The sequence below is a fragment of the Janthinobacterium sp. YR213 genome (assembly GCF_900099875.1).
Classification (GTDB): domain Bacteria; phylum Pseudomonadota; class Gammaproteobacteria; order Burkholderiales; family Burkholderiaceae_D; genus Janthinobacterium; species Janthinobacterium lividum.
Genome location: NZ_FNDA01000001.1, coordinates 681734 through 796514 on the forward strand (window position 1 = coordinate 681734; position 114781 = coordinate 796514).

99 protein-coding genes, 1 tRNA gene and 4 pseudogenes (2 of these 104 cut by a window edge) are annotated in these 114781 nt (G+C 62.3%); 48 read left to right on the top strand and 56 right to left on the bottom strand.

Annotated features, from left to right (window positions below):
• The 3 genes in view from BLT98_RS03075 to BLT98_RS03085 are tightly spaced (each overlapping or abutting the next) and all read right to left on the bottom strand, a layout consistent with a single transcriptional unit that may run on beyond the window.
• Positions 1 to 147: the 5' end (the start) of a Tox-REase-5 domain-containing protein gene (locus tag BLT98_RS03075; RefSeq protein ID WP_092605155.1), read on the bottom strand. It extends 438 nt beyond the left edge of the window; the window shows 147 of its 585 coding nt (coding positions 1-147); its start codon is at positions 145 to 147; the stop codon falls past the left edge of the window.
• Complete coding sequence (locus tag BLT98_RS03080; protein ID WP_092605157.1) at positions 147 to 494, bottom strand: hypothetical protein; 348 nt, start codon at positions 492 to 494, stop codon at positions 147 to 149. Before BLT98_RS03080 ends, BLT98_RS03075 begins: the two co-directional genes overlap by 1 nt.
• Positions 478 to 990, bottom strand: coding sequence for a DUF4123 domain-containing protein (locus tag BLT98_RS03085; RefSeq protein WP_225317467.1), 513 nt, complete (start codon positions 988 to 990; stop codon positions 478 to 480). Before BLT98_RS03085 ends, BLT98_RS03080 begins: the two co-directional genes overlap by 17 nt.
• Before the next feature lie 499 nt (positions 991 to 1489).
• On the opposite strand from BLT98_RS03085, the gene BLT98_RS03090 reads away from it, so the two are divergent.
• Together BLT98_RS03090 and BLT98_RS29410 are read left to right on the top strand one after the other, a co-directional pair.
• Positions 1490 to 3148 (top strand): glycoside hydrolase family 13 protein, encoded by a 1659-nt coding sequence (locus BLT98_RS03090; protein WP_170846269.1) that lies wholly within the window; start codon positions 1490 to 1492, stop codon positions 3146 to 3148.
• 37 nt (positions 3149 to 3185) lie between these two features.
• Positions 3186 to 3344, top strand: a pseudogene (locus tag BLT98_RS29410) (IS5/IS1182 family transposase); the annotation flags it as partial.
• A gap of 39 nt (positions 3345 to 3383) precedes the next feature.
• Here the strand turns inward: BLT98_RS29410 and BLT98_RS28585 are convergent.
• Both BLT98_RS28585 and BLT98_RS03095 read right to left on the bottom strand, forming a co-directional pair.
• A complete protein-coding gene (locus BLT98_RS28585; protein WP_170846270.1) occupies positions 3384 to 3935 on the bottom strand; it encodes a hypothetical protein in 552 nt (183 codons plus the stop codon).
• A gap of 380 nt (positions 3936 to 4315) precedes the next feature.
• Positions 4316 to 5317, bottom strand: a complete 1002-nt coding sequence (locus tag BLT98_RS03095; protein ID WP_244517365.1) for a LysR family transcriptional regulator — start codon at positions 5315 to 5317, stop codon at positions 4316 to 4318.
• Here BLT98_RS03095 and BLT98_RS03100 point away from each other — a divergent pair.
• Positions 5316 to 6146 carry an NAD(P)H-dependent oxidoreductase gene (locus BLT98_RS03100; RefSeq protein ID WP_092605166.1) on the top strand — a complete coding sequence of 277 codons (831 nt, stop codon included), beginning with the start codon at positions 5316 to 5318 and terminating at the stop codon, positions 6144 to 6146. The genes BLT98_RS03095 and BLT98_RS03100 overlap by 2 nt on opposite strands.
• Positions 6147 to 6553: 407 nt before the next feature.
• Here BLT98_RS03100 and BLT98_RS03105 read toward each other — a convergent pair whose 3' ends face one another.
• Entirely contained in the window at positions 6554 to 7045 is a 492-nt protein-coding gene (locus BLT98_RS03105) for a hypothetical protein (RefSeq protein WP_211614816.1), read from the bottom strand.
• 519 nt (positions 7046 to 7564) lie between these two features.
• Here BLT98_RS03105 and BLT98_RS03110 point away from each other — a divergent pair.
• Positions 7565 to 8731, top strand: a complete 1167-nt coding sequence (locus BLT98_RS03110; RefSeq protein ID WP_092605168.1) for a tyrosine-type recombinase/integrase — start codon at positions 7565 to 7567, stop codon at positions 8729 to 8731.
• A 3-nt stretch (positions 8732 to 8734) separates the two neighbouring features.
• Here the strand turns inward: BLT98_RS03110 and BLT98_RS29415 are convergent.
• The 10 genes and pseudogenes from BLT98_RS29415 to BLT98_RS03160 all read right to left on the bottom strand — a co-directional run.
• Positions 8735 to 8898, bottom strand: a pseudogene (locus tag BLT98_RS29415) (transposase); the annotation flags it as partial.
• A 363-nt stretch (positions 8899 to 9261) separates the two neighbouring features.
• Positions 9262 to 10377, bottom strand: a complete 1116-nt coding sequence (locus BLT98_RS03115; protein WP_092605170.1) for a PIN-like domain-containing protein — start codon at positions 10375 to 10377, stop codon at positions 9262 to 9264.
• 2 nt (positions 10378 to 10379) lie between these two features.
• A complete protein-coding gene (locus BLT98_RS03120) occupies positions 10380 to 10910 on the bottom strand; it encodes a hypothetical protein (protein WP_092605172.1) in 531 nt (176 codons plus the stop codon).
• Positions 10907 to 12583, bottom strand: a complete 1677-nt coding sequence (locus BLT98_RS03125; protein ID WP_211614826.1) for a DEAD/DEAH box helicase family protein — start codon at positions 12581 to 12583, stop codon at positions 10907 to 10909. The genes BLT98_RS03120 and BLT98_RS03125 overlap by 4 nt, the downstream gene beginning before the upstream one ends.
• On the bottom strand, positions 12580 to 14928 hold the full coding sequence (locus BLT98_RS03130) for an ATP-binding protein (RefSeq protein ID WP_244517366.1): 2349 nt from the start codon (positions 14926 to 14928) through the stop codon (positions 12580 to 12582). The genes BLT98_RS03125 and BLT98_RS03130 overlap by 4 nt, the downstream gene beginning before the upstream one ends.
• Positions 14925 to 15395: a very short patch repair endonuclease gene (locus BLT98_RS03135; RefSeq protein ID WP_092605177.1), complete on the bottom strand. Its 471-nt coding sequence runs from the start codon at positions 15393 to 15395 to the stop codon at positions 14925 to 14927. Before BLT98_RS03135 ends, BLT98_RS03130 begins: the two co-directional genes overlap by 4 nt.
• 152 nt (positions 15396 to 15547) lie before the next feature.
• Positions 15548 to 16198: an Eco29kI family restriction endonuclease gene (locus tag BLT98_RS03140; protein WP_092605179.1), complete on the bottom strand. Its 651-nt coding sequence runs from the start codon at positions 16196 to 16198 to the stop codon at positions 15548 to 15550.
• A complete protein-coding gene (locus BLT98_RS03145; protein ID WP_092605181.1) occupies positions 16195 to 17409 on the bottom strand; it encodes a DNA cytosine methyltransferase in 1215 nt (404 codons plus the stop codon). Before BLT98_RS03145 ends, BLT98_RS03140 begins: the two co-directional genes overlap by 4 nt.
• Positions 17410 to 17851: 442 nt before the next feature.
• Positions 17852 to 18133: pseudogene (locus BLT98_RS03155) on the bottom strand (DUF2274 domain-containing protein).
• A pseudogene (locus tag BLT98_RS03160) lies at positions 18124 to 18249 on the bottom strand (type IV secretion system protein); the annotation flags it as partial. The pseudogenes BLT98_RS03160 and BLT98_RS03155, both read right to left, overlap by 10 nt.
• Before the next feature lie 225 nt (positions 18250 to 18474).
• Between BLT98_RS03160 and BLT98_RS03165 the strand changes: the two are divergent.
• The 12 genes from BLT98_RS03165 to trbL all read left to right on the top strand — a co-directional run bounded on the left by BLT98_RS03165 (position 18475) and on the right by trbL (position 29112).
• Entirely contained in the window at positions 18475 to 18852 is a 378-nt protein-coding gene (locus tag BLT98_RS03165; RefSeq protein WP_092605184.1) for a transcriptional regulator, read from the top strand.
• Between the two features lie 198 nt (positions 18853 to 19050).
• Positions 19051 to 20010 (top strand): P-type conjugative transfer ATPase TrbB, encoded by a 960-nt coding sequence (trbB, locus tag BLT98_RS03170; RefSeq protein WP_092605186.1) that lies wholly within the window; start codon positions 19051 to 19053, stop codon positions 20008 to 20010.
• A gap of 43 nt (positions 20011 to 20053) precedes the next feature.
• The gene (gene trbC / locus BLT98_RS03175; RefSeq protein WP_092605189.1) at positions 20054 to 20449 is read left to right on the top strand and encodes a conjugal transfer system pilin TrbC; all 396 of its coding nucleotides are present in this window, start codon (positions 20054 to 20056) and stop codon (positions 20447 to 20449) included.
• Between the two features lie 2 nt (positions 20450 to 20451).
• A complete protein-coding gene (locus BLT98_RS03180) occupies positions 20452 to 20763 on the top strand; it encodes a conjugal transfer protein TrbD (protein WP_092605191.1) in 312 nt (103 codons plus the stop codon).
• Positions 20760 to 23297, top strand: a complete 2538-nt coding sequence (locus BLT98_RS03185) for a VirB4 family type IV secretion/conjugal transfer ATPase (RefSeq protein WP_092605193.1) — start codon at positions 20760 to 20762, stop codon at positions 23295 to 23297. The genes BLT98_RS03180 and BLT98_RS03185 overlap by 4 nt, the downstream gene beginning before the upstream one ends.
• Positions 23294 to 24058: a VirB8/TrbF family protein gene (locus tag BLT98_RS03190; RefSeq protein WP_092605195.1), complete on the top strand. Its 765-nt coding sequence runs from the start codon at positions 23294 to 23296 to the stop codon at positions 24056 to 24058. The genes BLT98_RS03185 and BLT98_RS03190 overlap by 4 nt, the downstream gene beginning before the upstream one ends.
• A gap of 35 nt (positions 24059 to 24093) precedes the next feature.
• On the top strand, positions 24094 to 24969 hold the full coding sequence (gene trbG / locus BLT98_RS03195; protein WP_092606842.1) for a P-type conjugative transfer protein TrbG: 876 nt from the start codon (positions 24094 to 24096) through the stop codon (positions 24967 to 24969).
• Position 24970: 1 nt separating this feature from the next.
• Positions 24971 to 25462, top strand: coding sequence for a hypothetical protein (locus BLT98_RS03200; protein WP_092605197.1), 492 nt, complete (start codon positions 24971 to 24973; stop codon positions 25460 to 25462).
• On the top strand, positions 25459 to 26811 hold the full coding sequence (locus tag BLT98_RS03205) for a TrbI/VirB10 family protein (protein ID WP_092605199.1): 1353 nt from the start codon (positions 25459 to 25461) through the stop codon (positions 26809 to 26811). The genes BLT98_RS03200 and BLT98_RS03205 overlap by 4 nt, the downstream gene beginning before the upstream one ends.
• Positions 26812 to 26829: 18 nt before the next feature.
• On the top strand, positions 26830 to 27591 hold the full coding sequence (trbJ, locus tag BLT98_RS03210; protein WP_092605201.1) for a P-type conjugative transfer protein TrbJ: 762 nt from the start codon (positions 26830 to 26832) through the stop codon (positions 27589 to 27591).
• Between the two features lie 10 nt (positions 27592 to 27601).
• Positions 27602 to 27811: an entry exclusion lipoprotein TrbK gene (gene trbK, locus BLT98_RS03215; protein WP_092605203.1), complete on the top strand. Its 210-nt coding sequence runs from the start codon at positions 27602 to 27604 to the stop codon at positions 27809 to 27811.
• 5 nt (positions 27812 to 27816) lie between these two features.
• Positions 27817 to 29112, top strand: a complete 1296-nt coding sequence (gene trbL / locus BLT98_RS03220) for a P-type conjugative transfer protein TrbL (RefSeq protein ID WP_244517367.1) — start codon at positions 27817 to 27819, stop codon at positions 29110 to 29112.
• 166 nt (positions 29113 to 29278) lie between these two features.
• On the opposite strand, the gene BLT98_RS03225 is transcribed toward trbL, so the two are convergent.
• From BLT98_RS03225 to traJ, 6 genes are all read right to left on the bottom strand, one after another.
• On the bottom strand, positions 29279 to 32521 hold the full coding sequence (locus BLT98_RS03225; RefSeq protein ID WP_244517368.1) for a zincin-like metallopeptidase domain-containing protein: 3243 nt from the start codon (positions 32519 to 32521) through the stop codon (positions 29279 to 29281).
• The gene (locus tag BLT98_RS03235; protein WP_244517369.1) at positions 32493 to 32771 is read right to left on the bottom strand and encodes a hypothetical protein; all 279 of its coding nucleotides are present in this window, start codon (positions 32769 to 32771) and stop codon (positions 32493 to 32495) included. Before BLT98_RS03235 ends, BLT98_RS03225 begins: the two co-directional genes overlap by 29 nt.
• A gap of 39 nt (positions 32772 to 32810) precedes the next feature.
• Complete coding sequence (gene traF, locus BLT98_RS03240) at positions 32811 to 33347, bottom strand: conjugative transfer signal peptidase TraF (RefSeq protein ID WP_092605207.1); 537 nt, start codon at positions 33345 to 33347, stop codon at positions 32811 to 32813.
• Positions 33344 to 35254 carry a type IV secretory system conjugative DNA transfer family protein gene (locus tag BLT98_RS03245; RefSeq protein WP_092605209.1) on the bottom strand — a complete coding sequence of 637 codons (1911 nt, stop codon included), beginning with the start codon at positions 35252 to 35254 and terminating at the stop codon, positions 33344 to 33346. The genes traF and BLT98_RS03245 overlap by 4 nt, the downstream gene beginning before the upstream one ends.
• Positions 35251 to 37479, bottom strand: a complete 2229-nt coding sequence (gene traI / locus BLT98_RS03250; protein WP_092605211.1) for a TraI/MobA(P) family conjugative relaxase — start codon at positions 37477 to 37479, stop codon at positions 35251 to 35253. The genes BLT98_RS03245 and traI overlap by 4 nt, the downstream gene beginning before the upstream one ends.
• Before the next feature lie 62 nt (positions 37480 to 37541).
• Complete coding sequence (traJ, locus tag BLT98_RS03255) at positions 37542 to 37919, bottom strand: conjugal transfer transcriptional regulator TraJ (protein ID WP_092606851.1); 378 nt, start codon at positions 37917 to 37919, stop codon at positions 37542 to 37544.
• 369 nt (positions 37920 to 38288) lie between these two features.
• Here traJ and BLT98_RS03260 point away from each other — a divergent pair, with 369 nt between their 5' ends.
• From BLT98_RS03260 to BLT98_RS03270, 3 genes are read left to right on the top strand one after another with little or no spacing between them, the layout of a single operon-like run.
• Positions 38289 to 38681, top strand: a complete 393-nt coding sequence (locus BLT98_RS03260; RefSeq protein WP_092605213.1) for a TraK family protein — start codon at positions 38289 to 38291, stop codon at positions 38679 to 38681.
• Positions 38681 to 39406, top strand: coding sequence for a nucleotide-binding protein (locus tag BLT98_RS03265; RefSeq protein ID WP_092605215.1), 726 nt, complete (start codon positions 38681 to 38683; stop codon positions 39404 to 39406). Before BLT98_RS03260 ends, BLT98_RS03265 begins: the two co-directional genes overlap by 1 nt.
• Positions 39406 to 39843, top strand: coding sequence for a conjugal transfer protein TraM (locus tag BLT98_RS03270; protein ID WP_092605217.1), 438 nt, complete (start codon positions 39406 to 39408; stop codon positions 39841 to 39843). The genes BLT98_RS03265 and BLT98_RS03270 overlap by 1 nt, the downstream gene beginning before the upstream one ends.
• On the opposite strand, the gene BLT98_RS03275 is transcribed toward BLT98_RS03270, so the two are convergent.
• From BLT98_RS03275 to kleE, 7 genes are all read right to left on the bottom strand, one after another.
• Positions 39823 to 40434 (bottom strand): IncP plasmid survival protein KfrC family protein, encoded by a 612-nt coding sequence (locus tag BLT98_RS03275; RefSeq protein ID WP_139179001.1) that lies wholly within the window; start codon positions 40432 to 40434, stop codon positions 39823 to 39825. The two genes, BLT98_RS03270 and BLT98_RS03275, sit on opposite strands and share 21 nt — an antisense overlap.
• Positions 40435 to 40464: 30 nt before the next feature.
• Entirely contained in the window at positions 40465 to 40809 is a 345-nt protein-coding gene (locus BLT98_RS03280) for a KfrB domain-containing protein (RefSeq protein WP_092605221.1), read from the bottom strand.
• Positions 40810 to 40924: 115 nt separating this feature from the next.
• Positions 40925 to 42286 carry a type II toxin-antitoxin system HipA family toxin gene (locus BLT98_RS03285; protein WP_092605223.1) on the bottom strand — a complete coding sequence of 454 codons (1362 nt, stop codon included), beginning with the start codon at positions 42284 to 42286 and terminating at the stop codon, positions 40925 to 40927.
• Between the two features lie 3 nt (positions 42287 to 42289).
• Positions 42290 to 42655, bottom strand: coding sequence for a helix-turn-helix transcriptional regulator (locus BLT98_RS03290; protein WP_092605225.1), 366 nt, complete (start codon positions 42653 to 42655; stop codon positions 42290 to 42292).
• A gap of 145 nt (positions 42656 to 42800) precedes the next feature.
• The gene (locus tag BLT98_RS03295) at positions 42801 to 43130 is read right to left on the bottom strand and encodes a hypothetical protein (RefSeq protein WP_139179004.1); all 330 of its coding nucleotides are present in this window, start codon (positions 43128 to 43130) and stop codon (positions 42801 to 42803) included.
• A 133-nt stretch (positions 43131 to 43263) separates the two neighbouring features.
• Positions 43264 to 44211 carry a ParB/RepB/Spo0J family partition protein gene (locus tag BLT98_RS03300; protein WP_092605229.1) on the bottom strand — a complete coding sequence of 316 codons (948 nt, stop codon included), beginning with the start codon at positions 44209 to 44211 and terminating at the stop codon, positions 43264 to 43266.
• Positions 44208 to 44525 (bottom strand): KleE stable inheritance protein, encoded by a 318-nt coding sequence (kleE, locus tag BLT98_RS29070; protein WP_170846273.1) that lies wholly within the window; start codon positions 44523 to 44525, stop codon positions 44208 to 44210. Before kleE ends, BLT98_RS03300 begins: the two co-directional genes overlap by 4 nt.
• 389 nt (positions 44526 to 44914) lie before the next feature.
• On the opposite strand from kleE, the gene BLT98_RS03305 reads away from it, so the two are divergent.
• From BLT98_RS03305 to BLT98_RS03315, 3 genes are all read left to right on the top strand, one after another.
• Positions 44915 to 45196, top strand: coding sequence for a helix-turn-helix transcriptional regulator (locus tag BLT98_RS03305; protein WP_092605231.1), 282 nt, complete (start codon positions 44915 to 44917; stop codon positions 45194 to 45196).
• A gap of 500 nt (positions 45197 to 45696) precedes the next feature.
• Positions 45697 to 48258, top strand: coding sequence for a hypothetical protein (locus BLT98_RS28595; RefSeq protein WP_139179010.1), 2562 nt, complete (start codon positions 45697 to 45699; stop codon positions 48256 to 48258).
• Positions 48255 to 49286 carry a ComEC/Rec2 family competence protein gene (locus tag BLT98_RS03315; protein ID WP_092605235.1) on the top strand — a complete coding sequence of 344 codons (1032 nt, stop codon included), beginning with the start codon at positions 48255 to 48257 and terminating at the stop codon, positions 49284 to 49286. Before BLT98_RS28595 ends, BLT98_RS03315 begins: the two co-directional genes overlap by 4 nt.
• Positions 49287 to 49695: 409 nt before the next feature.
• Here the strand turns inward: BLT98_RS03315 and BLT98_RS03320 are convergent.
• From BLT98_RS03320 to BLT98_RS03335, 4 genes are all read right to left on the bottom strand, one after another.
• Positions 49696 to 49770, bottom strand: a tRNA-Val gene (locus tag BLT98_RS03320).
• 81 nt (positions 49771 to 49851) lie between these two features.
• Positions 49852 to 50568: a DNA polymerase III subunit epsilon gene (dnaQ, locus tag BLT98_RS03325; RefSeq protein ID WP_034784448.1), complete on the bottom strand. Its 717-nt coding sequence runs from the start codon at positions 50566 to 50568 to the stop codon at positions 49852 to 49854.
• A gap of 101 nt (positions 50569 to 50669) precedes the next feature.
• Positions 50670 to 51107 (bottom strand): ribonuclease HI, encoded by a 438-nt coding sequence (gene rnhA / locus BLT98_RS03330; RefSeq protein ID WP_034784447.1) that lies wholly within the window; start codon positions 51105 to 51107, stop codon positions 50670 to 50672.
• Positions 51100 to 51876: a class I SAM-dependent methyltransferase gene (locus BLT98_RS03335; protein ID WP_034784446.1), complete on the bottom strand. Its 777-nt coding sequence runs from the start codon at positions 51874 to 51876 to the stop codon at positions 51100 to 51102. The genes rnhA and BLT98_RS03335 overlap by 8 nt, the downstream gene beginning before the upstream one ends.
• 19 nt (positions 51877 to 51895) lie before the next feature.
• On the opposite strand from BLT98_RS03335, the gene gloB reads away from it, so the two are divergent.
• Positions 51896 to 52705: a hydroxyacylglutathione hydrolase gene (gloB, locus tag BLT98_RS03340; RefSeq protein ID WP_092605237.1), complete on the top strand. Its 810-nt coding sequence runs from the start codon at positions 51896 to 51898 to the stop codon at positions 52703 to 52705.
• Positions 52706 to 52785: 80 nt separating this feature from the next.
• Here gloB and aceB read toward each other — a convergent pair whose 3' ends face one another.
• Positions 52786 to 54384: a malate synthase A gene (aceB, locus tag BLT98_RS03345; protein WP_092605239.1), complete on the bottom strand. Its 1599-nt coding sequence runs from the start codon at positions 54382 to 54384 to the stop codon at positions 52786 to 52788.
• 216 nt (positions 54385 to 54600) lie between these two features.
• On the opposite strand from aceB, the gene BLT98_RS03350 reads away from it, so the two are divergent.
• Positions 54601 to 55512: a LysR family transcriptional regulator gene (locus tag BLT98_RS03350; RefSeq protein ID WP_092605241.1), complete on the top strand. Its 912-nt coding sequence runs from the start codon at positions 54601 to 54603 to the stop codon at positions 55510 to 55512.
• Between the two features lie 378 nt (positions 55513 to 55890).
• On the opposite strand, the gene BLT98_RS03355 is transcribed toward BLT98_RS03350, so the two are convergent.
• The 4 genes from BLT98_RS03355 to BLT98_RS03370 all read right to left on the bottom strand — a co-directional run bounded on the left by BLT98_RS03355 (position 55891) and on the right by BLT98_RS03370 (position 59266).
• The gene (locus BLT98_RS03355) at positions 55891 to 56094 is read right to left on the bottom strand and encodes a cold-shock protein (protein ID WP_010398811.1); all 204 of its coding nucleotides are present in this window, start codon (positions 56092 to 56094) and stop codon (positions 55891 to 55893) included.
• Between the two features lie 298 nt (positions 56095 to 56392).
• Positions 56393 to 56755 carry an Hpt domain-containing protein gene (locus tag BLT98_RS03360; RefSeq protein WP_092605243.1) on the bottom strand — a complete coding sequence of 121 codons (363 nt, stop codon included), beginning with the start codon at positions 56753 to 56755 and terminating at the stop codon, positions 56393 to 56395.
• Between the two features lie 22 nt (positions 56756 to 56777).
• The gene (upp, locus tag BLT98_RS03365) at positions 56778 to 57428 is read right to left on the bottom strand and encodes a uracil phosphoribosyltransferase (RefSeq protein ID WP_010398816.1); all 651 of its coding nucleotides are present in this window, start codon (positions 57426 to 57428) and stop codon (positions 56778 to 56780) included.
• Between the two features lie 155 nt (positions 57429 to 57583).
• Positions 57584 to 59266, bottom strand: a complete 1683-nt coding sequence (locus BLT98_RS03370) for an isovaleryl-CoA dehydrogenase (protein ID WP_092605245.1) — start codon at positions 59264 to 59266, stop codon at positions 57584 to 57586.
• 395 nt (positions 59267 to 59661) lie between these two features.
• On the opposite strand from BLT98_RS03370, the gene BLT98_RS03375 reads away from it, so the two are divergent.
• Both BLT98_RS03375 and BLT98_RS03380 read left to right on the top strand, forming a co-directional pair.
• Positions 59662 to 61401, top strand: a complete 1740-nt coding sequence (locus tag BLT98_RS03375) for a putative bifunctional diguanylate cyclase/phosphodiesterase (protein WP_092605247.1) — start codon at positions 59662 to 59664, stop codon at positions 61399 to 61401.
• Positions 61398 to 62894: an HDOD domain-containing protein gene (locus tag BLT98_RS03380; protein ID WP_070280694.1), complete on the top strand. Its 1497-nt coding sequence runs from the start codon at positions 61398 to 61400 to the stop codon at positions 62892 to 62894. Before BLT98_RS03375 ends, BLT98_RS03380 begins: the two co-directional genes overlap by 4 nt.
• 111 nt (positions 62895 to 63005) lie before the next feature.
• Here the strand turns inward: BLT98_RS03380 and aroC are convergent, their stop codons facing one another.
• Positions 63006 to 64100 (bottom strand): chorismate synthase, encoded by a 1095-nt coding sequence (aroC, locus tag BLT98_RS03385; RefSeq protein ID WP_092605249.1) that lies wholly within the window; start codon positions 64098 to 64100, stop codon positions 63006 to 63008.
• 433 nt (positions 64101 to 64533) lie between these two features.
• On the opposite strand from aroC, the gene BLT98_RS03390 reads away from it, so the two are divergent.
• On the top strand, positions 64534 to 66795 hold the full coding sequence (locus BLT98_RS03390) for a putative bifunctional diguanylate cyclase/phosphodiesterase (protein ID WP_070255853.1): 2262 nt from the start codon (positions 64534 to 64536) through the stop codon (positions 66793 to 66795).
• Between the two features lie 69 nt (positions 66796 to 66864).
• Here BLT98_RS03390 and BLT98_RS03395 read toward each other — a convergent pair whose 3' ends face one another.
• Both BLT98_RS03395 and BLT98_RS03400 read right to left on the bottom strand, forming a co-directional pair.
• On the bottom strand, positions 66865 to 67311 hold the full coding sequence (locus BLT98_RS03395; RefSeq protein WP_010398828.1) for a CBS domain-containing protein: 447 nt from the start codon (positions 67309 to 67311) through the stop codon (positions 66865 to 66867).
• A 224-nt stretch (positions 67312 to 67535) separates the two neighbouring features.
• On the bottom strand, positions 67536 to 68159 hold the full coding sequence (locus tag BLT98_RS03400) for a 2OG-Fe(II) oxygenase (RefSeq protein WP_092605251.1): 624 nt from the start codon (positions 68157 to 68159) through the stop codon (positions 67536 to 67538).
• 284 nt (positions 68160 to 68443) lie between these two features.
• Between BLT98_RS03400 and BLT98_RS03405 the strand changes: the two genes are divergently transcribed.
• Genes BLT98_RS03405 through BLT98_RS03420 form a run of 4 tightly spaced genes read left to right on the top strand, consistent with a single transcriptional unit; the run spans position 68444 to position 74009 of the window.
• On the top strand, positions 68444 to 69754 hold the full coding sequence (locus BLT98_RS03405; protein ID WP_092605253.1) for an O-acetylhomoserine aminocarboxypropyltransferase: 1311 nt from the start codon (positions 68444 to 68446) through the stop codon (positions 69752 to 69754).
• A 1-nt stretch (position 69755) separates the two neighbouring features.
• Positions 69756 to 70562, top strand: coding sequence for an alpha/beta fold hydrolase (locus tag BLT98_RS03410; RefSeq protein ID WP_092605255.1), 807 nt, complete (start codon positions 69756 to 69758; stop codon positions 70560 to 70562).
• Between the two features lie 28 nt (positions 70563 to 70590).
• Positions 70591 to 71982, top strand: a complete 1392-nt coding sequence (locus tag BLT98_RS03415; protein WP_092605257.1) for a PoNe immunity protein domain-containing protein — start codon at positions 70591 to 70593, stop codon at positions 71980 to 71982.
• A gap of 26 nt (positions 71983 to 72008) precedes the next feature.
• The gene (locus BLT98_RS03420) at positions 72009 to 74009 is read left to right on the top strand and encodes a DUF6630 family protein (RefSeq protein ID WP_092605259.1); all 2001 of its coding nucleotides are present in this window, start codon (positions 72009 to 72011) and stop codon (positions 74007 to 74009) included.
• Positions 74010 to 74029: 20 nt separating this feature from the next.
• On the opposite strand, the gene BLT98_RS03425 is transcribed toward BLT98_RS03420, so the two are convergent.
• Complete coding sequence (locus tag BLT98_RS03425; protein ID WP_240317668.1) at positions 74030 to 75406, bottom strand: YihY family inner membrane protein; 1377 nt, start codon at positions 75404 to 75406, stop codon at positions 74030 to 74032.
• Between the two features lie 67 nt (positions 75407 to 75473).
• On the opposite strand from BLT98_RS03425, the gene wrbA reads away from it, so the two are divergent.
• Genes wrbA through BLT98_RS03470 form a run of 9 tightly spaced genes read left to right on the top strand, consistent with a single transcriptional unit; the run spans position 75474 to position 85679 of the window.
• The gene (gene wrbA, locus BLT98_RS03430) at positions 75474 to 76082 is read left to right on the top strand and encodes an NAD(P)H:quinone oxidoreductase (RefSeq protein WP_070255883.1); all 609 of its coding nucleotides are present in this window, start codon (positions 75474 to 75476) and stop codon (positions 76080 to 76082) included.
• A complete protein-coding gene (locus BLT98_RS03435) occupies positions 76079 to 76492 on the top strand; it encodes a DUF2069 domain-containing protein (RefSeq protein ID WP_092605261.1) in 414 nt (137 codons plus the stop codon). Before wrbA ends, BLT98_RS03435 begins: the two co-directional genes overlap by 4 nt.
• A complete protein-coding gene (locus BLT98_RS03440; protein ID WP_092605263.1) occupies positions 76489 to 77919 on the top strand; it encodes an FAD-binding oxidoreductase in 1431 nt (476 codons plus the stop codon). Before BLT98_RS03435 ends, BLT98_RS03440 begins: the two co-directional genes overlap by 4 nt.
• Positions 77916 to 78338 (top strand): DUF4124 domain-containing protein, encoded by a 423-nt coding sequence (locus BLT98_RS29075; protein ID WP_170846274.1) that lies wholly within the window; start codon positions 77916 to 77918, stop codon positions 78336 to 78338. The genes BLT98_RS03440 and BLT98_RS29075 overlap by 4 nt, the downstream gene beginning before the upstream one ends.
• Positions 78326 to 80917: an FtsX-like permease family protein gene (locus tag BLT98_RS03450; protein ID WP_092605265.1), complete on the top strand. Its 2592-nt coding sequence runs from the start codon at positions 78326 to 78328 to the stop codon at positions 80915 to 80917. Before BLT98_RS29075 ends, BLT98_RS03450 begins: the two co-directional genes overlap by 13 nt.
• Positions 80917 to 81993 carry a lipocalin-like domain-containing protein gene (locus tag BLT98_RS03455; protein ID WP_092605267.1) on the top strand — a complete coding sequence of 359 codons (1077 nt, stop codon included), beginning with the start codon at positions 80917 to 80919 and terminating at the stop codon, positions 81991 to 81993. Before BLT98_RS03450 ends, BLT98_RS03455 begins: the two co-directional genes overlap by 1 nt.
• A gap of 36 nt (positions 81994 to 82029) precedes the next feature.
• Positions 82030 to 83892, top strand: coding sequence for an ABC transporter transmembrane domain-containing protein (locus BLT98_RS03460; protein WP_092605269.1), 1863 nt, complete (start codon positions 82030 to 82032; stop codon positions 83890 to 83892).
• An 11-nt stretch (positions 83893 to 83903) separates the two neighbouring features.
• Positions 83904 to 84578 carry a leucine efflux protein LeuE gene (gene leuE / locus BLT98_RS03465; protein ID WP_092605271.1) on the top strand — a complete coding sequence of 225 codons (675 nt, stop codon included), beginning with the start codon at positions 83904 to 83906 and terminating at the stop codon, positions 84576 to 84578.
• Positions 84579 to 84587: 9 nt separating this feature from the next.
• Positions 84588 to 85679, top strand: coding sequence for a threonine aldolase family protein (locus BLT98_RS03470; protein WP_170846275.1), 1092 nt, complete (start codon positions 84588 to 84590; stop codon positions 85677 to 85679).
• Positions 85680 to 85781: 102 nt separating this feature from the next.
• On the opposite strand, the gene BLT98_RS03475 is transcribed toward BLT98_RS03470, so the two are convergent.
• Together BLT98_RS03475 and BLT98_RS03480 are read right to left on the bottom strand one after the other, a co-directional pair.
• On the bottom strand, positions 85782 to 87215 hold the full coding sequence (locus tag BLT98_RS03475; RefSeq protein ID WP_034784427.1) for an OmpP1/FadL family transporter: 1434 nt from the start codon (positions 87213 to 87215) through the stop codon (positions 85782 to 85784).
• Positions 87216 to 87413: 198 nt separating this feature from the next.
• The gene (locus tag BLT98_RS03480; RefSeq protein WP_244517370.1) at positions 87414 to 90119 is read right to left on the bottom strand and encodes a bifunctional diguanylate cyclase/phosphodiesterase; all 2706 of its coding nucleotides are present in this window, start codon (positions 90117 to 90119) and stop codon (positions 87414 to 87416) included.
• Positions 90120 to 90324: 205 nt separating this feature from the next.
• On the opposite strand from BLT98_RS03480, the gene BLT98_RS03485 reads away from it, so the two are divergent.
• Positions 90325 to 91299, top strand: a complete 975-nt coding sequence (locus BLT98_RS03485) for a thymidylate synthase (RefSeq protein WP_034784426.1) — start codon at positions 90325 to 90327, stop codon at positions 91297 to 91299.
• Entirely contained in the window at positions 91299 to 92339 is a 1041-nt protein-coding gene (locus BLT98_RS03490; protein ID WP_092605277.1) for an SMI1/KNR4 family protein, read from the top strand. Before BLT98_RS03485 ends, BLT98_RS03490 begins: the two co-directional genes overlap by 1 nt.
• On the opposite strand, the gene BLT98_RS03495 is transcribed toward BLT98_RS03490, so the two are convergent.
• The 4 genes from BLT98_RS03495 to BLT98_RS03510 form a co-directional block, all read right to left on the bottom strand.
• The gene (locus BLT98_RS03495; protein WP_092605279.1) at positions 92336 to 94603 is read right to left on the bottom strand and encodes an outer membrane beta-barrel family protein; all 2268 of its coding nucleotides are present in this window, start codon (positions 94601 to 94603) and stop codon (positions 92336 to 92338) included. The two genes, BLT98_RS03490 and BLT98_RS03495, sit on opposite strands and share 4 nt — an antisense overlap.
• Positions 94604 to 94767: 164 nt before the next feature.
• On the bottom strand, positions 94768 to 96111 hold the full coding sequence (locus BLT98_RS03500; RefSeq protein WP_092605281.1) for a VWA domain-containing protein: 1344 nt from the start codon (positions 96109 to 96111) through the stop codon (positions 94768 to 94770).
• Between the two features lie 9 nt (positions 96112 to 96120).
• A complete protein-coding gene (locus BLT98_RS03505; RefSeq protein ID WP_092605283.1) occupies positions 96121 to 97374 on the bottom strand; it encodes a TerD family protein in 1254 nt (417 codons plus the stop codon).
• Between the two features lie 243 nt (positions 97375 to 97617).
• The gene (locus tag BLT98_RS03510) at positions 97618 to 98193 is read right to left on the bottom strand and encodes a TerD family protein (RefSeq protein WP_034784423.1); all 576 of its coding nucleotides are present in this window, start codon (positions 98191 to 98193) and stop codon (positions 97618 to 97620) included.
• A 222-nt stretch (positions 98194 to 98415) separates the two neighbouring features.
• Between BLT98_RS03510 and BLT98_RS03515 the strand changes: the two genes are divergently transcribed.
• The 4 genes from BLT98_RS03515 (at position 98416) to BLT98_RS03530 (ending at position 103803) form a co-directional block, all read left to right on the top strand.
• Positions 98416 to 99186 (top strand): alpha/beta fold hydrolase, encoded by a 771-nt coding sequence (locus BLT98_RS03515; protein WP_092606857.1) that lies wholly within the window; start codon positions 98416 to 98418, stop codon positions 99184 to 99186.
• The gene (locus BLT98_RS03520; RefSeq protein WP_092605285.1) at positions 99183 to 99668 is read left to right on the top strand and encodes a dihydrofolate reductase; all 486 of its coding nucleotides are present in this window, start codon (positions 99183 to 99185) and stop codon (positions 99666 to 99668) included. Before BLT98_RS03515 ends, BLT98_RS03520 begins: the two co-directional genes overlap by 4 nt.
• A 238-nt stretch (positions 99669 to 99906) precedes the next feature.
• Positions 99907 to 102171, top strand: a complete 2265-nt coding sequence (locus BLT98_RS03525; RefSeq protein WP_070280737.1) for an arginine/lysine/ornithine decarboxylase — start codon at positions 99907 to 99909, stop codon at positions 102169 to 102171.
• Between the two features lie 237 nt (positions 102172 to 102408).
• Positions 102409 to 103803 carry a sigma-54-dependent transcriptional regulator gene (locus BLT98_RS03530; RefSeq protein WP_092605287.1) on the top strand — a complete coding sequence of 465 codons (1395 nt, stop codon included), beginning with the start codon at positions 102409 to 102411 and terminating at the stop codon, positions 103801 to 103803.
• 6 nt (positions 103804 to 103809) lie between these two features.
• On the opposite strand, the gene BLT98_RS03535 is transcribed toward BLT98_RS03530, so the two are convergent.
• From BLT98_RS03535 to BLT98_RS03570, 8 genes are all read right to left on the bottom strand, one after another.
• Entirely contained in the window at positions 103810 to 104538 is a 729-nt protein-coding gene (locus tag BLT98_RS03535) for an amidohydrolase family protein (protein WP_092605289.1), read from the bottom strand.
• A 9-nt stretch (positions 104539 to 104547) separates the two neighbouring features.
• Positions 104548 to 105198 carry a hypothetical protein gene (locus tag BLT98_RS03540; protein ID WP_052140303.1) on the bottom strand — a complete coding sequence of 217 codons (651 nt, stop codon included), beginning with the start codon at positions 105196 to 105198 and terminating at the stop codon, positions 104548 to 104550.
• Positions 105199 to 105232: 34 nt separating this feature from the next.
• Complete coding sequence (locus BLT98_RS03545) at positions 105233 to 106054, bottom strand: GIY-YIG nuclease family protein (protein ID WP_139179016.1); 822 nt, start codon at positions 106052 to 106054, stop codon at positions 105233 to 105235.
• Positions 106038 to 107084, bottom strand: a complete 1047-nt coding sequence (locus BLT98_RS03550; RefSeq protein ID WP_092605293.1) for an aminotransferase class I/II-fold pyridoxal phosphate-dependent enzyme — start codon at positions 107082 to 107084, stop codon at positions 106038 to 106040. Before BLT98_RS03550 ends, BLT98_RS03545 begins: the two co-directional genes overlap by 17 nt.
• 20 nt (positions 107085 to 107104) lie before the next feature.
• Complete coding sequence (locus BLT98_RS03555; RefSeq protein ID WP_092605295.1) at positions 107105 to 109279, bottom strand: hypothetical protein; 2175 nt, start codon at positions 109277 to 109279, stop codon at positions 107105 to 107107.
• 10 nt (positions 109280 to 109289) lie between these two features.
• Positions 109290 to 110645: a hypothetical protein gene (locus BLT98_RS03560; protein ID WP_092605297.1), complete on the bottom strand. Its 1356-nt coding sequence runs from the start codon at positions 110643 to 110645 to the stop codon at positions 109290 to 109292.
• 4 nt (positions 110646 to 110649) lie between these two features.
• Positions 110650 to 111378, bottom strand: coding sequence for a hypothetical protein (locus BLT98_RS03565; RefSeq protein WP_092605299.1), 729 nt, complete (start codon positions 111376 to 111378; stop codon positions 110650 to 110652).
• A 63-nt stretch (positions 111379 to 111441) separates the two neighbouring features.
• On the bottom strand, positions 111442 to 112008 hold the full coding sequence (locus BLT98_RS03570) for a hypothetical protein (RefSeq protein ID WP_092605301.1): 567 nt from the start codon (positions 112006 to 112008) through the stop codon (positions 111442 to 111444).
• Positions 112009 to 112432: 424 nt separating this feature from the next.
• Here BLT98_RS03570 and BLT98_RS03575 point away from each other — a divergent pair, with 424 nt between their 5' ends.
• Positions 112433 to 114238, top strand: a complete 1806-nt coding sequence (locus tag BLT98_RS03575; RefSeq protein ID WP_092605303.1) for a DUF1800 domain-containing protein — start codon at positions 112433 to 112435, stop codon at positions 114236 to 114238.
• 10 nt (positions 114239 to 114248) lie between these two features.
• Positions 114249 to 114781, top strand: partial view of a DUF1501 domain-containing protein gene (locus tag BLT98_RS03580; RefSeq protein WP_092605305.1) — the start only. 907 nt of this gene lie beyond the right edge of the window; the window shows 533 of its 1440 coding nt (coding positions 1-533); it begins with the start codon at positions 114249 to 114251; its stop codon lies beyond the right edge, outside the window.

Consider the following 114781-nt stretch of genomic DNA (forward strand, 5'->3'; position numbering starts at 1 on the left):
GGTGACGCGGGCGTCTTTTGCGTCTTCTGCCTCTTTTTTTCGTTTGCGCAAGGCTTCGTCCGTGAGCACTGCTCCCGCAGCGATACCCAAGGCTAACAAAATTTTTTCCACGACTGCTGGTATTACCAATATCGGTAGCGCACCCATTAGTGCTCTCCTTCCAGTTTTTTATCCATCACCGCGATCAGTTCGTCGAACCGCTGCTCTGGCGTGGCGCCGGGCTTGCGCAGGTAAGCATCAACCAGCGGGTCGTTATGAATCCCAGGCGCGTCGGCCGCCAGATACATCAGATGTACGATATGCGGCGTGGACCTGAAACCGATTCGAATGGCGTAGGTGTACGCCGCCAGCATGCGCTCGATCACGGCCGCCCGGCCTGGCTGGATTGTCATGTCGGCACGCTTGGCCAAAAATTGGTCCGCCACTGCGATGACGAAATCGCTCATGTCGCCGGTTTGCACTGCACGCCATTGCTCCTCACTGAACGTCAGCATCGTGCCTCCCTATGATTGCCCGCTTGCCGTCGAGCAGCAAGTGCCATTCATGAATGTGGCCAAACATCGCCTCCCGCTGTGCCGGCTCAAGTATTTGTGCCAGCTTCACCAGCACGCGTGGATCCCAAAAGCGCAGCAGCGCTGCGCGGCCATCCGGTAGCCGTGTTTCCAAGTGTAGTTGCAGCAACTGCGCCAGGCCACCAAGGTCGTGCACGGCGAACAGCCAGGTAACGGAAGGTGTTTCTTGCTCCAGTGCGGCCACGTCTTCAAGAAACGAAGGCGCTGCTCCCGCCACGTCGACCAACCAGGGGCCTGCATGCGCGAGCGCAGCGTCGGGTGTGCCGGTAAATAGCGGGTAGCGCGTCCCATCCTGCGTCATGCGCGTTTGGCGGTGTGTCTCATATTGAACACCGTCGACCAGTGCGTATAAGCACAGCGCCGAGTGATGTTGCTGAAGTTGCTTCAGGCGTTCCAGGACGTCAATCAATATTGTCACTCCCTGATAACGGCGGTCGCGCCAGCGGCGGCAGCAGAAAGCAAGCATTCGAGGCAAATGCCGGAGTCGGTATTTGCGGCGATGTTGCCGGCGGTTTCCATCACGTCATTGTCGTCAACATCAGCCGGGTCGCCCACGCTAGACTGGTTCTAAATGCGAATTGGGACTCTGCTGTCGATGTAAAAGGTAGACTTGAACCTTCCCCGGCATAACGGATGGTAAATGGTATTATTTTCGATCGAGCAACCACGGCAGAATGCCTGCTACTGAGCGGTATAACGACACAGTTGGCTTCGACAGCCAACCCCTCGACTTGAGGCGCGAAATGGGATCGACGATTTTGCATGCTGGCGTTGGAGTTGCCATCACGACTGACGCGACATGGCACCTGGCGGTATCGCGCCAAAACAGAAGCTTGCCATGGCCGCTTACCCCCTACTTTTAGAGCGCTCTAAAAATGGGGAATTACCCCGCCAATCAATAAGCGAGAAAGATAATCATGTTGGATAAGAAATGGTGGCATAACGCCGTCGTGTATCAGATCTACCCACGTAGTTTTCAAGACAGCAATCACGATGGGGTCGGTGATCTGGCCGGCATCATCAGCAGACTGGACTACCTGCAACATCTGGGAATCAACCTGATCTGGCTGTCGCCAGTGTACCGGTCGCCGATGGACGATAACGGTTATGACATCTCCGACTATCAGGATATCGCCGCTGAATTCGGCACATTGGCCGAGATGGAGCTGTTGATCGCAGAGGCGGCCAAGCGCGACATCCGTATTTTGATGGATCTTGTGGTCAACCACACCTCTGACGAGCATGCTTGGTTCGTCGAGGCGAAGAAATCCAAGGATAGCCCCTACCGTGACTACTACATCTGGCGCAATGCAGGCGCCGACGGCTCCCCGCCCGACCAGCAACGTTCGTATTTTGGCGGGAGTGCATGGGAATACAACGCCGCCAGCGGTGAATATTACTTCCATCTGTTCTCGAAACAACAGCCGGACCTGAACTGGGAAAATCCCCAGGTGCAGGCAGAGGTGCATCGCATGATGAACTGGTGGTTGGACAAGGGCATCGGCGGCTTCCGCATGGATGTGATCGATCTCATCGGCAAACAGGTCGACCAGCAGATTATCGCCAACGGCGCACAACTGCACCCGCTGCTGCAGCAAATGCACCAAGCGACCTTGGCCGCGCGCGATGTATTGTCGGTGGGCGAGACGTGGAGCGCCACCCCGGAGACCGCCAAGCTGTATTCCGACCCGACGCGTCAGGAGCTGTCGATGGTCTTCCAGTTTGAGCACATCACAATGACCCACGATACCAAGGAAGGGAAATGGAAGCCGCGGCCGTTCGATCTGATCGAATTCAAGCAGATCATCAGCAAGTGGCAGACTGAGCTGGCCGATGCCGGCTGGAACTCGCTGTTCTGGAATAACCACGACCTGCCGCGCGCCGTATCCAAATATGGCGACCCAGGCCGTTACCGGGTCGAGTCGGCCAAGATGCTGGCCACCGCACTACATTTTCTCAAGGGTACGCCCTATGTCTATCAAGGCGAGGAAATAGGCATGACCAATGTACGTTTCGATTCCATCCACGACTATCGCGACATCGAATCGATCAACCTCTACCACGAACGCACGGCCGCCGGCGTGTCGCCGGAGACGATGATGGCCGGCATCCACGCCAGCGGGCGGGACAATGCACGCACCCCAATGCAGTGGAACAGCACACACAACGCCGGCTTCAGTACTGGCACGCCATGGCTAAAGCTGAATCCAAACTACCCCGAGATCAACGTCGCGGCCGCACTGGAACAACCCGATTCGGTCTTCTTCCACTACCAGAAGCTGATCGAACTGCGCAAGCACTGGGACGTCATGGTTTACGGAAAATACCTGCCTTTGCTGGAGCAGCACCCGCAGGTATTCGCCTATCGGCGCAGCCTGGGTAGCCAGCAGTTGGTTGTCGTCAACAATTTCTCCGGCGAACACGTCGAACTGGATCTGCCAGCAATGCTGCACGGCATAGTCGGGCAAGGCTTGATCAGCAACTATGCCCAGCGTGACAGCTGGACCGACCACCTCAGCCTGCAGCCATACGAATCGTTTGCTATCGCGTACGAGTGTGAGGCGGGGCGCGGGTAAAGCGTTGTTGTGCAATCACGTCGAGTCGCGCGAACGCCTGGAAAAATGGTGATGGATGGTTAAGCGCACGCTGGGCTGGCTGCACCGCTTCCGCCGATTACGCATCCGCTACGAACGCCGTGCCAATATCCACCAGGCGCTTCTCTCGCTTGCCTGCATACTCATCTGCTGGAGATACATTCAGCGTTTTTGTTAAGCGTTCTTAGACATATGAATCGAAATTTTTATCGTTCATTCAGTCGCTATAATTGCAACTAGTTGGCCAAAATTTCTTGGCCGTTCGCTCATGACAGGCAGCAATTTTTTCCTGTTTTGTAAATCCAAATTCAACGTTATTGACAAATTTTTCGTCATCAGATAAGTTTGCATGAATATTTTTCTTGGGCCAAGAGGCATATGGCCGCATATCACTGTCTCCAAATCCAGTCTTCTCAGGTTTGCCATATTTACTTATGTAGCGCTGCAGTGGAATTGGGGAATCTGGTACCCAGCGTATCCAACTGATAGCGAGAGCATTGTCCGTGTCTTGCTCAGCAAGGATCTTCCAAGTTTTCGACCTGGGATTGTCGTTGGCGGGCGATACGTTGGTAGCCTCTTCGGCCTCTGCCTCTGTTTGGAGCTTTTTAAATGTGGGACGAGAGTCGCTGAACGCCATATAGTGAATTGCCACCAGTCGCTTAGACTCTTCTAATCCATAGTTCTTGAAGATGAAGAACCGATGGATTGTGTTAGGAGCCTGGGTGTCCTCTGAAGCACCTGGTGTGCGATCTAGTAGCTGGCTGCTCAAACGACGAGATCGGGGCTGGCCTGTCTATCGCCCCTACCCTGCACAGCCTCCTCCCGCGCGCTAGCAAAAGCCGGCCGTCCCTAGCCATAACTGCCGGCGAAGGATGGCATAGCTGACGGGTGCAACAGCAGAGCGCCTGCTTTCGCGCGCGATAGCGGCACAGTTGGGTAAGATAAACTAGCCCGTCATCTGCTTCGTGCGCTCGGTCACGCTCTGATGGTGGACTGGTCATCGTGAGCCTCCCAGCCCGCCCAATTGCGAAAAGCAGTATTTTGAGCGTCTGAAGAGCGTCTGGCAAACTCGTAGTGATTCAAATATCGTGTGAACTGCGATCCACGCGAGAGCGAAAAATCATCTGAAAAACTATAACCCTTTTTAGGTTACAGTTTGCCTACCAGATCAATGACAGCTTCGCGTACCCAGCGTTGTCCGCTGTGGTCATGGTTGCGCTCATGCCACAGCATGCTCACGGCGAAGCCCTGCACAGGGAAAGGACATCCGACCACCTTGAGCACTTCGCCGCAATTACGCACCAGCCGTTCCGGCACCAGGGCGACAAAGTCAGAGTGCGCGACAATTTCAGGTACGAGCAGGAACGACGCCGCTGAAAGCACAACATTACGCTTATAGCCTAGCGCTGCGAGTCCTTCGTCCACAGGCGTCGTGAAGTCGCCTCCACGCAGCGAGACGATAACGTGGTCCAGTCGTGCGAACTGTTCAACAGAAAGTCCTCGTCGCAGTCCGGGATGCCTATGTCTGCCGATAAGCACATAGTGCTCGTCAAACAGATGCCGGCTGCGTAAACTGACCGGAGCATGCTCGGGTGTCATCAGCGCCAGGTCCACTTCGCCGCTAGCCATCTGCGCTTCCAACTGTAGCGGATCAAGATGGCGCAAAGCAAATCGCACACCGGGACCACGCTTTCGTAGCGCAACTACCAATGGCTGGATCACCGTCTTCTGCAGGTAGTCAGTACAGGCGATGGTCACGGTAAGTCGAGCCTTTATCGGATCGAAGTGGCGGTGTCCAGTCAATGTGGCGCGCACCTGATCTAACGCGTGGCGAAGCGGATCAAGCAGTTCGAGAGCCTTGGCAGTTGGCAGCATGCCACGTTGCACTGGTATCAGTAAAGGGTCATCGAACAGTTCGCGCAGGCGGCTCAATTGTGCGCTAACTGCTGGCTGGCTAAGGTACAGGCGCTCAGCCGCGCGGGTCACGTTTTGTTCCACCAAAAGGGTTTCCAGTGTGACCAGGAGATTGAGGTCCAAACGCTTTTTGCTATCCATGAAATGAATAGTAGCAGAAAATTTTTTTGATTTCACAGATACCTTGAGGCAATGCAAACTGCCTCCACTCTCAATACTCTGTGAAAGCCACGCCATGCAGCCAACCAATAGAAAAATTCTTATCGTCCATGCTCATCCCGAACAGACATCGGTAACGTGTCAACTTGCCGAGATAGCTGCCGAGGTACTGAAGGCTCAAGGCCACGAGGTAATGCAATCGGACCTATACGCCATGGGATGGAAGGCAGTGTTTGACAGCCAGGACTTTCCCAAACGAGTTAACCAGAAGCGCCTGTCTTTCATTGACGAATCTGGATACGCCTTTTCCAACGGTTGCCAGACTCCCGACGTCGAAGAAGAGCAGCGAAAGATCCTGGCGGCGGATGCGGTGATCCTGCTGTTCCCACTATGGTGGTTCAGCATGCCCGCAATCATGAAGGGGTGGATAGATCGCGTGTGGGCCTTTGGTTTGGCCTACGGCTACAAAGGGGCTGGCAATGCCTATCGCTACGGTGAGGGTGGCTTTGCCGGAAAGCGCGCACTGCTGGCGGTATCAGTTGGTGGACCGGCGGACGACTATTCTTCCCGTGGCATCAATGGGCCGTTGGAGCAGCTGCTCTTTCCCATCACACACGGCACTTTGTTCTTTCCCGGTATGCAGGTGCTACCCACATTCGCGGTATATGAGACTGCTCGAATCGATGGCAACGGCATTGCTGAAGCAACTATGGCCTGGCGCATCCGAGTGAAGCGACTGTTCGAGGACGTACCGATTGCTTTCCGTCAACAGAGCAGTGGCGACTACCCAGACCAGCACGTGTTGGCCGACTACATCGCCCCAACTCAGACTGGTTTGGCGGCTCACATCGCCGCGCCTGAGGAACTCAGCGCCCCTGTCCCAACCTCCTTCGGAGGGCTAAAGTAAAGACGATTGTCGTCCTCACGCATAGTACGGACGCTTCTGGCGACGCACTGGACAACCTTCCCGCGCCGAATGCCAATGACTGCTGTCACAAATGGTGTTCAGCAATCAAGCAACGGCCTGACGACCGGTTAAACTAAGCCACCTGCCGTGTGGTTTGCCGGCACACAAGACCGCAGGGGTAATTGCCTGATTCAACGACGAGATTAGGTCTGGCCAGTCGCCCCCCTCCCCTGCAGAGAATTCTGCCCGGCACGAACAAAAGCTGGTTAAGCTTCGACGGTTTCAGGCTCTGTCGCGAGGTTTGATTGCTGCGGCTCAGCGCTGCGATGGCTTGAGTTGGAGCGCGCCATCCGTTCCTTGAGTTGGATATCGGATAGCTTGGCAAACCCAAGTTACTCGCTGTAACGTTATCCTTTAATGCCGAAGTCGGCGGTTTTGATCTTTGCCATTCGCCCGTCAGGATGGTGCCAAACAACGCCCTCAATGCGCCTTGTTGCCAGATAAACGCGGATTCCCTCGAAGGTACGCGGGCAATCTTCGAGTATGTCGCGCCCATGAGGCGCAAGAATGTGTTCGGTTAAGTTTTCAGGATTAGGGCCATGCCGTGTGCCAATCTTCGGGCCGCATACCTCATAGGTACCATCGGGAACCGGCAGGTTGTGAAATAGGTTTTTGCTACCCCATGCAATTCCCTCCATGATTCTGGCAGAATCAGGGCCGATAGCCGGTACCCACCCCGGCCAATGTCCGCTGACAGGGTCGGATTCGGGCTGAGCTGGAACAAATTCAGGAGGTGGTGTGCGCCCAGCTTTGGCATCGTAACGTTTAAATACCTTACCCGATTCTACCAGGACGGCCATCCCGTCCCATTTGCGCGTAGCTACGCCATGCCCTTCCATTACCCATTCCGATCCTGGCACTGCCTCGTTGCGAACGCAGCGGTCGCCGTCATAGTTGCGCTGAAAAACTGAAGATCAGAATAGCGTAATGTACGAGGCCGTTGCTGAGAAAGCAAATGAGAAAAATGTCAGGCGCGACCTACGCCAGCGTGATGTGAAAACGGCCGCAGAAAGCGGCCGTATCGTTGAGGCTAGGCGGTGGAATAAAAATCCCATTGCCCCAAGTTTGCCCCAAGTTCGTATTTTGGCAGGATGAAAAATCCTAACTCATTGAATACAAACGAAAAATTTGGTGGGAAGTGCAAGTTTCGAACTTGCGACCCCTGCAGTGTGAATGTCGAATTAGCGGACATTACTGGACATCAGCGGACCACCCTTTCATAGGGAAAAGCTTGATTTTCGTCCGGCGAGATCCGTCAAAATGCGCTATAGTTTTTCATACTTTTTTCATACTCCTGCCAGCGGCATGGAGCATCTTTCCCTATCCTTTTCCCGTGTAGGCATTCGCAGGATAGTAGCATGGGCGACAGAATCGATACCGTCACTGCACGCGGCAAGTTAAATGCCCGACGCGATCCATATTGGCAACGGATCTGCCAGGGATTGTTCGTCGGCTTTCGCAAGATGACGAGCGGCACAACTGGCACTTGGATGATCCGGTACCGTTCAGAAAACCGCAAACAACTGCAACAATCATTAGGTTCGCTTGAGCAATTTCCGGCATTCGAACGTTTTGACAGGGCTGTCGATGCAGCTAAAAAATGGATTACTCACCTTCATCAAGGGGGATCAACTGAGAGTAGCACAGTGATGGACGCCTGCAATGCGTACACAACAAAAATTAGAGAACTGAAGGGTAGTAAGGCCGCCGACGATCTTGACGCACGCTACCGTCGCTGGGTGGCCAATGACCCGGTTCACAGGATTGAACTAACAAAGCTCACGCGGGAACATATCCACTCCTTTCGAAAACGCATGGTAGCCGCCCCAGTTAAGGTCGGCAAGTCGGCAATCACCCGCGCACGATCCAGAGATACCGTCAATCGAGACATAGCGGCCATACGCGCAGCACTCAATCAAGCACTTTCTGATGGGAAGGTGACCAGCGACTTCGCCTGGCGCATCCCGCTGGCGGCCTTCAAGAACGTCACCAAACGGCGTGAACTTTATCTAGACCGCAATCAACGAAAAGAATTGATTCGCGTGGCACCGCTAGACCTGGCGCAGTTCATCAAAGGCTTGTCAATGCTGCCACTAAGACCAGGCGCACTTGCCGCCCTGCTCGTTGCTGATTTCGACACCAAATTCGAAATATTGAAAATCGGCATAGACAAGAGCGGGGCAGCCAGGAAATTCAAAATTCCGCCAGAAATTTCCCAATTTCTGACGGAATGTGTGCAGGATCGACCGAGCACCGCCCCGCTCCTTGCACGCGCGGACGGAAGCGCATGGAATAAAGACTCATGGAAACATCCACTCAAAGCCGCAGCCAAAGACGCGGGACTACCATCAAACACCGTCGCCTACACCCTCCGCCACGCGGCAATCACCGACTTGGTTCACGGCGGCCTAGATCTGCTGACCGTCGCACAGATTAGCGGCACCTCGGTAGCAATGATCGAAAAATACTATGGCCATCTGCGAGGAGACGTTGCCGCCAGCGCATTGGCAAAACTCGTGCTTTAGCGCCTAACAAAACCTCTGAATATATCGCCAGCAGATGGATATGCAACCCAGAGACAAGAATTGCCTGGTGAATATCGGTACGACGTTCCAAGCGAATACGCAGCCGACGGAAACGGTGGAACCAGCCGAGCGCGTGTTCGACCACCCAGCGTCACTTTCCAACTGCTTACGCGGCTCGATGCCGTAGCAGGCAAGCGTGGTGCAATGCCTCTAATGCGTAACCAGGCTGTATGGGCGCGCGCCCAATATACATTAACTGGTTCATGCTCAGTTTATTGTCGGCAATCAAGCGTCTCCACGCTGAATCCGAATGTAGCTCTTAGCAAGCTCCTGAAACTTTCCAGGCGCCGGCTTGAGCCGCAAAATGGCTTCCTTGATAGAGTCTTCGGTCGGCATACCGGACATCGTAAATCCATCTCCTTGTTAGATTGCGCTTGATTCTGACCCTAGATTGGACTGGCCCCCCCGAACCCCAAGCGGCCCACCTCACGCAAACGGTCTTGGTGACGATCATGCCCCTCCTCACCAGCCTATGCAACCAGGCTTCCATCCAAGGTCGAAGAACCTGTGTCTAGCGTGGGTTTGTGAGCTTCCAATTCTAAGGCGAGCTCGCCAAGGCGCGCTCTGAGCGCAGTTCGATCGACAGTCGCTACCGGCATTGCCGTCCCCGGTGCGCCCGACAAGGCGGCAACAATTTGATCACGCTCGTCTTCGAGTTTACGAACTTTCACCTGTGTCTCAATCGCTTCCACCGCCTCGTTTTGCTTTCTACGAGCTCGAACGTCGTCTTGCAGACTTTTCTCTACTTGGTCGACTCCCGCCTTGATCTCCGGAAAACGTTCCGCCGCGAACCGCAGGAACTGGCCGAACTCATAAATGTGAAAGTCTTGATCCGAGCCTGCTTGAAATTCCTCGATCAGCTCAGGGCGGGGACCAAGCTTCCGACCTCGGTGAATCCACCACCAGTCCTCCTTCGCGTCATCTGAAATAAAAATGATTGGCCGCTTTTCCGCCTTAGCCTTACCAATCATATCCTTCCAAATTATTAGATCACCGTACTTATCGAATTCGCCGACATCCTTTTTTACATCCTTGTATCCAGGCGGGATCTTCTTCGCATAGCGATCATCACCCTCCTTCTTAAGAGCAGCGAGTTGCTCAGATCGCCATTTTTCGCCGATTCGACCGTCCAAGAGCTGTGTGAGCCGAGTGACCGCAGCCGCGATGTCCTCGGTCGGATGTGCGGCCCGTAAAGTTGCCATCCTGGCGCGAAAATCTGCGGAGAACATATCCAAGGCGGCTAGTTCCTTGGGCACGCTTATCGTGGGATGAGCGCGAAGCTGTTTTAGCCGCTCGCGCGCCTTCTCGATCGTTGCTTCCTGATCTTTGACCAAGACATCGTATGCATCCTGCGCGCCTAGCTCCACATCTAAGCGATTCCGGTGAAACTCCAACCCAACCTGATATGGAATCCACAAAGATTCTTTTAGCGCATCGAACAGCCGCAAAAGTTCTTCGCGAATGGCCGCGGGATGACGGAGACAGTGCAACAAAACATTCGCATCTGGGACGAAAATGGCGTTCTCCCACAATGCTGAAGCCTCGACCATCGACTTTGGATACCAGCCCGGATATCTATCTCTCATCGTTACTCCAACCAGACCAGTTTCTCAATACCAAGTCTCTGCGCAGCCTCTCTAACAAGGTTGCGAGACCGTTCTGTTTCAGTCTTCCCGCTCTCAAGCAAGACGACACCGAATGAGGTAAATGAACTTTGCGCACGACCGCGCTCGAAGACTGCCATCAAGACAGACTTCCAATCGCGACTTCTACCCCAGCCGATGACCCGACCATCCTCGGCCCTACGCCCATGTGGCTTGATATAAACATGAGCGACACGATCGGCATCGGTCAGCCCAAGTAAGCGCCAGACTTCGCCCTCGTTTAATGAAAGCCGCTCCCTGAGATAGGGCTTTACCAGGGAATCCTTGATATAGACGCGCACCTTTCGGGCATCCATCACATGGGCAAGTTGACCGCCAATTGAGGCATCCCGAGTCCAAAGCTCATAATAGCGCGCTCGTTCGACGTCCTGGAGCGACATCCAACCAAGGTCATCGCACTGCTGCCAGAGCTTGTCCCTTAGGTTGTCACGTAGGGCCGTAGAAATCGAAGTCATTGAATTCCACCCCAAATATGAGGCGCGGGGAAATCGAAGGCAGGCAACTCTAGTGTTGGATCGCCCTCACGTGTGAACAGATCGGCCTGGTCTTTCATCCAATCCAGCATGAATGAACCAGCTCCCTCGTCACGAAACTGTATGACTCCTGGAAGACGCAGCCGCTCGACGTCCCCTCGAACAGCCTTCTCAAGCTCAACAACCTCCGCTAAGCGCCGCAGGTCGCTAACAAAATCGAGAACGACGACTTTCTTTTTTTTCGGACTAATACGCAGACCACGCCCTAATTGCTGTACAAAAATCCGCCGGCTGTGAGTAACGCGCATGAAGACGATCATGTCAACGTCAGGTACATCGACCCCTTCATTGAACAAATCACGAGTTGTGACAACGTCGAGCGAGCCCTTTCGAAAGGCCGCCATTGTCCGATCACGTTCCCGAGATGTCATGTCACCGGTGATTGGCTCAGCGCGAAGGCCGAACAGCCTCAGCATAGCCGCAAAGCTGGTGGCGTGGGTCACGGAGGAACAGAATATAATCGCCGAGTGCCGGAACTCCTTGTCAAAGGCATCACGAATCGCGCGCGCCGCCTCCTCATCACGAGTTGGAAGCAGCAAAAGCTTGTTGAGTTGCGTGATCGAATAGCTGTTGCGCGAGTGCGATCGCACGAAAGACCAATCGATGTTGTCGGCGAGCAGCCGGTAATCCGCCTCGCAGAGAAATCCTCGCCTCAGGCCTTCAGCAATACCAATCCGCACGACAGGCGGACCCAGCAAGTGATCGATATCATAGCCGTCGCCCCGCCACGGTGTCGCTGTGACGCCCCCGATCATTGCCTCCGCCATTTTATCCGTCACACGGCGGAAGGTGTCGGAGCCAACATGGTGCGCCTCGTCGATCATCACGACCCCGAAGTCTGGTAACTCATCGAGGTGAGATACAGCGCTTTGAACGGTCGCGAACGTGATCCCATCCCAATCGCTCGGAAACTCGCCACCAATCAAGCGGTGCGTCGGAACCCATTTTGGAAGCTGCCCCCAAAATGCCGTCTGCAATTGATCGACCAATTCCCTCGTACCTGCGAGCACCAATGCCCGCCCCCCGGGGATCGCCTCATCGCGGAAGAGCTGTGCGATGCTCTCCGCCAAGACGACTGTCTTCCCAAGTCCGGTTGCCAGAACGACCTGTCCGCGCCCCGTTTCGCGTAGAGATCCTACAAACCGATCGACAGCCTCGATCTGATAATCACGAAGATCGCGCCTGCTGGGGGGATATTCCGGACTGCGTCTTGCCATCTCCAGTAAAGTCGTCGGCTCAAGAATACCGATCTCGATACCTAACGCGGCCCAACGGCGAACCGACGCCTGCATCGCAGGTCCGGCGCGACGACTTGTGGCGACGTATAGTCGATCCGCCTGATAGTAACGCGCCGCTTCGCCGACCTGATCCACAGCCGTCGGCGACGGATATCCGCCGGTTGTGAATTTGCACTGAATTACCCACAACTCTGAGTTCTTGACTCCGAGGACATCGGCGCCAGCGTCGCCCGAACCGCCAATGAGCCTGACATCATCAAAGCCGTTGCATACCAACAGCCGGGCAACATCCCGCTCAAAGGCTTGCCATGGCCCCCGTAGCAAGCGCTGTGTGTTGAGGAAGGACTCTGCTATCACTCCGCCACATCCGGTCTGAGAAGCCGGAGCGAACAAGTCGCTCGGATCACTGTGTCGCGTGAGGCCCGCGCCAGATCCGCTGGTGTTTGATCAGCGAGCCAAATGGCATCAACCAGGTACGCATCATAACGCGCGATGGTTGCCGCCTTCGCATCGTTCGTTACCTCAGCGGGACCGAAGTCAAGGCCAACGTATGCATCCTCCCAGTACTTTCCATCAAAAAATATCTCGGGATGGCGCATGAATAATCGACGGACTGTGCCTCCGTCTGCGTAGTCCCAATACCGGCCATCCACAATCAAGGCTCGTGGATCAGCGACGCCGCGGCCGGCCATCCTGCGAGCGATGCCCTCTTTTTCGCGGTCGGACAGCTCGGCATACAAAGCCTCGGCAGATTGACCGTCTATAAGACCAGCCACAGAACGGCAGATATCGCTCAGAATACTGCCGGCGAGAGCGATGATTTCCTGTTCGTCAAGGCGAGTGTCGCCACAATACTCAGCACGAAAATCAGCGAGGACGCTTGCTGGCGTCGCATCTTGGCTATGCCCGCGAAGAAACTCGATCGTGCGATAGGTCAGATCGACCAGCAAAGCGTCGAGGGGAGTCATTGTCGAAGATCGAAAAACATCATGTGCTGTATCGACGAGATACGAATACGTACGTGTGGCGACGTTGTCCAGGCGAACCGCCCACGGCTGCCCCGCCGGCAATTGTGGATCAGTTCGATCGACAGAGAATGCCTCCACGTCAAACTCTGCGCGGTAGGTTGGATGAATGTATTTGCGGGTGAGTTCGAATATCGGCCGCCGCACGAAAACAGGCGTGGGCGCTGCCGGAGATCCTTCAAGAGGTTGTCCACCGCTCGGCAGGATGCCGCCATCGCCGCCGCTTGGACCTTCGGGACGGGAATCGTCCTCAAGAAAGCCTGGAGGAATCGCCGCACCGTCGCCGGAGCTAGACGTGTCGCCGAGAATTTTTGCATCCTGCTCCTCAACGAGCTGCCACCAACGTTCGTCCGTCAGATAGTCTGCGTCGGCGTTAGCAAATAAGCCAGCCATCTGTAGGGCGCGATCATTGTCCTGAACGACCATGATCCGAGACCACAGACCATTCTTGCCTTGAGGGCTAGTGCGGCGGAAGGCCTGGAAAAGCTTGTACAACGGACTCTGATTACCATCGAAACCCTTCTGGCGTGCGGTGTTGGGCCGCATTGGCCCCTCACCTCGGACAACCCGAACCATCTCATTCCACGCTGGATCATCGCGCTCAAAGCGATTTTTAGTATAGCTTACTTGGCAATGGTCAAGATGAATCTCGCCTATAAAGCGACCTCGGCTTCGCGGATCATCGATTGGATACTCGACATCTTGAGTTTCCCCATCGTTCCAGACGAAAAGGTCCTTACTCCCAATCTCAATTTTTCGACCGTTTCTGATGAAGTCGATACCGAAATCTGTTTTGTCCAAATATCGTTGGATGCCGACCCAGCCTTTGACCCTTCGTGGGGTCTCCACGATGGCGCAGTGCGCACTTCCGGTCGGGCATTGCTCTTGGTCGCTCGTCAACGTACGCATGCAGTGTCCGCAATATCGCCGAGGGGCGAGAGCGACATCAAATTGCTCCACCGCACTTACGGCGGTGCCATCAGGAAGCTCGATCGACCGGCTCGCATCCCATACGCAGGGTCTGAGCGGCATGACCCTCGCGCCGCCCAGCATCAATCGGATCGCGCCCGTTTCCGAATTGGACAAAAGCGCCGAGTACGTCTTGGCTAAATGTTTCTTAATAGTCGTGCGGTTGTTCGCTCGTGCCAAATAGGCGCGCTGCTCCGGCTTAAGACGTGTGACGACGATTTCCGTGCCCTGATCCTCATGATTAACTTTGGCTCGGGTCTGCCTCGGCACCTTGTAGTTCCCGGAGGATCGAAGCTCATCCAGATCGATGCGAACGCCAATCTGCTCTGGATCACCTCGCCGACTTGTCCAGACCTCCGTCACGATACCGAGCCGGGCAGTGGCTATATTGAAGCCCATGCCAAACAGTCCGAGCTTTGATAGCGAATCGTTACCCGACCAACCCGCTCGAAGAGCGTTCTCCAAAGTCTCTAAGGACATGCCAGGACCGTTGTCCTTCACAGATACTCGCGCGTTTTCGGTGTCGACGGTTGGTATGCTGACCGCGATCTCCGGTTGAACAATCTGCGCACCAGCCCTCGAAGCATCAATGAAGCCGTCGATAGAGTTGTCGATCAGCTCGGCCAAACAACGCCACTGCTCAAGATTGATTTCGCCGAGCATTTGCAGTACCCGAGGCGTGGGTGTGATATCCAATTCCTGTGTCATTGCACCACCTTTTCCCCGGCTCTGGACCGAATTTTATTCCTCGCTGTGCCTGACGGGTTTGACGCCAGAACTACCGCGATTAGTTGTTGTAAGTAATCAGAATTGATCTCGCACTCCCACACCTCAATGACGGTCCAACCTTCTGCTTCCAGCGTCGAGCGGTTTTTTCCATCCCGCAACCTGTTGCCCTCAAGTTTCGGGCGCCAGAAATCGAGTTTCGACTTAGGCATCCGAGCGAGCCTGCAATTGGGATCCGGATGCAGGTGCCAAAAGCATCCATGGACAAATAGAACTATCCTGCGACTTCGAAAGACGATGTCAGGCCTTCCGGCCAAATCCTTCGCGTGCAAACGATATCGCAATCCGGCCGCGTGAAGCGCTCTACGAACACTCATTTCCAGCTTCGTGTCGCGGCTCTTAATGCGGGCCATCTGCGCGCTTCGAACACTTTCGTCCTCATGTGTCATCCAATAACCATCCCATCAAGCAAGCGTAAGTGTTTTAACCTCCTCACTGACTTGAATTTATCCCTTGTCTCGATGGCGACCACCTCAGCCCTCAGAAGCCAACAGGCACATGCTTTAGATCCCAGCTCACAACGCCACAACGCGCCTTCGTACTATTCGCCTTGGGCCTCAATGAATTGCCCCGACAGACAAGCGGGAAGAACTCTTAGGTAAGTTTCCGCATCCTGCGCGATCTGATCCGCACTTTCCGGACGTTCCGCCAAGTTCATCGCCCAGCCACGTCCTGGATGCAACACATCCCAACGCGGCCGCATACCCGCATGCCGCCCCTTGCCGGGATTGTGATTACCGAAGCCGTCAATCAGCGAGTTCCAAATTGGCGTGAACCTGGCGATGATAAGTGACTCCCCAAGTGGGATCCAAATATCATCCACCACCAAAAAGCGGCAGTGAAAATCATTGATATCCAGATTCTCGGCCGCCTTGATGCTCTCTGCGTGCTCTTTGAGGCGCTGATGCAATACTTTTCCCGCAGTCAATCCCAAACTGCCCCCCATTCGCGCGCCGGCGGGAACCGCTTTGCCAACATAAATAGGAAGCATGAACTTACTGTCGCTATTTAGACGGGAAATTTGCTGATACGCTTGAAAGTCCCCTGTGTAATAGATAGCATAGATCCCTGCCCCGTCGAACACCGGCAGACTACCAAGCAGGTGCGTCTCCTTGGTCAACAGGGCCTCGGCTACGCTGGCACCAAGATTCTTTTTATCCAATGGATTAAATGGAATAACTTTACCCGTCACGCGCGCTTCCTTTTAATACTGTGTTCGATTTTGGCGAGCCGGGCCAATTCAGCCAATGCCAATTGCTCCGCGACGCTGGTCGCCACACGCTGCGCCAAAACCACTGGCACAGCATTTCCAAGTTGGCGCATGGTCTCGGTCCAGCTTCCATGAAAACGGAAACCATCTGGAAAGGTTTGGATGCGAGCGCTCTCACGGATGGTGAAGTAGCGAACGCTTCCATCCTTCCGCACCAACATGTTCTCCCCACCGGGAACGCCGTGGTCACCCGCCTTCAATGTTTTAGCCGGCAGATCCAAGGGACTTCCGGTATGTCCCGGATAGACACGTGCACCTGGCTGAAATACATGATTAGGAAAACGCGAGGCTCCACTGGCCTCAGGGTCTGGCAGACCTTGGATCGCGTCGCGTACCGTACGCCATGGGAGCGTCCTCGGTGGCTCCTCGACTCGAGCCAACCTAGCCACCCGTGTCGCCACCCTAGCTGGCATCTTCGGCTGCTCAACGCCGTGTCGCTTCCAATACGTTCCAGTAACCCACTGATCGTAAAGCAGCGCATCATGACTATGTGTCGGTGTGGGAAAAGACCACTCGATACCGAGATCATCGCGAAATCCAATGATAAACACGCGCTCACGCTTTTGCGGCACCCCATAATCGGCCGCGTTCACCAGCGTCGGGATCACGTTGTACGTCAGTCCCCTACCCTTGCGTTTACCTGAAGTCTTTTCTATCTGCAGGCGTGCCAAGTGATTGGCCCACTCTTCATCTTGACGCGGCGGCAATTCGGGAAACTCAAGCTGCAGTTGGATGTAGTAGAAATAGTTCGCGAAGGTCGAGCGCGTCAGGCCCTTAACGTTCTCCACGATGAAAGCTTTTGGCCTCAGACGTCGAATGACCTCGACCGTCGCTGGAAACATGTCACGATTGTCCTGATCCGCTTTATGCTTGCCGCCAATTGAAAACGGCTGACATGGAGGCCCTCCTGCTAACAGTTCGATATCCTGTGGGATCGAAGACCAGTCGAACGCCCGCACGTCCCCCTCATGCAGATTCCAACCCGCCAGAAGTGGATAACCACGTCTCTGGTTTTCTCTGACAGTGTCGCAGGCCCATTTATCCCACTCCACAACCGCTAAATGTTCAAAACCGGCGATCTCGCATCCCATGGCCAGCCCGCCGGCGCCAGCGAAAAGCTCAACCGATCTCATTGAATAACTCCATCTATACAATACTTAATTTTTATCCAGAAGTTTAACACTTGCCCCATGCCTTAGCCCCTCAACCCGGAAGAGGTGAAACGCTTACTTGAATACGACGTTTCAAAACATTCACCCCGAATAGTTGGCGCCTCAACCAATATCAGTTCCATCCCTACTGCCGAAAGAACCGCCATCAACTTGCGACTCCCGAATTCTGATGTATGGCCCCGTTCGAACCGAGACAATGACGCAGCGGTAACCCCACTCTGCGCGGCAACATCCAGCTGTTTTAAACCCAGTGCACGGCGTCTGGCAGCCACTTCAGAACCAATCTCTTGTAGTGTCCGCATACAACACCTTTTACTAGTAGAATATAAGACGCCATTATTGACGTATACATCAAGATTTACAAGCAAAGATTACGGCTCGGGCTTAGGAACTGAACGTGAACTCAATGGCTGTTCGGTGAGGCACGAAGGCTTGTGGTCGCACTAGCTTTCCTTGGCCTCCAACGACAACAATTCAGCCCCCTCGTCCGTCGCCCCTTAAATCCTCGATCCCTCGTCATGAGCGCCTCCAGCATGTACTGCAGAAGCCTCGCGGCATCGACCGTCTCACCATAGGCCTGCGCGTGCAGCACGGGCTAGCGGCTGAGATCGTCCTTGATGCCGGCCGGACAAGTGAAGAGCAACTTGACACTCTCGTCTTCCGGCAGTGGCTCCAGATGCCGGATGACACGACGTTTCCGAGCACCTTTTCAGCGAGGAACGTGGTCTTATTCCAAAGCGCGAACGGCACCAGCAATAAGCCGGCGAGCGTGGCCAGCTTGAACTCGATCAGCGTGACGAAGTGCGCCTAAGCGTCAAAGCCACTTGCCTGGTCCTCGGCATCAGCAAAACCTGCTCCCGCTATGAAGCTAAACTGAACGCCGAAAACGAGGTCATGTCCTCTTGATCCGACGCTTGCAAGGAAGCGCCTGAAATATGACGAGTTGGATGCACTTACGCAAGTGCTTTAGAATATATAGACTGGTTTAAGTTAGAATAAGAGCATTGGTCTAAAGCGAATTCCACCTTGTACAACCAAATCTTCTTCACCAACGTCCTGCGCGTGCTCGACGAACTGGGCATCTCCAAGAACGAATTGTCCGACCGTGCGGGCATGTCGGTGTCGTTCCTGTCCGACCTCACCAACGGCAAGGCCAACCCCTCGCTCAAGATCATGGAGTCGATCGCCAAGGCCCTCGACGTCGCGCTTCCTGCCCTGCTGGAAATTACCGACCTGGACCAGGAATCGCTGGACATGCTCGCCGGCGGCAAGGCGCCGAGCAGCCTGCCTCCCGGCTATGTGCGCATGGCAGCCGTGCTCACGGAATACCAGGCATTCCAGGTGCGCCAGTGGAATGATGCGAACCGCAAGCATATCGCTAGCGCCAAACCGGAAGACGGCTGACGCCAGTTAGCGCCCAAGGCGCAAAATGCGCCGGAAATCCATATCCTGCGTGAAATAGTCAAGCAATACGCGCACTAAACACCGAACTCATCAAGAAATTTGCCGATAGGGTTTGCGCTAGGTCTAATTCAGCCGATTTTTTACGATATATCCTTTGCATATGCGGCATGGCATAAATGCAACAAGGGTATACCGATCATGGCTGAAACCGACGACTTTTCCACGCTGAAGGACCGAGCCCGGCGCAAGCTGGAACGCGACATGGGTCCCCTTCTGATGGCCGCGCTGAACGATCCGCGCACGGTGGAAGTCATGCTCAATGCCGATGGCAGGCTGTGGCAGGAGCGGCTCGGCGAACGGATGCAGTGCATCGGCACCCTGCGCGCGGCGCAGGCCGAGGCCATCGTCAAGACCGTAGCGGGCTACCATGGCAAGGAAGTCACGCGCGGCAAGCCCCTGCTGGAAGGCGAACTGCCGCTCGATGGCTCCCGCTTCGCCGGCCAGCTGCCGCCCGTCGTCCCCTCGCCCACCTTTGCCATCCGCAAGAAGGCCGTGGCAATCTACACGCTGGACGAGTATGCCGCTGCCGGCACCATGACAGCACACCACCGCAGCATCCTGCGGCAGGCGGTGGCCGGCCACCGCAACATCCTCGTTACGGGCGGCACCGGCTCTGGCAAGACCACACTGGTCAACGCCATCATCAACGAAATGGTGGCCTGCGATCCCTGCGAACGCGTCTTCATCATCGAAGACACGGGAGAAATCCAGTGCGCCGCCGAGAACTTCATGCAGTACCACACCTCCTTCGACGTCTCCATGACAGCCCTGCTGAAAGCCGCGCTGCGCATGCGCCCTGACCGCATCCTGGTCGGCGAGGTACGCGGCCCCGAGGCACTGGACCTGCTCGACGCTTGGAATACGGGCCACGAGGGCGGCGCCGCCACCCTGCACGCGAACAATCCGGCGGCAGGCCTGGTGCGCCTCAAGTCCCTCATTACCCGCAACGCATCGGCCCCGGCCGACATTGAGCCACTCATCGGCGAGGTGGTCCACATGGTCGTGCATATCGCCCGTACCCCCGCTGGCCGCCGCGTCCAGGAAATCCTCGAGGTTTCCGGCTACGCGGAAGGCCGCTATCTTACCCACCTACTCTGAGGAGTTCCCGATGCCTACATTCCCGCCTGGCCCGCCGGGCCACATGCACGCCAAGGCGCAGTTCTGGCTGTGCGCTGCCGTCATTATCTTGCTGTTCCTGTCCTTGCCGCACCAGGCCCACGCCGCCGCAGGCACAGGTGGCTCGCTGCCCTATGAGAGCTGGCTGGAAAACCTGCGCAATTCCGTCACCGGCCCAGTGGCGTTCGCGCTGTCCATCATCGGCATCGTCATCGCCGGCGGCGTGCTCATTTTCGGCGGCGACCTGAATGGCTTCTTCCGTACCCTGATCTTCATCGTGCTGGTGATGGCGCTGCTGGTGGGTGCGCAAAACGTGATGAGCACCTTCTTCGGGCGCGGCGCAGAAATCGCGGCGGCAGGCGAGGCGCTGTGCGGCGGCATCCGCCATGCCATTCTTTGCACCGGCACGCGGATGGCATAGCCATGGCCCTGCGCGCCATCCCCATCCGCCGGGCAGGCAACCGGCATAACCTGTTCATGGGTGGAGACCGGGAACTCGTCATGTTTTCCGGCCTCCTGGCCTTCGCGCTCATTTTCAGCGCGCAGGAGCTGCGGGCATCGGTGGTGGGGCTGCTGCTGTGGACGGGCGCCCTCTTCGCCTGCCGGCTGATGGCGGCACACGATCCGCGGCTGCGCCAGGTGTATCTGCGTCACCGCCGCTACCGGCGCTACTATGCCGCGCGCAGCACTCCCTTCCGCGTCAATACGGGCAGCCAGGGGAGGCAGTACAAATGATCGAGACGATTTCCATCGCCATGGCGGCGTGCGGCTGCCTGATGCTGTCCATCCTGTACGCGCGCATCCGCGCGGCAGGCGCCGGCATGCGGCTGAAAAAGCACCGCTCGCGCGATGCAGGGCTGGCAGACCTGCTGAACTATGCCGCCATGGTCGACGATGGCATCATCGTCGGCAAGAACGGCGCCTTCATGGCGGCCTGGATCTACCGGGGCGGGGACAACGCCAGCAGCACGGAAGAACAGCGCGAACTGGTCTCCTTCCGCATCAACCAGGCCCTGTCTGGACTGGGCAGCGGCTGGATGATCCACGTCGACGCGGTGCGGCGGCCCGCGCCCGGCTATGCGCCTGCGGGCCTGTCCCACTTCCCGGACCCGGTTTCCGCCGCCATCGACGAGGAGCGCCGCCGCCTGTTCGAAGGCATGGGGACCATGTATGAAGGCTACTTCGTGCTAAGCGCCACCTATCTGCCGCCGCTGCTGGCACAGAGCAGGTTCGTCGAGCTGATGTTCGACGATGAGGCGGCAGCGCCCGGCCACAGGGCGCGCACGCAGGGCCTGATCGATTTCTTCAGGCGCGAATGCACCAGCATCGAATCGCGCCTGTCGTCGGCCGTGGCGCTGGAGCGCCTGCGCGGCACGCAGGTCGTTGGCGAGGATGGCGGCAGCACTACCCATGACGCGCTGCTGCGCTGGCTGCAGTTCTGCGTCACGGGCCTTAACCATCCGGTCATCCTGCCCCGCAATCCCATGTACCTGGATGCCGTCATCGGTGGCCAGGAACTGTTCGGTGGCGTGGTTCCCCGAATCGGCCGCAAGTTCATCCAGGCGGTCGCCATCGAGGGCTTCCCGCTGGAGTCCACGCCCGGCATCCTCACCGCGCTGGGCGAGCTGGCATGCGAGTACCGCTGGTCCTCGCGCTTCATCTTCATGGATGCCCACGAAGCAGTCCGGCACCTGGAAAAGTTCCGCAAGAAGTGGCGGCAGAAGATACGCGGCTTCTTCGACCAGGTATTCAACACCAGCACCGGCCCCGTGGACCAGGATGCGCTGTCGATGGTAGCCGATGCGGAGGCGGCCATCGCAGAGGTCAACAGCGGCCTGGTGGCGCAGGGCTACTACACCAGCGTGGTAATCCTGATGGACGAGGACCGGGACAAGCTCGACGCAGCCGCGCGCCAGGTCGAGAAAGCCATCAACCGCACCGGCTTCGCGGCGAGGGTGGAATCTGTCAATACCATGGACGCCTACCTGGGCAGCCTGCCCGGGCACGGCGTGGAAAACGTGCGGCGCCCGCTGATCAACACCATGAACCTGGCCGACCTGCTCCCCACGAGCACCATCTGGACAGGACTGGACAAGGCGCCCTGTCCCCTGTATCCGCCGCTGGCGCCCGCCCTGATGCACTGCGTGACGCACGGCGACACGCCATTCCGCCTGAACCTGCATGTGCGCGACTTGGGCCACGCGCTGATGTTCGGTCCCACGCGCAGCGGGAAATCGGCGCACCTAGGCCTGATCGCCACGCAGCTGCGCCGCTACCAGGGCATGTCGGTGTATGTGTTCGACAAGGGCATGGCCATGTATCCGCTGGCCAGGGCCATGGGCGGCAGCCATTACACGGTGGCGGGCGACGGCGACAGCCTCGCCTTCTGCCCGCTGCAATTCCTCGCCACGCGCAGCGACCGCGCCTGGGCCATGGAATGGATCGACACCATCCTGGCCCTGAACAATGTCGACACCACGCCCGCACAGCGCAACGAAATCGGCAACGCCATCATGAGCATGCATGCCAGCGGCGCGAAGACCGTATCCGAATTCGCGCTGACGATCCAGGATGAAGCCGTGCGCCAGGCCATACGCCCCTACACGGTCGACGGCAGCATGGGGCACCTGCTCGACGCCGAGGAAGATGGCCTGTTGCTATCCGACTTCACCGTCTTCGAAATCGAGGAACTGATGGGCATGGGCGAAAAATATGCGCTCCCCACCCTGCTGTACCTGTTCCGCCGCATCGAGCGCAGCCTGCGGGGCCAGCCCGCCGCCATCATCCTCGACGAGGCATGGCTCGCTCTGGGCCACCCGGCGTTCCGCTCCCGCATCCGGGTCTGGCTAAAGGTGCTGGCCAAGGCCAACTGCCTGGTGCTGATGGCCACGCAAAGCCTGTCCGACGCGGCCAGCTCGGGCATCCTCGACGTCATGGTGGAATCGACGGCCACCAAGATTTTCCTGCCCAACGTGTATGCGCGCGACGAGGACACGGCGGCGTTGTACCGCCGCATGGGCCTGAACGCGCGCCAGATCGACATCCTCGCCACGGCCATCCCGAAGCGCCAGTACTACTATGTCTCTGAGCACGGACGCCGCCTGTACGACCTGGCGCTCGGGCCGCTGGCCATGGCCTTCGTCGGCGCCACGGACAAGGAGTCGGTGGCGGCCGTCAAGGCTCTGGAGGCCAGGCACGGCGCTGCGTGGACCGGCGCTTGGCTGGCCAGCCGGGGCCTGAACCTGGACGACTATGGAGGCGCAGCATGAACCTTGCCCGCATATTCAGATCGCTGCGCACAGCCGGAAGCCGCAAGGCACCCGCACAGGACGGATTCCTTGACGGCGGCCGGCGCAGCGGCGAAAGCGACAATCCCTACCTTTCCGCGCGCCGCACCTGGAACGACCACGCGGCCCAGGCCGCGTCCTCGCGCCAGGCCTGGCAGCTGCTGGCCGTGCTGTCACTGCTGGTCGCCCTCGCTGCCGTCGGCGGCATGGTCCATGTCGCCAGCCAGTCCCGTTTCGTGCCCTATGTGGTCGAGGTCGACAAGCTGGGCCAGCCCGTGGCAGTGGCCCCGGCGCAGCAGGCAGCGGCAGCCGACCAGCGCGTGGTGCGCGCCGCCGTCGCCTCTTTCGTGGGCGACGCGCGCCTGGTCACGCCGGACATCGCGCTGCAGCGCAAGGCCGTCTACCGCCTGTATTCGATGCTGGCGGCCAATGACCCGGCCACGGCCAAGGCAAACGAATGGCTGAACGGTACCGATGAAAGCAGCCCGCTCAAGCGGGCCGCCAGGGAAACCGTCAGCACCGAGATCATTTCCGCCCTGCCGCAAACGGCCGATACCTGGCAGGTGGACTGGACGGAAACGGTGCGCGACCGCCAGGGCGTATTGAAGGCGCCGCCATTCCGCATGCGCGCGCTGCTCACCGTGTACGCCGTGGCCGCCACGCCCCAGACCACGGAAGAACAGCTGCGCAACAACCCGCTGGGCATCTATGTCCGCGATTTTTCTTGGGCAAAACAGCTCTGAGGAGGCCAGCCATGCAACCCATCCCCTTTCTGCTGATGCTGGCACTCGCCGCCGTCCAGGCTGCGGCCCAGGCCGCGCCAGACGGCAAGAGCGTCGCCGACAGCTATTTCTCCGGCAAGGATCTGGTACTGACCAGGCAGGAAAAAGATGCGATCGCCATCGCGCAGCGCTGGCGCACCGGCAGCGGCACTGGCATGCAGCCCGTCCCGGGGGAAGACGGCGCAATCCGCTTCCTGTTTGGTGCGCAGCAGCCCGGCATCGTGTGCGCCGTGCTGCAGGTATGCGATATCGAGCTGCAGGCGGGGGAACAGGTCAATTCCATCCACCTCGGCGACACGGCGCGGTGGACCGTGGAACCGGCCATCACGGGCAGCGGCCCCGCAGAAGTCCAGCACCTCATCATCAAGCCTCTCGACGTGGGGCTGGAAACCTCGCTGATCGTCACCACCAGCAGGCGTACCTACCACTTCCGCCTGCGCTCGCACCGCAGCGAGTTCATGCCGCGCATCGCCTTCACCTATGTAGAAGACGCGGCCGCCAAGTGGGACGCCATCAAGACTCGCGATACCAGGGAAAAGCAGGAACGCACCATCGCGCAGACCGGCGAGTACCTTGGCGACCTCAGTTTTGCGTATGCCGTGACGGGGTCCGCCCCCTGGAAGCCCGTGCGCGTGTACAACAACGGTAGCAAGACCATCATCCAGATGCCGCAGGCGATGGCGCAGACGGAGGCACCCACCCTGCTGGTGGTACGCAGGGACGGCGGCCTGTTCAGCGAAGATGAAACGGCCATGGTGAACTACCGCCTGCAGGGCGACCGCTACATCGTCGACACGGTCTTCGATAAGGCCATCCTGATAGCCGGCGCCGGCCGCACGCAGGACAAGATCACCATCACGCGGGAGAAATAGCATGCACGCCCTGATGCTCGCACGCCTGATTTTTACACACCTCCTGCTGGCCTGCCTTGCAGGCTGCGCCGCAAACCGCATGGTTGACGCGCCCGCCTACGGCAACCTGCTGGCCGCGCCGGTGCCAGCGCAGGAAAACGGCATCGCCGCTGATGCTGCCATGCGGCTTATCGCCAGTTATCCGCCTGCCCGCACGCGCTTTGCGCTGCAGCATGCGGCGCAGGACGGCTTCGGCAGGGAACTGCTGGAACGGCTGCGGTCGCAGGGCTACGCCATCGGAGAATTCAGCAGCCAGACGCCGGAAGCCGCACGGCCGCTGCCATCGGCTGCCAGCGCCATCGCGCTGCGCTACGTGCTGGACATGGCTGCAGAGCCGAACCTGGTCCGCCTGACCCTGTATGCGGGAAGCGAGTCGCTGACGCGCGCCTACCTGCTGCAAGGCGGCGCGGCGCGCCCGGCCAGCGCGTGGATACGCAGGGAGACTGCGCCATGAGCGGCGATGAAGATATGTCGCCGGACGCATCTCCCGGCAGCGTCCGCAGGAAATCCGGTGTGCGCAGGGTCAACAACCTGCCCGTCTACCTGGTTGGCGGCGCCATGGGCATCTTCCTTCTGGTGATGGCCCTGGTAGCCTGGGACCGCTCGGCGCAGCAAAACCGCCCGGCGGACCAACTGGAAGCCAAGGCAGGCAGCACCAGCATGTTCGCCAGCGAGATTGCGGGCAGCGAAAAGGACGGTTTCGTCGCGCCAGCAAAGGCAGCGGCCCCGCCAATGCCAGAGGTCCCCCCGCCCGGCGCCATCATCGTGGCGCGCCCCGATGACCTCGAAGCACCACCGCGACCGCCCGGCGGCGCGCAGCCGCTGGAAGAGCAGCGCGGCATGGAGGAACGCGAGCGTAGCCGCATGGACAAGCTGCGCCAGCTCGACGAAGCAGTCCGCTCGCGCACCACGGTGCAGGCAGCAGCACCGCGCAGCGCCGGTTCCGCGCCTGGCGGCATCCCGCTCAGCAAAGAGGAAGCCCTCACCCAGATGGCGGCCCTGCAGCAGCAGGCCGATGCGCAGGGCCGCGACAACCCTGCCGCCGCATACCTGGCCCGGCTGCAGCAGCTGCAGGCGGCAAGCCTGGGAGACAGTGCAGCCAGGCCCGTGTCGCCTGTCGAACCGGCGGCGGGTGGCAAGGACTACCGCCAGTTCGACGTCCAAGGCCAGGGCGACCGCTGGCGTCTCGACTCCCGTGAGCAAACGCCCCGCTCGCCGTATGAGCTGCGCGCCGGCTTTATCGTCCCGGCAGTCCTCATTTCCGGCGTCAATTCCGACCTGCCGGGCCAGATCGTCGCCCAGGTCAGCCAGGACGTGTTCGACACCGCGACAGGAAAATGGCGGTTGATCCCGCAGGGTTCGCGCCTCGTGGGCCAGTACTCGAGCGACATTGCCTACGGACAGTCGCGCGTGCTGGTCGCGTGGCAGCGCATCGTCTTCCCCGATGGCAAGGCTATGGACATCGGCAGCATGCCCGGCGCGGACAGCGCAGGCTATGCGGGCTTTCGCGACCAGGTCAACAACCACTACTTCCGCCTTTTCTCCTCGGCCTTCCTGATGTCAGGCATCACGGCGGGCATCGCCATGAGCCAGCCGCAGACACTGAGCCTGGGCACGCGCCAGAGCGCCAGCAGCGCCATGAGCGAGGCGCTGGGGCAGCAGCTTGGGCAGGTGACGGCCCAGCTGATCGCCCGGAACATGAACATCGCACCGACGCTGGAAATCCGGCCCGGCTACCGCTTCAACGTGATCGTCACCAAGGACCTGACCTTTTCCCGCCCCTACAAGGCATTCGACTACTGACGGCAAGGAGCAGCAATCATGGACAAATCTTTAGCGGCTAAAATCATGGCGGGCATGGTGCTCTGCATTCCGATTGCCGTGCAGCCGGCCCGTGCGGGGCTGCCGGTCATCGATGCCAGCAACCTGTCGCAGAACAGCGTGAGCGCCCTGGAAAACGTGGCGCATACGCTCAAGCAGATCCAGCAGTACCGCACGCAGCTGCAGCAGTACCAGAACATGCTGCAAAATACCGCCGCGCCGCCCGCCTTTATCTGGGACCAGGCCAGCCAGACGATGAACCTGCTGCGGCGCGAAATCGATACCCTCGGCTACTACAAGAACAGCCTGGGCAGCATTGACGCCTATCTGCGCAAGTACCGCAGCGCCAGCGACTACCGCGGATCGCCTTGCTTCTCGGTGCGCGGCTGCACGCAAGCCGAGTGGAATGCGATGAGCGACGCCCAGCGCCTCGGCTCGGATGCACAGAAGCGCTCGACCGACGCCCTCTTCCGGGGACTCGACCGCCAGCAGGACGCCATGGAGGCGGACGCGCGCCAGTTGATGAAACTGCAGGCGGCGGCGCAAGGCGCCAGCGGCCAGATGCAGGCCATCGGCTACGCCAACCAGCTGGCCAGCCAGCAAGCCACGCAGCTGCTGCAGATACGCGGCCTGTTGATTTCCCAGCAAAATGTCATCGCCACGCGCTACCAGAGCCTGGCCGACCGCGAGGCGATGCAGCGCGCCTCCGACGAAGTAGTGCTCAGCAACACCTATCGTCCCAGCCCCGCGCGCGGCTGGTAGGGAGGCAGCCATGCGACAGTCAATCATTCTGTTCGCCGTGTTGGTCCAGCTGGCGGCGTGCACGCCTGGCGATCCTGCAGACGCCCTGCCGCCCGTGACAGCAGAGAACTGCGAGCCGGCGGCGATTGCGAAGATCAAGGACCGGAAGGAGCGCAACCAGTTCGAAGACCTATGCGTGCGGCGCTACAGTTTCCGCCCCAGTCCGCCACGTGGTTGGTGAGGTGCATGATGAAAACTGCCGGCGCCACCAGAGCACCCGCATCCCCGGCCTTGTTACGGGGGCTTCTCATAATATGCCTGGTACTCGTTCCCCTCGCCGCACGGGCCGAAATCGACAGTACAGGCGTGCTGGATAACGTCCTGGCACGCTACTCTGCGATTGCCGCCACTTGGTCGGCGACAATCACGACCCACGCCACACGCCTGTTCTGGACCCTGGCCACCATCAGCATGGTGTGGACATTCGGCATGATGGCCCTGCGCAAGGCAGATATTAGCGAGTTCTTCGCCGAATTCGCCCGCTTCACCATTTTCACCGGCTTCTACTGGTGGCTGCTGCGTAATGGACCTGCCTTTGCAACTTCCATCATGGATTCAATGCGCGTGATCGCAGCAAACGCAAATGGTTCCAGCACCATCCTTTCCCCGTCCGGAATCGTCGATATCGGCTTTGATATTTTTGCCATGGTACTTTCAAAGTCAACCGTCTGGTCGCCGTTCAGCAGCGCAGTTGGCGTGGCTATCAGCCTGATTACCCTGATTGTTCTGGCGCTAATCGGCGTGAACATGCTGCTACTCCTGATCAGCGGCTGGATACTGGCGTATGCAGGCATCTTCTTTCTCGGCTTTGGCGGTTCACGCTGGACCTCGGACATGGCCATCAACTATTACAAAACGGTACTTAGCATCGGAGCACAGCTTTTCACCATGGTGCTACTCGTCGGCATCGGAAAATCGTTCATGGATGAGTTCTACACCAATATCAGTGCCGCATATAAGATGAAAGAACTTGCCGTCATTATGGTCGTCGCGATCATTCTGCTCGCACTGGTCAACAAAGTCCCCTCACTAATAGGCGGTCTGGCAATGGGCGGTGGCACCGGCGCGCTTGGCAGCGGCTTCGGTGCAGGAACGGCACTGGGTGCAGCCGCCATGGCCGCGACCGCCGCAGCAACCGCCGGTACCGCGGCTGTCGCAGGTACAGCGAACATCGCTGGCGGGGTTCAGGCGTTGATGGCGGCCGTCTCCAAGGCAAATGCTGCAGAAAGCGCAGGAAGCGGTACCCGCGACTTCATGGCCTCGGCCGGAGAAGGCGGCGGTGGAACAGGAGCCGATCCAGGCACCGGCAGCGGCGCGCTCGCCGCAGCCATGGGCGACACTGCGCAGGCGACAAGCAGCAGCGCGGACGCTGGAAGTGGTAGCGCAGAAACACAGCCAACAGGCAGCGCGTCACAGCAAGCGCAGCCTCCCGTCGCGCCGTCCAATCAGCAGGCGATGAGCTCGCAGCCAGTTGTACCATGACTCCTGATCGCCGTCGTCGAAAAGCGGCAGGTCAGGATGGCTGCGCGCGCCGCCTGCATGCATAACCAGCGGCGCGGCCTTGATCGGCAAGACATTCATTTCTGGATCTCCGTTCCATCGTTTAGGGTCCTTCGACCGTCAGCATGGGGCGCAAAGCCGCCTACAGTCACTGCGGTCCGGATCTGGCCAGCCGGCGCCGCAGCGGTTCCCGCGCAAGAGACAAGGCATCCTGATTGGCATTGGCCAGCCTGCTTTCAATTTCGGACTGCACGGCCGGACGCACCTGCCGGTCCAGCCCTTCCATGCCCAGCCGGCTCTTGCTGGCCAGGTCATTGAAGTCGGTGTATCCCTTCGGATCGGCCGCCTGCTCGCCCGGGGCAAAGATGGGCAGCAGCACGCGGCCGCCAGTCAGGCGGGCAGCTTCCTGCGCCTTGGCCTTGCCGGGGTTGATGCCCTGCGTTGCTTCCAGGTGCTGGTCGTTGTCCCCGGCGATGATCACCGGCTTGCCCGGGAAACGGCCGTGTAGCGCCTTCGCCACCAGTGGCAGGTTGCCGGAGTCAAAAGCGGCTACCGTGGCGAAGCCGACCGACTTTGACAGGCTGGCGGCGGTTGCGTAGCCTTCCGCGATGACCAGCGCAGGCGCCCGCGCCAGCGCCTCCAGGCCGCCGACGGCGTGGAAGCAGCCGGTCTTGCGGCTGTCGCGCGCAAAGCGCTTGCTGCCATCCTCGCCGATGTACTGCATGCTCCATTGCTTGCCATCGGCGTCGGTGGCCGGAATGTAGCTGGTCTTGCCTGCCTTGTCGGTAAAAATGCCCGGGGTAGGCCGCAGCCCCTTCGACACCAGGTACGGCGTCGGTTCCGCCATCGGCAGCAGGCTGGCCATCTGCCGCACGACGCGGCTCGCCGCTGCCTCCTGCAGCTGCGCCTGGGCGGCCTGCCGTTCCTGCAGCCTGGTAGCCGCTTCGGCCTGCAGCCGAGCCTTCTGTTCCGGGTCCAGCGCGTAACCCTTGTACTTCCAGTCCATCGCCTCGCCCGTCTTGTTGTTCTTGATATGGCCTGCCGGATGACCATCGAGGTGGGCGACATAAAAGCCGGAACCGGAATGCTCGCTGTGCTTTTCCCCTTCCACGGTAATACGGTGCTTTTGTCCATCCATCACGGGGTGCTCGCCGCTCACCACGCAGCGCAGGCTGCGCAGCGCGTCGGCAAACTCCTCCTGCGCCGTCATGGCGGGCCCCTGCTGCGGACCTGCCTTGCCGGGCATCCAGCGCGCCAGCCGCGCCATATTCGCCTTCGCTCCCGCATACCAGGACTTGGCCACCTTGTCCCATGCCGCGCCCGCCGCCTTGGCAAGCTTGCGTTCACCGTATGGCACGGCCAGGTACTGGCGCGGCTGGCGCGGTGTGGCTGGCGCGCCCTCACGCGGCTCCTGTCCGCCAGCCCCCTCGGCTGCGGGTTGCCGGTACCACTTCCCGAACACGGCGGGATCGGCCCCAGGCGGTACCATCCACGATTGCGCCGCCCTGTCCCAGCGCGCACCCAGGGCCTTGGCTTCTTCCTTTTCCCTGAACGGCACGGCAAGCAGCACACTTGCGCTAGCTGCGGCATGGCCGCTGCCCTGTTCAAGCTGCGCCACCCGGCGCTGCAGGTCCGCGCTGCCGGTGACGGCGGCCAGTTCCGCGCTTTTGCGCGCTTCGCGGGCCGCAACCAGGTCTTCCGCGGCGCTGGCAGGATCGCGCCGCACGCGTTCTTCGTGCAGGCGGGCCAGCTTCACGGCCTTCTCGCGTTCATCCGTTTCGGAGTGCGCGTCGATCAGCGCCAGCCTGCCCGCCAGCTGCGCCGCTTCGCGCTGGGTACCGCGATCGGCCAGCCACTGGTGGCGGCCATCGCCCTGCTGCGCGTAGACGCTCCAGAATTCCGGCCTGAGGCCAAGCTGATCGGCCGATGCTTCCTGCTGCACTCCATCCACCTCGCCAGTGGCCATGCCCTGCACCATCACGCGGCCATTCCAGTCGTGCGGCAAGGTAAAGCCCAGATGCCGCATGGCGGCTGCGTCCAGAGCGGCACCGGCCTCGCTGCCGCCACCGCGCAGTACCTGCAGCCGCGCCAGGGCCACCTCGCTGTCGCCCGCATTTCCCATATCGACCTTCACGATAGCCTCCCCTTCCTCCTGTTCCGCGCGCTTCTCTACCTTGGCGGCGTCGAACCCCTGCCAGTGCTGTTCCTGGGCCTCTGCCACGGCCTGCGCCACTTCCGGCGATGCAAAGCGCTCGCATGCGAAATCGCCGTCTGGCCCCCACACGACGCCAGCGAGTTCCCGCCCGTCCGGCGCCTCCATGCTGCGGTTGGCGGCCTGCGACTTCCCCACGTAGCAGCGTGCCGCTTCGTTCAGCGTGGCGAAGGACTGCGAAAACAGATCCTTGCCACCCACCCGTTCGCGGACTATGAAGGGCGCGGCATCTGCTGCAACAGGCGCCTGCTGCTGCGACGCAGCCTGCCCCAGCATTTGCACCTGTTCCAGTCCCAGCACATAGGCCTGGATCTTCTCGGCCCCGGACGCGGCGCGGAAAATCTCCAGGGGATCGGACTGCAGCGCGCGTATCCATGATCCGACATAGGCCGCGTGCTGGCCGGGATCGTGGCCGATGCCCAGCTCGTCGCCCAGCAGCATGCTGGCGATTTCCGCGCGCAGCTCTTCCCGCGCATATTCCTCGCTGCCGAAGGGATGGCCAAGGTCGCGGCCCAGCCGGCTGGCATGCCCGGTCCAGTGCCCCAGTTCATGCAGCGCCGTCGCATAGTAATTGTCCGCCTTGGGGAACTGCTCCTTGCGCGGCAGGTGGATGGTGTCGGTGGACGGCCGGTAGAACGCGCTGTCGCGGCCCTCGCGCCCGCCATGCTCGATGCTGGCGCCCGATGCCTGCAATATCCGCTCCGCCCGTTCGGCCGGCGCCCAGGCAGCAGGTGGCTGCGGCGCCAGCGGCGCCAGGCCGTCGATCTGCGACGCGTTGAAGACCGTGGAAAAAAACATCTGCGGCCTCTCCAGCCTGACGGACTGCCGCGCCTGGCGGCCGTCGCTGCCCAGTACCGGCTTGCCGTCGGCATCCGTCTGTCCCTGCTCCTCGCTGAATTTCCAGTATTGGATGGGCGTACCCTTCTCGCCTTGGCGCACCTGTGCACCGGCGGAAGCAGCCTGCTTGTAGGTCATCCAGCGCTGGTCTTCATGGCCTTCGCTCATCAGGTGCAGGGCATTGATGCCCTTGTAGCGCTTTCCCGTGGTGGGATTGAATGGCAGGAATGCTCCCGGCTCTCCTGGCTGCCACGGCTTCTGCCAGGGCGCCGTGCCTTCCCTGAGCTGCGCCACCAGCTTCTCGGCGATCGTTTCAATCAGTGACTTGGGCAGGTCGTTCATGGTTCGTGCTCCCTGTCAGGGGCAGCGGCGCGCTGGCAGCGGCCAGGTCGATGACGCCTGCCGCCGCATCGTGTTCATCCACGGCATCCTCGGCAAAGGAGCCGGCCTGTTCGGCTTCATCCGGCGCGAACTCGGCCCGGCTGCCAGGTATGGCGGCGTCGCCCAGCTTCTCGCGCAGGATGGCAGCCATGGCCTGTTCTTCGGCCATCGCGCCACCAGCCTGCCTGTCTCGTGCATTCTCATTCTTCATCGGTTTCCTCCTCATCTACGCGGTTGAAAATGGGACGCGCTACCAGGTCAGCACCGGGACGATCACCGTGCGGACCTGCATGCGCTGAACGGGGCCGAAGTAGCGCGCGTCGAAAGACCGGGGATTGGCGTCCGCCATCAGCAGCAGCTGGAATTCGCTGAGGATGTAGCGGTCGGCCTGGAAGCGCGCCATGGGACGGCCATTGCCGTCAGCGGCCAGCGGAGCGCTGTGCGCCAGCAGGCGCCCGTTGACGCGCACGCCGTCCGGCGCCACGCTGACCGCGTCATTGCCCGTGCCAAGCACTTTCTTCATCATGTAGCCATAGCCGCCGGGACAGAAACCCGCGCCGATGTAGCCGCGCCGGCGCGCCTCCTCGAACACCCCCAGCTGGGGCGGACAGAACATCACGTAGCGCCCGGGCGCCACCGGGGCCGAACTGGTCCAGTACAAGCCGCGCGGAATGCTATGGCTGCTGTTGATGCGCGCGCCAGCCAGGTGGGCTGCCACGCCCAGCACCAGCAGCGCGGCGCCCAGCGAGGCGCTCCAGGCGCCGAGTTTCACGCATGTCCGGTTCATAGCCGTATGCCCTCCCCGTCCGCAGGCCGGTGCGCGTGGTGCAGCTTGTCGCTTTTCGTGGGCGCGGGGATGGCGGCGCGCGCCTGGAAGACCGCATCCTGGAAGTACAGCGGCTGGCGGCCGTAGATCGCCGGATAGCCTGCCACGTAGACGACCATGTCGCCGGCCTTCTCGATGTCGCCACTGGCCGACTTGACGGGGCCGGGCATGCGCAGGCACTCGTCCGGCGTGAGCAGCGGGCGCTGCGTCTCCTGGATGGTGCGCGACACCTGCGCCAGCAAGGCGCTGGTGCGGCGCCCGCTGGTCGTAACCTGTTCCTTCGCCACCGTGGTCTGGCCCGTCAGCTTGGACAGGTGCTCGGCCGTCTCAAGCCGGTTCGGCGGATAGGCATTCTGGATATGGCAGCTCGAGGTGATGCTTTCATCGGGACCATAGCCCGTTTCGCGGCTCTTGAGCTGGTTGATGTCCTGGCAGATCAGGTAGCACTTGATGCCGTAGCCCGCCAGGAAGCCCAGGGACTCCTGCATGATGTCCAGCTTGCCCAGGCTGGGAAACTCGTCGAGCATCATCAGGAGGCGGTGCCGGTAGCGCGCCACGGGACGCCCGTTCTCGAAGCTGACGCGGTCGGCCAGCTGGCGCACGATCATGTTGACCAGCACGCGCACCAGCGGGCGCAGGCGCGCCTTGTCCGTTGGCTGCGTGACGATATAAAGGCTCACCGGGCTGTCGTGGTGCATCAGGTCGCGGATGCGGAATTCCGAGCGACTCACATTGCGCGCGACGATCGGGTCGCGGTACAGCGACAGATAGGACTTGGCCGTCGACAGCACGGAACCGGCTTCCTCCTCGGGCCGGTCGAGCATGTCGCGCGCGGCCGAACCCACCACCGGATGATTGCGTCCATCGGCATGGCTGTAGGTGATCATTTCCATCCACAGCTCGCCGATGCCGCGGTTCGGGTCCGCCATCATGCCGTCGACCACGGACAGGGTGGCCGTCGTGCCTTCGGCGCGCGCCTTGTACAGCGCATGCAGGATCACGCCCACGATCAGCGCCTGGCTGGTCTTTTGCCAGTGGGTTTCGAGCCCCTTGCCGTCCGGGTCGACGATCAGGGTGGCGAGATTCTGCACGTCGCCCACCTCGTGCTCCGTATCGAGACGGATCTCGTCGAGCGCATTCCAGCACACGCTGCCCTTGGCGGCGGCCGGCTCGAAGTACAGCACCCTGTTCGCCGCATGCTTCTGGCGCCAGCCGGAGGTCAGCGCCCACAGCTCGCTTTTCAGGTCCGTGATGACGGCGCTGTGCGGCCACGCGAGCAGGGTCGGCACCACCAGGCCGACACCCTTGCCGGAGCGGGTAGGCGCGTACGTCAGCACGTGTTCCGGCCCGTCGTGGCGCAGGTAGTGCTGCCTGCCCGCCCGATCCAGCCAGGCCCCCACGTACACGCCGGCGCTGGCCGGCTGCGCCCTTCCTGCCAGCAGTTGCCACAGCGAGCGTGTCGCGGGCAGCAGGCCGGCGGCGCGGATGTCCGTGATGTTCGCCCAGCGCGCCGAGCCGTGCAGGTACTCGCTGGCACGGGCCGAATTCACCGAGATCATCCGGGCTACCAGCAGCCCGATCAGTCCGACGCCCGCGACGCTGATACCCACGCTGCCCGCCTGCATCAGCGCATCCGGATACTGGCCGCGCCACCTGGCAGCCCAGCCAACGATGGCCCATGGCGGATACACCTGGCTGGCATGCCAGCCCAGCGCGCTCTGGTAGTGGAAGGCGTGGGCAAAGAACTGGGTGGCCGCCTGGAAACCGCCAACGAGGGTGAGCGCGGCCAGCGCGGGGATGGCCTTGCGGGCACCCCGCCGCGCGCTGCGCACCTGGGGGCCGACTGCATTATTGAACCTGTCTTTCATCTGGTCCGTCCTTTCGTCTTGATGACGCCGTCAAGCGTCACGGTGACGGCATCACCGGGGGCCAGCTGGCGCAAGCGCCTTGCTGCTGCGCCGCTCACCGGCAGGACCATCGTTGCCGCGCCCCGCTCCAGCAGCGCCAGCACCTGGCCGCCCGCCTCGCGCAGCCCGGCAAAGACAGCTGGCCCCTTGACACAATCATATCGTTCAAATTTCGGTATATCGGACAATCGCGGCCTTGTTTGTTCCTGCTCAAGGAGGAAGGCATCCACTGCCGCCGAGCCGGTATCCCGCTTGTCCGCTACGCCTCCCCGCCCAGGAACATGCCGTCGCACGCGCTGATCTGCTGCGGCTCCTTGCTGCTCCATGTGACCAGGTACATCACGCGGCAATAGCACTTCAGTTCCACTGCCGATGCGAACCATACCGAGTTGGGACAGCTTTCGCAGACGGTGCCTGGCTGCGGGCGGCGGATGGCCTCCAACGCCGCCAGGGTCGGACTGGGAGTGGGAGCCGCGCCGCTGTCCGGCGCCTGCGCGGCCGGCCGTGGTGGCGGCGCGCGCTCCAGCGACTCCAGCGCCTGCTCCAGCAGCGCGTCGCGCTGCGCCTTCACCGGGCTGTCCGCCCCGGCGCGATTGCCTTGTCTGTTCATCCTGCTTCTCCTTCGTGCCCACGGCACGCAACAGGTCCTGCCGGCGCCGCTCCAGCACGGCGTCGTCGAACGTGACCGCCAGGTGCGCGGCAGCCGCCGCCTGGATGACCTGGTCCTGGAACGCGGTGCTGCCATCGACATGCAGGCAGCGGCCATAGCGCGATACCGCCATGTCCAGCGCCAGCAGCAGGCCCGCCTGCGTGGCGCCGCGCGTGATTTTCAGCTTATGCCCGTCGTCGCGGATCGTGGTCGCGCCAGCGCAATAGATAAGCGTGCCATGCTTGGTGACGCTGTCCTGCCGCAAACCATTTGGCGCCTGCGCCCCGCCTGCCTCACTTGCCGGCGCGCTGCCGGCCAGCGTGTTGCCTGCCAGGCCCGGCTGGCCGCCGCGCGCGCGCAGGGCAGCCAGCGCCTGGGCGTCGCCAGCCCCGGCACGGCTGCGCAGCCAGTCCGCCCAGGCAAGGCGGCCGTGCTGGCTGCGGATGACGCGGCGCTCGGCAAGGTAGCCGCTATTGATGCGTTCAATGTCCGCCATGAGCGTCTTCGCGGCTGCCGCATACAGGATGCGTTTGGCAAACGGGCCGCAGGCAAGCATGCGGATGGCAGCCCGCTTGAGCCTGCCCCGGCGCTTCGCCTCGGCAATCAGCCGCTGGTGCTGTGCGCGCGCGCCCGGCAGGGCGCCAGCGCGCACCTGTACGGCGTCCTGCTGCTGTTCCTGATAAAGCGCATACAGTGCGGCCGTTGCCACGCGCAGGCGCAGCGGCTGGCGAATTTGGCCCGCCTGGCTGGGATGGCCTCCAGTCCCGGCCGGCCCGGGAGTGAATGGCCCCAGCCGCGCTTCCAGGCGCGCCCTGGAACAGTCGCGGTGCACGGAGCTGGCCTTCACGGCCGTGCCGTCATCGGCCAGGATCACCAGGCCGTTGCCCCGTTCGCGCAGCGCCAAGCCGTGCGCCAGCAGCACGCCGTGCAGTTCCTGCCACGAGGCCGCATCCCGCATCTGCGCATGGCATGCGCGGCGCACCAGTCCCAGCAGGCTCTCGATGCCGGCGTGGCGCTCCATGTCCATGGCGCGGCTGGCGGCGCCCGTTTGCCGCGCCTGGTGGTTGTCGCGCTGCAAGCCGAACTCGTCCTCCAGCGCCGCGCACAGAAGGCCCAGCGTGGCATGGTCGCGGTAAGGCTGGTGGATCGTATAGCGGCTGGGATGGATCTTGTTGATGGCGATATGCACGTGCAGATTGTCCGTATCGTGGTGCACGACGCTGATGCGCTGGTGCGCCCCATAGCCCAGCCCGTGGCAGATGCGCGCTTCCACGGCCTGCAGCACGGCCGGGGGCGGTTCCTCGCCGGCAGGGAAACTGAGGATCAGGTGATAGGTCTTGTCCGACAGCGCGCGCTGGTTCTGCGCCTGCGTGTTGAGGATCTCGGTGACAGCCACTGCGGGCTGGTCCGACTGGCAGTTCGTGACCGTCACGCAGCCGACGCGCTCCCGCTTGGCCTGCGCATCGGCCAGGTAGGCCAGCAGGCTGGCAAAGCCGCTTTTCCGGGCCACCTTCATGGGAACATGCTTGGCGATCATGCTGCTCTCCCCTGCTGTCCTGCCAGCGCCGGTGCCTGGCTGGCACGGCCAATTTTTAGCGGCTAAAGTCCGCGCCCCTGCTGCGGCAAGACCACGGCGCGCATGATGGCATGCATTTCATCCTGGGTATCGGCGATCTTGGCCAGCACAGCGCGGATCGTCGTCTCGCCGAACGCGGCAGTGCGCTCGTCGTTGGTCAGCCACAGCTTCAGCAGGCCGCCCAGCCGGCCCAGGTCGCCATTGATGCGCGCCAGTTCCTCGACGCGCCGGTGGTCGAGGATGCCCGGCAGCAGGTGGCCCAGCCCGACCCTGCGCAGATAGGCCGCCACCGGCAGCCCGGCTGCGGCTGCCAGCCGCTTGATCTGCGCTTCTTCATCGGGCAGCACCGGCACGCGCAGCTGCCGGGCCTTGCGGGTGGTGGCGTGTCCTGGTTCTTGCATGGCGTCCTCGCGGTTGGCGCGGCACGCGCAGGCCTCGCAGAGCAGGATGTCCGTTGAGCGCCGCAGGCGCGAATAAGGCACCGTGAAGAGAGATAACCGGCCCGCCGGTTAGCTAACTTCACCTATCCTGCCCCGGCCCGCACGGCGACCGAGCCATTTAATCGTAGGACAGGCTTTCGATTTAACCCTTGTTCTGGCACAAAACGGAGCGGATTTTATCGTTCACTATTCCGAAAAGGCCTTTAAAGGCCTTATCTGCTTCCAACTGTGGCATATCAGGCTTCAACCGCGTCAGATTGGTGGTTCAACCGTGCCAGTTTTGTGGTGTAACCGTGCATCTTCCGCATAACGTGAAGGGGAATAAATACCATGGAGAAACCCTATGCCGAACAACTGAGTGACTGGATCAAATGCAGCAAGCCGGCCAAGCGCGACCAGTACCTGGTCGCCTTCCTCGCCGTCAGCGACGATGTACGCGCCGCACTGGCGGCGGGCTTTCCCATGAATACCATCTGGCGCCATATGTATGCCTCGGGACGCGTACCGTTCGGCTACGACACGTTCCTGAAGCACGTGCACCGCATGCTGAAAGCCACCGCACCGGCCGGGGAGACGGCTGGACAAGGCGTGGCGCCGCAGCGGCTGGCATCCCGCCAGGCCCGCGCGGCATCCGGGAAGCCGGACGCCGTGACACCCCGCCCGGCGCCAGCGCCGGCCGGCTTCCATTTCAACCCGATCCCGGACAAAAAGGAGCTACTATAATGGCCCATATCCATATGATGCTGCAGGGTAAAGGCGGAGTCGGCAAGTCGCTGATCGCCGCCATCCTCGCCCAGTACATGCTCAGCAAGGCCCGCACGCCGCTGTGCATCGACACCGATCCCGTGAATGCCACCTTCCATGGCTACCAGGCGCTGCAGGTTCGGCGCATCGACCTGATGGAAGAGGAAGAAATCAATCCGCGCGGCTTCGACGCCCTGATCGACCTGGTGGCGCAGGCGCAGGGAGACGCCATCATCGACAACGGCGCCAGTTCCTTCGTGCCTCTGTCACACTACCTGATCAGCAACCAGATCCCGGCCCTGCTGGCGGAACTCGACCACCTGCTGGTGGTGCACACCGTGATCACGGGCGGCCAGGCCCTGCTCGATACCATCAGCGGCTTTGCCCACCTGGCCAGCCAGTTTCCGCCGGAAACCCGCTTCATCGCCTGGCTCAATCCCTACTGGGGCCCGGTCGAGCACGAGGGTAACGGTTTCGAACAGATGAAAACCTATCTGGCCAACAGGGAACGCCTGTCCGCCATCGTCCGCCTGCCCGTCTTGAAAAAGGAAACCTTCGGACGCGACCTGGCCGGCATGCTGCAGCAGCGCCTGACCTTCGACGAGGCGCTGGCCATGCCTGCGCTGCCGATCATGACGCGCCAGCGCCTGAGCATCATCCGGCGCCTGGTGTACGGCGAACTCGATGCCGCGATGGTGCTGTGATGGGCGACCAGACAGAGGAGTTGCTGCGGGAAATTGCCGCGAAGCATGGCATCGCCGTCGCGCGCGACGACCCCATCCTGGTTTTGCAGACCATCAACAGCCGCCTGATGCAGGACAGCGCCAGGGCCCAGCAGGTCCAACTGGATCGGTTCAAGGAGGAAATGGAGGAGCTGTCGCGGCGCTGGAGCACGGACGCCAGGGAAAAGGCCGAACGCATCGTCAATGCGGCGCTGGCCGCCGCCCGGGAAGCCATGGCTGCCGCCATGCAGGAAGGTGGCGAGCAAGCGGCAAGAGCGGCGCGCCAGGAAATCGACGGCGCCCTGCTGCAACTCGCCCGTCCCGTGCGCGCCGCGCATGCCATCGCGGTATTGAATGTTGCCGCCGGCTGCCTGGCCATGCTGGCGGCGGCCGTGGCCTCATGGGCCGTGCTGCGATAGGCCCAGCCGCGAGCCGCGGCCGGCCTGTAGCTGGTGGCTGCGTTCAGCCCCCTGCTGCGTCTGCTGCCGCTGCAGCAGCTTTTCCAGGCGCTGCGCCTGCTGCTGCGCATCCCACTCGCTGGCCAGCCCGGGATGCCGGGTACGCAATTTGCGCGCAGCCAGTTCCTCGATGCGCGGCGCGTGCACGCCCATGCTGTCGCGCACCTCGCGCACCAGTTCCAGGCGACCCAGCAGGCGCTGCATGGTTTTCTGTTGCTGCTGCACTTGCTGCTGCCACTGCGCGCGGGTGGCGGGAAATGCCAGCAAGCCCGGCTGCTGCATCTGCGTGCGCTGCAGGCGCGATGCCTGCGATTCGATCAGGTTTTCCAGCCTGTCCTCGATGCGCTCGACCTGCTCGTGCTTGGCCTCGACCTGCGCCGCCAATGCCGCGCCATACTGCGTGTCCAGCGGGGCGGCATCCAGCATTGCCGCCTGCTCCAGTTGCTCGTCCGCTGCCTGGTACAGCTGCGCGTCAGCCTGCATCTCGGCGCCGCCCCGCGCGCCTGCGCTGGCAGTCCTGCCTTGCTGCGGCCGCTCCATCGATAGTTTCATGATCCGCCTCCCCTATCAGCGGGCTCTGCCCTACCGGCTCAGCTTGCGCCCCTGTTTGACGCTGACACTGCTGCTGTGCGCCTGGCCGTCCTCGTAGCTGACACTGGTATCGATACCCGTCCCAGGTACTTTAGCGAAATCGCTGGCGGCGTGCTTGACCAATGTCTTCCCGACTTGCTGGTACACGCTGGCGCCATCGGCGTGCACGATGACGCCGGCATACGTCTTGGCCTTGTCAGCGTCACCCGCAAGATAAATATCGTAGATGCCGGGCTTGATCGCCCCGGCCTTATCTACCTTGCTTGTGGCCCACTGTCCGCCCTGCTCGTTTTGCAGCAGGCGCTGCCCGTTCATGACCAAGACTCTTTGCTTCATCAATACGCTCCTGTTTATCGGTAGGACGTGACAGCGGCCGATTCGTTCGGCGATGGGCCATTTTAAGACGCGATACTTGCCGCTGGGCAGCTAAATGCCTGCGATGTGGTACACATCAAACTGGCGCTGCGCCTGCTTCGTCATCCGACATGTCCCTGAGCCTTCGCGCCTGGCGCGATATGCCCTGGAGAATGGCATCGGCAAGATCCGCGGGAAAGCCGGGTGGCAGCAAGCCATACATGGCGGCCACCACCGCATCGGCATGCCCTAGCACCTCGTCGATCACGTCCTGCGCCGCGGCCACGCCGAAACTGGCCTGGCGGGCCTGGCTCAGCCAGTGGCGCCGCTGGATCTGCTCCAGGTGATAATGGTTGCTGGCGCCGCGCACGGCCATTGCCAGCCGGGCATTCTGGCGCGGCAACTGGTGCGCGCCGGGGCCGATGATGGGATGGGCGGACAGCACGTCGTAGAGCGGCGTCAACTGGAAACGGCTGTGCGGCAAATGGAAAATGCTGAAGTTCTTCGCATGGCCATCGGTCGCCGCCAGCAGCCAGAACACCAGCTGGGTCTTGAAGAAGCGGCGGCGGTCTGCCTCGGCCTGCGCAGACCCGAGCAGGACATCCATGATGCGGCTGATGCCCGGCCCGCCATCAGCCTGGTACTTGTGCAGGGGCGGAGTGCCAGTCGCCTGGCAAAAATCCTCCTGCGGCAGCCGGACGATCCAGCTGCCGTCGCCCGACAGCCTGCGGTCGAAGCGCTCCACCACCAGCGTCTTCAGGCCCTCGAAAGTGGCGATGCGGCAAGGCGCCGTGGACAGTCCAAACGCGTGCATGATCTGCGAACACAGCCATTCGTTTTCCACCGAGGTGCGCATGTCCGCCCGCATATTCCCCACCAGCCCCATGGGCAGCTTCAGTATGTGCGTCGTCGGCGTGCTGCCGGTGGGACGATGCCACTGGCCGCGATGCCATAGCAAGGCCGTCTTTTCCTGGGCGCCGGCAATCGACAGGCGCAGGTCCGGCTCTGTGCCGGCATGCCCGAACGGGGCTTCCGCGACCGTGTTGCGCAGTATCCTCGTCACGCCAGCCTCGTCCAGCGCCTCGCCCGTGATGGTAAACAGATCCGTGGGTACCTCGCCGGGCGGCAATAGCTGGATGGCGCCGACACAGTCGCGCCCGGCCGCAGCGAGCAGCTGGTATGGCGCGATGCCGCCGGTCTGGAAGTGCTGGGCCATGCGGCGGCGGATCGGTTCGCTGTCAGGCAGGAGGTTGTCGAAATAATTCTGCACCAGCGGGCCGCGATAGGAGCCGCCCTGCGGCTTGAAAGGCATCGACAGCGACAGCGGCCGCCCGGCCTCGTCCTCGATCCACGCGTCAAAGTAGGTCAATGAAGAGGTGCCAGCGGACGCATCCCAGTAGGCAACCGGCGTGCCGTTCAGCCACAGGTTCAGGCGCTGCGCATGCGCTCGCCGGTCCATGGCTTACCAGCGCTCCCTGGCCGATGGCGGAGGTTCCTGCCTTGCCGGCGCTTCCGGCCGCGCGGGACCAGGCGCACTCTGGCGCGCGAGGCGGGCGGCCGGCGGCCCCGCATCGGTTGCCTCCTGCGCCATGGCGGCATCCGGGGATGGCTGCCCGGCTGGCGAGAGCAGCAATTCGGCCCCCAACAGCCGCAGCACCGTGTACAGGCGCTCGACGCTGGTGGAAGCAGGATTGGCTTCGATCTGCGCATAGCTTTGCTGCGTGATGCCCAGCTGCTCCGCCAGCGCCTGCTGCGACAGGCCAGCCTGCTTGCGGAAGCCGACGAGAATCGGCCGCAACTGCTGCAGGGATCGGATCGGATAGTCCATGGCGTGTCCTGGGATGTTTATCTACAGTATAGGAACTGTGAAACGCAATTACAAGAAACAGGCTGTAATTCTATTTTACAGCCCATAGACTGTATTGCAGACATTCCAGTGAATGGCTGGCGGACACCACCAAGCAGGTAGCGGCTCAGTTGGCGCTGTGGAATTTCAACCAGAATGCTTCGCGGCAGGCACTGTCAAACCGCCTGACCGCTGGCAGCACCTCGACCGGCGCCCGTCCGTTCGATGGCACCTCGTACGTGATCCAGCATTCCGCGCACGCCGCCTGTGATGGAAAGCTGTCTTCCTCGGACGTGCGCCGCACCACCACGCCATTGCTGAAATAATAGGTCGCCACTTCCTGCCGTACTTCGAAGCCATCTTCCTGCCAGGAGGATTGCGCGATGTCGCGCCGCTCGATCACGGCCTGGCTGGGCAGGTTGAAAATGGCAACGATATAGGTCAACAAGTCATTCATGGTCATGTGGCAAATAATTAGACGGTTCCGTCTGCACTTCAAGACACGCCGGCGGCAGCTGCAGGAGCGCGCAAGAGCCAAAGTGTAGCACCAGCCCTGATCCGCGCGACACGCGCCATGGGGCATGGTTGCGTCAATCCCCGGCACCGAGCAGCCTGAGCGGCACAAGCCCGGCAAGCGCCACCTCCACTTCGACGCCATCGGCGCGCCGCAGCCAGGCCAGCCCTTCCCCGCCAGGCCGGCGCCCCAGCACCAGCACGCCTTCGCCCTGTCCATGGCGCACCAGGAGGCCGGTGCAGCGCCAGCGGCTGGCGCCAGCCTGCGCGGCAGGAGTGGCCTGCGCAGATGCCAGCGGACCGGCGGCAGATGGCACGGCTGTGGCGTTGCCGGTACCGGGAGTAACCGCTTCCTCCTCGCCAAACTTCGCCCCGAGAAATGCGCGCAGCAGCTTGACGGCGCTGCGCGTGATCTCCGGCTCGCCCTCGCGCATCCAGGCCGCGACCTCGCCCGGGTGCGACTTGTAGGCCGTAACCAGTTCATTCACGGTCGTCACGTCGCGCACCCTTCCCTCGTTGAACGCCAGGGCGATCGGTTCCGGCAAGTCCAGCAGGGCCGCATGCTGCGTCACGAAGGCGGCGGACTTGCTGATGTTGCTGGCGATCTGGCCACGCTTCAGCCCCTTCGACAGTTCGCGGCCGATGTAGTTGGCGATCTCGCGCGCCGTCAGCTCGTTGCGCTGCAGGTTTTCCACCACCTGGTCGGTCTCGCTGTAGTCGTCGTCGATAAAGCCGGGGATGGTCGCCAGCTGTGCCAGCCGCGATGCGCGATAGCGGCGCGCGCCGTGATTGATGATGTAACGGCCGGGCAGGTCGGGGTGATGGCGCACGGAGATCGGCGTCTTGATGCCGCGCAGGCGGATCGAGGCGGCGAGTTCGGCCAGGCTGTTCGCCGTAAAGCCCGGATTCTCGGCCGAGCGCGGTTGCAGCGGGTCTTCATCAATATGCTCAAGCGGAAGCGCCAGCGGCCTGCCCTCCGGCGCGCGGCCGCTGGCGGCACCTGGCGGCGCGGAGGCCTTCTTCATCGCGACTGGTCCGGATTACCGTACGCCACGAACCAGGTCAGGTAGCAGAAGAAGGCATAGTGCAGCAGCAAGGTCCATCCGGCATGCGCGCCCGGCGTATCCCACAGCACCAGCGCGCGCAGCAGCTGGAACAGCACGTCGCACACCATGATGAAGCGCAGCAATGGCCAGCACAGCACGGTCAGAACCCATATTATCTGGCGTACGTTAGGGCCATTTGTCGATGGCTGTGACGCAGATCGTTGTCCAGGCGCAGGCGAGCATGCCTTGTCCTTGCTCTTGGTAACAGCTGGAAACTGAATAATGTCAGCCATGCTGACCTCCTCACCTGTTGCGCGCGACTCATCGCCGCGCTGGAGCACAGCATATATAGTTGCGCGACCCAGCTGCTCCCATCTTGATCTAGATTAAACCGGTGCACTTGCATACACCTATTTTTAGCAGCTAAAACTGCACAGACCATCAGATGCCCTTGTGGCGGTGACCTGCAAACACCTTTGATCCAATCGATATACCCGCCTGATTCCAGTTGCATTAGCCGTATGCGCCATCAATACTGACCACGTATTTTCGGAATAATGATTGTGAATACAATGTCGACACACCGCCACTGGCGACACGACCTCAACGAACCGATCTGAGTCTTTGCCGCCATGCTGGCACCGAACCTGTCTCACTCGCTGAGGAGCGAAAGGAGCGTACCATGACCCAAGTCGCATTTCCTTCCCCCCTAGAGCCACCCGCAACTCCAACGCTCAATGAGGAGCGTTTCATCCGCTTGGCTGAAGTGCTGGCCACCTGCGGGAAATCCCGCAGCAGCATTTATGAGGGCATCAAGGAGGGCACCTTCCCGGCCCCGGTAAAACTCAAAGGCCGCTCATCGGCCTGGCTCAAGAGTGAAATCCTGCAATGGATGCAGGCGTGCGTTGCCGCACGGCATCCTGTCGCTGGCACAAAACAGGCACCTCGCTCTCGTCCGCGTTAAACATGATGGTCACCGTACACGAGTCAAGCGGGGCGGCAAGCAGGACCAGTCCCATGTCCCGTTCGAACTTGCCTTGTGCAGGTGCAAGTGCTTCGTTGTCTTCCAAACCGTCCATGACTTCTCTCCGTCGATGGCTCTGATTTAGTCCGAATAACCTCTTGCAACTTCACATCTAGCGCACGCAAAAACTGACGAACACCCCGAATCGGAACGAATTGACGTTGAGCGCGCATCGCGTTTGCGCGAGTGCAGACCAAGCAGGGAAATCGTCGAGGCAGGGAAAAACATGATTTTAGAAGGTGATCGATAGTCGTGCAGTAATACACAGGAGTTCCCACTGGAATTCACAACAAACTTGCCACATACTCCGCTTCGAGAAACCAGTTTCCCATGCCTGCATGATGCCCGTTTCTATGCTTTATCCAGAGAAAAAACATTTCCGTGAGTAAATTTTAATTCCAGTGCTAAAATATCAACCATCTTTGGCAAGTGGATGGTAAATGATCAACAATGACAGCGATTGGTTGGGCGAGGACGCCGGGCTGGGGCCTGCGATCCGTGCAGGGCTAGGGATTCTTTTAGCGCAGGGTAATTGGACATGGTGGCATCATCCCAGCGCAGCTTCGATGATTATGCGGAATGCGGTTACAGCGTCGGGCGTAGTCGAGTGGGGTGGTGATCCAGCAGTGCTTGAGGCGTCAGAATGGCTTAGCCTCGATGTTGCGCTAGAGGTGGCAAATGCATTCAAGACGGTAATCGCGCGTCGCGGTGGTGACCTACGCATTAAGATATTACGTAACGTATGCTCTTGGGATGCCACGCTATCCATGCATGACATTGCGGACGACTTGGGTCGCGCGTTCGCCCGCGAGCGCATCTTTAGCGAATGGCCAGCCGATCGTCGTTCTCGCCGCCCAGCCGCGTCGACCAAGCAGGGCGTTTGCATTACCTCATCGGCAATTCTGGCTGAAACGACAGGCTCACTGATCAAATCCCTCCCCACAGCGCGTTGGAGTGTATCTACTCGACCGGCGACCATTGCCGTAGCCACCCTTGCAGACTTCCTTCAGCAACCTTTTTCAAGCGAACTATTGATCGTTCTTGATCGGTCCCGCGCAGCCGTTATACCGCATATCGATACGATACGCGCGTCTACTGGAGCGCAATGTGCCATATTTCTTCGCTCGGACCAGCCCAACGTCGAACGCTGGCTTGAAACGTTCGGGGCGGGGATCGCGGCACAGTTACCCGTCGACCAAGCAATGGCCGAGGCAAACAAATTGGTAGAGCGACATGCAATCTTCCTCGCTTCCACCCAAGCCTTTATGGTTCATTCCAACCGTACCTTCTTCCCGAGCGCGACGAGATCTACGGCACAGGCAGAACAACAAAATAGTACATCCCCTATCAACTCAGCCAAGATTTCCAAGCAAGCGAGGCCCCGCACTCAACGACCACCAAATCTGGAAATCGAAGCGGTAAGGATGGAGTCCTCCCCACCTTCCGTTAGGGTAATCGACGCGCGGGTCGAACATAGCGGGCTACCTATTACGACGTTTCCTCTGATTGGCGTGGTCGCTATCCATATCCGTATCCAACCCGTCACACCCTTGAAGCTCGCCACTCCAGTCTTTCCAGAACAAAACCTAGATTGGACTGGAGATCAAAAAGTGCTGCAAGTGCACCTGATTGAAGCCGGAGCGAAACCAATTTCCGTTCCCATACTCTTGCCACGGTCGGGCGCATCGACCCCGGCGGTTTTCCTTTACACGATACCGTCTGATCGTATGATCGATTTATCCTTCGTCGTCAGCGAACGCACATGTGTTCTGCAGACGGCCAGAATGCGCGGCCACGCCGGCACTGCGATTGAGTTCTTTGTCGAAGCATTGAATTCGTCGGTCGAGCACAACAAGAACGAGTTTGATGTCTCACTGGTGATTCAAGATGGAATGGACGGCGAGCCCAGCGCAACCATCTTGACCGACGACGGCATACATCTGGGTGATTATGAATATCAGGATATGATGAAAGTAAGGGATGATCTTCTGGCCCAACTTGCCACATGCCTCGAGCCGGAAGCTCCGTTCAATGTATCACTATACAACCTAGCAAATTCCGGCAAAATTATGTTGGATGCATTGAAGGACTTCGCGCCCAACTGGCCAACAACGATGAGGCGCGTACAGCTTACAACTCCGACCAACGAGCACTTCCCTCTCGAGTACCTGTACGAGGGCGTACTGCCCAACAACGAGGACGCACACCTATGTTCAAATCGTGCGGCTTGCCTTACTTCCGGTGTGGCCGTGCCTAATTGCGAGATCAGAGCTGCACGCCAACAGCTCTGCCCGATGGGTTTCGCGGGTGTTACCGCAGTCATTGAACGACGCACCTGGGACCGCAATATGGACAAAAAACTCTGGTTAAAACAAGCGACCGATCTTGCACGCCGGGATCGAATTTCTGATCTGCGACGCGCGCTTTTTGCGGCCTCCGACAGCGCTGACGAGTTTGAGAACAATGAAGTTCCATCAACGTTCTCTATCACCCGTAACGCGGATGTGGAGGCGTTGATCAAGGGCTGGCGCCGCCACAGTTGGGAGGAATGGGAGCAAAGCATAATTGCATTGAACCCTAGGCTTCTCGTACTAGTGCCGCATATTGACAATAAACACTTGTATATTGGCGACAAGAAAAAACTTGGACTGGGTGCCATTGGTCGTCCACATGTCGGAAATTCCGGCCCAATTGTCATCGTGATTGGTTGCAATTCCGCCATTGGATTCAGCGCTAGTACAGGATTGCCGGCCATATTATTGCGCGGCGGGGCCAAGGTCGTGATTGGGGCCCTCACAAGCGTCCTTGGGCGGTTCGCTAACATCGCTGCTGCCGATCTGACTACAAAATTGCTTGCCGCCGCGAGCGATCAGGCGTCAATCACAATCGGTGAACTGATTAACCGTATGCGCCGCGAATTTCTGGCGAAAGATAACGCGTTCGGGATGGTACTGGTTGCCTTCGGCGATGCTGACGTCTACTTGGGAGAGCCATCAGCATGACAGGGGATTTCGATATCAAGCTGCTCCAAGCCGAACATGGTGACGCAATGCTGGTGAGCTATGGGCACGATACCGTCCGACATCTGCTCATTGATGGGGGGCCCGCCTCGTCATTAAGGAACCTGATGGATGTTCTCGCCGCAGCGCGCACCAACGGCATCTTGACACTTGAAGCGATTGTGGTAACCCATTATGACTATGATCACATAGGTGGCATCATCGCGCTTTTGGAGCAAGCTCCAGACTGGCTCATCATCAACGACATCTGGTTTAACGGCAATAAGCACCTTGTACCTCAAGACATGCTTGGCCCACAGCATAGTGACACGCTCGCTCGCCTGATCGTGGAGCAGCAGCTTCCGTGGAATAAGGAGTTTCACGGAAACGCCGTTTGCTCAAATTGGGCGAACACAATCTCGCTGAGGGGTGGTCTTACCGTCGAAATTTTATCGCCCTCACGGAAGGAGTTGACCGCCTTGGCTAAGCACGGCGGCGTCTGCATGCTCAATGACGAGAAAGCCGGGCCGCGTGATCGCCTAGGGCGACATGACAGCTGGCCACCGCCATCTCACGCTAGCCTGCTCGAGAAAAGAACGCCTGCGGATCAATCCGCATCAAATGCCAGCAGTATTGCACTCTTGTTGAACTACGGAGAAAAGCGCATTCTGCTATCTGGCGATGCTCATGCTGATGTGATCTGCGAGGCACTGGAGAAATTCTGGCCTGGACGCAAGTTGCAGATCGACCTGTTGAAAATATCGCACCATGGTAGCCAAGCAAATACTTCTACGAGCCTCCTGAGCAGAATACAATGCAAGCGATTCGCTTTCAGTACAAACGGGAAAATCCATTCTCACCCCGATCAGATTGCAATCGCGCGCGTGATCGCGTCCATTTATAATCCCGAGCTTATTTTCAACTACGCCAACATGTGGACCAACCGATGGCGAAATCGCCCCGCGCTATGGCCAGTTTACTCAACCGTTTACCCGAACACTGATGCCCCTTATGTACGCGTAATTGTCTAGGCATGCACGTATCGTAAGTTGAGCATGCGGCCTAGTAAGATTGGGTGAATGCCAGATCGACAATAGGATCGAGCAGGTAGACATCGCCTCGACGTTACAGTGTTCGAATGTCGAAACAAAACGTTAACTGAACGGCACTAACCCAGAATGCGGATTTTCCGGTATTTTTTGGCGTCATGGGGATACACACTTCGCTGCCAAGCAATTGAAGTCCGGTACCGGGAAGCAACATACAGACCGCTTAACGCCCAGATGAGAAGTATCCCTCTGCGCGCTTATCCAGTAATTGTATTGTCCGTTGTCCGGCCTCGTCCAGGCAGGTCCGAAGCGGATTTTTCATACTTTTTTCATACCAAACAAAAAAGGCCTACACTAGATTAGTGTAAGCCTTTGATATCAAACGAATTCTTGGTGGGAAGTGCAAGTTTCGAACTTGCGACCCCTGCAGTGTGAATGCAGTGCTCTACCCCTGAGCTAACCTCCCGAAGCGAGGCAAATTATCGCATAGGTGTTGCGGCATCTGCAAGGGCTGGCGAGAGGAAATTTATCGTGCCCCGCTTCTTTCTCAGGCGGCCGCTGGCGGCGCCGTGACGGCGGTCCAGATGCACTGGCCTTTGGCGGCCTTGTCGAGGCCGGCGATGGTGGCTTCGTGGGCGGCGAGCTCGTCGGCCGTGGCGCTCTGGAAGATGACTTCGGCCAGCGGTACGATTTCCAGGGCGGCCCCATCGGCGGCCACTTCCACCTCTTCTTCCATGCTGAGGCTATTCTGGCCGCGCGTCATGGCCAGGTAGACGTCGGCCAGCAATTCGGAGTCGAGCAGCGCGCCGTGCAGCTTGCGGTGGGCGTTCGAGACGCCGTAGCGGTCGCACAGGGCATCGAGCGAGTTGCGCTTGCCCGGATGCATTTCCTTCGCCTGCACCAGGGTGTCGATCACGCCATGCACTTGCTCGTGGACTGGCGGCAGGTTCAGGCGCTTGAATTCCGCATTCAGGAAGCCGATATCGAACGGGGCGTTGTGGATGATCAGCTCGGCGCCGGCGATAAACGCGCGGAACTCTTCCGCGATTTCCGCGAATTTTGGCTTGTCGCTGAGGAACTCCGTCGTCAATCCGTGGACGGCCAGCGCCCCCTCTTCCGAATCGCGCTCGGGATTGATGTATTGATGGAAATTATTCCCCGTCAACATACGGTTGTTCAGTTCGACCCCGCCGATCTCCAGGATGCGGTCGCCCGTGCGCGGGTTCAGGCCGGTGGTTTCAGTATCGAGAACAATTTGACGCATGGCAGATTCAGTCGTAAAAGCAAAAAGCGAAGGGCACAGTATAGCAAACCTGTGCCCTCCGGTTACGGCCTGCCCGCTGCTTCAGGGCAGAAATTTAGTTATCAGGCACGTACCGTTTCCACGCCAAGGTTGGCCAGCTGATCGGCTCGCTCGTTACCGGGATGGCCATTATGGCCGCGCACCCAGCGCCATTCCACTTCATGCACGGCCTGGGCCGTATCGAGCGCCTGCCACAGGTCGACGTTCTTCACGGGTGCCTTGGCCGCCGTTTTCCAGCCGCGCGCCTTCCAGCCGTGGATCCATTCGCTGATGCCCTTCTGCACGTACTGGCTATCGGTGTACAGCACTACCTGGCACGGACGTTTGAGCGCCGTCAAGGCTTCGATCACGGCCTTCAATTCCATGCGGTTATTCGTCGTATTCAATTCCCCGCCGTAAATTTCTTTCTTGGCGCCATCGGCAACCATCAGCGCGCCCCAGCCACCCGTGCCCGGATTGCCCTTGCATGCGCCATCGGCATAAATCTCAACCTTATCCATCTTGCTGTTCCCGCCTTTTATTCGTGACCGGTGCGCCTGCGGGCGCCGTCGCCGGTTTCTTGGTCCACGCCGGACCGATCAAACGCATCCCTTTGACGCGCTTGATCGCCTGCACTATATACACTGCGCCCAGATATGGCCACCAGCGCGCACCGGCCTTGTCCATGAAGGCGTTGCGGCGCAGCCATTTTTCTGTCCTGCAAGCTGGTGCGTAGCAGCCGAAGTGGCTTTGGCTGACGCCCATGTTCAGCAATTTTAACCAGTCTTTCATGCGCGGCATAGAGATCAGCTCGCCCGCCTGCGGCAGGTAATGGCGTCCCGTGACCCGCCCCAGCCCCTGGCGCGCGCCCCACAGGCTGGCCGGATTGAAGCCGCAGACGATCACCCTCCCCTCCGGTATCAGCACGCGTTCGACTTCGCGCAAGACCTGGTGCGGCTCGGCAGCAAATTCGAGTACGTGCGGCAAGACCACCAGGTCCAGGCTTTGCGAATCGAACGGCAGCTCATCGAATGCCGACACCAGCGTCAGGCGGCGCTCCTGCGGCGGAAGCGAAGGCAGGCGCGCATCGAGCAGCCATTTGTTGGGCATGCGGTTGGCCGCCAGCGCGTCGAGCTGGGGCAAGCCGATCTGCACGGCATTAAAACCGAAGATATCGACAGTCAGGCTGTCGAGACATTGCTGCTCCCAGGCGCGCACGTACAGACCGGCCGGCGTCTGCAGCCAGCCGTCAAGCGCTATAATGGATTTTTCGGATGCCACACTGTCCATTCAGTTTTCTCTTTTGCTCATGACCAATTCCCCTGAACACGCTTTATCGGTACTTGCCGTGCCCGCCTTTGCCGACAATTACCTGTGGCTGATCCATGACGGCCGCCACGCCGCCGTCGTCGACCCTGGCGACGCGATGGTCATTCTCGATGCGCTGCAAGCCCATCAGTTGACCTTGACCGCCATTTTACTCACGCATCACCACGCCGACCACACGGGTGGCGTGCCTGAATTGTTGCAGCATTTCGCCGTTCCCGTCTTCGGCCCGCGCAATGAGGCTATCACAGCCATCACGGAACCGCTTGCCGAAGGCGATGTCGCCTATGTGCCCGAGCTGGGCTTGCAGATGACCGTCATCGACGTGCCCGGCCACACCAAGGGGCATATCGCCTACGTGCGCCAGCGCGACGAGCGCAGCGGCGCGCCGTGGCTGTTTTCCGGCGACACCCTGTTTGCCGGCGGCTGCGGCCGCCTGTTCGAAGGCACGCCGGGCCAGATGGCCGATTCGCTGGGCAAGCTGGCCGCCCTGCCCGACGATACCGAGGTATTTTGCGCGCATGAGTACACCTTGTCCAATCTGCGCTTTGCCAACGCCGTCGAGCCGGGCAATGTGGCCTTGCAGGAACGCATCGCCATCGACACGGAAAAGCGCCAGCAAGGTTTATCGACCGTGCCATCGACCATCGCCCTCGAGAAGGCCACGAATCCCTTCCTGCGCTACCGTGAACCGGCGATCTTGACCAGCCTGAAGGTGGAAGGCAAGCTGGCCACCGACGCTTCGCCCGTGGAAGCATTCGCGGCCTTGCGGATGTGGAAGAATAATTTTTAAGCGGATCCCTCTGCAATAAAAAATCCCGGCAGATGCTTTATGGCATCGCCGGGATTTTTTATCGATCTATTTGATCAGGATCAGATTTCCTCGTACAGCGGCAAGGTCAGGAATTCGGCGAACGATTCCGACGTCGACATTTCCTCGAAAATCTGGCCGGCGCGCACATAGGTCGGGCCGTTGCCGCACGGCGCATCGCGCTGCACCTTGGCCAGCTCTTCCGGAATCATGGCCCGCACCATCTCGGCCGTGACCTTGCGGCCATCTTCCAGCACGCCTTTGCTGGAACGGATCCACTGCCACACTTGCGAGCGGCTGATCTCGGCCGTGGCCGCGTCTTCCATCAGGTTGTGGATAGGCACGCAACCATTGCCGGCCAGCCAGCTACCCAGGTAATGGATGCCCACGTTGATGTTGTAGCGCAAGCCCGCTTCCGTGATCGGCGCTTCCGGCTGGAAGTTCAGCAGATCAGACGCTTTCACATCAATGTCGGGACGCTGTTTCTCGATCTGGTTCGGCTTGTCGCCCAGCACTTTGGTGAACTCGCCCATGGCCAGTTCCACCAGGCCCGGATGGGCAACCCAGCCGCCGTCGTAGCCGTCGGTGGCATCACGCGCCTTGTCGTTGCGCACGCCACCCATGGCGATGTCGTTCTTTTCCGGATCGTTCTTGATCGGGATCAGGGCTGCCATGCCGCCAATCGCTGGCGCGCCCCGTTTGTGGCAGGTTTTCAGCAGCAACAAGGCGTAGGCGCGCATGAACGGTGCCGTCATGGTGACCTTGGCGCGGTCGGCCAGGCAGAAATCCTTGTCCAGCTTGAATTTCTTGATGCACGAGAAGATGTAATCCCAGCGGCCCGCGTTCAGGCCCGAGCTGTGTTCTTTCAGCTCATACAGGATTTCATCCATCTCGAACGCCGCCAAAATGGTTTCGATCAGCACAGTCGCCTTGATCGTGCCTTGTGGCAAGCCCAGTTCATTCTGCGTCATGACGAAAATATCGTTCCACAGGCGCGCTTCCAGGTGCGATTCCATCTTCGGCAGGTAGAAATACGGACCGGCGCCGCGCGCCAGTTGCTCCTTGGCGTTATGGAACATGAACAGGGCGAAATCGAAAATGCCGCCGGAAATGCGCTTGCCGTCGACCAGCACATGCTTTTCATCGAGGTGCCAGCCGCGCGGACGCACGACGAGGGTCGCGATCTTGTCGTTCAGCTTGTAGGACTTGCCATTTTGCTCCAGCGAAATCGTCTTGCGCACGGCGTCGAACATATTGATCTGGCCCGTCAGCTGGTTATCCCAGTTCGGCGTGTTCGAATCCTCGAAGTCCGTCATGTAGCTGTCGGCGCCGGAATTGAAGGCGTTGATGACCATCTTGCGTTCGACGGGGCCCGTGATTTCCACGCGGCGGCATTCGAGCGCCTTCGGGATCGGCGCGATCTTCCAGTCGCCGTCGCGGATGTGCGCGGTTTCTGGCAAGAAATCAGGACGCTCGCCCGCATCGAGACGCTTGGCCCGTTCCACGCGCACGGCCAGCAATTCCTGGCGGCGCGGCTCGAACGCGCGCGTCAGCTTGGCCACCAGCACCAGCGCCGCCGGCGTCAAAATCTGTTCATAGCCGGGGGCGATTTCCCCCGTGATTTGCATGCCTTCTGGAAGTGCGATCGTATTCTGCGTCATGAAGTTCTCCGGTTTTTAATAAATATAGGCAAAGGTAATCTGGTGATCCAAGTATATGCTGAACGACTGCGCGGACAAGCTGGACAGAGCCGCAAAAACACTCTGCAGGGCGGCGCGTTTGTTCTATAGTATTGCACTATAAGGCATGGAAACGAGATTAAAAATCACTTCATCTATGCGTTTTTATCACAAGTGATGGCATTACAGGAGCACAACATGGGCCAGTTCAGACAAATATCAACGTTCGTGGAAGTGGTCGCCAAAGGCAGCCTGTCGGCTGCCGCCCGCGCGGAAGGGATCGCCCCGGCCATGATAGGCCGGCGCCTCGACGCGCTGGAGCAGCGCCTGGGCGTCAAATTGCTGCAGCGTACGACGCGCAAGCTGGCCTTGACGAATGAAGGCGCCGCCTTCCTGGAGGATTGCCAGCGTATCCTGGGCGAACTGGAAGAGGCGGAAGCGGCCGTGGCCGAGCGCAGCGTGAAGGCCAGCGGCCATTTGCTCATTTCCGCGCCAGCCGGCTTCGGCCGCCAGCACGTGGCGCCCCTGATCCCCTCGTTTGTCGCCGAGCACCGCGACGTGACGGTGTCACTGAACCTGAACGACCGCCTCGTCGACCTGATCGGTGAAGGCATCGACGTGGCCATCCGCATCGCCAGCCTGTCCGATTCTTCGCTCGTGAGCACCAAGCTGGCCGACAACCAACGCGTGCTGGTCGGCTCGCCCGCCTATTTGAAACGGGCGGGCACGCCGCACATCCCGGCCGACTTGGCGAAACACAATTGCCTGGCGATCAGCAGCGAAGGCAGCCAGCGGGGCTGGACCTTCCGCGAAAACGGCAAGAATGTGATTCTGAAGGTGGCGGGCAATATGGTCTGCAACGATGGCGAAGTGCTGCACGACTGGGCACTGGCCGGCAAGGGTCTGGCCTGGCGCTCGATGTGGGAAGTGGGTGCGGAGATCGCCTCGGGGCAACTGGTGACGGTGCTCGATCAGTTCGCCGCGCCGGGCAACGACATCTACGCCGTGTTCGCCCAGCGCCGCCACTTGCCGCTGCGCATACGGGCATTCGTGGATTTTTTAAGGCATTCATATGCCCAGCCAGATTACTGGCGCGAACGGGCTATCTGAGGACGCGGGACCAAACCTGCTGCGCGTCGGCATAGGCGCCCTGTGATGCTCACCGACTAGGCGCCCCCGGTTGCACTTCTCGGCCACCTTTGCCTTCCGCTCGTGACGGTTTTGTCCGGCGTCGTAACGTATGAGGAAACAACCTTGGCAGCCGGATCAGCATTAGTTGGCGCAGGTCGGCGTAGGTCGGCTTAGCGTAGCGTAAGCCGACACATCCCCATTGTCGGCTTACGCGCAAGCGCCAAGCCGACCTACACGGCGACGCAAGCACGCCAAAAAGAACGCGCAGCCCACGCAAAACCGGTGCCTCACGGAAATTCAGGCGAAAAAAAAATCCTCGGAGACCGAGGATTTCTTTATTTCGTTTGATCCAGCGTATTAGATTGGCTGAATGTTCGAAGCTTGCTTGCCTTTAGGGCCAGCGGTCACTTCAAAAGAAACGCGTTGGTTCTCTTGCAGGGACTTGAAGCCGTTCGACTGGATAGCCGAGAAGTGAGCGAACAGATCTTCGCCGCCTTCGTCAGGGGTAATAAAGCCGAAACCCTTCGAATCATTGAACCATTTTACGATGCCAGTTGCCATTACAATTTCCTATTTCAGTTAAGTTGGGCTTGCGCCCGTTATATCGTTTGAAGCAAGAAAGAAATGACAGACAAACTGCACTACTACCTCGAATCCAACGATGCCCAATTATACCAACAAAACTGAGAAAAACCATTCTTTCGCAAAATAAACTTGCGAACACTACTTTAATAGCCAAATCCCCGTCTTGCGGCGCCCTGTACCAGCGGCATGGACACACTATATCCTAATCTGCGACGCGGGTGCTTTGCGTTGTATCAAATGAATCATTGCAACCACATTACTATGGCGCGGTCACTCACACCGTAAAGTGGCTGGCGGCCGCATCGCGCCCTGCCCAGTCCAATAGCGCCACCACTTGCGCCCGCACGGCGGGCCATTCCGCCACCGCTTGCGCAGGGGCATTGAGCATGGCACGCACCAGCTGCTCGATGCGCCGGCATTCCTGGCCCAGCGCGGCAAAGCCAAAGGTAGCGGCAGAGCCGGCCACCGCGTGCAGCGCGCGGTGCAGCTCCGTCAAGGGTTCCAGGCGGGGGCCTTCGCTGTCGCAGCGGCCGCTTGCCTGCGTGATCGCCTGCAACAGGGCCGGCACGCCAGCCGCATATTTTTCATTCAGGGCACGCAAACGCGCGCGGAAATCCGGATCGATCAAGGTTGCCATCGCAATACTCGCCTGAGTTGGCTTACTTGGTGCCGAAGATGCGGTCGCCGGCATCGCCCAGGCCCGGCACGATATAGGCGTGGTCATCCAGGTGCGAATCGAGCGAGGCGCAGAACATCTTGACGTTCGGATGCGCGTTCTGGAACACGGTCACGCCTTCCGGTGCGGCCACCAGGGCCAGGAAGATGATCTGTTCGTCCGTGACGCCGCGCTTCTTCAGCACGTCGACGGCATACACGGCCGAATTGCCGGTGGCGACCATCGGGTCGCACAAGATAAAGGTGCGCTCGTTCAAGTCAGGCAGGCGCACCAGGTATTCCACCGGCATGTGGGTAGCAGGATCGCGGTACACGCCGATGTGGCCGACGCGCGCCGATGGCACCAGGTTCAGCAAGCCATCGCTCATGCCGATGCCGGCGCGCAGGATCGGCACGATGGCCAGTTTCTTGCCAGCGATGACGGGCGCGTCGATGGTGACCAGCGGGGTCTTGATTTCGCGCGTGGTCAGCGGCAGGTCGCGCGTGATTTCATAGCCCATCAGCAAGGTGATTTCCTTGAGCAATTCGCGGAAGGTGCGCGTCGACGTATCGTGCTCGCGCATGTGGCTCAGCTTGTGCTGGATCAAAGGGTGATCGGTAATGAACAAATTCGGGAAGCGTGGATCTTGTTTCATGTTATTTTTCTTTCTCTGCTATCTGGCGCGGCGGCAAGCCTGGGCCGCAGGCGCGCTGTGTATCGATAAAATGATGGATTGCAGCATTATCCCAGCCCCCAGCCCGCCTGTGGCCGGAATTTTCGAAATAATTGCGTACCCGGGCCGAGGCAAACTCAGTACTCGCGCAGCGTGCGCGCCAGGATCGCCGCACAATCGGTGCCGGCCGGCAAGCGCCCATACGCCCCGCCCGGTGCCTGCGCCAGCCGCGATTGCAGGAACGCTTGCGCCACGAACGGTGGCGCATGGCGCAGCAGCAAGGCCCCCTGCACGGCCAGCACGATGCGCTCGGATAATTGCCTCGCACCAAATTCGTCCGTCTGCGGCCCGTCCAGGTCGGCCAGCAGGCGCGCGCGGTAGTCCACCAAAATGGCATCGTCATCGCCGGCCAGCGCCAGCTCGGCCGCCAGAGCGTCGCGCGCGGCCGGCGACTTGCCGAAGGCGCGCAAAACGTCGAGGCACATGACGTTGCCCGAACCTTCCCAGATCGAATTGACGGGCAGTTCGCGGTACAGGCGCGCCAGCGGCGCATCTTCCACATAGCCGGTGCCGCCCAGCACTTCCATCGCCTCAAAGCCGAAACCGGGACCGCGCTTGCAGATCCAGTACTTGCCGGCCGGCGTGAGCACGCGCGCCAGCATCGCTTGCTGCGGATCATCCTTTTCATCGAAACAGCGGGCCAGGCGCAGCGCAAAGGCCGTGGCGGCTTCCGATTCCAGCGCCAGGTCGGCCAGCACGTTCTGCATCAGCGGCTGCTCGGCCAGCGGCTTGCCGAACACGGCCCGCTGGCGCGCATGGTGCAGCGCCTGGCTCAAGGCGGCGCGCATGATGCCGGTGCTACCCAGCACGCAATCGAGGCGCGTGTGGCTGGCCATTTCCAGGATGGTGGGTATGCCCCGCCCCGGCTGCCCCACCAGCCAGCCGTAGGCATTGGTAAATTCCACTTCGGAAGAGGCGTTCGAGCGGTTGCCCAGCTTATCCTTCAGGCGCTGCACGCGGATGGCGTTGCGGCTGCCGTCGGGCAGGTAACGGGGCAAAAAGAAACAGGACAATCCGCCCTCTTCCGCCTGCGCCAGGATCAGATGCGCGTCGCATTGCGGCGCCGAGAAAAACCACTTGTGGCCGACGATGCGCCAGGCGCCGCCGGCCTCGCCGCCGAACAGGGCTTGCGCCTCGGCCGGCGGCACGGGCACGGCGCGCGTGGTGTTGCTGCGCACATCGGAGCCGCCCTGCTTTTCCGTCATGCCCATGCCCACCAGGGCGCCGCGTTTCTGCTCCACGGGCAGGGAGCGGGGATCGTATTCGCGCGAGAGTATTTTCGGCAGCCAGCGCTGCGCGATGTGCGGCAGGTCCAGCGCCTGGCGCAAGGCCGGCACCGAGGCATACGTCATCGTCACGGGACACTGCGTGCCGTTTTCCACCTGCCCCACTAATAGATAGGCCGCCGCGCGCGCCACCTGGGCGCCTGGGCCAGGCGAGGCCCACGGCGAAGCGTGCGCGCCCGCGCCCACGAGGATGGCCATCAGCTCATGCCAGGCCGGATGGAACAGCACCTCGTCGATGCGGCGCCCGGCGCGGTCGAACTGCTGCAACTCGGGCGTGTGGATATTCGCCAGGCGCGCCAGCGCATAGGTCTCGGCGCGGCCCAGTTTTTCGCCCAGCGCATCGATCTCCTGCAACGCCGCGCCGCCGCCCTCGCGCAGCAGCGCTTCGATCAGCGCCGGATCGCAGGCGAACAGATTGACATTTTCAAAAGGCGTGGCCTGGTTGAAAACTTCATGCGTGTCAAAGGCATTCATGGGAGTCTCCCGCGATTTGTTATCATGGCGCCCTTGCCGTCGCTGGCGCACCGTCAACACCGTCTGCCAGCCAGACTAGCGCAAAGCGCATGGCGGGGCAAGCGCGCCAGTGAAGGCAGGCGCAGATAAATGTTTCTATGTGGAATGAAAATGCCTGCGGATGTCGCGCGGCATGATTTTTTTCATGGAAGGCAGGAATATTTACAAAACCTGAAGCAATGTTGCTCTATTTCATGTAATCGGGTGCTTTTCAATGATACATTTCGTGTGGATCGCGTTCCGATAGCCGCTCTTTCGGCCCTATGGCACGCCTCACGCACGATGCACTCTTTCCGTTGGCGCCCTGCCCTGCAGCGAGCGCCGGCACTGATAATAAAAAGGTAAAAGCCAGCACGATGTTTTCCAGTACCCCATCCGCCGCCCACCGCGAGGCTCGCCACGAGTTGGACAACCTCATGGAAGAGGCCGGCGACGTCGTGTTCCGGCTCGATACGGACGGCCTGATCCTGTTTGCCAGCAAGCGTGCGGCCACCCTGTTTGGCGTGCCATCGGGCCTGTCCGGCCACTTGCTGCTGCCGCTGGCCGCCGAAGCGTCGCGCGCTGCGCTGCAAGCGGCGCTGGAAGACGCCCTGGCCGAACCGGGCCGCCTGGAAGTGCGCCTGCAAACGCCGGACCAGGAAATCTGGTTCGAGCTGCGCCTGTCTTCTTATATGAATGCGGCCGGCGTGGCCGAATTGCTGGTGGTCGGGCGCGACACGTCGGCCCAGCACAATACGGAAGAACGGCTGCGCCACATGGCCACGCACGACGCGCTCACGGGCTTGCCGAACCGCTTGCTGCTGTCGGACCGCATCCGCATGGTGATCGCCCAGGCCGCCCGTTCGGGCCAGGGCTTTTCCGTCGCCACCATCGGCCTCGACGGCTTCAAAAAGGTCAACGATGGCCTGGGCCACCCCGTCGGCGACGCCGTGCTGCGCCTGGCCGCCGCGCGATTGCGCAAGACCCTGCGCGACAGCGACACCCTGGCGCGCGTGGGCGGCGATGAATTCGTCGCCGTGCTGCCCGGCAGCGCCACGGACGCGCAGATCAAGCTGGTGACGGGCCGCCTGCTGGCCACCCTGCAGGCGCCTTTCGAAGTGGACGGCCACACGATCTACGTGGGCGCCTCCGTCGGCGTCTCGATCTATCCGCTGCACGCGGAAGATGAAGTGCGCCTGGTGGCGCTGGCCGATGCGGCCATGTCGCGCGCCAAGGAAACGGGCAAGGCCCGCTGCCTGGTCTACAGCCCGCGCCTGAATGGCCCGTCGGAACACGATATTTCGCTGGAAGCGGCGATGTTCCACGCCGTGCGCGAAGGCGAGTTTTTACTCTTTTACCAGCCCATCGTCGATGCGCACACGCGGCAGATCCAGGGTTTCGAAACCCTGATGCGCTGGAAGCACCCGACCCTGGGCCTGGTGCCGCCCGTGCGCTTCATCCCGATTGCCGAAGCCAATGGCCTGATCAACCTGCTGGGCGCCTGGGCGCTGAAAGCGGCCTGCGTACAGCTCAAGCAGTTCCAGGAAGTGGCCAGGCGGCCGCTGTACATCTCCGTCAACATCAGCCCGCGCCAGTTCCGCAACGACAAATTCCTCGACGTGCTCGATGACGCCATCGCGTTTTCGGGACTCTCGGGCGAACACCTGGTGCTGGAAATTACGGAAGGCACCCTGATGATCGACCCCGTGCATGCGGAAACCATCCTCGTCAAGATGACGGAGCGCCGCGCGCGCATCGCCATCGACGATTTCGGCACCGGCTATTCCTCGCTCGCGTACCTGAAGCGCTTCCCCATTTCCGTGCTGAAGATCGACCGCACCTTCATCAAGGACTTGCCCGAATCGAGCAAGGATGCGGCCATCTGCAACACCATTCTCGACCTGGCCAAACACTTGAACCTGTCCGTGGTGGCCGAGGGCGTGGAAACCGAGGAACAGATGCATTTCATGGAGTCGCGCGGCTGCCAGTATGTGCAGGGCTACCTGACGGGCAAGCCGATGCCGGCCCACGCCGCGCTATCGGCCTTGAGCGACAAAACCTATGCGGCGCTGGTGCCTGCGCCGTCTGCCAATGAACCGCGCGGAGGGGTGCAATGAATCCAGGTCATTTCACGGCGCCGACACAGCTCGGCAAAAACACCCTGGACCTGCTGTGGGCGCGCACGCGCCAGCAGGGCGACATGCCCGGCTTCGCGAAAGCCATCAGCGCCATCCTGGGCGCCATGCGCGGCGAGGATGACCACGAATTCGACATCACGCAAACGGTGCTGTCCGACCCTGTCCTCACGCACAAGGTACTGCGCCTGGCCAACAGCGGCATGTATTCGGCCTTCGGCCAGCGCGTCAATACGGTCTCAAAGGCCGTGCTGGTGCTGGGCATCGACGCCATCGGCCACCTGGCGCTGGGACTGAAACTGATCGAGGAACTGTCGCAGGCGTCGCCCGACTCCGTCAGCGCCCACGTGGAAATGGAAAAGGCCGTGCTGGCCGGGATGGTGGCGCAGCAGGTGGCCACCAGCGCCGGCAGCCTGCAGGCGGAACAGGCTGTCGTCTGCTCGATGCTGCACACCCTGGGCCGCATGATGGTGACGTTCTACATGACGGACTTCTGGGCGCGCATGCAGGCGCATGCGGGTCCCGGCAACGAGGCGGCCGCCGCGCGCGAAATCCTCGGCCTGTCGCTGCCGGAAGTGGGCTATGCCACGGCCGCCCACTGGGGCTTGCCGCAGCACCTGATCAACGGCATGCGTCCGATGGACCCGTCGCCGGACAACTCCCCCGTCAGCGGCGCCGACTGGATGGCCGGACTGTCGACGATGGCGGCGCGCTGCGCCGACTCGCTGTGGCATGACGATGCGGCCGGTGCGGCGCAGGTGCACGCGCTGATCGACGATTATGCGGGCACCCTGGGCATCACATCGACCGATCTGGTGATCGCCGTGGACAAGGCCAAGGCGATGGCGGCAGCCGACCTGTCGATTGCGCCCCTGTCGAAACCGGCCGAGCGGCGCGCGCGCCAGCTGGCATCGACGCGCATGCGCGCCGAAGGCAACCGCGTATTAATAGGCGGCCTGGCCGACCTACGCGGCGCCATCGGCAGCGCCAGTCCGGGACAGATGGTCTCGATGGCGCTCGAAACGCTGCACCAGGGCTTCGATTTTTCACGCTCGGTGGCATTCGTGCGCAACCACAGGGATCATCTGTATTCGGCGCGCATCAGCATGGGCGAAGGCATGGCCGACCTGCAGGACCTGATGGTGTTTGGCGACGCATATGAACCGAACGTCTTCCACGCGGCCCTCAACAGCGACCGCGTGATCTTCATCGACAACGCGCGCGACCCGAAATTTGCCGCCAAGCTGCCGCAATGGTGGAAAGCCACGCTGTCGGAAGCACGCAGCTTCGTCGTGCTGCCCCTGTCGGCCAACGGCCACCCCACGGGATTCCTGTACGGCGACTGGGACGACAGCTTCCCGCCGATCCAGTTGAACCAGACGGAGTTCAACCTGATTAACGATATCCGGGCGTTATTGGTGCAGTCGGTGGAGATGCGGCACCAGCTGGAGCTGGTGGCAAATAAGGTGGCGTGACAGGAAGCGCCGACTATGGTGTCGGATTACGCGCAAGCGCTAATCCGACCTACATGGCATGGGGCGTAGGTCGGATCAGGGCCGCAGGCCCGTAATCCGACAACATTCAGCTTATTTCAACTTCGGCGTCGAAACCGACACATCGCGGCATTGCGCGCGGTGCATCAGGGCGTGGTCGATCAGGACCAGCGCCAGCATGGCTTCGGCGATCGGCGTGGCGCGGATGCCCACGCACGGGTCGTGGCGGCCGAACGTTTCCACCATCACGGGATTGCCTTCTTTATCGATCGAGCGGCGCGGCGTGCGGATCGACGAAGTCGGCTTGATGGCGATCGAGACGCTGATATCCTGCCCCGTCGAAATGCCGCCCAGTACACCGCCGGCGTTATTGCCGATAAAGCCTTCCGGCGTCAGTTCGTCGCCGTGCTCGGAACCCTTTTGCGCCACCGAATCGAAACCGGCGCCGATTTCCACGCCCTTGACGGCATTGATGCCCATCATGGCGTAGGCGATGTCGGCATCGAGCTTGTCATAGATGGGCTGGCCCAGGCCAACAGGCACGTTTTGCGCGATCACGTCGATGCGCGCGCCGATGGAATCGCCATCGCGGCGCAACTGGTCCATCGCCGCTTCCATGCGCGCGATCAGGTCCGCGTCGCCGCTGGCGGCAAAGAACGGATTCGCATGCACGTGCTCCCAGGATTGGAACGGCACGGGAATGTCGCCCAGCTGACTCATGCAGCCCTTGAAGGTGGTGCCGTATTGCTGCAGCAGCCATTTCTTGGCGATCGCCGCCGCGCCCACGACGGGCGCCGTCAGGCGCGCCGACGAGCGTCCGCCGCCGCGCGGATCGCGCAAGCCATACTTGTGCCAGTAGGTGTAGTCGGCGTGGCCGGGGCGGAAGCTTTCCGCGATATTGCCGTAATCCTTGCTGCGCTGGTCTTCATTGCGGATCAGCAGGGCAATCGGCGTGCCCGTCGTGACGCCCTGGTACACGCCGGAGAGGATTTCCACCGTATCCGATTCCTGGCGCTGCGTCACATGGCGCGACGTGCCGGGCTTGCGGCGGTCCAGCTCGGGCTGGATATCGGCTTCCGACAGGATCAATCCCGGAGGACAACCATCGATCACGCAGCCGATGGCCGGGCCATGCGATTCGCCGAAAGTGGTAACAGTAAACAGCTTGCCAAAAGAATTGCCGGACATAGTAGGAAGTGTGAGGACTGGAAAACTCAATTCTACCAGCCTGCGGGGCATGCCATGCCGCTAATGCCCCACCAGGACCCGATATTCCCCCGCCCGTCTCGCCATTTTAAAATCCCGCGTATTTTTTCATGTAAAAAATACCAAATAAGAGTTGCAATCGTGCAATACAAGAAATATTGCCCCACAGAATAGACTTAAAAAAACATTTTGCTTATTAAATAGCTATATACTTGGATGAACGATCATCAGAAAATACTCAAGCCTCGGCTATATGGAGTGCTGTTTTTTCGATGCGTCCAGAGCGCTTCAGAAATGCCCAGGGCTAGGCGCACTGCCGAAGACAGTACGCGAGTACGGCGAGGCAGTGCAACAACGCCATGGGCATTTCTGATGTGCTCACATTCCGTACTGAGTCATCTTGGAGAAGCTATACATGCCCGCACCGATCATCCCCCTTGACGCCAACAAGGACGATCACGACGACCTGGTATTCCTCGATGAGCAACCAGCGCCGCCGCTGGCCGTCGCACCGCGCAGCGTCTGGCGGGTGATGATCATCGACGACGATGAAGACGTCCACTCCACCACCACTTTCGCCCTGGGCAACCTGGAAATGCAGCACCGCCCGCTGGAATTCGTGCATGCGTATTCGGCCGGCCAGGCGCGCGAACTGCTCAAGCATGAAGACGACATCGCCGTCATCCTGCTCGACGTGGTGATGGAACAGGATGACGCGGGCCTGCACCTGGTGCGCTATATCCGCGAAACCCTCAAGATGACGGACGTGCGCATCATCCTGCGCACGGGCCAGCCCGGCTACGCGCCGGAAATCGACGCCATCCGCGATTTCGACATCAACGACTACAAGACCAAGTCCGAATTGACGCGCATCAAGCTGTTTACCACGGTGACGGCCGCCATCCGCTCGTACGAGCAGATCCGTTCGATCAGCAGCAGCCGGCGCGGCCTGGACCGTATCGTCCACGCCAGCACGCAGCTGATGGCGCTGCACGGCGTGCAGAATTTCTCGGCCGGCGTGCTGGCGCAGATCGCCGATCTGCTGGGCATCCGCGCCGACGGCGTGCTGTGCGTGCAGGACTTGCAGGACAACGGCTCCCGCGAACTGCTCGTCTCGGCCTGCACGGGCAGCTTTTCCAGCTTGCCGCACAGCGCCCTGTGCGGCCTGCAAAATCCCCGCGTGATGGCCGCCATCGAACACACGCTGGCGCAGCGGCGCAATGTGTACGCGCATGACTACGCCACCCTGTATTTCGCGGGCAAGGCCAGCCGCGACGCGGCCGCCTACCTGGTGCTGCCGCGCCCCCTCTCGGCCATCGATGAAAGCCTGCTGGAAGTCTTCTGCAGCAACGTCGCCGTGGGCCTCGACAACGTCGAGCTGGTGTCGCACCTGCACAATGCCGCCTTCTACGATCAATTGTCGAAGCTGCCCAACCGCACGCGCCTGGTGGAGATCCTCGACGCCACCCTGGCCGGCCCCGCGCGCGACGACGCCACCCTGTCGCTGGTCGACCTCGACCATTTTGCCGAGACCAACGACGCGCTGGGACACCAGTTCGGCGACATGCTGCTGGTGGCCGTGGCCGGACGCCTGCAAACCCAGCTGGGGCCCCACCTGACGGTGGCGCGCCTGGGCGGCGACATCTTTTGCGTGCTGGGCGACTCTTCGCAAGTCAACCCAAGCAAGATCCTGGCCCTGTTCCAGGCACCGTTCTGCATCGATGGCCAGGACGTGCAGCTGTCAGCCACCCTGGGCCTGGTACGGCTGGGCGAACATGCGGGCACGGGCGCCGACGCGCTGAAGGATGCCGATATCGCCTTGAAACGGGCGAAAAGCCAGCAACGCGCCGGGCACTTCTATTTCTCGCGCAGCATGGGCATCGAAATCCGCGAACGGGTGCGCATGATGCATGCGCTACGCACGGCCTTCAGCCAGGACCAGCTGTTTGTCGTGTATCAACCGCAGATCGACCTGACCACGCGCCGCCCCGTGGGCGCCGAAGCGCTGCTGCGCTGGCAGACGCCGGACGGCAAGTTCATCTCGCCCGACCGTTTCATCCCGATTGCCGAGTATTCGGGCATCATCATCGACCTCGGCGAATGGGTGCTGCGCACGGCTTGCCGTGAACTGGTGCTGCTGCGCGAGCAGGGCCACCGCAATTTCGTCATGTCCGTCAACGTGTCGCAAGTGCAGTTCCGCCACCCGCTGTTCCTGGAAATGCTGCGCGCGGCGCTGGAAGAGACGCAGGCGCCGCCCGAATTCATCGAGCTGGAAATCACGGAATCGATGGCCATGGAAGAGCCGGACCTGCTGATCAAGATGCTGTGGCAGATCAAGCAGACGGGCGTGAGCATCGCCATCGACGACTTCGGCACGGGTTTTTCCTCGCTGTCGTATCTGCAGCGCCTGCAAGTCGACCGCCTCAAAATCGACCGTGCCTTCGTCACCGAGATCACGGGATCGGCGCGCGGCAGCAGCATCGCCGAAATGGTCATCCAGCTGGGCCGCAACCTGGGCCTGGCCGTGATCGCCGAAGGCGTGGAAGACGAGCGGCAAGCGCAGATTTTGCAGGCGCTGGGCTGCCCGATGGCGCAAGGCTTTTTGTTCGCCCGCCCGATGACGGCCACGGCGCTGGGCACCTGGCTGAACAACGAAGCGCTGCAGGGCGCCGCATAGGCGCCACCTTGGCTAGCCAATGCAAAACGCCGGCAGTTGCCGGCGTTATTTTTACTGCATGGGCGAAACTTAGTCGGTGGTTTCAGCCGGCCAGTCGCGTATATACGCCTTGAGCATCTGGTTCTCAAAGCTTTGCGCTTCCAGCACGGCGCGCGCCACGTCGTAGAAGGAAATGACGCCCAGCAAGGTCTTGGCATTCATGACGGGCAGGTAGCGCGCATGTTTTTCCAGCATGATGCGGCGCACTTCGTTGACTTCCGTATCGGGGGTCACGGTGATCGGGTGGTCATCCATGTGCTTGCGCACGGTGCCGCCGCCGATCTGGCCCGCGTTTTCATGCAGCGCGTTCAACACTTCGCGGAAGGTCAGCATGCCGACCAGGTCGCCAAATTCCATGACCACCAGCGAACCGATGTCCTTTTCAGCCATGGTATTGGCCGCGTCAAGCAGGGGCTGGTCAGGCGTGACCGTGTAGAGGATATTGCCCTTGACTTGGAGAATTTCAGATACTTTCATATTGGCCGTCCTGTCCGCGTGATTGGTATTTTAGTTATTCTAGCCCTTACTGCGACTGTAGCCTATGCCTGCGGAAAAATCCAGCCTTGCGCGCAATCAAATCGAGGGGGATTGTCGGGCAAGAAAAACGTAGCGAGCGGATGCGCGGCGCGGCCGAGAAGCGCAGCGGTACGCGAGTACCGTGAGCATCGCCGGCCGTGCCCCGCGACGCGCAGTAGTTTTTCTCACGCTCTGCGGCGGAACCAGCCGGCGATGGACAGGCGCTCGCGCGCCGTCGGCAATACTTCGTGCAGCATCTCGCCCGACATGAACATCGCCATGCGGCCCGCTTGCGGCAAGACGTCCACCACGGGTCCGCCCTGCGGATGCAGGCGCAGCGCGCCGCCGTGCTCGGGCAGCCAGTCGTCGTTCAGGTACAGCACGACGGACACGGTACGCTTGTCGTCGTCGCGGAAACGGTCCAGATGGGCCCGGTAAAAGGCGCCCGGCGCGTACAGGGCAAAATGGCTTTCGTACTCTTCCAGTCCCAGGAACAGCTCACGGTTGAGCATGCAACGCAGCGCTTCCATCTGTTCCAGGTAGCGGTCGCAAGCGGCCGAGCGGCCCGTTTCCAGCCATTCGATATGGTCGCCGCGGATGTCCGGCTGCAGCAGCGGCGCATGGCCGCTGCCCACACCGGCGCCCTTCATCTTGCCGCTGAGCATGGATTGCACGCATTCGGCGGCCAGCTGGCGGCTCAGTTCGGGGGAGATGAAATGCTCTTGCATGAGCCAGCCTGCCTGGCACAGGCCGTCGACGATAAATGGTCCGGGAACGGCAAGGGAGCCGTCGAACGATATTGCGGGCATAAAATCTTTCCTGGTGGACATGCGATGAGAGTTCGCCTGAAGCCCAGGATTTCGCTTGCACGCAGCAGCCTCTCCCGCGGCGCGGCGCACGCGCGCAGGTAAAACAGCCCGAATATCGCTGATCCGGTATCCTACCACCGCCGTGCCGCGCCGGTCACTTTTTTTACACTTCAGGTTACACGCGCAGCCCGCCAGCACGGCGCCATGCGCCCTGCACAGGAGCCCTTTTGCTCGGCTGCAAATCAGGTTACGATCTTGCCACTATAAAACTTGGCGGAGACACCATGAGCGGCCCGAAATACCCCGGTTTCGATACTTTATCCCTGCACGCGGGCGCCGCGCCCGACCCGGCCACGGGCGCGCGCGCCACGCCCATCCATTTCACGTCCTCGTTTGCCTTCAAGAGCTCGGAGCATGCGGCCTCGCTGTTCAATATGGAGCGGGCCGGCCACGTGTATTCGCGCATCTCGAATCCCACCAACGCCGTACTGGAAGAGCGCATCGCCGCCCTCGAAGGGGGCGTGGCCGGCATCGCCACGGCCAGCGGCCAGGCCGCCATGCATCTGGGGCTGTCCACCATCGCGGGCGCGGGATCGCACATCGTCGCTTCGCGCGCCCTGTACGGCGGATCGCACAACCTGCTGGCCTATACCCTGAAACGCTTCGGCATAACCACCACCTTTGTCGATCCGCGCGACGTGGACGCCTGGCGCGCCGCCATCCGCCCAGATACAAAAGTGCTGTTTGCGGAAACCCTGGGCAATCCCGGCCTCGACGTGCTGGACATCCCGAGCATCGCCGCCCTGGCGCACGAACACCAGTTGCCGCTGATGCTCGATTCGACGTTTACCACGCCGTATTTGCTGCGCCCCTTCGAGCATGGCGCCGACCTGGTGTTCCACTCGGCCACCAAGTTTTTATGCGGCCACGGCACGGCCATCGGCGGCCTGCTCGTCGATGGCGGCACCTTCGACTGGCAGGCGGCGTACGACAGGACGGGCCGTTTCGCCGAACTGTGCGAACCGTATGAAGGCTTCCACGGCATGGTCTTTGCCGAGGAATCGACGGTGGCGCCGTTTGCCCTGCGCGCGCGGCGCGAAGGCTTGCGCGATTTCGGCGCCGTCATGAGCCCGCACAACGCCTTCGCCATCCTGCAGGGCATCGAAACCCTGGGCTTGCGCATGGACCGCCACGTGGCCAACACGCGCAAGGTGATTGACTTCCTGCTGTCCAATCCGGCCGTGGAATCCGTGTCCTATCCCGAACTGCCGTCGCATCCCGACTACGAACTGGCGAAAACCCTGCTGCCGAAAGGCGCGGGCGGCGTGTTCACCTTCCGCCTGCGCGGCGACCGCGCGGCGGGCCAGCGCTTTGTCGACAGCCTGAAGATCTTCTCGCACCTGGCCAATGTGGGCGACGCCAAGTCGCTCGTCATCCACCCCGCCTCCACCACGCATTTCCGCGTGCCCGACGATCAACTGGAACAGGCCGGCATCACACAGGGCACCATGCGTTTATCGGTAGGCCTGGAAGACGCCGATGATTTGATCGAAGACCTGGCCCGTGGCCTGAAACTGTCGCAGAAAGGCGCCTGAGATGCTGTTCACCATCGACAATACCGTCGCCTACTGCTACACGGGCGGCAAACCATACAACCCGGGCCAGCCGACGGCCGTCTTCATCCACGGCGCGCAGAACGACCATTCCGTGTGGGCCCTGCAAACGCGCTATTTTGCCCACCACGGCTGGAACGTGCTGGCCGTCGACTTGCCCGGCCATGGGCGCAGCCTGGGTAAGGCCAAGGAGAATGTCGCCGACCTGGCGCGCTGGGTACTGGCCGTGCTGGATGCGGTCGGCGCGGCCAAGGCCATGCTGATCGGGCACAGCATGGGTTCATTGATCGCGCTGGAAGCGGCGCACCTGGCGCCGGAGCGGGTCAGCCACCTGGCCATGCTGGGCTCTACCTACCCGATGAAGGTGTCGCCGGCGCTGCTGGAAACGTCATTGAGCGATGAACAGGCGGCCATCGACATGGTCAATATCTGGTCGCATTCGTCGATCGCGCAAAAGCCGTCGTTTCCCGGCCCCGGCTTCTATGCCATGGGCGGCGCGCGGCGCTTGAAACAGCGCATCGCCGCCCTCAATCCCGATCACGTGTTTCACACGGATTTTTTTGCCTGCAATGCCTATGCGAACGGCGAAATCGCCGCCGCTTCGGTACACTGCCCGACTTTATTCATTTTCGGCGCGCGCGACATGATGACGCCGCCCAAATCGACCCGGCTGCTGACAGCGGCAATCGCGCATGGCACGGTGGTGCAGGTCGACAGCGGGCACGAATTGATGGCCGAGCAGCCCGACGCCGTGCTCGACGCGCTGTTTGCGTTTGCGCAGGCAGCGTGAGCGCATGTTTTTTTAGGATAGATGGACGATGTTGCTGAATACCCTGTTTGACGAATTGACTGGCCGCGGCAGCGGCACGGAAGATGAACGCTACGAACGCTATAAATGGCTGGAACAGCTGCGCTTCACCAACCCGCTGGCGGACGAAGGCGGCCCCATGGCCGGCATTCCGTATTACCAATGGTGCCGGCTGCCGCAGGCGCTCGTCGTGGCGGGCCAGCACACGGATCTGCTGGTCGGCACCACGAGCTCCCAGTACCTGGTCTTCGAGGGCCGCCACGCGGCAGCCTTCGCGGCCGAACTGGGCCTGCAATACGACGCCAACAACCGCATCGACCGCCCCGGTGGCCTCGACGAGCTGCTCGACGCCTATGAAGAAGAGGCGGACGGCAACTGGAGCACCCTGCCGGATGAACCGCCAACGCCACCGCTGGCCGGCTGGGACGACGTGTACTTCCGCGTGCGCGACCTGAGCGACGGCAGGACCATCCAGAGCGTGACAACCATCGCCTACGAGAGCAGCCGCTTCCCTGGCTACACCCTGCTGGGCACGACCATGGTGGGCGTCGGCGCCATCATCCACGACGACGAAACGGCGCAGCATATGCAGCAAATCTTCGCCGACTGGGCCATCCAGCGCGATTGCGCCGCCACCTGCCCGGCGTCGTCCATGCCCTGGCCCCACACCCCGCGCCAGCTGCCGCCCTCCCCGTTCGACTTTAGCCGCAACCTGGCTTACCTCGACGCCCTGCTGGCCGCCTATGTCCGAGCGCAAGCGCAGGCGGAAAACGACGGTGGCGACGCGGCCTACTGGGCGTGCGCGGCCGCCAGCACGGCTTACCAGGTCTTCTCGCTGCGCTACACGGCAGGCTTGCCTTTGCCTGACGTGGAAACGGCGCTGGAAGCGGCCATTGCCGCCTGCGAAACGGCGCGCGCGGCCCTGGCCGAGGCCTACGATGACGACGCCTTGCCCGCCTTTGATTTCGAACAATTGACGGACTATGCGCGCACGCTGCAGCTGCTGGGCGCGACCCTGCTGTTCGGCCGCCACGACCTGGCAGCGCGCCTGACTGCCCTGCAAACGGCCTTCGATGGCGAAGATGGCGTGTACGAAGCGCTGCTGTCCGCCATCGATCCGCAGCGTCCCGCCGTCGACGAATGGTATTTCGCCGAGCCCTATTCGGCCCTGTACGAGTGCCTGGACGCGGACGATCCCGCGCAGCAGCTCGAGCACCTGCGGCATTACCTGGCTACCTGGCATGGCGCGCTGGTGCGCGAGGACTGGTTCAACGGCCATTTGCGCGCGCAGGGCCTGGGCGGCTATTACGGCCTGTGGGCCTTCGAGGCCGCCGCCGCGGCAAAGCAGCTGGGACTCGATCGCGGCGCACTGGCGCACTGGGTCATGCCGCCGGCGCCCTGACCAGCCAACATTTTTAACGAAGAGACATGATCAATACCGCAGCCCTGTTCAGCACCGCCTTTTTGCCCGGCCAAGCCGGCTTCGACGCCGACGCCATCACGGGCCTGGCCGAATGGCGGCTGGACATACCGATGCTGTTCAAGCTGCTCGTCGGCGCCGGCGCACAAGCCACCGCCTGGCCCATCTACGGCGATGGCGAGGACTGCTCCTGCGTGCTGGCCGCGCCAATGGTCCAGGCGCAAGCCAGCTGGCAAGCCTTGTCCTCCCTGATGGACAAGCCGCGCGACGCGGCCGCCATCGTTGCGCGCAGCGCCATCAGCACCCTGCTGGCGGGCGGCCAGCCGTGGCTGATCCTCGATTGCGTGCAGCTGATCCCGCACGATATCGGCACGCCGGAGTACGCGGCCGGGCTCGAGGGCCTGCGCGCCGAGGCGCAAGCCCTGCACCTTGCCCTGCAACGTGGCGAGCGGGAAGCGCTGGCGCCCCTGCTGGCCGCCGGCACCGCATCGCCCGCCACCGGCTACTGGTCGGCCACGGCCGTCGCGCAGCTGGTCGATGTCGAGGAACTCGCCGCGGACGAACTGCCTTTCCTGCAAGGCCTGGAAGTGGTGGGATGGGAGGAAGACGTGCTATGCCATGAAGTGAACGCCGCCGGCGAACCGGACGTCACCGGCCTCGTCACGCCGTATGGCCGCTGGATCGTGCCGCTGTCGCAGCGCTATGTCGACCTGGGCGTTTACTACGCGGACGATGGCTGGATCACCTTTGCCACGGCGGATGCCCCCGATGCGCACGGCGTGCTGGACCTCAACGGCACGGTGGTGCTGCCGCCCGCCCCCGGCGCCCTGTATGTGATCAGTCCCCATCTGTTGCAACAGATCGATGCGGACGGCGCCAGCCGCCTGCTGCGCCTGCCAGATGGCGCGCTGCTCATCGACAGGGTGGACAACATATGCTTGCGCGAAGACGGCTTGATCGACATCGAACGCCAGACGGACCAGACAGACGATGACGAGAAGCACAATGTCTGCGGCGTGCTCGACAAGACAGGCAAGGTCGTGGTGCCGCCGGCCTACAGCTCCGTGCAGGATTTCGGCACAAAGAAAAAAATCGCCGTCGTCAGCCAGCGCATCGCCGGGCGCTTCCTGTTTGGCCTGGTCAATAGCCAGGGCGAGCTGCTGGCGCCCTGCCAGTACGAAGCCATCGACTGCGCCACCACCTCGTCGCCGCCCAAGCTGCGCAAGAACCTGATCTTCGCCATCGATGCGCAGGGGCTGGCCTGCATGCTGACACTGGATGGAAAACAGGTCTTCACGCCCCTGTATCCACCGGCCCACCATCTGCGCGGCGTGGCCGTGCAAAGCGATTTTTTATATGTCGTCAAGGATGGCATGGCCTGGAGCATGGATTTCACGGGCCAGCTGCTGGAACAGTTCGACACCGTGGAGAACTTCAAGGCGGCCGTCACGGCCCAGCTGAGCGCGGCCCTGGGCCTGAGCAAGAAAGAGCCCGTCAGGCGCCGCAGCTTTACGCCGCCGCAGATCCTGGCAAAGGCCGACCGCGAGCAGTTGCGCGCCATGGCCGCCCTGCTCTTGCTGGGCGATGCGGAACTGGCCGCACGCTGCGTGGACATCACTTTGGAAGAGCTGGCGGAGGACGACCCGGAAGAAGCATACGAAGGCGACACGCCCGAAGCGGCGTGCTTCTTCCTGCTCTGGTCCACGGCCGCCGATGTGCTGAGCTACGGCACCACCCTGGACTGGAAAGCCGTCGACGAAGTGCCGCGCATCGGCCAGCATATCGAACTGCCCGCGCTGCGGGACTTCCGCTGGACGGAGCGGGAAGATGGCGACGCCATGGCCGAAGGCCTGGCCGCCATCGCCGCCCACCTGGCGCCGCATCAGCTGCGCCTGGTGAACGTGCAAGGCGGCGAGGACACGTATTACCTGGGCGTGGTGCGGGAGCAGGATGCGGCCGCGTTCAGCAAGCTGGCGCTGCAGGCGGCCTTGCGGCCCGTGGTGTACTAAGACCGCTCAGTTAAGACCGCTCAGTTGCATTTGACGGCGCCGAAATGCTGCGCCAAGGTCAGGCCCAGCCCCTGCTCCACGGCGTTTTCCACCTGCGCCGCCAGGGCGGCCGCTTCTTCCGCCGCCTTGATGTCGCGCTCATTGGTGGAACCGGCCGGATAGCCGGAGTTCACGCGCATGCCGCCGAAGACGAACAGCCGGTAGACATCGGCCAGGCTGATGCGGTTGACGTTGCCCAGCAGGACCCAGTGGTCGGAACTGTCGGCCACGCGCTTGCCCCACTGCACCCGCACGGCGCCATCCACGTTCACCCGCCCTACCCAGCCCTGCTGCACCATCTTGTCGAGCAGGGTTTCCATCTCTTCGAAACCCAGGCGCGTGCTGCGGCGGATCTCGGCCGCGCCCACCAGGGCCGAATCGGCGCAGTGGCAAGCCTGATGCAGCACTTTCAAAATGGCGACAGCATCGACGAATTCGCTGCCCGGCACCGCTTCGTACCACCAGCGTTCATATTTCACGACGGGCAAGGCAGCCACCAGCAAGGCACCCACGAGGGTGATCATCCAGCTCAGGTATATCCACACGAGGAACAGCGGCAAGGCGGCCAGTGCGCCGTAGATGCGCGAATAGGTGGGGAATTCCTGGATGAATTCGCCGAAGCCCCGCTTGGCCACCTCGAATGCCAGCGCGGCCAGCAAGCCGCCCCAGGCCGCGTCGCGCCAGTCCACGTCGCGGTTCGGCACGGCGATATAGAGCAGGGTAAACGCCAGCATGGTCAGGCCGATCGACACCAGGGTATAGAACACGGTGCCGAGGAACGGCACGGCGCCCACCACGCCGCTGGTGGCGATGAAGACGCGCGAGGTCACCGTCAGCGACACGCCGACCAGCAAAGGCCCCAGGGTGACGATGGCCCAGTAGACCAGCAGGCGCTTGGTCCAGCGGCGCTCCTGGCGCACGCGCCAGATGCGGTTGAAGACGCGCTCGATCAAGCCCATCATGCCCACCGACGTGACGATCAGGGCACCGGCGCCGATGGCCGACAGGCGCGTGGCCTTCGAGGCGAACGTTGTCAGGTAGCCGAGGATGGTATTCGATATGCCCTTGGGCATTACGCTTTGCACGAAATAATCTTCCAGCGCGTGGCGGAAGGTATTGAACAGGGGGAAAGTGGTGAAGATCGCCAGGGCCAGGGTGAGCAGCGGCACCAGCGCGAACACGGTGGCAAACGTCAGGCTGCCGGCCACTTGCGGCAGGCTTTCTTCGCGCACGCGGCGGCGCGCGAACTGCAGCAGGTCGCGCGTTTCGGACCACGTCAGGCCGCGCACGACGGCGAGCCCCATGCTCAAGGTGCGCCACAGGTATTGGAAGATGGGGAATATATATTTTGAAAACATGTGCTAAATCAGAACGGCGCCATGACAGCAGTCGTATCAGGCTGTAAAGCGCCCTATAATACCAATGATGAAGCCAACCAATCTGATTATTCTCGTATTGTTTTATTCACGCCATGGCGCCACGCGCCAGCTGGCCGAGCTGATAGCCCAGGGAGTGGAAAGCGTGCCTGGCTGCGATGCGCGCCTGCGCACCGTGCCCGCCGTCTCCACGGTGGCCGAAGCGACGGCGCCGGAAGTGCCGCCTGATGGCGCTCCTTATGTGGAACTGGAAGACTTGCAGGAATGCGCGGGCCTGGCCCTGGGGTCGCCCACGCGCTTCGGCAACATGGCCGCCGCCATGAAGTATTTCTGGGATGGCACGGCCAGCGACTGGCTGGCCGGCAGCCTGTCCGGCAAGCCCGCCTGCGTGTTCACGTCCACGGGCAGCCTGCACGGCGGCCAGGAATCGACCCTGCTGTCGATGATGATCCCCCTCTTCCACCATGGCATGCTGGTCATGGGCTTGCCCTACACGCATCCCGAGCTGATGACGACGTCCACCGGCGGCTCGCCCTACGGCGCCACGCATTGGTCGGGCATAGACGGCGACAAGGCCTTGAGCGAAGATGAAAAACGCCTGGCCATCGCCCTGGGCCGGCGCCTGGCGGAAAATGCCGCGAAACTGGCAGGCGCATGATGCACGGCGTACTGCACAAGTATTTCCACTGGGGCGCCATCGCCAGCCTCGTCACCCTGATCGTCTGGTGCGTGCTGTGGGAAACCGTGATCGCGCCGCTGCAGCCGGGCGGTTCCTGGGTCGTCCTGAAGGCGGCGCCCCTGCTCATTCCCCTGTACGGCGTCATCAAGCGCGACGTCTACACACTGCAATGGTCGTCGATGGTGATCCTGCTGTACTTCACGGAAGGCGTGGTGCGCGGCTACAGCGACACGAACGCCACCTCGGCCTTGATGGCCTGGGGCGAGGCGGCCATCGTCTGCATCTATTTTGCCTGCGCCGTGCTGTATCTGCGCCCGTATAAAAAGGCGGCCAAGCGCATGGCCAGGGAACTGCTGGAAAAAGTGAATAAAGTGAGCATCAAGAAATGAGCGACAAGCCTGTGACTGACCAAGCCGACTTCCTCGCCGCCTGCCGCGACCTGCTGGGCGACACCTACGTCCTCACCCAGGACGCCGACACGGCACCCTTCCTCACCGACTGGCGCGACAGGTTTACCGGCAAGGCCCTGGCCGTGCTGCGCCCCGCCACGGTGGCGCAAGTGGCCGGCGTGCTGCGCGCCTGCGCGCAATGGCAGGTTCCCGTCGTGCCGCAAGGCGGCAACACGGGCCTGGTACTGGGCAGCATACCCGATGCGGCCGGCACGGCCGTCGTGCTGTCGCTGGCGCGCCTGAACGGCATCCGCGCGCTCGATCCCGTCAACCGCACCATCACGGTCGACGCGGGCTGCATTTTGCAAACCATCCAGGAAGCGGCCAGCGCCGCCGGCTGCCTGTTCCCCCTGTCGCTGGCGGCCGAGGGCAGTTGCACCATCGGCGGGAATCTGGCGACGAATGCGGGCGGCACGGCCGTGCTGCGCTACGGCAACACGCGCGAGCTGTGCCTGGGCCTGGAAGTGGTCACGCCGCAAGGCGAGATCTGGAGCGGCTTGCGCGGTTTGCGCAAGGACAATACCGGCTATGATTTGCGCGACCTGTACATCGGCGCCGAGGGTACTTTGGGCGTGATCACCGGCGCGGTCATGAAGTTGTATCCGCAGCCGAAAGCCTGCATCACGGCGCTGGCCGCCATGCCCTCGCCCGCCCATGCGCTGCGCCTGCTCTCGCTGATGCAGGACCATTGCGGCGCCAGCCTGACGGGTTTTGAATTGATGTCGCAGTACTGTTTGCAGCTGGTGGCGGAGCAGTTCCCGCAGCTGCCGCGCCCATTCGCCGACGCGCACGGCCAGTATGTGCTGCTCGAATTGTCCAGCAGCCAGTCCGAGGCGCACGCCGTGGAATTGCTGGAAGCGAGCATCGGCGCGGCCCTGGAAGACGAGTTGATCGAAGATGCCGTCGTCGCCAGTTCCGTGGCGCAGTCCGAGGGACTGTGGCAGCTGCGCGAACACATCCCGCTGGCCCAGGCGCAGGCGGGCAAGAACATCAAGCACGATATCTCGCTGCCCATTTCCTGCATCGCCGATTTCATCGCCGTCACGGATACGGCCCTTGAATCGGCCTTCCCCGGCTGCCAGCTCGTGTGCTTCGGCCACCTGGGCGACGGCAACCTGCATTACAACGTGGCGCCGCCAGCCGGCATGACGGACCAGGATTTCCTCGCCAACCAGGATGCCATCAACCGCATCGTGCACGACCAGGTCCACGGCTTTGGCGGCTCGATTTCGGCCGAACACGGCATCGGCGCCCTGAAAAAGGACGACCTGGCCCGCTACAAGTCGCCGCTGGAACTGCAGCTGATGCGCGCTGTCAAACAGGCGCTGGACCCGCAGAACATCATGAACCCCGGGAAGATATTGTGAAGCCGTCGCGCATCCTGCTGATAGCCTTGCTGGCCGGTTCCGCCAGCGCGCAGGACGTCTACAAATGCGTGCAGGATGGCCAGACCAGCTACAGCGCCACGCCGTGCACGGCCGGCCAGTTGCAGATCCTCGAAGTCCCCTCGCCTCCGCCCGCCATCGACAAGGGCGCGGCCACGCGCCAGGAGCGGGTGGCCAGCCAGATGGAAGCGGCGCGCAAGCAGCGCGAGAAGCTCGAAGACCAGGCCCGTGAACGGGCCGCCAAACAGAAGGACATGCACGAGAAGCATTGCGCCCAGCTGCGGCTGGAGCAGAAATGGGCGGCGCAGGACGCCGTCGGCGCCGCTAACAAGAACCGCGATGCGGCGCAATTGAAAGCACGGCGCGCCGGCGAACGCCTGGCCGTCGAATGCCTGAATTGATTGCGCCGCTGGCCAGCCCGGCGACGACGCGCCTGCTGTCGCGCTGGCTGCTGCTGGGCGAATGGCGCGCGCATCCCGTACGCGCCCTCGTCGCCATCCTCGCCATCGCCATCGGTGTGTCGCTGGGCTTTGCCATCCACCTGATCAACGCGGCCGCCTTCAATGAATTTTCCACGGCCGTCAAAAGCCTGTCCGGCCAGGCCGACGTGCAGGTGGCCGGGCGCGAAGCGCTGTTCGACGAAGCCATCTACCCATGGCTGGCGCAGCGCGACGGCGTGGCTGTCGCTTCGCCCGTGCTGGAACTGCAGGCCACGGTGGCCGGCAAGAAGGATGCCGGCCCGCTGCACATCCTGGCGCTCGACGTCTTCCGCGCCGGCTTCATCTCGCCCGACCTGATCGGCGCGCCGGCCGAAGGCCAGCCCTTCGACACCCTGGCCGACGACGCCCTGTTCTTATCGCCGGCCGCCCTGCGCTGGCTCAATGTGGCCGAAGGCGGCCAGGTCGCCCTGCAATCGGGCACGGGCACGGTATCCCTGCGCGTGGCCGGTTCGCTGCAGCGGGCGCGCGCCGGCCAGCGCATCGCCGTGATGGATATCGGCGCGGCGCAGTGGCGCTTCGAAAAAACTGGCAAGCTGTCGCGCATCGATTTGAAACTGCGCCAGGGCGTGAACCGCGACGCTTTCCAGGCGGCTCTCTCCCGCGCGCTGGAAGCGCAATACCCGGGGCGTTTCCAGGTAGGCCAGCCCAATGACGAAAACCAGAATAGCCGCAACAATAACCTCAGCCGCGCCTACCGGGTCAACCTGACGGTGCTCGCCCTCGTCGCCCTGTTTACGGGCGCCTTCCTCGTGTTTTCCACGCAGGCCCTGTCCGTCATCCGCCGCCGCGGCCAGTTCGCGCTGCTGCGCGTGCTGGGCATGGAACGGGGCCAGCTGCTGCGCCAGGTGCTGCTGGAGGGCGCCAGTCTCGGTATCGTCGGTGCTGCGCTGGGCATCGCCGGCGGCTATGCCATGGCGGCCGTGGCCCTGCGCTTCTTCGGCGGCGACCTGGGCGCCGGCTATTTCGCGGGCGTGCAGCCGCAGGTGCAGTTCACGCCCGTCGCCGCCTTCGTCTACTTCGCCCTGGGTCTCGGTGTCGCCTTGCTGGGCTGCGCCGCACCCGCGCTGGAAGCGGCGCGCGCCGCCCCCGCCATCGCCCTGAAATCGGGCAGCGAGGAAGTCGTGACGACGCGCCTGGCGAAAACATGGCCCGCACTGGCTTGCCTGCTGCTGGCCGGCGCCTTGACGTTCTTGCCGCCCGTGTTCGAGCTGCCCCTGTTCGGCTATCTGTCCATCGCGCTGCTGCTGATCGGCGCCATCGCCCTGATGCCGCAGCTGGCGGCCGTCGTCTTCCGCTTCCTGCAGCGCGCCTGGCTGCGCACGGAGACCAGCCTGCATGCGCCCGTGCGCAGCCTGACCCTGGCCCGCCTGGCGAACGCCTCGGGCCAGGCCGGCATCGCCCTCGGTGGCGTGCTGTCGAGTTTTAGCCTGATGGTGGCGATGGCCATCATGGTGTCGAGTTTCCGCGTTTCCGTCGACGACTGGCTGCTGCAGATCTTGCCGGCCGACGTGTATGCGCGCACGGCCGCCAGCGGCGGGACGGCAGGCTTGAATCCACGCGAACAGGCGAGCATCACCGCCCTGCCCGAGGTGGCCAGGGTGGACTTCCAGCGCGTGCGCTCGCTGTCGCTGGCGCCCGACCGCCCGAATGTGGCGCTGCTGGCGCGTCCCGTCAATCTGGCCGATCCGGGCAAGAGCATGGTGCTGGTGGGCGATACACTGCCCGTGCCGGCAGGCAGCCGGCCCGTGTGGCTGTCCGAGGCGGCGGCCGACCTGTATAACGTCAAACCTGGCCAGCACATAGCCCTGCCGCTGGCGGGCGGCTTGCACAAGTTCTTCATCGCCGGCATCTGGCGCGACTATGCGCGCTCTTCCGGCGCCATCCAGATGCCGCTGGACGACTACCGCGCGCTAACGGGCGACCTCGATGTCAGCGACGCGGCCCTGTGGCTGGCCAAGGACGCCACGGGCGACGCGCTGCAACAGCGCCTGAAAAACCTGCCCTTTGGCGCCAGCCTGGAAGTGTCGAATCCTTCGGCCATCCGCGCCCTGAGCCTGCAGATCTTCGACCGCAGCTTCGCCGTCACGTATTTATTGGAAGCCATCGCCATCGTCATCGGCCTGTTTGGCGTGGCCGCCACGTTTTCCGCGCAGACCCTGGCGCGCGCGCGCGAATTCGGCATGCTGCGCCACGTGGGCGTGACGCGCGGGCAAATCTTGTCCATCCTGGCGCTGGAAGGCGGCGCGCTGACGGCGCTGGGCATCGCCACCGGTTTCATCCTCGGCCTGTTGATCAGCTTTGTGCTGGTCTTCATCGTCAATCCGCAATCGTTCCACTGGACCATGCAGCTGCACCTGCCGTGGCCCTTGATCGCCACCGTGGCCGGCGCCCTGCTGACGGCAGCCGCCGCGACGGCGCTGATCGCGGGTCGTCAGGCGCTGTCCGCAGGACCCATACGCGCCGTCAGGGAGGACTGGTAATGCGCCGTTTGACTCTTTTACTCGCGTTCTGCAGCGCCGCCGCCACCGCCGCGCCGCCCGCCTTCGCCCCCGTCACGCCGCTGCCGGCCGGCCAGACCCTGCGCATGCCGCACGACTTCGGCGCCCATCCCGCGTACAAGACGGAATGGTGGTACGCCACGGGCTGGGTAAAAACCAGCGGCGGCGAACAACTGGGCTACCAGGTAACCTTCTTTCGCAGCGCCACGGCCACCGATGCGGACAACCCCAGCGCATTTGCGCCGAAACAGCTGATCATCGGCCACGCGGCCCTGTCCGACCCGAAAGTAGGCAAGCTGCTGCACGACGAGAAAAGCGCGCGCGAAGGTTTCGGCCTGGCCTACGCCAAGGTGGGCGACACGGACGTGAAACTCGACGACTGGCGCATGCAGCGGCAAGCGGACGGCAGCTACCGGGTCAGCCTGGCGGCGCGCGAATTCAACTTGCAGCTGACCCTGGCCCCCACCCAGCCCGTGCTGCTGCAGGGAGAAGGCGGCTACTCGCGCAAGGGCGCCCGGCCCGCGCAATCGAGCTACTACTACAGCGAACCGCAGCTGGCTACCCGTGGCACGATCGCGCGCGCGGGCGGCAAGCCGGAAGCCGTGACGGGCACCACCTGGCTCGATCACGAGTGGTCCAGCCAGGTGCTTGACGCGGACGCCAGCGGCTGGAACTGGATAGGCGCCAACCTCGATGATGGCGGCGCCCTGATGGCCTTCCAGATACGCAGCAAGACAGGTGCTAAACTATGGGCACACGCGACATGGCGCGACGCGTCCGGTAAGATGACGCAGTTCGCGCCCGGCGACGTCGATTTCACGCCCACGCAGCTGTGGCGGTCGCCCCGCACGCAAGCCGAATACCCGGTCGCCACCGAGATCCGCACGGGTGCGACGCGCTGGCAGATCAAGCCGCTGCAGGCAGACCAGGAACTCGATTCGCGCCGCTCGACGGGGGCCGTGTACTGGGAAGGCGCCGTGACGGTGGAGCGCGGCGGCCAGCCGGTGGGCCGCGCCTACCTGGAAATGACGGGCTACGTGCAGCCGATGAAGTTATAAGCAGTACAAAATACAGTAAATACTAAGCGAAAAACAATGACAACCAGCACAGAAACAGGCAGTACGAGTACAGCAACCGCCGCAAGCACCGCACCGACTCCCGACACCGGCACCAGCCGCGAACTGAAAAAAGGCAGCCTGGCCGCCTTCAAGGGCTTGATGCCCTTTCTGACGCCGTACCGCAAGCAGTTCTTCCTGGCCGGTATCGCGCTGGTGGTGGCCGCCGCCTCGACCCTCGCCATTCCCGCCGCGTTCAAGCAGATGATCGACCTCGGCTTCGGCGGCGCGGCCGGATCAAAAAGCATCCAGCACGTCGACCTGGTGTTCCTCGCCCTGTTCGGCGTGGCGTCCATCCTGGCGCTGGCCACGGCGGCGCGCTTCTATACGGTGTCATGGCTGGGCGAGCGCGTCACGGCCGACATCCGCAGCGCTGTGTACCGCCACGTCGTCACGCAAAGCCCCGCATTCTTTGAAACCACGCAGACGGGCGAAGTCCTGTCGCGCATCACCACCGACACGACCCTGATCCAGGCCGTGGTCGGCACCAGCATTTCCATGGCGCTGCGCAATGTGCTGCTGTTCCTGGGCGGCCTGGTGATGCTGTTCGTCACCAGCGCCAAGCTGGCGGGCATCATCATCGGCCTCTTGATCCTTGTCGTCGTGCCCATCATCGTGTTTGGCCGCCGCGTGCGCAAGCTGTCGCGCGATTCGCAGGACCGCATCGCCGACGCGTCGGCCATGGCCGGCGAAATCCTCAACGCCATGCCCACCGTGCAAGCGTTTACGCACGAGAAGATCGAATCGAAACGCTTCGGCGACTCCGTGGAAGGCGCCTTCATGACGGCCATGCGCCGCATCCGCGCCCGTGCCTTGCTGACCATGATCGCCATCCTGCTGGTCTTCGGCACCATCGTGTTTGTCTTGTGGCTGGGCGCGCGCGCCGTGCTGGAAGGCTCGATGACGGGCGGCGACCTGGGCCAGTTCATCCTGTACGCGTCCATCGTGGCCGGCGCCATCGGCGCCCTGTCCGAAGTGATGGGCGAAGCGCAGCGCGCCGCCGGCGCCACCGAGCGCCTGCTGGAACTGATGGCCGTGAAATCGGAAATCGCATCGCCGGCCACGCCGCTGCCGCTGCCCGCGCGCGCCGCGACTGGCGCCGCCCTGTCGCTGGACGATGTCATGTTCTCGTACCCGTCGCGTCCGGACACCCACGCGCTGGACCACGTCAGCCTCGACATCCGCGCCGGCGAAACGGTGGCCGTCGTGGGTCCGTCGGGCGCCGGCAAGACCACCCTGTTCCAGCTTTTCCTGCGTTTTTATGACCCGCAAAGCGGCAGCATCCGCCTCGATGGCGTGGACATCAAACAGCTCGACCTGCACACCTTGCGCGACGCCATCGGCATCGTGCCGCAAGATACGGTGATCTTCTCGGCCGACGCCATGGAAAACATCCGCTATGGCCGCGCCGGCGCCAGCGACGAGGAAGTCATCGCTGCCGCGAAGATGGCTGCCGCCCACGAATTCATCGAACGCCTGCCGAACGGCTACAAATCCTTCCTCGGCGAACGGGGCGTGCGCCTGTCCGGCGGCCAGCGCCAGCGCATCGCCATCGCCCGCGCCCTGCTGAAAAACCCGCCGCTGCTGCTGCTCGACGAAGCGACCAGCGCGCTGGACGCGGAATCGGAACGCCTGGTGCAAAAGGCGCTGGAAGCGGCCATGGTGGGCCGCACCACGGTCATCATCGCGCACCGACTGGCGACCGTGCAGCGGGCCGACCGCATCATCGTCATGGAAGACGGCAAGATCGTCGAGACGGGCACGCACGCGTCGCTGGTGGCAATGAAAGGCATCTATGCCAACCTCGCGGCACTGCAATTTCATCACGCACAAATCAATTAAACAGAACCATCATGAACGCACTTTTCCACGCCAACCTGGGCATCACCGATTTCTGGACCTTTTTATTGGGGACGATCTTCATCGTCATCCTGCCCGGTCCCAATTCCATGTATGTGCTGTCGGTCGCCGCCCAGCGCGGCGTGCGGCCTGCCTATCAGGGCGCCTTCGGCATCTTCGCCGGCGATCTGATATTGATGGTGCTGTCGGCCTGCGGCGTGGCCTCGCTGCTGAAAGCCAGCCCGGCCCTGTTCTACGTGGTGAAATACATCGGCGCGGCCTACCTGGGCTGGATCGGCCTGCAAATGCTGATCGGCTGCTGGCGCAAGCTGCGCGCGCCTGCGCCAGCCGACGGTGAAGCGGCGGCCGTCCCTGCCCCCGTCAAGGAAAGCGATCCATTCCGCAAGGCGCTGATCATCAGCCTGATGAACCCGAAGGCGATCCTGTTCTTCATCTCCTTCTTCATCCAGTTCGTCGATCCGGCCTTCCCGAACCCCGTGCTGTCCTTCATCGGCCTGGGCCTGATCTGCCAGGTGATCAGCTTTACCTACTTGACGGCCATCATCTTTGTCGGCGCGCGCCTGGCCGAGACCTTCCGCCGCCGTCGTCGCCTCTCGGCCGGCATGGGCGGCGGCGTGGGCGCCATGTTCATCGGCTTTGGCGCGAAGCTCGCCACGGCCACACTGTAAGGAATGACCGTGAACGAACTTGCGCTGCGCCAGCGCTGCCATACCGTCCTGCCGGGCCACCGCCAGTCCACGCCAGCGGCCACCTTCGCCGCCATGGCCGCCTGGTGCGACGCCAACCATGTTGCGCACGACACCTATGGCGAAGGCGCGCTGATCGAACAGTTCGAGAACAAGATCGCCAGCCTGCTCGGCTTCGAGGCGGCCGTGTTCTGCATCACGGGCACCATGACGCAAGTGACGGCCCTGCGCCTGGCCTGCCAGGACCGCGGCTCGCGCCTGGTGGCGCTGCATCCCACTTCGCACATCCTGCGCCACGAACGGGGCAACCATGAATTGCTCGATCACTTCAAGGGCTTGATGCTCGGCGACCCGCACCGCCCGTGGTCGGTGGACGACTTGCGCGCCGTGCCCGATGCGCTTGGCGCCGCGCAGGTCGAGCTGCCGATGCGGGAAATCGGCGGCCAGTGTCCATCGTGGGATGAATTGAATGACATCAAGCGGCACTGCCGCGAGCACAACATCCATTTGCACATGGATGGCGCGCGCCTGTGGGAAGCACAAGCCGGTTTCGGCCGATCCCTGCCCGCCATCTGCGATGGCTTTGATTCCGTGTACGTGTCGCTGTACAAGGGCATCGGCGGCCTCGGTGGCGCCATGCTGGCCGGCAGCCGCCCGTTCGTCGAGCGGGCGCGCGAGTGGTTCCGCCGCCAGGGCGGCAATATCGTGCACCGCACGCCGTACGTGGTGGCCGCCGCCATGCAGTTCGACGCGCGCCTGGCCGCCATGCCGCAGTATTTTGCACGCACACAGTGGCTGTACGCGCTGCTGCGCGACTTCCCGTCGATTGCCGTCAATCCCGCCCAGCCGCAAGCCAACATGCTGCACCTGCACCTGCCCGTCTCGCGCGAGCGGGCCATCGCCATCCGCAATCAGCTGGCCGAAGACCACGGCATCTGGCTGTTCGGCCGCGCCAGCCACGCAGCGCTTCCCGGGCACAGCGTGGTGGAATGGTATGTGGGAGATCAGTTGCTGGAACTGCCGGACGACACCGTGCGGCTGGCCCTGACCTTGCTGGATCAGGCCATGCGCGCCCGGGAGTAGCCGGCGCAAGTCGGCAGCGCCACAGTCGCGACACCCCAAAAAAAAAGCGCCCGAAGGCGCTTTTTTCATTTCATGGCGGCCGGGTTGGCCGCCACTACCTGCTTAGAACTTGTAGTTGTAAGCGAGACCGATCAACTGCATGCGGGTCTTGAACAGGCCCTTGGTGGTTTCACCGTTGCCGGTGCAGCCAGGGGTCACCGGCGAGCAGTCATTCTTGTAGTTGACAGTGGCATCCTTGAAGTCAATGAAGCTGTAAGCCAGGTCGAGCGAGGAATTGGCGTTCAGCTTCCAGTTCGCGCCGATCGAGTACTGCATGCGGTCGCTGTCCGGCAGCGCTGGATGACGCAGCTCGGCGCTGCGCACTGGCGCCTGGTCATGCGCGATACCGGCGCGCAGCAGCAGGTTTTCGCTGTACTTGTAGTTGGTGCCCAGCGACACGCGGTAGGTGTTCTTCCACTGCTGGCGGATGCGCTCCGGGCCTTCGGCCGTCGGCGGGAACTGGATGTCCAGGTTCTGCAGGCGCGAAGTGCGCGTCCAGGTGACGTCGCCCATCAAGGCCCAACGATCATCCATCTGATGGAAGGCGTTGACCGACAGGGTTTCCGGCGTGCGCACTTCGACCAGCGCCTTGGAATTGACCTTGTTCGATGCCTTGGCGATGAAGGCATTCACGGCGGCGTTGTCCGACACTTGCGAGAAGTCCCAGATCGTGTCGCCTTTCAGCTTGTGCGAAATCGACGAACGGTAGGAAATGCCGAAACGCGTGCCTTCATTCATCTGGTACAGATAGCCCAGGTTGAAGCCGAAGCCCCAGTCATCGCCATCCATCGAGGCATGGCCATCCTTGGCGCCCTTCAGTGCGGCGCCGGCTGCCTGCGCGGCGGCCAGGCCCTGCGTCTTGGCGATATTGGCCAGGAAGGCTTGCGACGCGGCTGGCGCGTGCTGGGCCAGGAAGGCCACGGAACCCGGCACGTCGACTGCCTGGCCCAGTTCCGCCTTCATGTGTTCAGCGGTGACGCCGAAACCGAAGGAGTGGTGTTCATTGACCTTGAAGGAAACGGAAGGATTCAGGGCGATGGCTTCGAGCTTGATGTTGGTGATCGCATAGCGGCCGCTCCAGTCATTGCCGTAATCGAGCTTGGCGCCGTATGGCACGAACAGACCCATGCCGACCGTCCATTGATCATTGACCTTCTTGCTGGCATACAGGGCTGGCGCAAAGACGGCGTCCGGCGCATAGTCCTTGGTCGTGCCGCCCGGCGTGCGGCCGGTGAACGTCCTCGACCCCGTGTCTTCATAGGTCGAATGCGGTACCACCAGGGTGCCGCCGCCCATGAACTGCGTGCCTTCCAGGCGCGACAGGCCGGCCGGGTTGTAGAAAATGGTCGATGCATCGGCCGCTTCGGCGCCGCTGGCATCGGCCGTGCCCTGGGCGGAAACGCTTTGCGAACCGAAACGGTAGCCCGATGCTTGTGCGGTGGAGGAAATGCCGGCGAACGCGGCAACGATCAGGAGGGGCAGATATTTATGTTTCAAGTTAGTCTCTCTTTATTATATGAAATTGTCTTCGGCACACTATCGCGGGCATATCCAGCTGCCCCGTCTTGCACTTTTCTTGCCGCCGTGAACTCCAATTCACTGACGGCATGAGCGAAGCATATAATATTTTTTAGAAAAAAGCGAACGTTCGCTCTTTTTATGAAACGGCGTTGTTTTTCCTGCGCATACGACCTTCTACAGTGCCAGCGCAGGGGCTGGAAGCGGTATCAGAAAGCGCTGATGCATCAGCGACAGCATCTGTTCCGCCGGCACGGGGCGCGAGATGAAATAGCCCTGCACCTCGTTGCATTGCAGCGCGCGCAGGATGTCGAGCTGCTCGCGCGTCTCCACCCCTTCAGCCACCACGCTCATGCCCAGCGCATGCGCCATCGACAGGATGGCGCGCACGAACACTTCGCCCTGCTCCGAGCGGCCCAGCTCCATGGTGAAGGCGCGGTCGATCTTCAAGCCATCCATGGCGAACTTCTGCAGCTGCGACAGCGAGGAATAGCCCGTGCCGAAATCGTCGACCAGCAGGCGCACGCCCAGCGCGCGGATGGCGGACAGCTGCTCCACGGCGCGGTTCTGTTCATCCATCATGGCCGATTCCGTGATTTCCACCTCGATCAGCCGCGCATCGATGCGGTGGCGCGTCAGGGCCGAGGCCAGCACCTGGTGCACGTCGCCGCGGCCGAACTGGCGCGCCGAGACGTTGATGGACACGGGCACCAGTTCCAGTCCGCTGGCTTGCCAGCGCGCCATCTGCAGGCACACCTTTTCGATGACGACTTCGCCCAGCTGCGAAATGAGGCCGCTGCTCTCGGCCACGGGGATGAATTCCAGCGGCGGCACCATGCCATGCTGCGGATGGTGCCAGCGCACCAGCGCCTCCATGCTGCACAGCTGCCCGCTCATGGCGTCGACCCGCGGCTGGTAGACGACGAGGAACTGGTCCTGCTCCAGCGCCGCCACCAGGCTTTGCTCCAGTTCGCGGCGGTTGCGGATGGTTTCAAACAGTTCCGGCTGGAAGAAACGGTGATGGCCCTTGCCCGCCACCTTGACGGCATACATGGCGATATCGGCGTTCTTCAGCAGCACTTCCGTCTCGGCGCCATCGCGCGGATACAGGCTGATGCCGATCGACGCACCCATCTTGTGGCGCTCGCTGCCCAGGTAAAACGGCTCATCGAAGGCGATGGCGATGCGCTGCGCCACCTGCTCGGCGCGGCTGTCGTCCTCCACCGGGTCGAGCACGACGACGAATTCGTCGCCGCCCAGGCGCACCACGTGATCGCCGGGCCGCAGCACGGCCTTCAGGCGCAGCGAGGCGGCGCGCAGCACCTTGTCGCCCTCCGCGTGCCCCTGCGTGTCGTTGATATCCTTGAAGCCGTCCAGGTCGATGAACAGCAGCGCCAGCATGTGCCGCGCGATGGCGGCGCGGCCCAGGGCCCCGGGCAGGAATTGCTGCAGCCAGTAGCGGTTGGGCAAGCCCGTCAAGCCATCTTCATTGGCCAGGCGGCGCAGGTCGCGCTCGTGCTCCTTGGCCGTGCTGATGTCTTGCAGGGTGACGGCCAGACGGTCGCCGCTGCGCACCAGGCGCCGGCGTATCCAGCGCAGCTTGAACGGATTGCCTTCCGGCAACTCGATCTCTTCCTCGGAAAAACCGGAGACCATGGCGGCCCGGTAATTATGGATCAGGTCGCGGAAATACGGCTCGTGGGCGCGCGACTGCAGGCGCATGCCCAGCAACTGTTCGCGGCGCACGCCAAAGTAGCCGGCGCCCGGCTCGTTGCAGTCGACGATCTCGAAATCGAGAATGCTGCCATCCGTGCCGCGCAGGGCGGCAATGATATAGAAGCCGTCGCTCGTGCCTTCGGTGGCCATGCGGTAGGCATTGCGCACGCCTTCGGACTGGTGGTGGCGCCACGCCAGGCGCAGCGACAGCACGGTGGCGACGGCGGCAAAGGCCAGCAGCAGCAAGGTGACGGCAAAGGCGATGCCGATATATATCGTGCGCGTTTCCTCGTAGGGATGCAGCATTTCGCCGTCCGACAATCCGACCACGGCCGTAAACGGATAGGCTTTCAGCGCCTGCCAGCCCACGTAGCGGCTTTGCTTGTCGGAAAAAGCGATCCTGCCGCCCGAATGCAGGGCGCCGCTCTCCGTTTCCAGGAGGCTGGTGTCGAGAAACGGCGTGTCCTCGCCGCTCGGGGTCGGCAACACGCGCGAGCCAAGGCGCGTGCTGAACAGCTCGCCCTCCTCGCCCACCATGGCCGACATGCCGAACTTGCCAAAACTGACGCTGTTGTAGAATTCGGAAAAATAGCTGGAATGGATGGAGATCAGCAGCACGCCGTCAAAATTGCCATCCTCGTCTTCCAGCCGGCGCGTGAAATGCACGAGGCTTTCATCGGCGCCCGGCACCGCCGCCTCGCTAGCCGCATTGGCCCTCCCCAGCGCGATGCGCAGCGCACTGGAATTGCTGCGCCAGTGGCGCAGCAGGAAATCGCTGCGCTCGTTGACCCGCAGGCGCTGCAGCGGCGCCGTGGCCGTCACGGCGTGGCCCTTGCGGTCGAGGATGGCGACGATGGCAAATTGCGGCAAGGCATACATGCCCTGCGTCTTCAATTGGTCGAGACGCAGCTGGCCGCGCGAATTCTCCCACTCGTATTTGAGCTGCAAGGTCAGCTGGTCCATCTGCTCCAGGGTGCGCAGCAGATACTGGCCATACGCTTTCGACAAGGAAGACACGCTGTCGAGCGCCTGCTGCTGCGCCACCTTCTTTTCCGCCTCCAGCTGCAGCAAGGTGGCCGTCCACAGTACGGCGCACAGGATCAGGCCCAGCAAGGGCCAGGCCAGGATCAGGCGCAGGTTGGCCTTGAGAAAATCGGCCCTGCTCATCTCCACCACGGCGGCGTTATTATTATTTACAAATTGTCGCAAGAACATGGTGCAGCATCTGCCGTTTCTGTGTATTTCTTCAAGGACACACAAATTACCACAGAGTCATGTTTGCAGGTAAGACAGCAGCGTAATTATGTGTGCGGGCCGCAGCCCGCCTGTCGCGCCTGCGTTACAATCACCATCCTTACCGTTGGAGAAATACATGCAGCAATATCAAGATTTGATCAAGACCGTGCTCGAAACGGGCAGCTGGCAAGACAACCGCACAGGCATCCGCACCCTGAGCGTGCCGGGCGCCATGATGCGTTTCGACTTGGCCAACGGCAATTTCCCTGCCGTGACAACCAAGAAACTGGCTTTCAAATCCGTGATCGGCGAATTGTGCGCCTTCCTGCGCGCCTCGCGCAACGCGGCCGAGTTCCGCGCGCTGGGCTGTAAAGTCTGGGACCAGAACGCCAATGAAAATGCGCAATGGCTGGCCAACCCCTACCGCGAAGGCGAGGATGACCTGGGTCCCGTGTACGGCGTGCAATGGCGCCAATGGCCCGCGTATAAACTGCTGGACGCTGACCAGCCGGCGCAGATCGCCGATGCGCAAGCGAACGGTTTCACCTTGATCGCCCCCATCGCCGAAAACGGCGTGCAGAAAGTGCTGCTGTACAAGGCCGTCGACCAGTTGCGCGAATGCCTGGACACCATCATGCACAACCCCGGCAGCCGCCGCATCCTGTTCCACGGCTGGAACCCGGCCGTGCTGGACGCCGTCGCCCTGCCCGCCTGCCATTTGCTGTACCAGTTCATCCCGAACGCCAGCACGCGCGAAATCTCGCTGTGCTTATATGTGCGCAGCAACGACATCGGCCTGGGCACGCCGTTCAACATCGCCGAAGGCGCCGCCCTGCTGCACCTGGTGGCGCGCCTGACGGGCTACACGCCGCGCTGGTTCACGTACTTCATCGGCGACGCGCACATCTATGAAAACCACCTCGACATGGTGGAAGAACAGCTCAAGCGCACACCCTTCCCGGCGCCGCGTTTCGTCATTTCCGACCGTGTGCCCGACTTTGCCAAAACCGGCAAGTACGAGCCGGAATGGCTGGAAAAAATCGAACCGTCCGATTTCTCGCTGGAAGGCTATGAACACCACGCGCCCATCAAGGCCGCGATGGCCGTCTGATGGCGGTCGCACCGCTGGCAGCCCTGCACCGCAAGCTGTTTGATGAAACCGACGGAAACAAGTTCGCCCGCCTGAAGGACAGGCTGCTGAAAAAGCATGCTGCCGACGAGCGGCAAGCCGTGCTCGCCATCCTAATCGCCTACGCCAGGGACGGCCAGCTGCTGCACTGGCGCGCCTTCCTGATGACGGATATCGTCGCCCTGGCCGAGCCGGGCGAATATGGCGATTTTTTCAGCTGGAGCCTCGATATAGACGGCCTCGCCTACTGGGGCGTGGATGGCATGCTCAAAAGCATGGGCAAGGCGGCGTATGCTCCGCTCGTGGCCCTGGCCACTGCGGAAAATGCCAAGCTGAGCGTGCGCGCCAAGGCCGTCAAAAGCCTGGCCGTGTTCAGCCGCCAGCCTTTCGATGCGGGTTTGCCTTACGATCCCGGCCACTGGAAGGCAGAACAGCTACGGCTGGCCGACGTGCTGGCCTGGCAGGGCGACGCTTATCCGGATGGGGCAGGCCATGCCGTGCCCGCCACCCACGCGTCGCTCGAGTATCCCGGCACGCCGCTGGAAAAAGCCGCGGCCAGGCTGGAGAAAAAGCTGGCCGCCAGTCGCAAGAAGGAGCAGGACCTGGCGCAGCCATCGAACTGGCTGACCATCGCCAGCGCCGCCGACATGGCCGGCATCGCGCAGCGCTGGGCCTTGCCGGAGCACTACCGGCGCTTCCTGGCTTGCCATTCGCCGCTGCGGGTGTTTATCGACAGCCGGCAGTATTTCCAGGGTTTGAGCCTGTATGGCGCGGCCGGGCTCATCAAGGCCCAGCACGGTTACGCCTGGAATCCCGTCAGCGGTGAAGCCATCGCCGGCTGGCCGGAGCAGTACCTGGTGATCGCCGATGCGGGCGCCGATCCGTATTGCCTGGACCTGGGCGCCGTCGCCGATGGCGATGCCCCCGTGTATCGCGCCGAACATGGCATGGGCGCATGGCGCTTCGAGCGCCATGCGGACAGTTTCATCGACTTCCTGAACGAGATCGCGACAGCGGCCTAGCCTGCCTCGCCTCCCGGACCGCCGGGACCGGGGCCGCCTGGCCCGCGTCCGCCCGGCGGGCCGAAACGCGGTTCGCGCTCGCCCTCTTTCGCCGCCGACGTGGCGCCGCCCAGGCGGTACGACAGCCCCACATAAATCATGCGGCCATCGAAGCGCCGCGTGCTCGTCTCGCGCAGGGAAGCGCTGTTGATGACGGTTTCCATCTTGTTGCTGCTAAACACATCAGTCACATTCATGACCAGGCTCAGCTGCGGCGTCACCGTATGGCGCCAGCTCACATTCAAGGTGTTGTTCGGCGAGCGGTAGCCCTGCCCCGACAGCATCTTGCCTTGCATTTGCAGGGCCAGCTGCAGCTGGTTGGCGGGATTGACCTGGTAATTGAGGCGCGCGCGGCCGCTCAGGGCATTCGCCGTGCGCGTGCTGCGGTTGCCCAGGTCATCCGAACTCGTCTGCTGGCTGCGCGCCAGGTTGCCGCTCGTGTTCAGGGTCAGCGATGGCGTCAGCTTGCCGCTGACGCTGAATTCCAGGCCGCTCGAATGGCTGCCTTCGCCGTTTTCGCGCGTCGTCAAGAGCACATTGTCGCTGATAAAGTAGCGGTAATCGACGATGGCGTCCGTGTCGCGCCGGTGGTAGGCGCGCAAGCTGCTTTCCAGGCCCGCGATCTTCGTTTCATAACCGATCTCGAACGAGTCCGTCTGCGTCGGTTTCAGCTTGGGATTGCCGGCCGACACATTGAACTCGTCGCGGTAGACCACGTAAGGATTCAGGTCGCCCGCATTCGGGCGGCGGATGCGGTGCGCATAGCTGAAGCGCAGGTTGCTCTCGTCGCTGACCTTGTAGGTGGCGAACAGGCTGGGAATGTAATTGACGTAATTGTTGCTGGCCTCGACGCCGCTGGTAATCTGGCGCACGTTCAAGTCCGTGTATTCGGCGCGCAAGCCGGCCAGCGCGCCCCAACGTTCGCTCAGGCGCATCTGGTAGGAGCCGTACAGCGCGATGGTGCGCTCGTCGAGCTCGAAACGGTTGCTGCGCATGGGATTGACAGTCTCCAGCAGGCTGCCCGGGTTGATGTCCGTATATAAGGTATCGAAACTGCTCTTGTTGTCGGCCACCTTGTAGCCCAGCTTGGCCGTGCCGCCCGCCAGCGGCCGCTCGTAGTCGCCGCTGAAGTCGACGATGCGGTTGCCCGTCTCGCTGTGCTGGCGCGCGCGGCTGTCGAAGGCATTCACGGGCGTCACCGCGTAGGTATTGGCGTAATCGCTGTCGCTCTCGTTGGTCGACGACGAAACGCGCAAGTCGATCTTCAGCGATTCTCCCGGCAACTCTCCCTTGTGGTCGTAGCGCGCGCCCCAGCTGTAGTTGCGGCTGTCGCCGTTGCGCACGGTGCTGCGCACATAGTCGCCGATGGTGCTGCCCGTGCTGTCGCCGTTGATGTAGCGGTCGAGCGAGCGCTGGTCGTTGCTGCGGCCGTTGTACGACACGCTGGCGGCCAGGGTGTCGCTGGCGTTCAGGTTGTAATTCACCGTGCCGTGCAAGCCCAGCGAATCGTTCAAGCCATTGTTGCTGGACTGCTGGCTGCTGGGGGCAAATGCCCCCGTGCCGCGTTCCAGGCGCTCGCGGCTGACCTCGCCCACGGAATTGCGGCCGTCGTGGCGTACATTGATGCCGCCCTGGTAGCCCCACGGCCCTTCGTTGTAGGTGCCGGACACGGCACTGTTGTAGCGCCCCGCGATGCCCGCATTCGCGTTGACGGTGGTAAAGCCGCCCGGCTTGCGGTTGCGCCGCATCACCAGGTTCAGGATCGGGCCGCCACCGGCTTCGTTGCCGAACTGGGCACCGGGATTGTTGATCACTTCCACGGACTCGATATCGTCGGCCGCCATGGCGTTCAGGGTGGCGCCGCGCGAATCGCCCTGCAACATGGCTGACGGCTTGCCATCAATCAATATCTGCACATTGCTGCTGCCGCGCAGGGAAACGCTGCCATCGGGGTCGACGGCCACCGACGGCACATTGTTCAAGGCATCGGCCGCCGTGCCGTTGCTGCTGCCCACGTCGGACTTGACGTCGTAGACTTGCCGGTCGATGCGGCCCGTGGGACGCTCGGCCGTCACGCTGACGGAAGGCGGTGCATCAATGGCGGGCGCCTTGGCCGGCGCCGGCTTGACGACGGCGTCGCCGGTGGCCGCGGCCTGTGCCTGAGCGGAAACATTGGCAGACAGCAGGCTGCCGCCAGCCAGGCAGCAGAGAACAATTTTATGCATGAAATAAATAGCCCAGGAACTGTGAGGCGCAACGCAAACGCGTGGCAACCGGGAATCGAATGCCATGATTCTAGGGGCCAACGCATAGGCAAACAATTGCAATTTACTTCAATTTACAAATCTCTTGCGCTTGTGGCATTACAGCCTCACACCTTGGGGAGCAGCTAGGTCAGCAGGCCATTGCTACGTGCCAGTTTCAGCCAGCCCGGATACTCCGTCATCAGCAAGTCATACAGTTCCTCATCGCTGTGCTCGTCGGGCGAGCTGACGGAAAAGTAATTGGCATTGTCGACCAGGCGTCCCTGCAATTCGTCGAGCTTTTCCAAAAAGGGGAAGTCGGAATCGGCAAAGGCGGCGAGGAACTTGCTTTTCGATTTGCGCCCCTTGCCGATGCCCATGAATTGCCAGAAGATCGGTTCATTGCTGGCCCAGCGCAATTGTTTCTCCGTCGTCGCCTGGTCGCTGGTGCCGCCATCGGTGACGAACATGACGTACACGGGCAATTCCGCCGCGACGGGGCGCGTGCGCTCGCCGCCGGCCGCGTCAGGGAAGTAAAACGCGCGGATCGCCTGCATGGCGGCGCCATAGCGCGTGTCGCCTTCCAGCGGGTGGCGGATGATCGCCCGCCCCACATAGGTGTTGCAGTTGCTCAAGTCCATGGGTGCCGGATGATGGACGTTCTTGCCGAACAGGAAAACATCGATCTCGCCATCGTCGTCGAACTTGCAGCCCAGGGCCAGGATGCGTTCGGCAAAGCGCTGCACCAGCCCCTCTATATACAGCCGCCCCATGGAACCGGAAATATCCAGGCACAGGCAGACCTTGGCGCGGTGGTCAAGCAAGCCCACTTTTTGCAGCGACACGCCCGCCTGCTTGACCAGGCTGACCAACTGCGGCGCTTCGCGTTCCACGCGCTTTTCCAGGTTGATCTTCGCCTGCATGACGGCAGACGCCGCCGCAGGGCTAGCAAGAGCGGCAGGCGCGGCCTGGTCGACTTCGCCGCCGAAGTGGCGCACCAGGGAGTCGAGCCCCCCATTGAAACCTTGTCCCACGGCCATGCAGCGCCAGCCGCCATCCTTGCGGTACAGTTCGGCAAGCATGACGGCTTTTTCTTGCGCGAAATCACTGCCCGCGAAGGCGAAGCGGGCCAGTTCCCGTCCTCCCGCCAGCAGGCGCACGTGGCCGGCTTGCAGCTGCGACATCACGCCGCCGCCATCGATGGACGCCGTCACGACGAGACGGTCTATGCTGGCCGGCAAGCGCGCCAGTTGCATGGCAAACTCGGTCATGTCGCCAGCGCTGCCCGAACGCGCTTCCACGCCGCCGCATGGCGTGCGCGGCTGGTTGAAAAAGGTCATGTAGCGCTCGTCGGACAGTTTGCCGTCGGCATCGAGACCGAAACAGGCCACGTCGAGCGCCAGTCCCTGCGCCGCCACGCCCACCTGCAGCACGCCGTCGGGAACGAGATTGGCCAGCGGCAAGCGCTGTCCTTTGGACAAGGTTTCCATCAGTGTCTCCTAGGCGATGTAGCGGCGCGGATTGTCCGCATTGAAATCATCTTCGTCTTCCTTGTCCTCGCCCTTGAAGACGACGGGACCGTTGAAGGCCAGCTGCAGGTTCTCGCCCTGCCAGCTCAGCCACGGCGTCGCTTCGCTGCCCGGTTCCGACGTCTTGCCCGACGGTTCCAGAATGATGCTGTCGGGCGTGATGCGCGCCATGCCGATCACATAGGTGTAGACGGAATCGTCGTCGGCCGCCTTGGACAGGCGGAAATCGAATGCGCACTCGACGATCTGCTCGCCATATTGCATGACCATCTTCGGCCGCATGGAAGCGACGGAGACGGCGCCATTGGCCAGCGCCGAATACACGCTGAAGACAAGCCCCACCGTGCCGCCGTAATGCTGCGCCAGGGCGGGATTGACTTCCACGGTTTCCGTGGCGGGCTCCTTGCCCGATGCGCCCGCCACGTCGCCCAGGTGGAGCACGAAGGGCATGACGCCAAAGTTGCCGGGCTTATCGGGCGCCTGGATGAAGCGCATCTGGCCATTCGGCAAGAGGATGCCGACCCGCAAATCAAGGTCGTCGTTGTCGTCGTCGCCATCGCCGTTATCGACCCAGGTAGCCTTGACGGTAAGTTTGCCCGGCGCGCCGGCGCCCTTTTCCAGCGACACCTTGTGCGTCTGGCCTGCCTTGGTCAGCGAGATTTTCGACAGGGAAATCTTGGGTGATGGCGCCGTTTCCGCTGCCGCCTGCGCCACTTCACCGCCGAAATGCGCGACCAGCGCGTCCAGCCCGCCATTGAAACCCTGGCCCACGGCCATGAAACGCCAGCCGCCGTCCTTGCGGTAGAACTCGCCCAGCATGACGGCTTTTTCCTGCGCAAAATCAGCGCCCGCATAGGTGTAGCGGGCCAGTTCGCGCCCGCCGTCGAGCAGGCGCAGGTAACTGCTGCCCAGCTGCGCCATGGTGGCAGCGCCATCGATGGCGGCCGTGACGACCAGGCGCTCGATGGAGGACGGCAAGCGGTCCAGCTGGTAGCTGAAACCGGCCGCATCGCGGGACGGCGCCACGGTTTCCACGCCACCACACGGCGTGCGCGGCTGGTTGAAGAAAGTCATGTAGCGGTCGTCGGACAGCTTGCCGTTGGCATCGAGGCCGAAACAGGCAAAGTCCAGCGGCACGCCAGCGCTGGCGAGGCCCAGTTGCACGACATTGCCCGTGACGAGGCCGGACAGCGCCAGGCGCTGCCCCTTGATCAGGTTTTCCATGCGATTATTTATTCAGGTGTGGGAGCTTCGGACAAGGGCTCAAGGCAAGGCCCGTCGTCCGAAGACAGTACGAATGTACAGTCAGTCCATGGCGGAGCAACGCCGCCATGGACCGCCGTTCTGGGTTCTATACAAAGCTAAAAGAGCTTCGGACAACGGTTCAGGGCAAGGCGCGTCACCGAAGACAGTACGAATAGTACGGCGAGGTGACGCAACGCGGCCATGGGCCGTTTTCCGGAGCTCTTAGGCGTTAATGCCGAAGGAACGTGCAAGTGGGCCCAGGCCGCCTTTGAAACCCTGGCCGATGGCCTTGAATTTCCATTCGCTGCCGGCGCGGTAGATTTCGCCGAAGATCATGGCCGCTTCCGTCGAGCCGTCTTCCGACAGGTCGTAGCGGGCGATTTCCGCGCCGTTGTCGCCATTCAGGCAGCGGATGTAGGCCTTGCCGACCATGCCGAAGTTCTGCTTGCGGTTTTCCGCGTCGTGGATGGTGACGGCCACGGCGATCTTGTCGATATCGGCAGGCACGTTGGCCAGGTCGACGGCAACTTTCTCGTCATCGCCATCGCCGCCGCCCGTGGTGTTGTCGCCCGCGTGGACGATGGAGCCGTCAGCCGACTTCAGGTTGTTGTAGAAAATGAAATCGGCATCGGAGCGGGCCTTGCCATCCGTTTTCAGCAGGAAGGCGCTGCCGTCCAGGTCAAATGCGGCGCCATCGGTGGCGCGCGGGTCCCAGCCCAGGCCAATCACGATTTTCTTCAAGCCAGGAGCTTCCTTGCTCAGGTTGACATTGCCGCCTTTTTGCAAACTGATCGCCATGGTAATTCCTCTTTAATGTGGGGGTTGCATTCGGTGTTTCAGGTCACGTCGCCAGCGTACCGGCTTGATGAGCCATGAGCCTACCATAAAGTTACTGCTTGCCAGCCGCGCACTATTGAAAATAATGCCATGCGGAAAATACCGTGCCGCTGCCCCAATGCGCAAAATGACGGATAATGCCGCTCGACAAAAATTTTTACCATCCTGCACCCAGGCTTGTCCTTGAACAATACCAAGATACGACTCGACTGTATTCCCGGCACCCTGTGCGACGAGCGCCTGTGGTCGCGCCTGGCGCCTGCCCTGGGCGACGCCTTTGATCTGCAGCACGTGCCCCTGCACCAGGCGCGCACGCGCACGCAGATGCAGCAGATGATCGCCAGCCACAGCGCTCCTCAAGCCCATCTGGTGGGCTTTTCGCTGGGCGCCTACCTGGCGCTCGAACACGCGCTGGCGCACCCGCAGCGCGTCCAGTCCCTCACTTTGATCGCCAATTCGGCCAAAGGTTTGCTGCCGGCGGAAATCGAAGCGCGCCAGCGCATCGTCGCCATGCTCGAGCGCAATGCCTATGCGGGCATCACGCGCCAGCGCCTGCGCGAACTGCTGCACCTGTCGCACTTGGAAGACACCGGCATCACGGGCCTGATCCGGCAGATGGGGCTGGACCTGGGCAAGGACGTGCTGCTGGCGCAATTCATCACCACCATCGCCCGCCCCGACCTGATGGCGCGCTTGCCGGAACTCGGTTTTCCCGTGCTGATCGTGGGTGCCGAAGAGGACAAGCTCGTCGATCCCGACGATCTGCGCGCCATGGCCGCCCGCCTGCCGCAAGCCACCCTGCACCTGCTGAAAGACAACACCGGTCACATGATTCCGCTGGAAGCACCAGGCGCGCTGGCCGACGCCATGCGTGCGCATCTGGAGACCGCCGGCAATTTCAACGATAATGGCGGGCATCGGGCATCGCCCCCACCTTTTTCACGGAACCAATGAGCTTACTGACCATCATCGTCGCCACCGACCAGCAAGGCGGCATCGGCATCGACAACACCCTGCCGTGGAAACTGCCGGAAGACCTCGCGCATTTCAAGCGTCTGACGACGGGCCATCCCATCCTCATGGGCCGCAAGACCTTCGATTCCATCGGCCGTCCGCTGCCGAACCGCCGCAACATCGTCATCACGCGCAATCCGGACTGGCGCCATGAGGGCGTGGAAGCGGTGTCGTCGCTGGAAGCGGCCATCGCGCTGCTGGACGGCGCCGAAGGCTATGTCATCGGCGGCGCGGAAATCTACCAGCAGTCGCTGGCACTGGCACAGCGTTTGATCATCACGGAAATCGGCCAGACGTTTGACTGCGATGCCTTTTTCCCCGCCGTTGATCATGCCGTGTGGCAAGAAACCGCGCGCGAAACGCATGTTTCGGAGAAATCCGGCCTGCCTTACGCCTTTGTCACGCTGCAACGCAAAGCCTGATAAGGTTATATTGACTAGCAGAATGTTGCTGTAATACCCCTGTCACACCCATGCGTCACGCTAGCGCACGCTTGTGACGCTTTGCTACGATATTTTTTTCCCGCAGACGCCGCATTTCTGCGAGAATCCCGTTCTTATTTTTTTTCTGCGGCTGCCGGGTTGCACTACCGCCTGACCGTCGCGCCCTAGTCCGCCCCTTCACATATGTCAGGGGCGGCTTGCTTTTTTGGAGACATGCATGAAATTTCGTTTCCCTATCGTCATCATTGACGAGGATTTCCGTTCTGAAAATACGTCCGGCCTGGGCATTCGCGCCCTTGCCGCCGCAATGGAAAAAGAAGGCATGGAAGTGCTGGGCGTGACCAGCTACGGCGATTTGTCGCAATTTGCCCAGCAGCAATCGCGCGCGTCAGCCTTCGTGCTGTCGATCGACGATGAAGAATTCGGCGCCGGTTCCATCGAGGAAACCGATCACGCCTTGAAATCGCTGCGCGCCTTCGTCGAGGAAATCCGCTACAAGAACGCCGATATCCCTATTTATCTGTACGGCGAAACGCGCACCTCGCGCCATATCCCCAACGATATCCTGCGCGAACTGCATGGTTTCATCCACATGTTCGAAGATACGCCGGAATTCGTCGCGCGCCACATCATCCGCGAAGCGAAATCCTACCTGGATGGCCTGTCGCCGCCATTCTTCCGCGCACTGGTGCACTACGCCAACGACGGTTCCTACTCATGGCACTGCCCCGGCCACTCGGGCGGCGTGGCGTTCCTGAAGTCGCCGATCGGCCAGATGTTCCACCAGTTCTTCGGTGAAAACATGCTGCGCGCCGACGTCTGCAACGCCGTCGAGGAACTGGGCCAGCTGCTCGACCATACGGGCCCTGTCGCCGCGTCCGAACGCAATGCCGCGCGCATCTTCAATGCCGACCATTGCTATTTCGTCACCAACGGTACGTCCACCTCGAACAAGATGGTGTGGCACTCGACCGTGGCGCCAGGCGACATCGTCGTCGTCGACCGCAACTGCCACAAGTCGATCTTGCACTCGATCATCATGTGCGGCGCGATTCCCGTGTTCCTGATGCCGACGCGCAACCACCTGGGCATCATCGGCCCTATCCCGCTGCATGAGTTCACGCCGGAAAGCATTGCCCGCAAGATCGAAGCCAATCCGTTCGCGCGCGAAGCGAAGAACAAGAAACCGCGCATCCTGACCATCACGCAATCGACCTACGATGGCGTGATCTACAACGTGGAAACCCTGCGCGAAATGCTGGACGGCAAGATCGACACCCTGCACTTCGATGAAGCGTGGCTGCCGCACGCCACCTTCCACGATTTCTACAAGAATATGCACGCCATCGGCAAGGACCGTCCGCGCGCCAAGGAATCGATGATCTTCTCGACCCAATCCACGCACAAATTGCTGGCCGGCCTGTCGCAGGCCTCGCAAATCCTCGTGCGCGAATCGGACACGGTCAAGCTGGACCAGGACGCCTTCAACGAGGCTTACCTGATGCATACCTCGACGTCGCCGCAGTATTCCATCATCGCTTCGTGCGACGTGGCCGCGGCCATGATGGAAGCGCCGGGCGGCACGGCCCTGGTGGAAGAGTCGATCATGGAAGCGCTCGATTTCCGCCGCGCCATGAAGAAGATCGACCAGGAGTGGGGCCAGGACTGGTGGTTCCAGGTGTGGGGTCCGGCCACCTTCAACGACGAAGGCATGGGCCAGCAGGAAGACTGGATGATACGCGCCGAGGATGACTGGCACGGCTTCGGCGACCTCGCTCCCGGCTTCAACATGCTCGACCCGATCAAGGCGACCATCGTCAACCCGGGCCTGTCGCTGGACGGCCAGTTCGGCGACACGGGCATCCCCGCGTCCATCGTCACCAAATATCTGGCCGAGCACGGCGTCATCATTGAAAAATGCGGCCTGTACTCGTTCTTCATCATGTTTACCATCGGTATCACCAAGGGCCGCTGGAATACCCTGCTGACCGCCTTGCAACAGTTCAAGGACGACTACGACAAGAACCAGCCGATGTGGCGCATCCTGCCAGAGTTTGCGGCGGCCAACCCACGCTACGAAAAAATGGGCTTGCGCGACCTGTGCCAGCAGATCCATGATTTCTACAAGGCTTACGACGTGGCCCGTTTGACGACGGAAATGTATCTGTCGGACATGATCCCGGCCATGAAGCCGTCGGACGCCTTCGCCAAGATGGCGCACCGCGAAATCGAGCGCGTGGCCATCGACGAACTGGAAGGCCGAATCACGTCCATCCTGCTGACGCCGTACCCGCCGGGTATTCCGCTCTTGATCCCCGGCGAGCGCTTCAACAAGACCATCGTCGACTACCTGCGCTTCGCACGCGACTTCAACGAGCGCTTCCCCGGCTTCGAGACGGATGTGCATGGCCTCGTGAAACGCGAAGTCGATGGCAAACGCGGCTACTTCGTCGATTGCGTCAAACTGGATGAGAACGCCTAAAAATCGTCCATGGCGGCGTTGCATTGCCTAGCCGTACTATTCGTACTGTCTTCGGCAATGCGCCTTGCCCTGAACGTTTTTAGCCATTCTTGTGACGTTCCTTGAACGTCACTCATGAACGCCACCTTTCAGGTGGCGTTTTTCATTTCAGGCCACCGCGCACGCTTGCGCCAGATCAAACGGCTGGGGTATCGGGCTTCTAAGATGGGCGACTCGTGCCCTCGTGATGGCAGGCATATGACGCTCAAGGTGTGGCTGGAAATCATGCAGCAGGCGGCGGCTGGCAGTGGCGCCTTGCTGATGACGGCCCTGAAGCAGGCTCAGGTAACTGTAGCCCGGCGGCACGATGGCGAGGAAGACGGCGCGGGCATCGTGCTGTTTGCCGAGACCGATAAGGCCCTGCTGCAAGCGCTGCCGGCGCTGTGCGGCCATGCCCGCGTGCTGGCCATTGCCACCTGCGGCCGCCCTCCCAGCTGCGCGCAACAGCGGGCCCTGATGGCGGCAGGCGCGCTCGATGTGCTGCTGTGGCCTGGCGGCGCCGTCGATGCGGGCCAGGTGCTGGCGCGCCTGCAGCGCTGGCAAGCCGTGGCGCAGATACTGGCGTCCGGCGCCGTGCGCCAGCATCTGGTGGGCGACAGCGCGGCCTGGACCGCCTTGCTGCACCAGGTAGTGGAAATGGCCGCCTTCAGCCAGGCGTCGATGCTGATCACGGGCGAGACGGGCACGGGCAAGGATTTACTGGCGCAACTGGTCCACCGCCTCGGCAACTGCAGAGGCGACTTCACCATCCTCGACTGCACCACCCTGTCGCCGGAACTGGCCGGCAGCGAACTGTTCGGCCATGAACGGGGCGCGTTTACGGGCGCGGCGGCCGCGCGCGACGGCGCTTTTGCCCTGGCCGACGGCGGCGTGCTCTTCCTCGATGAGGTGGGCGAACTGCCGCTGCTCCTGCAGGCGCAGCTGCTGCGCGCCATCCAGGAGCGCAAATACAAGCGCGTGGGCGGCAATACCTGGCAGCCGACGCAATTCAGGCTCGTCTGCGCCACCAACCGCGAACTGGAAGGCGAGGTGGCGCGCGGCGCCTTCCGTGCCGACCTGTATTACCGCATCGCCGGCTGGCGCTGCCAGATACCGCCCTTGCGCGCACGCCAGGACGACATCCTGCCGCTGGCCCGCCATTTCCTCGCTGAACTGGCCCAGCAGCCGCCGCCCCCGCTGGACGCCGCCGTGCGCGAATACCTGCTGCTGCGCGACTATCCGGGCAATGTGCGCGAACTGCGCCAGACCGTCACGCACATCTGGCACCGCCATTGCGGCCCCGGCCCCATCACCATCGGCGCCCTGCCCCCGGAAGAACGGCTGCTGGCGCCGCACTGGCCCGACCAGCACTTTGAAGCGGCCGTGCGGCGGGCCCTGGCCCAGGGCTGCACGCTGTCGCACATCACGCGCTGCGCCACCGACACGGCCATCCGCCTCGTGCTGGCCGATGAGCACGGCAACAACCAGCGCGCCGCCGCCCGCCTTGGGGTGACCGACCGCGCCCTGCAGTTACGCCGCAAGGCGGCCGCTTGCGCTGCACAAGCGGCCACCACCACTGTCGCGGCAGCGCCGGTCACGCCAGCCGCGCGGTAAGCCGCGTCACGCCAGCCGCGCCAGCCGCAAGAAATTGCCGCCCGTGATCAGCGCCATATCCTGCGGCGGCAAGCCCAGCAACTGAATCTTGTGCAATTCCAGCCCCGGATGCAGCCAGGGACCATCCGAACCGAACAAGACCTTGTGCGGTCCCGCGCGGCGCACGGCCTGCTGCAGCAAGTCAAAACGCCGCACGCCCGAGCTATCCGTATGGATGTTGCGGTGGCGCACCAGATGGTCGATCAGCGCCAGCTGCGCGGCCCAGTCGTCGCCAAAGCTGCCCAGGTGCGGCAGGATGAAATCGACGTCGGGATACTGCTGCGCCAGCAGCTCGGCCACGGCCACCTCGCCGGCCGGGTCGTACAGCACGGGCAAGCCGAAGAAACGGGCCGCCTCGCACACTTCGCCGCTAATGCGCGCGTCCAACCGGTGCGCCTTGAGGCCGACAAAGCCGTACCGCTCGACGGCCGTGCGCACCAGATCCATGATGCGGCCCCGGTCGCGCCGCGCATGCACGAAGGCAAAGCCGTAGAAACGCTGCGGATCGGACGACACCAGGCGCGCCACGCCATGGTTGGCGATGGCGTAATCGGAGTGGAAGGTGGCGAACAGCACGCTGCGGGCGATGCCGGCCGCCTGCGCGCGGCGCAGGTAGGCTTGCAGCGGCGCATCGCTGTCCCACGGCCCGCTCAAGCCGTCGCCCGGTCCCGCATGACAGTGGCAATCGATGATCATCTTGTCGCGCTATTGCCAGTCGCCCATGACGACGATGCGGTTGCCGCGCCGGCGCCAGCGCCCGCTCTCCTCCTCGCTCTGCGGCGCGGCCGAACGAAAATGCGGCAGTTGCTGATGCAGGGCCCGCGTCAGCGCGCTTTCCACGGCACGCGCGCTGCCGTCGCCGTCGGCAGCCAGGCGTGCCGCCTGCCCCGCGATGCGCACGAAGCGGCGCGCCAGCTCCAGTTCGCGATCGGCCGGCGCCTCGGCTTCCATTTCCAGTTCCAGCGCATTGCTGGCGGCGCGCCCCAGGGCCGAGCCGAGCGCCGTGCCCACGCCCGGTATCGGGATCATCGAGCCCAGGGCGCCGCCGACAAAGGGCAAGGCCGTCTTGGCCACGGCCTTCAAGGCGCCACCCAAGGGCTTGGCCACCTTGGCAATGGTCGAGCCCACCTTCTTGACTCCCTTCCACACGCTCTTGAAGACATTGCCAAGAAACTGTTCCAGCTCCGCTTCGCTGGACACTTCCAGCAATTCCATGGCCAGCTGCAGTTCTTCCTCTTCGCTGAAGACGGCCGGCGCGCGGCCCTTGCCGGACCAGTCCTGGCCGAACTCCAGCACTTCAAACGCAGCGCCGGCCCGCTGCCGGCATTGCGCGCATTCGCATTCGAGTTGGTGCATGATGTTCTCCTTCGCAGTCGTCAAAGCGCTGTCGTCAGCCCCACATTTCACCCAGCACGGCCAGTTCCAGTTCGCGCCGCTGGTTCGTCAGCACGCCGCGCTGGTTGGCGAACATGTCGTCGTGGATGCGCTGTTCGATCCGGCGCCGCTGCGCCGCCGAGGACAGGGGCGCCACATACACCTGGTGCGCGCTCACGTCGACGGCCAACATCTGGCCGCACAGCCGGTGCTGCAGCAAACGCCGGTGCAGATCGTCCGTCTGGCCGCTGTAGGCACGGCGCCTTCCGCCCGCATCGAACTCGATGACGTACAGGCCCGGCCCCCGGCCATTCGCGTCGCGCAAGGCGTCGGCGAGCGTCCCCAGCGCCTGGTAGCGCAGGGCGGCCGCTTCCGGCACCCGGCCCATGGTGCCGGCCAGCGTTGGCGGGACTTCGCCCTGCTGCTGGTCATCGTCCTGCCCCTGATCCTGGTCCGTATCCACTCCCTGGTCCGGCCCCTGCTGGTCGCCAAAGGCCGGCTCCGCCGCAGGATAAGCCGCCGGATAAATGGTCGGGTAGATGGGCGCATAGCCGCCCCAGCCCCGGTAGCGCGGCGGCAGGTAGGGCATGGGCTGGGGAGCAAAGCGGGGCAGACGGCGGCCCTGCCCCTGGTAGCGCGGCGGCGCGGGACGGCGCGCGCCTCGCAGCGGCGGCCTTGCACGCAGGCCGCCTCGCCCGCCGCCAGGACGCATGCGCTCTTCCTCCCATTCCCCCTCTTCCTCCCCTTGCCACTCCTGCGACCACTCTTGCGACCACTCCTGTTCGCCGGCCGCCCCTGGCTGCCCCGCAAAGGGCAGTATTTCAAACGCTTCGTTCATATCGCCTCCTGATGTGATGTTCAAGCAAGCCCATCGCCTGCTCCAGTTGCCGCGGCGTCTGGTCGGCCCGCAGCAAAAAAGTCAGCGCGCCGGGACCGTCTCCCGCTTGCGCCAGCGCCAGCACGCCCGCTGCGCGCAAGGCTTGCCGCAAATGGGCGCGGCCGGGCAAACGCTGCACGGGAAAGCTGCCACCGCGGCAGGCAATGCCGGCCGCCGCCATCCCCGTCCGCCATTGCGCCACCCTGTCCGCCAGCCTGGCGCGCAGGGCGTCGCCATGGCGGGCATTGAGCGCCAGCGCGCGCCGCGCCGCCGCCAGCACGGCTGCCGAAGGCGGACTGGCATGCACGCGCGTCTGGCTGTGCGCCGCGAAGCGCCGCAGCAGCTTGCGGCTGCCGGCCAGCACGGCCAGCGGCACGCCAAATCCCTTGGCCAGCGAGGCGCCGACGATCACGTGGCCGCCGCCCTTGTCGTAGCCGCCCGGCAAGCCATGCAGCCGCACCGAGCCGCCACCGGCCGTGCCCGCCACGCCCAGCACCTGCGTATCGTCCAGCAGCAGGTAACCGCCTCCCTGGCATGCGAGGGCCGCATAGCCGGCCAGCGGCAAGACCTGTTCGCTACCCGGCACATAGCCATCGGCCAGGATCAGGGGGCGCCGCCCTTGCCTGCCCCAGGCCGCCGCCAGTTGCCGCAACGCCGCCATCTCGCCGCTGGGAAACAAGCGCAAGGGCAAACCCAGCGCCTGCGCCCGCTCGGCGCCCCAGCGCGCGATGGCGTAGCTGCCGCCATCGACGAGGATCACCAGGCGCTCGGCAGCCAGCATGCCGAACAGGTCCCAGAACAGGTGCAAGGTCGACGGCAGCACGCAGGCCGCCTCGCAGCCTTGCAGCGCAGCCAGGCTTGCTGCCAGGGCCTGCGCGCCGGGCGGCTCCTGCAGCGCGGCCGGCTTGCCCAGGCTCAAGCTGCTCCACGGCGCCAACGCGGCCGCCGGATGGCGCATGCCCAGGTAGAGGGCGCTGGTAAAGTCGAGCATGCACCCGCCCCGCCCCCGCCCTAGACACTGCGCAGCTGCTGGCTCAGGCGCTGGCGCAGCAACACCGAGGGCATCGTCGATTCGATCGCCGGGTCGCTGCTGTCGACGGACAGGTCGACCCCGGTGGCGGCGCGATAGCCGTGGATGTAGCCTTGCACTTGCGGGCGCCAGAAGCGCGCCCAGTTGAATGCCTGCGTCGGTTCATAGATGTCGCTCCAGTTGCCATAGCGCACGGACAGCAGCAATTGCTCGCCGAAGATGGCGAGGTTGCGGAAGTGCATCACGCTCGTATCCGTCCAGCCTTGCAATTTCTTCATGGCATCGACCCTGTCCATCCACGGTTCCGGATACGCCACCATCACGCGCGTAGGCAAAAATTCACGGAATTCGGGGCGCGCCAGCATCCATTGCTGCATCAGCATTTCGATGCGCGCCGTCGACGGCAAATCGCCGAACTGGTTGTGCGCGCCCTGCGACAGGATCAAATGAATTTCCTTGAGCGCGTTGAGCACGGGGAAGGCGTCCGCCTTCACGGTGGTGTCGTCATCCTGCTTGTAGAACGAAGTGAGCAGGCGCAGCAAGTGGTGGAACGCTTCCAGGAATTTGGAGCGGCTATCGGCTGGCCGGAAGTGCTGCACTGCCTTGCCGTCCAGGCGCACACCGTAGTGATGGTCATACTCATAGTTCCGGCGCATCACGGTCAGCCGATGCTGCTCATCCTGCGTGTATCCCCAGAGTAAATTATTCAGCGGACGCAACATGTCGATTTCCGTGTTCGACAGGGGATCGAGTTGCTTGCCCGGCGCGCGCAGATTCTGGAAGCGTTGCGCGATGGCATTCATGGTTTGTACCAGCATGCCCTCTTCGTGCCAGTACGACCAGATCAGTTCCAGCAGGCAGGGATTGGCCAGCTTTTCCTGGATGATGCCGAAGCACAGGTCCACTTCGCCTTCCTGGCCGCGCGGGATGCTGATGGGGATGTCGGGCAGCTTGCGGCGGATCACGGCCAGGTAGGGCAAGGTCTGGAAACCATCGATGTTTTCCAGGTAATCGTTGCGCAGCACGGTTTCCAGGTCGCGCCCCTGGGGGATGTCGCGCCGGTCCAGGTAGGCGTTGTCTTCCGCGGGATTGAAGGCCAGCGGCTGGTTCAGCACGCCGCAATTGACCATCACGAACGCCTCCGTCGCCACTTTCAGCACGCGGTAGGAATCGGCATCCGAAAACGGCAGCGCGCGGCGCTGCTTGAGCTGCTGGAACATGTCGGCCTTTTTGACGAAGCGCTCCTGCTCGAAGCCGCGCACATTGGCCAGGTCGCCGCAAAACAGGCTGTCCATGAAATGCAGGTAATTCGTAAACGACATCGCTTCAGTGCTGTTGCGTATCAGGGTCCACAGCGGCAAATCTTCCGTCGGCTCCGTTTCCGTGCGCGTCAGCGACACGCCCACATTGCCCGAGATGGGCTGCGGCTGGCGCTCCTCCGCCTCGTATTCCGCGTCCACGGCCAGCATGGCGTTCGGGCTCAGCCCTTCCGGCACGGGCAAGGCATTGCGCAGCTCGGGACGCTGCGACAACATCATCTGCCCCGTGAAACGGTGCATGCCGGCACGCCGCACGGGGGTGGAAAAGGCATTCGGCACACCACGCATGGGTACCCACGGGGCGGCGGCCAGCACCTGCACCTGGTCGCGCCCGTCTGCGCTTTGATCGCCGTCAAACGAGACGGTGGCCACGGCACGGTCACCCACCCTGCCAAAATTGCAGTCGCTGGGATGGCAGTCCGCCGTTTCAAAAACCAGCCCCACCTGCGGATTGAGCTGCGGCTTGAAACACAGCACGGCGCTGCAGCCGGACTGCACCGTCACGCACTGCGGCGCCGTGGCGGGGAAATTGCCATACACCCCCACGTAGCTGCCCGTGGCCAGGTCGGCAAACACGGTACTGCCACGGCCATCCGTCCAGCGCACGCCCACCAGCATGGCGGGATCGGCTACCCAGGTGGCGGCATTGAAATCATGGCAATCCGCCTCGGCTCCCCGGTACAGGCTGATGGCGGCATTGACGACCATGGCCCCGCTGTCCTGCTCGTGCACGGTGACAGCGATGCTGCCGCCGTGGTGCTTCGGCCCCGCCTGGCCCGCCGCCCCGCTCCTGCGGCCCATCTTGCCACCCATATTGCTGCTCATCTTGCTGCTCATGTCATTCTCCTCAATGGATAATCAAACGCGATGCCAGGAGCGGCAGCGGCCTGCCGGGCTGGCGGCCATGCCGCACGACATCCGCGCACAGCTCCGACGTGTCCAGGGTGCTGCGCAGGGCCCAATGGGTCAGCAAACGCCCCAGCAGCTCGCTTTCGTCTTCCGGGCTCAAGGCACCGCTGGCGCGCGCCTGGCCCAGCACGGCGAACACCAGGGTCGGCGTCGCCCGGTACATCTGCCCCGGCGCCAGGCTCCAGCTGCGAAACAACTGCGCCAGCATGGCCGGCTGGCGCGTGTGCACGGCCATGGCTTCGACCAGCGAGCCGCCGCGCAAGGCCGGCGGCCGGTGCTGCACCAGCAAGCCCACCAGGGCAGCCATGCTGGTCTGCAACTGTTCCAGCAGCCGCTGCCGGGCCGGCGGCAGGCCGGCCAGCGGGTAGTACGACAGCCACAGCTGCTCCAGGCGGTCCCACTGCGGATGCGGATACAAGGCCCGTCCCATGGCGCAGCTCAGGCGCACCCGCAGCCATGGCACCGGGTGGGGATCGTCGATATTGAGGCGGAAGACAAACACGCGCGGCAGGCTGACCACGCCGATCAGGCCCAGGGTGGCGGCCACGCCGACCCGCGCCAGCGACCAGAAATCGGCCACGATCTCGGAAATCCACCGCTCCCACAATTGCCACACGTGAACAAAGCCGCTGCCGCCCTGCTGCATCGCTTGCAGCACGGGCCGCAAGGACGCCACCAGGTCCAGTAGCGCAGCCCCCTGGTGGCCTATTTCGTGCACCAGCGACGAGGCGATGCTGCTGCCGATCATGCGTTCGCGCGGCAGGCGGATGATGGCGACGGGATTGTCGCCGCCGCCGGGCAGGCGCGTGCGCGCACGGCGGATGGCCGCGCCCGGCCCCCGGTCCAGGTAGCAGATCACGGGCGGCGCCTGGTACACATTGCCGGGCAGCGCCAGCGCGTCGGCGGCAACAATGTCCAGGCCGGCCAGCCACACGCCCGTCTTGTGCTCGCTGCGCTGGGTGATGACTTCGTTGAACAGATCGAACTGGGTCAGCGCGGCATTGAACTTCAGGCGCAGGAAGGTAAAACGGCGCTGCGCCTCGGCGGCCGTGGCCATGCTGGCGCCATCGGCGTGCTCGCGCCGCAGCCACCACTGGAACTGGGCCACCATGCGCCGCAATGCGCGCCGGCCCTGTACCAGCTGGCTTTCGATGGCCGACTGGGCGCTGGGCATCAGGGCCGCCGCCAGCACCGTCGGCTCGATCAGCGCGAACGGCTCCAGCCGCGCCAGCCGCGTCAGCAGCGAGCGCGCCTCCTGCTCCAGCATCCAGGCAGCATAAGCGCCGATGGCCATGATGTCAGACCCCGTACAGGACGATTTTGTGACCCTGGCGCGCCCAGCGGCCACTGGACGGACGCATGCCGGCGCCGCTGCGCGCACCGCCCTGCACCATGCCGCCACCCGCACCAGCGCCGCTGCCGTTCTGCGTGGAGACCTGGCTGCCGGGGCGTCCCAGCAAGCCTGGCGCGAACTGGCGCGCCGCCGCGCTGACCGCCGACTGGGCGATGGCGCGCGGATCGCCCGCACCGCGCGCTTGCGCGGCGCGGTTGACGGTATCGGCGGCCAGGCGCACGAACTGCTTGGCGCCCTCGAATTCGCGGTCCTCGTTCGACGACGCTTCCGCTTCCAGCCCCAGTGCGCCGCCAGCGGCCGAGGCCAGGCCGCTGCCTATCTTGGCCCCAAGCGGGCCGCCGAAATAGCCACCGATGGCGCCGCCGGCCAGGGGAATGGCCTTCTTCGCCACGCCCTTGAGCACGCCGCCGATGGCTTGCCCCACGGGCGACTTGATGATGCCACCCGCGACGGAAGCAGCCTTGCGCAGGAAATTGCCGAGAAACTGCTCGAGTTCGGCTTCATTGCTGACCGACAACAATTCATTCGCCAGCTCCATCTCCTCGGTCTCGGAAAACATGGCGTTCGCGCCCCCCTCGCCGCTCCACTCGCCCTGGCCAAACTCGAACTGCTCCGCTTCAAAACCGGACATCTCCTGTCCGTATTCCAGGGTCGTACGATCCAAGTCATGCATGATGAGCTCCTCAAAGTTATAACCTCGGTTGGGACTACCTTGCCGGACAGACTGGCCGTCCGGCTAACAATCGAGCACGACGATGTGCCCGCCCTCGCGGCGCCAGCGGCCAGCGTCCCGTCCTGGCGTTTGCGCCGCCTGCCTGAGCAAGCCTGGCGCCACGCTGCGTGCCACTTGCAGCAGGGCCGTTTCCACCCACGCCCTGGGAGCGCGCGCGCCGGTGGCGCCGTCCTGCGCCAGCTCCGTATTGACGGCATCGATCAGATGCACGACCTGGCGCGCCAGTTCGAATTCCTTGTCTTCCGGGCTCAAACCTTCCAGTTCCATGCCGAAGATGCCGGCAGCGCGCCGCTTGAGCGCCTGCGGCGAACCACCATGCAACGGCAACAGGGGCGCCACCACCTTGCCCAGCAGCTGGTGCAGCGGTCCTTCCAGCGGCGTACCGCGCACTTGCCGGCCCGCCGCAGTGGCGCCCAATTGGCGCGCCAAGAAAGCGTCGAACTGGGCCGGCGCCTGCAGTTCCAGCAACTGCGCCGCCAGTGCCAGCTCGTCTTCCTGCTGCAGGGGCAGCAGGCCCGGCGCTTCAGGCAATTCCATTTCGGGACGATAGGCGAGCAGACGGCTGGTCATGGCAGGCTCCGGTGAAAGGCGGGCGGGTGACCCATGCCTCCCTGACGCAAGGGCCATGCCAGCCATGCGCAGGGAAAGGACGCGGGGAAAAAACGGAGCGGGTGGCGAACGGCATTTCGCCGATGACGTAAAAACCATGGTTTCCGGCGAAGCGGGTTTCGTTGCCAAGATGAGCTTTCAAACAAGCTTAATTGGCGGGAATGATTACGTCGCCTATCCGCCACAGTGCGCGTAATCGGCAAAAAATATTTTCCATTTTCAAAGAATAAAGTTCGCCCTACAGCGCCGAAAAGAGCATCAACACCACGCCAACGTCAGGCAAATGAAAACGTGGCCAACACGTAAATAGTTAATTGAAAACAGGATTGTGGTAGCTAGGGCCTACAATTAATGGGCTAAAATTTGATTGCCCGAGAGAAACTAAATGACAGACCCAACTTTGCGCCGTTTGCTGGCCATCACATTGGTCAGCCTGCTTGCCGCATGCGGCGGTGGCGGCGACAGCAACACCGGCGCCATCCAGAACCCGGACATCTCGGTGGTTCCTCCAGGGACCACCGCCCCCGGCGATCCGGCAGCCCCCGGCACCACGCCAGGCGATACCATTCCTCCGCCGCCGCTGACCACGCCTCCGGCCGGCCAGGCGGCCACCACCTTCACGCGCCAGGAAGCGTCGCGCTTCCTGGGCCGCGCCACGTTCGGCCCCAACATGGCAGCCATCGATGCGCTGGCGGCCAGCGACAGCGATGCGTGGTTCAGGACTCAGTTTTCCAAACCGCAAACCTTGCACCGCGCGTATATCGACAAACTGCTGGCGGCCGAAGCGGCCGGAGGTGAAAAGCTGACGTCGCGCGGCTTTGACGAATCGTTCTGGCAGCAAAGCATGCGCGGCGAGGACCAGTTGCGTCAACGCATCGCCTTTGCCCTGTCGGAAATCTTCGTCATTTCCATGCAAAACGATGCCATCCAGCCACGAGTACGTGGCGTGGCCGCCTACTACGACATGCTGGGCCACCACGCTTTCGGCAACTTCCGCAATCTGCTCAATGACGTGGCCCTGCATCCGATGATGGGGCTGTACCTGTCGCACATGCGCAATCAGAAAGAAACGGCAACCCGTGCACCGGACGAAAATTTCGCGCGCGAAGTGATGCAGCTGTTTACCATCGGCCTGTACCAGCTCAATGCTGATGGCAGCCTGAAACTGGCTGCAGGCAAACCCATCGCCACCTATACGCGCGACGACGTAGTCGGGCTTGCCCGCGTGTTTACCGGCTGGAGCTGGGCCGGTCCCGATTTGAGCAACAACCGCTTCATCGGCAACGTGGCCGATCCCGACCGCGACTGGAAACCGATGCAGAACTACCCTGCGTTTCATTCCAGCGGAGAGAAGCGTTTCCTGGGACAAAGCATATCCGGCGTCACCAGCGGCGAGGCGGACTTGAAACTGGCACTCGATACCCTGTTCAACCATCCGAACGCGGGACCATTCTTTGCCCGCCAACTGATCCAGCGCCTCGTCAGCAGCAATCCCAGCCCCGCTTATGTGGGCCGGGTAGCGGCCGCCTTTGCCAACAACGGCAATGGCGTGCGCGGCGACATGCAAGCTATCGTCCGCGCCGTGCTGCTCGATCAGGAAGCGCTGGCGGCCAGCGGGACAAGTTTGCGCACCGGCAAGCTGCGCGAGCCGATAATGCGCCTCGCCAGCTGGATCCGCGCCTTCGACGCCAAGGCGTCCAACGCACGCTACCGCATCTACTATCTCGATGATCCCTTGACCGGGCTGGGCCAGGGGCCCTTGAATCCCGCATCCGTGTTCAGCTTCTTCCGCCCTTCCTACATACCGCCCAACTCCGCGCTGGCCGGCGCGGGCCTGGTGGCGCCGGAACTGCAGATCACATCGGAGCCGTCCGTCACCGGCTACCTGAATTACATGCAGGATGTGCTCGACAGGGGCGTGGGCGAAGCCCGCGAAATCAAGCCGGACTACACGCGCGAACTGGCACTTGTCAGCGACACGGGCGCACTGCTCGACCGCATCAACCTGCTCCTGATGCATGGCAGCATGCCCGCCAGCCTGCGCGGACAAATCCTGACCGCCATCAATGGCGTCAGCATCCCCGCGGCCACGGCCAGCAATGCCGCGCAGGTAGCCACGGCCCAGGCCAACCGCGTCAAGCTGGCCATTTTCCTGACCATGGCCTCGCCGGCCTATCTGGTGCAAAAATAAGAGCGATCACATGCAAAATCTCCCCTTTTCCCGCCGCCGTTTCCTCGGTTCCATGCTGAGCCTGGCCGGCACCACGGCCGCCCCCTTCGCCATGAACCTGGCCGCCATGGGCAACGCCGCCGCGCAAACGGCCGGCGACTACAAGGCCATGGTGTGCCTGTTCATGGCAGGCGGCAACGACGCCTTCAACACGGTGCTGGCCACCGATCCCACGTCATGGAATGAATACGCGCGCCTGCGCAACACGGGCGGCGTCGATTCCATCCATCTGCCCGGCGTGGGCGAGACGGGCGGCGTGCTGCCCATCGTGCCCGCCACCGCGCAAACGGGCCGCGCCTTCGCCCTGCATCCCCAGCTGGCGCCCCTGAAAGACCTGTTCGACAATGGCCGCGCCGCCATCGTGGCCAATGTGGGCACCCTGATCCAGCCCGCCACCCTGGCGCAGTACAAGGCAGGCAGCGTGGCCTTGCCACCCAAACTGTTCTCGCACAACGACCAGCAATCGACGTGGCAATCCGGTTCACCCGAAGGGGCCAGCACGGG

What these genes read in the sequence shown, in the direction of transcription:
- BLT98_RS03080 (WP_092605157.1), bottom strand. Translation starts at nt 494, where the DNA reads ATGCTGACGTTCAGTGAGGAGCAATGGCGTGCAGTGCAAACCGGCGAC.
- BLT98_RS03090 (WP_170846269.1), top strand. Translation starts at nt 1,490, where the DNA reads ATGTTGGATAAGAAATGGTGGCATAACGCCGTCGTGTATCAGATCTAC.
- BLT98_RS03100 (WP_092605166.1), top strand. Translation starts at nt 5,316, where the DNA reads ATGCAGCCAACCAATAGAAAAATTCTTATCGTCCATGCTCATCCCGAA.
- BLT98_RS03095 (WP_244517365.1), bottom strand. Translation starts at nt 5,317, where the DNA reads ATGGCGTGGCTTTCACAGAGTATTGAGAGTGGAGGCAGTTTGCATTGC.
- BLT98_RS03105 (WP_211614816.1), bottom strand. Translation starts at nt 7,045, where the DNA reads ATGGAAGGGCATGGCGTAGCTACGCGCAAATGGGACGGGATGGCCGTC.
- BLT98_RS03110 (WP_092605168.1), top strand. Translation starts at nt 7,565, where the DNA reads ATGGGCGACAGAATCGATACCGTCACTGCACGCGGCAAGTTAAATGCC.
- BLT98_RS03115 (WP_092605170.1), bottom strand. Translation starts at nt 10,377, where the DNA reads ATGAGAGATAGATATCCGGGCTGGTATCCAAAGTCGATGGTCGAGGCT.
- BLT98_RS03120 (WP_092605172.1), bottom strand. Translation starts at nt 10,910, where the DNA reads ATGACTTCGATTTCTACGGCCCTACGTGACAACCTAAGGGACAAGCTC.
- BLT98_RS03130 (WP_244517366.1), bottom strand. Translation starts at nt 14,928, where the DNA reads ATGACACAGGAATTGGATATCACACCCACGCCTCGGGTACTGCAAATG.
- BLT98_RS03135 (WP_092605177.1), bottom strand. Translation starts at nt 15,395, where the DNA reads ATGACACATGAGGACGAAAGTGTTCGAAGCGCGCAGATGGCCCGCATT.
- BLT98_RS03145 (WP_092605181.1), bottom strand. Translation starts at nt 17,409, where the DNA reads ATGAGATCGGTTGAGCTTTTCGCTGGCGCCGGCGGGCTGGCCATGGGA.
- trbB (WP_092605186.1), top strand. Translation starts at nt 19,051, where the DNA reads ATGGCTGAAACCGACGACTTTTCCACGCTGAAGGACCGAGCCCGGCGC.
- trbC (WP_092605189.1), top strand. Translation starts at nt 20,054, where the DNA reads ATGCACGCCAAGGCGCAGTTCTGGCTGTGCGCTGCCGTCATTATCTTG.
- BLT98_RS03180 (WP_092605191.1), top strand. Translation starts at nt 20,452, where the DNA reads ATGGCCCTGCGCGCCATCCCCATCCGCCGGGCAGGCAACCGGCATAAC.
- BLT98_RS03185 (WP_092605193.1), top strand. Translation starts at nt 20,760, where the DNA reads ATGATCGAGACGATTTCCATCGCCATGGCGGCGTGCGGCTGCCTGATG.
- BLT98_RS03190 (WP_092605195.1), top strand. Translation starts at nt 23,294, where the DNA reads ATGAACCTTGCCCGCATATTCAGATCGCTGCGCACAGCCGGAAGCCGC.
- trbG (WP_092606842.1), top strand. Translation starts at nt 24,094, where the DNA reads ATGCTGGCACTCGCCGCCGTCCAGGCTGCGGCCCAGGCCGCGCCAGAC.
- BLT98_RS03200 (WP_092605197.1), top strand. Translation starts at nt 24,971, where the DNA reads ATGCACGCCCTGATGCTCGCACGCCTGATTTTTACACACCTCCTGCTG.
- BLT98_RS03205 (WP_092605199.1), top strand. Translation starts at nt 25,459, where the DNA reads ATGAGCGGCGATGAAGATATGTCGCCGGACGCATCTCCCGGCAGCGTC.
- trbJ (WP_092605201.1), top strand. Translation starts at nt 26,830, where the DNA reads ATGGACAAATCTTTAGCGGCTAAAATCATGGCGGGCATGGTGCTCTGC.
- trbK (WP_092605203.1), top strand. Translation starts at nt 27,602, where the DNA reads ATGCGACAGTCAATCATTCTGTTCGCCGTGTTGGTCCAGCTGGCGGCG.
- trbL (WP_244517367.1), top strand. Translation starts at nt 27,817, where the DNA reads ATGATGAAAACTGCCGGCGCCACCAGAGCACCCGCATCCCCGGCCTTG.
- BLT98_RS03225 (WP_244517368.1), bottom strand. Translation starts at nt 32,521, where the DNA reads ATGAACGACCTGCCCAAGTCACTGATTGAAACGATCGCCGAGAAGCTG.
- BLT98_RS03235 (WP_244517369.1), bottom strand. Translation starts at nt 32,771, where the DNA reads ATGAAGAATGAGAATGCACGAGACAGGCAGGCTGGTGGCGCGATGGCC.
- traF (WP_092605207.1), bottom strand. Translation starts at nt 33,347, where the DNA reads ATGAACCGGACATGCGTGAAACTCGGCGCCTGGAGCGCCTCGCTGGGC.
- BLT98_RS03245 (WP_092605209.1), bottom strand. Translation starts at nt 35,254, where the DNA reads ATGAAAGACAGGTTCAATAATGCAGTCGGCCCCCAGGTGCGCAGCGCG.
- traI (WP_092605211.1), bottom strand. Translation starts at nt 37,479, where the DNA reads ATGATCGCCAAGCATGTTCCCATGAAGGTGGCCCGGAAAAGCGGCTTT.
- traJ (WP_092606851.1), bottom strand. Translation starts at nt 37,919, where the DNA reads ATGCAAGAACCAGGACACGCCACCACCCGCAAGGCCCGGCAGCTGCGC.
- BLT98_RS03260 (WP_092605213.1), top strand. Translation starts at nt 38,289, where the DNA reads ATGGAGAAACCCTATGCCGAACAACTGAGTGACTGGATCAAATGCAGC.
- BLT98_RS03265 (WP_092605215.1), top strand. Translation starts at nt 38,681, where the DNA reads ATGGCCCATATCCATATGATGCTGCAGGGTAAAGGCGGAGTCGGCAAG.
- BLT98_RS03270 (WP_092605217.1), top strand. Translation starts at nt 39,406, where the DNA reads ATGGGCGACCAGACAGAGGAGTTGCTGCGGGAAATTGCCGCGAAGCAT.
- BLT98_RS03275 (WP_139179001.1), bottom strand. Translation starts at nt 40,434, where the DNA reads ATGAAACTATCGATGGAGCGGCCGCAGCAAGGCAGGACTGCCAGCGCA.
- BLT98_RS03280 (WP_092605221.1), bottom strand. Translation starts at nt 40,809, where the DNA reads ATGAAGCAAAGAGTCTTGGTCATGAACGGGCAGCGCCTGCTGCAAAAC.
- BLT98_RS03285 (WP_092605223.1), bottom strand. Translation starts at nt 42,286, where the DNA reads ATGGACCGGCGAGCGCATGCGCAGCGCCTGAACCTGTGGCTGAACGGC.
- BLT98_RS03290 (WP_092605225.1), bottom strand. Translation starts at nt 42,655, where the DNA reads ATGGACTATCCGATCCGATCCCTGCAGCAGTTGCGGCCGATTCTCGTC.
- BLT98_RS03295 (WP_139179004.1), bottom strand. Translation starts at nt 43,130, where the DNA reads ATGAATGACTTGTTGACCTATATCGTTGCCATTTTCAACCTGCCCAGC.
- BLT98_RS03300 (WP_092605229.1), bottom strand. Translation starts at nt 44,211, where the DNA reads ATGAAGAAGGCCTCCGCGCCGCCAGGTGCCGCCAGCGGCCGCGCGCCG.
- kleE (WP_170846273.1), bottom strand. Translation starts at nt 44,525, where the DNA reads ATGGCTGACATTATTCAGTTTCCAGCTGTTACCAAGAGCAAGGACAAG.
- BLT98_RS03305 (WP_092605231.1), top strand. Translation starts at nt 44,915, where the DNA reads ATGACCCAAGTCGCATTTCCTTCCCCCCTAGAGCCACCCGCAACTCCA.
- BLT98_RS28595 (WP_139179010.1), top strand. Translation starts at nt 45,697, where the DNA reads ATGATCAACAATGACAGCGATTGGTTGGGCGAGGACGCCGGGCTGGGG.
- BLT98_RS03315 (WP_092605235.1), top strand. Translation starts at nt 48,255, where the DNA reads ATGACAGGGGATTTCGATATCAAGCTGCTCCAAGCCGAACATGGTGAC.
- dnaQ (WP_034784448.1), bottom strand. Translation starts at nt 50,568, where the DNA reads ATGCGTCAAATTGTTCTCGATACTGAAACCACCGGCCTGAACCCGCGC.
- rnhA (WP_034784447.1), bottom strand. Translation starts at nt 51,107, where the DNA reads ATGGATAAGGTTGAGATTTATGCCGATGGCGCATGCAAGGGCAATCCG.
- BLT98_RS03335 (WP_034784446.1), bottom strand. Translation starts at nt 51,876, where the DNA reads ATGGACAGTGTGGCATCCGAAAAATCCATTATAGCGCTTGACGGCTGG.
- gloB (WP_092605237.1), top strand. Translation starts at nt 51,896, where the DNA reads ATGACCAATTCCCCTGAACACGCTTTATCGGTACTTGCCGTGCCCGCC.
- aceB (WP_092605239.1), bottom strand. Translation starts at nt 54,384, where the DNA reads ATGACGCAGAATACGATCGCACTTCCAGAAGGCATGCAAATCACGGGG.
- BLT98_RS03350 (WP_092605241.1), top strand. Translation starts at nt 54,601, where the DNA reads ATGGGCCAGTTCAGACAAATATCAACGTTCGTGGAAGTGGTCGCCAAA.
- BLT98_RS03355 (WP_010398811.1), bottom strand. Translation starts at nt 56,094, where the DNA reads ATGGCAACTGGCATCGTAAAATGGTTCAATGATTCGAAGGGTTTCGGC.
- BLT98_RS03360 (WP_092605243.1), bottom strand. Translation starts at nt 56,755, where the DNA reads ATGGCAACCTTGATCGATCCGGATTTCCGCGCGCGTTTGCGTGCCCTG.
- upp (WP_010398816.1), bottom strand. Translation starts at nt 57,428, where the DNA reads ATGAAACAAGATCCACGCTTCCCGAATTTGTTCATTACCGATCACCCT.
- BLT98_RS03370 (WP_092605245.1), bottom strand. Translation starts at nt 59,266, where the DNA reads ATGAATGCCTTTGACACGCATGAAGTTTTCAACCAGGCCACGCCTTTT.
- BLT98_RS03375 (WP_092605247.1), top strand. Translation starts at nt 59,662, where the DNA reads ATGTTTTCCAGTACCCCATCCGCCGCCCACCGCGAGGCTCGCCACGAG.
- BLT98_RS03380 (WP_070280694.1), top strand. Translation starts at nt 61,398, where the DNA reads ATGAATCCAGGTCATTTCACGGCGCCGACACAGCTCGGCAAAAACACC.
- aroC (WP_092605249.1), bottom strand. Translation starts at nt 64,100, where the DNA reads ATGTCCGGCAATTCTTTTGGCAAGCTGTTTACTGTTACCACTTTCGGC.
- BLT98_RS03390 (WP_070255853.1), top strand. Translation starts at nt 64,534, where the DNA reads ATGCCCGCACCGATCATCCCCCTTGACGCCAACAAGGACGATCACGAC.
- BLT98_RS03395 (WP_010398828.1), bottom strand. Translation starts at nt 67,311, where the DNA reads ATGAAAGTATCTGAAATTCTCCAAGTCAAGGGCAATATCCTCTACACG.
- BLT98_RS03400 (WP_092605251.1), bottom strand. Translation starts at nt 68,159, where the DNA reads ATGCCCGCAATATCGTTCGACGGCTCCCTTGCCGTTCCCGGACCATTT.
- BLT98_RS03405 (WP_092605253.1), top strand. Translation starts at nt 68,444, where the DNA reads ATGAGCGGCCCGAAATACCCCGGTTTCGATACTTTATCCCTGCACGCG.
- BLT98_RS03410 (WP_092605255.1), top strand. Translation starts at nt 69,756, where the DNA reads ATGCTGTTCACCATCGACAATACCGTCGCCTACTGCTACACGGGCGGC.
- BLT98_RS03415 (WP_092605257.1), top strand. Translation starts at nt 70,591, where the DNA reads ATGTTGCTGAATACCCTGTTTGACGAATTGACTGGCCGCGGCAGCGGC.
- BLT98_RS03420 (WP_092605259.1), top strand. Translation starts at nt 72,009, where the DNA reads ATGATCAATACCGCAGCCCTGTTCAGCACCGCCTTTTTGCCCGGCCAA.
- BLT98_RS03425 (WP_240317668.1), bottom strand. Translation starts at nt 75,406, where the DNA reads ATGTTTTCAAAATATATATTCCCCATCTTCCAATACCTGTGGCGCACC.
- wrbA (WP_070255883.1), top strand. Translation starts at nt 75,474, where the DNA reads ATGAAGCCAACCAATCTGATTATTCTCGTATTGTTTTATTCACGCCAT.
- BLT98_RS03435 (WP_092605261.1), top strand. Translation starts at nt 76,079, where the DNA reads ATGATGCACGGCGTACTGCACAAGTATTTCCACTGGGGCGCCATCGCC.
- BLT98_RS03440 (WP_092605263.1), top strand. Translation starts at nt 76,489, where the DNA reads ATGAGCGACAAGCCTGTGACTGACCAAGCCGACTTCCTCGCCGCCTGC.
- BLT98_RS03450 (WP_092605265.1), top strand. Translation starts at nt 78,326, where the DNA reads ATGCCTGAATTGATTGCGCCGCTGGCCAGCCCGGCGACGACGCGCCTG.
- BLT98_RS03455 (WP_092605267.1), top strand. Translation starts at nt 80,917, where the DNA reads ATGCGCCGTTTGACTCTTTTACTCGCGTTCTGCAGCGCCGCCGCCACC.
- BLT98_RS03460 (WP_092605269.1), top strand. Translation starts at nt 82,030, where the DNA reads ATGACAACCAGCACAGAAACAGGCAGTACGAGTACAGCAACCGCCGCA.
- leuE (WP_092605271.1), top strand. Translation starts at nt 83,904, where the DNA reads ATGAACGCACTTTTCCACGCCAACCTGGGCATCACCGATTTCTGGACC.
- BLT98_RS03480 (WP_244517370.1), bottom strand. Translation starts at nt 90,119, where the DNA reads ATGAGCAGGGCCGATTTTCTCAAGGCCAACCTGCGCCTGATCCTGGCC.
- BLT98_RS03485 (WP_034784426.1), top strand. Translation starts at nt 90,325, where the DNA reads ATGCAGCAATATCAAGATTTGATCAAGACCGTGCTCGAAACGGGCAGC.
- BLT98_RS03490 (WP_092605277.1), top strand. Translation starts at nt 91,299, where the DNA reads ATGGCGGTCGCACCGCTGGCAGCCCTGCACCGCAAGCTGTTTGATGAA.
- BLT98_RS03495 (WP_092605279.1), bottom strand. Translation starts at nt 94,603, where the DNA reads ATGCATAAAATTGTTCTCTGCTGCCTGGCTGGCGGCAGCCTGCTGTCT.
- BLT98_RS03500 (WP_092605281.1), bottom strand. Translation starts at nt 96,111, where the DNA reads ATGGAAACCTTGTCCAAAGGACAGCGCTTGCCGCTGGCCAATCTCGTT.
- BLT98_RS03505 (WP_092605283.1), bottom strand. Translation starts at nt 97,374, where the DNA reads ATGGAAAACCTGATCAAGGGGCAGCGCCTGGCGCTGTCCGGCCTCGTC.
- BLT98_RS03510 (WP_034784423.1), bottom strand. Translation starts at nt 98,193, where the DNA reads ATGGCGATCAGTTTGCAAAAAGGCGGCAATGTCAACCTGAGCAAGGAA.
- BLT98_RS03520 (WP_092605285.1), top strand. Translation starts at nt 99,183, where the DNA reads ATGAGCTTACTGACCATCATCGTCGCCACCGACCAGCAAGGCGGCATC.
- BLT98_RS03525 (WP_070280737.1), top strand. Translation starts at nt 99,907, where the DNA reads ATGAAATTTCGTTTCCCTATCGTCATCATTGACGAGGATTTCCGTTCT.
- BLT98_RS03530 (WP_092605287.1), top strand. Translation starts at nt 102,409, where the DNA reads ATGACGCTCAAGGTGTGGCTGGAAATCATGCAGCAGGCGGCGGCTGGC.
- BLT98_RS03535 (WP_092605289.1), bottom strand. Translation starts at nt 104,538, where the DNA reads ATGATCATCGATTGCCACTGTCATGCGGGACCGGGCGACGGCTTGAGC.
- BLT98_RS03540 (WP_052140303.1), bottom strand. Translation starts at nt 105,198, where the DNA reads ATGCACCAACTCGAATGCGAATGCGCGCAATGCCGGCAGCGGGCCGGC.
- BLT98_RS03545 (WP_139179016.1), bottom strand. Translation starts at nt 106,054, where the DNA reads ATGAACGAAGCGTTTGAAATACTGCCCTTTGCGGGGCAGCCAGGGGCG.
- BLT98_RS03550 (WP_092605293.1), bottom strand. Translation starts at nt 107,084, where the DNA reads ATGCTCGACTTTACCAGCGCCCTCTACCTGGGCATGCGCCATCCGGCG.
- BLT98_RS03555 (WP_092605295.1), bottom strand. Translation starts at nt 109,279, where the DNA reads ATGAGCAGCAAGATGAGCAGCAATATGGGTGGCAAGATGGGCCGCAGG.
- BLT98_RS03560 (WP_092605297.1), bottom strand. Translation starts at nt 110,645, where the DNA reads ATGGCCATCGGCGCTTATGCTGCCTGGATGCTGGAGCAGGAGGCGCGC.
- BLT98_RS03565 (WP_092605299.1), bottom strand. Translation starts at nt 111,378, where the DNA reads ATGCATGACTTGGATCGTACGACCCTGGAATACGGACAGGAGATGTCC.
- BLT98_RS03570 (WP_092605301.1), bottom strand. Translation starts at nt 112,008, where the DNA reads ATGACCAGCCGTCTGCTCGCCTATCGTCCCGAAATGGAATTGCCTGAA.
- BLT98_RS03575 (WP_092605303.1), top strand. Translation starts at nt 112,433, where the DNA reads ATGACAGACCCAACTTTGCGCCGTTTGCTGGCCATCACATTGGTCAGC.